The sequence below is a fragment of the Shewanella sp. MF05913 genome, from assembly GCF_059758095.1.
In genome coordinates, this window is sequence record NZ_JCAYNT010000003.1 from 115344 (window position 1) to 230686 (window position 115343).

Genomic DNA, 115343 nt, shown 5'->3' on the forward strand with positions numbered 1-115343 from the left:
CTGGTGTTGGTTTATAGTTGCTTTGCAACATAAATTCACGTTCCGAGCCAACAGAAGCTTCAAGCAAGCTTTTGAGTTTGTCGCGCATTTCAATCACTAAACGTTCAGCAGTTTTCTTACCCACGCCCGGTAACTTCACTAACGTCACAATATCGTCACGTTCAACACAAGAGACAAACTCTGAAGCGGTCATTCCCGACAAAATAGTTAACGCCAATTTAGGACCTACTCCGTTGGTTTTAATCAATAACCGAAATAATGCCCGTTCTTGTTTGGTAATAAAGCCATACAGTAGCTGCGCGTCTTCACGCACAACAAAGTGAGTGAACAACATCACCTGCTGGTTTAGTTCGGGGAGTTCATAAAAACTGGTCATGGGCACTTGTAGCTCATAACCCACACCATTTACGTCTAACACCACTTCAGGTGCTTGTTTTTCCGCTAATATCCCACTGAGTCGACCAATCATTTGTATCTTCCGTAAGTTCTGCTACTCGCCTTACCGCCCATAGCAATAAGACTTTGATAAGTATGAAAATGACACACTGCGACCCCTAACGCATCCGCTGCATCTGCTTGTGGCGCGGCGGGCAATTTTAACAGTTGTTTTATCATGTGCTGTACTTGTGTTTTTTGAGCACGTCCGGTACCCACTACGGCACTCTTAATTTGGGTCGCGCTGTATTCGGCCACCGGTAAATTAGCGCAGGTAGCAGCAACAATGGCGGCGCCACGTGCCTGCCCCAGTTTTAATGCCGAGTCGGCGTTTTTTGCCATAAAAACTCGCTCAATCGCAAATTCATTAGGCTGATATTGGGTAATAATCTCGCTTAAACCTGCATAAATCTGCTGTAAGCGCTGGGGTAAATCATCGGCTGAAGTGCGGATACACCCACTGCCTAAATAAATTTGTTGTCTACCATGGCATTGGATCACGCCATAACCAGTAATACGTGAGCCGGGATCGACCCCTAATATGATCATAGATTATCTAATGCTTCCATGACGTCATCTGAAATCTCAGCGTTATGATATACCTCTTGTACATCATCGTGATCTTCTAACGTGTCAATTAATCGTAAAAATTTCTCTGCGGTATCGATATCTAATTCCGCTTTAATTGAAGCAACCATGGTCACTTCTGCGTTAATAGCTTCAAGTTCGCCACTGTCGAGTGCATCTTTTACTTTGCCAAATGTTTCTGGGCTGGTAAATACATCCATTGCACCGTCATCATGAGTAACCACATCTTCGGCGCCCGCTTCTAGCGCTAGCTCCATCAATGTGTCTTCGTCGGTGTTACTGTCATATGAAATCACACCTGATTTGGTGAATAAATACGCCACTGAACCGTCGGTACCTAAATTGCCACCCGATTTATTAAAGGCATTACGTACACCAGATACTGTCCGGTTACGATTATCTGTCATAGTTTCGACCATCACGGCAGTGCCGCCTGGGCCATAGCCCTCATAAATGATGGTTTCAAGTTGTTGGCCGTCGACTTCACCTGCGCCACGTTTAATGGCACGCTCTACGGTATCGCGAGTCATGTTATTTGATAAGGCTTTATCGATGGCGGCGCGTAATCTTGGATTCGCATCGGGATCTGAACCACCTTCTCGAGCCGCAACGGTGAGTTCACGGATAAATTTAGTAAATAATTTACCACGCTTAGCGTCTTGGGCTGCTTTGCGGTGTTTAATGTTGGCCCATTTACTGTGTCCTGCCATATTAAGCTCCCTTTTCGTTCAAGTACAAAATCATACTTGTAAAAAACAGACCGAGGCAGCAGCCTCGGTATGTGGTGCCCTTTAAGAGCGAGTGAAGTTGAACAGTAAAACTATTCTTCCGTTTTTGCCTTTTCAATCACGGCAATGCCTAACTCAGTTAACTGAACTGGATTAGCAAAGCCTGGCGCGTTAGTGAGCGGACAAGCTGCTGTGGTTGTTTTAGGGAATGCCATCACATCGCGAATCGAGGTAGCACCCGTCATAAGCATAATAATACGGTCTAAACCAAATGCTAAACCCGCATGTGGCGGCGTACCATAACGTAATGCTTCAAGTAAGAAGCCAAACTTCTCTTTCGCTTCTTCGGCTTCAATACCTAAAATATTAAATACCGTGCTTTGCATTTCAGCATTGTGAATACGTACAGAACCACCGCCTAATTCGCAGCCATTCAATACCATGTCGTATGCATCAGAAATAGCCGCTGCTGGATCGGCAGTTAATTCTGCTGGGCTAATACCGCGTGGTGCTGTAAATGGGTGGTGGACTGCATGGAAACCGCCATTGATTTTCTGAAACATTGGGAAGTCAACAACCCACATTGGGCGCCATTGACCTTCAAGTAAATCAAAGTCTTCACCCGCTTTTAAGCGCAATGCACCCATGGCTTCTGCAACCACGTTGGCTTTGTCGGCACCAAATAAAATGATGTCGCCAGTTTGTGCACCGGTACGGCTAATAATGTCGTTAACAATGTCTTCAGATAAAAACTTAAGTACCGGAGATTGAATCCCGTCCATACCCGCCGTTAAATCGTTAAGCTTCATCCATGCTAAGCCTTTAGCACCATAAATGCCGGCATACTTAGTGTAATCATCAATTTGCTTACGAGACAATGATGCCCCAGTAGGAATACGAAGCGCTGCTACGCGACCTTCTACATCATTAGCTGGGCCGTTAAATACCGCAAACTCTACGTCTTTAACTAGGTCAGCAATATCGACTAATTCAAGTGGGTTACGTAAGTCTGGCTTATCAGAGCCATAACGCTTCATCGCTTCTGCGTAAGACATACGCGGAAACTCACCTAAATCTACATTGAGTAAGTCTTGAAATAAACCGCGCATCATTTGCTCAGTTTTTTCCATCACTTGCTCAGATGACATAAAGGATGTTTCGATATCGATTTGAGTAAATTCAGGCTGACGGTCAGCACGCAAATCTTCATCACGGAAACATTTCACAATTTGATAGTAACGGTCAAAACCCGACATCATCAGTAATTGTTTAAATAGCTGCGGCGATTGCGGTAATGCAAAGAATTGACCTTTATAAGTACGGCTAGGGACTAAGTAGTCACGCGCACCTTCTGGTGTTGCTTTGGTTAAAATAGGGGTTTCGATGTCTAGGAAGCCATTACCATCTAAGAAACGACGCACGGCACTGGTCACTTTAGCGCGGAAGATTAAACGCTCGGCCATTTCTGGGCGACGTAAATCTAGGTAGCGATATTTAAGACGTTGCTCTTCGCTGTTGTTTTGGTAATTGTCCATGCTCAGCGGCAAGGGAGCTGACGCATTGATAATGGTCAGTTGTTTACCCAAGATTTCGATTTCGCCGGTTTTCATTTGTGTATTGATTTGGCTGTCTGGACGAGCACGAACCAATCCTTTTATTTGAACACAAAATTCACTGCGCAGTGTGCTTGCAACGTCAAAGACTTCTTTTAAGTCTGGGTCATAAACAACCTGAACGAGTCCTTCTCTGTCGCGTAAGTCTAAAAACACAACTCCGCCTAAATCACGACTACGGTTTACCCAACCGACTAAAGTAACTTCTTGATCAAGATGAGACTTATTAATGTCTCCACAATAATGACTGCGCATTGAACTCTATCCTTTATCCACAAAGCGGTAGTTTTGGAAATCGAAAACGATAAAAACGGCATTATATACCGTGACTCAAACTTATGCATTGAAGTATCAGTTAGTTTGTGTGAATTAACCATACCTGTCGTACATAAACACGGTTGACTGACTGAAAAACCAACAAAACCTCGGCACTAGTTCATTTTAAATTGATGGCCGCCAATTTTTTTAGCTTGATACATTAGCTGATCCGCGATTTTGAGTAACGACAGTGCGGTATCGGCATCGTCGGCAAATACGGCAATACCGATACTGGCTGAAATACTGATACTAATGCCGTCTATTATTATTGGCTTTTTAAACGCTAATAATATGTTGTCTGCCACTTGTCGCGCGCTGCCTTTACTGTCGATATGGTTGAGTAGTAATACAAACTCATCACCACCGAATCGGGCAACGGTATCAGACTCTCGTGCACATTTAGACAATAACACCCCGACGCGATGCAATAGTTTGTCGCCAACATGATGACCATGAAGGTCGTTAACCACTTTAAAACCATCCAAATCGATAAATAATAATGCAAAGCGTTGATTGTCACGTTGATGCGTCAATACCGCTTGTTCGAGCCTGTCTTCCAGTAAATTACGATTGGGCAAGCCCGTTACGTTATCATGATTGGCCATAAATTTAAGGTTATCTTCGGCTTTAATTCTTTTTTCGATTTCATTATTTAACCGTCGATTCGACATTAAAATAACCAAGGCAATAAGCGCCAAAATAACAAAACCTACCACCGATATTTTTAACCACCGTTGGTATAATAACGAGTCACTATTTAAATCCAGTGCCACCCACTTTTGATACATATTTTGCTGTTCGTTTTCATCCACTGTCGCAATAACACGATCAATCAATGGCACTAAATCTTTAACGCCTGGGAATAAACCTATTCGGCTATGCTGTTCTGTTAATTCAGCGACTAAAGACAATTTTAAACTGGGGTATTGCCCGCCTTTAAGGGTGGCGGCCAATGTGGCAACTTGCTCAACAAACATGTCTGCACGGCCATTAATCACCGCATTGATACCGTCTTTGGTGTCTGCCACGATAACCAGCTCTATTCCCGGATATTGCTGGCGTAATTGATCAATAATATGGTAACCATCGACAACCGCTAAACGTTTACCGGCAACTTGCGAAATATTAAAAATAGGCGGCTGAGTTAACGAGGTAACTATCGCCCAAGGTGATGGCCAATAAGGCGACGAAAATGCAAGCGTATTCTCTCTTGAGGGCGTTTGTGCCATGCTCGCGACTAAATGGATTTCGCCTTTAGTTAAATCATTTACCATTTTACCAAAATCGTCATAGGCAACAGGAATAATGGTGAGATTAAGCTGCTTAACGAGTAAATTTTTAATGTCGGCATTGACCCCTAAAAACTGACCATTTTTGCCTTGAAACTCCATTGGAGCCCAATTTTTAAGGTAACCCATTTTAATGGCACCTAAACTGCTAATGTATTGCTTTTGCTGGGTTGTTAATTTGATTTTACTTGCGCTTCCAGTAAAAAAGCGGTCGTCTGGATTAATAAGCCATTTACGTTCAATTTGTATTTGTTCTTCAACCGAAATTAAATTAAAGCCCGCTTTAATTCGATCGGCTAGTCCGCTGTCATCAATACGCGTTAGCGTATACATGTCTGTAATAAATTCTATATTGGTATATTGGTGAAACTCAGCCCAGAGTTTATTGGCTAATAAATAGTGTGATGTCATCGCTGCAGAAGATACAAAACCGATAATCTCATCGTTCTGTACTGCTTTAATCATTTCATCTAACGTATCGTAAAAACGTAATTGTGCCTTAGGAAATGCGCTTTTAACTTGCCCGATATACGGTGCAGTTGGAAATACACCAATCCTCATGGTCGATTGTTCGATATTTTCAATGTGTTGTTTACGGCTAAAAAAACGACTTTTAACAGAAATAATATGCCACGCTTGTTTCAAACCTGAGCGCATTTCTTTACTTTCTGGGTAGCCAATCTGAACATCCGCCACACCCGTTTTGACATCGTCAATCGTGCTATTCATATCACCTGTGACAAAGTCGATATTGATACCTGTTTTTTTAGACCATAATTTCCATAGGTCCACTAACATCCCTGCCGGTAACCCATCCGTCCCCATATCAACATAGGGCTCTACCCCATTTTGCATGGCAATAACCACACCAGAGGTTTGTTTGTGATACCCAAGCCAGCGACGCTCAATTTGCTTAATCACTTTAGGAGAAATTAATTCAAAACCATGATTAATTTTGTCGATAAGTTGTTGATTACCTTTATTTACAGCAGGAGATAACCCTATTTTTTTGATGAGAATACGAGATGAACTGTAAAAGTTAGCGGCAATATCTTGCTCTAATGCGACATTACGTTGATAACCTTCAATCCCTGCGAAAACAAATAAATCGCCATTGGCGGCTGCTTGCAGTAATTGCTCTCGGTTTTTATAACGCTTAAAACTTAATCTTGGCTCAAGATCTTTAAGCATCACTTCATGAGATGAGCCATCAACGATGCCAATTTGATAAGGAATTAAATCACTAATGCGCTTTTTACTGTTAATGGATTTATGAACATAAAGATAGGCATTTAAGGTAGTAAAAGGGTGTGCAAAATCAAATACGCGTGAGCGTTCTGCCGTTTCAGTCATGCCAATATGAACATCAGCATGCTTTTGTTCAAGTTGCGTTAAAGAGGCCAGCCAATGTCGAGCCACAAATCGTACCTTGGTATTGGTAATCGTTGACCACTCACGCCACAAGTCAACTAATATACCTGCAGCATTACCCTGCTCATCTAAATATTCAAAAGGATAAGTGTCTTCGCCCATGACAATCACTAAGGGCTCAGGAGAATACAGCTTAGCATCCTCATCGGCATGAACGGCAGTGGCAGGCAAGCATAGCGACATCAACATGAATGCCAGCGCCCAAGATATCAATTTCAAGTTTTTTCCCTAATACTTTTAGTTTTGATGAATAAACAAGCTTGTTTTTTTATACGCGATATTCTGTTGTTATTCGCGACATTAGGGCCTGTAGATCTTTCGAGGTTGTTTTTGCAGCAAATTGTTGGCCACTAATCACATATACAACTGCGCGGCAGAGACTTTGAGGTGTAGTTATTCTACATAAAAAAGTCGATAACGCAGTAAAAATGGCCAACAAAAGCTGCCCGTAGGGTTCGGTTAAAAACGTTTTACTCTTTGTTGAATGAACTTTGCTTAGATGACTAGGCATCAATCCATTCGCCTCGATTAAAACGTTTTTAACTCGAACAAAATTCAACCAGAAAAGATCAACAGGCCCTAGAGTGTTAAACAAAGTTAATAAGATGGCGAATACTCGCTTTTCTTGTTGAACACGACCTCGACAATCCAATTGTTATATTTATGTAATGCTGAATAAATAATATCATTATTTTTATGATGATCGCGCTAATTTTATCTTGTTAACATGCCCTGTTGTTGTTTTTATAGTCAATAGCGGAGAGTCGACCAATCAAAATAATTTACTTTGGATGGCGCTGACGTAAGTCAACGAGCATTACTGTACAGATTAACAGCGATAAATAGCAGCCTAAATCAAAAGTATTAACACTATAATGAACTATTTGAAAAAAAACTCACAAAATACTAGCAGGATGCTTGCTGCCATTCACCATGATTAGCTAAAATACACGCAGAATTTTTCCACATAACAGCTCATGAACTCTCAACAAGATACGATTTACGCTCACGCTGCCGATCAGATAGCCGATTTTCAATTTGATCAGCGAGTTGCTGGTGTATTTAATGACATGATCCGTCGTTCTGTCCCTGGTTACGCACAAATAATCAATACGATTGGTGATTTTGCCGATCGCTTCGTAACGCCAAACAGTAATGTCTATGATCTTGGGAGTTCGTTAGGATCTGCTACCTTGAGCATTCGTCGTCAAATTGAAGGTCGAGAATGCCAAATTTATGCCGTTGATAATAGTCAATCGATGATAGACCGCTGCAAGGAAAATCTAGCGGCTTATGTTAGCGATACCCAAGTTAATTTATTATGCGCCGATATAAGAGATATCGAGATTCAAAATGCCTCAATGGTGGTGTTAAACTTTACGCTACAATTTTTACCTATCAACGATCGTGACGCGCTCATCAAGCGTATTTATGACGGTATGCTTCCAGGTGGCATTTTAGTGATATCAGAAAAATTGTATTTTGAAGACGATCAAATTCAAAGCTTGTTAGACAGCCTGCATTTAAATTTTAAGCGGGCTAACGGCTACAGTGAACTTGAAATCAGTCAAAAACGCAGCGCCCTTGAAAATGTAATGCGTCCAGACAGTTTAACGGTGCATCAACAACGGTTAACAGAAAACGGTTTCTCACATTTTTCAGTGTGGTTCCTATGCTTTAATTTTGCATCAATGGTAGCGATTAAATGATTAGTTTTAGTTCTTTTTACAAAGACATTGCCGACTCTAACTTGCAACATTGGTTAGAAAATTTGCCCTCTATTTTAGGCCAATGGCAACGCGACCATAAACACGGTAATTTACCTAAGTGGGAAAAAGTCCTCAATAAACTTAATTACCCACAGCCAGACACCGTTGAATTTACGAGTAGCGTAACCATTGGTTCTGGCGAACAACTGAGCCCAGGACAAACCGAAAAGCTCAGTAACTTACTGGCGGTATTTCAACCTTGGCGTAAAGGTCCGTTTACTGTCCATGGTATTGAAATTGATACAGAATGGCGTAGTGACTGGAAATGGGATAGAGTAAAAGGACATATATCGCCTTTGAAAAACCGTACCGTGCTCGATGTCGGTTGTGGCAGCGGTTACCATATGTGGCGTATGTTAGGTGAAGGCGCAGCAAGGGTGGTGGGTATTGACCCGTCCCCCCTGTTTTTGTGTCAGTTTGAAGCCATTAAACGCTTGGCCGGTAATCAACACCCTGTACACTTATTGCCATTAGGCATTGAAGAATTACCGCCACTGGATGCATTTGACACTGTATTTTCAATGGGGGTGTTATATCATCGTCGTTCACCAATTGATCACTTATTACAACTGCGTGATCAATTAAGAATGGGCGGTGAATTAGTCCTTGAAACACTGGTTATTGATGGCGATGAGAACGCAGTTCTTGTCCCCTTAGACAGATACGGCAAAATGAACAACGTGTGGTTTATCCCCTCTGTTGCGGCCTTAATGTTATGGTTAAAAAAGTGTGAGTTTACCGATATCCGTTGTGTCGATATTGATGTCACCTCACTAAATGAGCAACGTAGCACCCAGTGGATGAAAAATGAATCACTTGTCGATTATCTCGACCCCGATGATGCGAGTTTAACTGTTGAAGGTTACCCCGCCCCCAAACGGGCCATCATTATTGCTACCAAGCATCAACCGAATCACGATTTAGTTTAAATATTACTATTCAACAGGAATTGACATGTTAAAGCAGGTACTTGCTCTATCCGTTGCAGCAGCCCTTATATCGGGTTGTACTGCCACTCAAAAACCAATGACACCACCACTGACTAATGCTGAGTTGAATAGCAGTCTGGTTAATACACAAACTGTCGTTATTGACGCCATTAATGCTCAATGTGCTCAACAAAGTGTAGAAATTAGTGCGCTGTCTGCTGAAATGAGAAAATTAAAAACGCAAGTCAGCACCGCGATGGCCGAACGTCCAAAGACGATTGTGATGCCACGCCCACCAGTAAGACCGATTGCCATTCCAGATCAATGTTCTGAAGCCACCATTGGTGAGAAATTTATTTTAGGTGAAGTTGAAAGCGTTTATGTCGATGAAGTGAAAGCTAAGTTTGCTACCCGTATTGACACTGGGGCTGAGTCGTCTTCTTTAGATGCACGAAATATCGTATTATTTGAGCGTGACGGCGTACAATGGGCTCGTTTTGACGTAATGACCAATGGTATTGACCAACCCGCAAATACCTTTGAATCAAAAGTAGAAAAGTTTGTTCGTATTAAACAAGACGTTGATTCAGATGATGATCGTCGTCCAGTGATCCACGCGCATTTAAAAATAGGTAAATATTCAGCAGAAACAGATTTAAACCTTGTTGATCGAAGCCACCTAGACTATCCATTATTACTAGGTCGCAAGTTTATGAAAGATATTGCTGTTGTTGATGTAGGCCAAATCTATATCCACGGTAAAGCAAAAGACCAAATAACCACGTTAAATAAATAGGATCAGTAATGCATTCTCGTAAACCGTTTTACATCTTTGTTGCGCTGCTATTTATCATCGGCATCAGCACAAGTATTTACCGTGGAATTGAGCACAATGTGCCTTTCTTGCCTGGTGACCAGGTTCAAAGTTGGGCTGTAGACGCTAAAGTCAGTTTTGTTGGTAACAATCAACCGGCTGAAGTCAACTTTTCATTACCGAACGATCCTGCGTTTGATGTGCTCGTTGAAAACGCGACATCACCAGGTTACGGCTTAACCATTTCTAACGATGTGGCTAATCGTCGTGCTGTATGGTCAATTCGTGAAGCTTCAGGCCCACAAGCCTTATATTACCGAGTGACTTTGGTCCCTACAGGTAAATTAAACATCGAAGCCACTGAAGAGCCACTCGCACCCGATACCTACTTATGGCCAGCAACAGAGAAGTCAGCGGCTGAGCAGATCACCGAAGAAGTATGGGGCCGCAGTGCCACTAATCTGTCGTTTGCTCAACAATTGATGAATCTAATTAACGACGCTGATCAAAGCCAAAACATGGCATTGTTATTGTCGGCAAACACTTCAACTAATTTGTTTTTGCATATGCTGCACTCTAAAGGTGTCCCTGCGCGCATTGTCAATGGCTTACAATTAGAAGATCAACGTCGTCGCCAACAACTTTCATCATACGTGCAAGTGTATAATGACGGTGAATGGGTGTTATTTGATGTACCAAATAACAAAAAAGGTCGCGATAACACTCTCGTGTTGTGGGAATATGCTGGCCACTCCGTTCTTGATGTCATGGGCGGCACTAATTCATTAGTTAACTTCTCAATGCTGCAAGACACACGTTCTGCATTAGCAACATCTATTGATATGATGATTAATGATGATGTGTGGGATTTTTCGTTATATCAATTACCCCTTGAAGAACAAAGCACCTTTAAAGGTATTCTCTTAATCCCTATCGGGGTATTAGTTGTAGTATTTTTACGGGTAATTGTAGGGATTAAAACATCAGGTACCTTTATGCCTGTGTTAATCGCCTTAGCCTTTATTCAAACAACGTTACTGACTGGCTTAATTGGTTTCTTACTGATTGTGGCATTTGGCTTAATGATCCGTTCCTATCTGTCCACCCTCAATTTACTGCTCATATCCCGAATATCCGCGGTCATAATTGTGGTGATATTTATCATCGGTTTATTCACGCTGATTTCATTCAAGTTAGGTTTAAGTGAAGGATTAACCATTACATTCTTCCCGATGATCATCCTTGCATGGACTATCGAGCGTATGTCTATCCTGTGGGAAGAAGAAGGCCCTAAAAAGGTATTCGTTTCAGGTGGTGGCAGTTTATTTGTCGCAACCCTTGCCTACTTAGCAATGGATAACCAATTAGTACAACATTGGGTGTTTAACTTTTTAGGTATTCACCTAGTGATTTTGGCTCTGGTATTAGTGATGGGTCAATACACAGGTTACCGCCTAACAGAGTTAAAACGCTTTAAACCATTGGTTGGAGAGAAATAATGAAGTACGCCTGGCCTTGGGAATTGAGCCGTAGCGGTGTACTGAATATGAACAGGCGCAATATTAGCTATATTGGTCGTTATAATCAGCGTAAATTTTATAAACGCGTTGATGATAAGTTGATCACTAAGCAACTTGCGCTTGCTAATAACATTGCGGTTCCTGACCTGATTGGTGTTGTCCACGAACAACATAAAATTCAAGAAATTCCAGCCATGGTCAGTGACCGTACTGGTTTTGTTATCAAGCCAGCTAAAGGTTCTGGCGGTAAAGGTATCATGGTGATTACTAAAGTGAACAATGGCTGTTACTACAAGCCCAATGGTCACGAAGTTACTCACAGTGAAATTTACCGGCATGTGTCTAACATTCTCAGTGGATTATTTTCACTGGGCGGTAAGCCTGATGTGGCGATTGTTGAAGGGTTAATTGAGTTCGACCCGGTATTTGAAGGCTTCAGTTATGAAGGCGTACCAGACATTCGCTTAATCGTTTTTAAGGGCTTCCCAGTCATGGGAATGCTGCGTTTGTCGACGGCGGCATCAGACGGTAAAGCTAACTTGCACCAAGGTGCTGTTGGTGTCGGATTAGATATCGCGACAGGCAAAAGCTTGCATGCGGTGCAATTCGACTTACCTGTTGATAAGCATCCAGATACCCACTTTCCACTGTCGAACATGACTGTGCCACATTGGGAAACCTTACTTCATACAGCTTCGAGTGCTTATGAAATGTGTGAGCTGGGATATCTGGGTACCGACATGGTATTGGATAAATACAAAGGACCATTACTGCTTGAATTGAACGCCCGCCCAGGGTTAACCATTCAAATAGCCAATGGTAGAGGCCTTTTACCTCGACTTAAACACGTTGAAGCCATGAAAGGCCCAGCAATGTCAGTTGAAGAACGCGTGGCTTATGCTAAAAAGCATTTCTCTAGTAATCCTAAGTTTTAGTTTATTGGCCACAGCAAATGCTGTGGCCAATCCGTTGGCACTGTTTGTAGAGCAGTGCCTTCAATATAAACCTGACTTAAGCACTCTCCAGCAAGAACCTGTTTCCTCAAGTGTGTTCAACGCCGTCGAATTCGAAAAACAAACGCTTGCGCTGAATAATATTAACGACCGTATTCAATACTACCGCCCTTTTGCCACTGACTCGTTAAGCAAACAAGGATTATTGTGGTGCCAATTACATTTAGCCGATGAGCTTTATGAGTTAACCGCAGCCAATCAAACTCAACAGCTTATTGATTCATTACACTCTCTATCAGCACCCTATAATCAATTAGCCGAACGCCTTCAAAGTGTAAAAAAAACACAATGGAGTTTGACTGAAAAATCAAAACTGCATAGCGCCCAGGCTACCGTCAATCAAGCGTTGTCCGAACGTCAATTACAGATGCAATTCAACGATGAACAATGCTTATTAGCCAGTCAGCCTGTCGTCGATGAGAATAAGCAACAAGCTAGCACCAACATTGATATCCACATTGCTAAATATTTACTTCAACAACCTAACGCAAAATGTCGTCAACAAGCTTGGTTTGCTTATCAATTGCGCGCTAAATCCAAATTACTTGCCGCTATGGCTTACATTCATGAATTACAGCAGCAAAGAGCAATCGAACAAGGTTATCTAAACGCAGCAGAACTTGCGTTAGCACCCTATGATCTCACGCCTGCAATGCTTAATCGATTTTTGGATACGCAAACCAAGTCAATCGGCATAGCTCCCTGGGATATAGCGCAAGCGTTATTCCTCACTCAAAAAGCGGCCCCGATTGAAGCGGTGTCTAGCCAAGGTTATTTATCGCAATTATTTGATCAGTTAATACCACTGGGAATTCGCATTGAGTATATTGCTCAGCAAGACACTGCAAGTGATTCAAAAATCGATAACATCAATATTATTAGAATATGGCATCAGCAACGTTTGTTAGGTGAGATATACACTTACCCGCTCTCGCAACAGCAACCTCAGCAGTCATCGAAATCAGCCTTATCCGTTAGCGGCCAGCTCATTAAACAAACTGTAATCGGTCATCAATTTGGCCAATACGCTCTGAGTTTCCCTGCTATATTGACGACACAAAAACAACAACAAAAACTGATTACAGCGCTAAGCGATGCCATTGTGTCTTTGGCCCAAGGTGGACAATTTTATTTACTCGCCCATAAAACTCAAAATAAACAACCGCACGCGATTGCAAGCTTATGGTTAAGCCATTATCTGACTCAATTACAACCATTTTCACCCACTTCAGAACGAGAACAACTCGCACTTCAATATCAACAACAAATGAGAGTGTTTAGATCTAAAGTCGCGCTCCATTATTATCAATTTTCAGGTAATTTAGATAACAGTGATTGGCTAGCATTCAACACTGAATTGTCAGCAGCGTTTGCCGACAGTTTTGGCCAATCGTGGCCGAGTGCCACAGATGCAATATATAGCTACCAAGCTATTGCTAATGAAGGAATTAGCCATTATCTTCCACTATGGCAAGATGCTGTGGCACAATTGATCATTACCCAAAGTGCAACCCAACATTCAAGCCAAGATATTTTCAATCTGTTGATTGTTAATGAGGCGTATTTACCTTTTAACGAGCAACTTATACAACTTATCGGCCCACCAATAGACCCTCATTCACTTATTTGGAGATTTAAACATGCTAGAACTGCGCAAGAGTAAAACACTCTCGTATCTAATATTGTCAGCTAGCTTATTAAGTAGTGTGGCGTTTGCGAAAGAGTCGATTGAAACGGTCCCGCACAATTTAACTGCAGACCAAGTTTATCAAGGGATTAAGACAAACTTAGAAAGCAATCTTTATTCGCTGCCTCCTCGAGTGCAAGGACACTATGCGATACGTCAATATCGTATGACCGGTGAAGATAAGTACGCTAATGGTTCGTTAATCGATTTGTTGACCATTGCCGAACAACAAGCTTTTTACAATTGTAATTTAGATAAACCCGGTTTCAGTAAGGCTGAATCACAAAAAGAAGTGGCCAAAATCAAATCGGGTATACGAGGCGATGCGCGCAAGTTAGCCATTGCCCCCTACCCTGAATTTATGTTTTATAGCGACATATTACTGCGCTACGCCAGTCGTGTGGATGAGTTCGGCTTTAAAGGACCATGTCATGATTTAATGATAAAAACCCTTAAAAAAGCTGATTTGGCCCCAGCATTGACAGACAAAAAAATGATTAAAGCCTGGGCTGCACAATTAATTAACTATGTTTTTTGGGCTAAACAAATGGGCGTAGGTGACTATTACTCTGCCTATAAAAAAGCGTTTATCAACGCCTATCCTGATAATGAAGATGCCAGCCTAGACAAGAGCCAGTATAAAAATAAAATATACGGCATGACGCACTTTATTTTTGCCGCCAGCGGGTACTATCAACGCCCAGTGGACGCCAAAGAATATCAATGGATTTTGACTTACTTTGAAAAAAATATTGACCGCATTTTAAAAGACACCACAGAAGATATTATTACTGAAGTAGGGATTGGTTTCTTAATCACCGGCAATGGCAATAACCCTGTCGTTGATAAAGTTAAAAAACACGTGATTGCGGCTTACAATCCCCAGCTGAAGATGATCCCATCACCAAAAGGTGAAGCTATTTTATCGTCTGGTGAACACAGAAACGTATTAGCCATGATGCTTCTGCATTGGCCTGAGACTTTACATAAAGGGCCATATTTAAACGATATTTCAAGCACTAAACGTTATCTGCCTAAGCTTGTAACACCTAATGCAGTAACCACAACACTGGTCACACCTAAAATAACTGCAACCAAAACTAATGCACATTAATCTATCGTGGCCGAAATAGCCTTGTACTCATTAAGAGTCAAAGTGTTAATCACGTTACAGTAATAAATCAAAGGCAAATGCACTGCATTTGCCTTTTTTATATGTCAAAATATTCATTCTTTTATACTATTCGGACACATTAATGAGTAGAGCTAAATCAACATTAGAGCAATGGCGCATCGTGCAAGCAGTCGTTGATTTTGGCGGGTATGCTCAAGCTGCTGAACAATTGAATAAAAGCCAGTCTTCGCTTAACCATGCTGTGGCAAAGTTACAACATCAACTCGGTATTAATTTGCTTGAAGTGAAGGGTCGTAAAGCTTATCTCACCGAGCAAGGCGAAGTGTTGCTTCGCCGTTCACGTCACTTAACTCAGTCAGTTGACGAGCTAGAACAACTTGCGACAAATTTAGGACAAGGTTGGGAGCCGAATTTAACCATTGCTCGTGAAATTATCTACCCAATAGACACGCTCGTTGAAGCGCTGAATGCATTTTTACCACAAAGTCGCGGCACACGAGTCACTATTCTCGATTCAGTCATCACCGGGACTCAGGAGTTGATACAAAATAACCAAGTTGATATCGCCATTTGTGCTGCATCACCCAAAGGTCATATTTCTGAACCTTTATGCGAAGCGGTATTTGAATTAGTCTGCCATCCTGAACACCCTCTTGCGCAACTCAATGACATTGAGGATGACAAACAACTTGCCCAACACTTGCAAATCGTCATTAAAGACACAGGACTTAAATCAAGTAATGATATTGGTTGGCTAAAAGCCGAGCAGCGTTGGACAGTGTCTAACTTTCACGAAGCGAAATCGATTTTACTGCGCAACATTGGTTTTTGCTGGATGCCAAGTTTTGTGATTGCACAGGAATTGGCCACTAAGCAACTGACTCGCTTGCAATTACGTGGCAGCACTCAGCGTAAAGTCATTTTAAATCTTGTCATCCCAAATAGAGATCAACAAGGCCCTGCTTCCAAGTTACTTGAAAATCTCATTTTGCAGCAGCATAAATTACCGATGAATCCACACCAGTAAAATACCAATCCGCATTAATAAGTGACCACTCAGAATTCGTCCAATGATTATTGATTAAGGAGCCGCTCTGAAGTCATGCTTGTTGCCTTCCAAATAGCAAAAACTGCCGGGCATGCCTCAGTAAATGAATAGTCGTATCATACAAGTTTGATTATACGTAAAATTCAAAACCTGGTGGCTGCGCCTGGGAGGAAGTTTGTTGTAAAAGTTGATTTTGATAAGGATTATAACGACTAGCAGAATTGAGTTGTTGATTAATGCCATTTGCCGACATAGATTGTATATCAGCATCCGTCGAGGTAACACTTGATGAGGTTTGCGAAGCTGTGAGTGTTGCGTTAACAATTGGTTTAGAAGCGATTTGGGAGTTTAGCGGCTCAGCAGAGCTGGTATAGGGAGTCGCTGATGCGGCAATGGTATTGTCACTATTCGATTGTTTTTGCATAAAAGGAGCAAGAGGGTCGCGGTTATCTGGTTGTTTAAAGATTTGGCCTAATTCAGTCATATGCTCACTGTCTTGAGCACTCATTACCGACTGTTGACGCTCCACAACTAAAGCTTGTTTAGCCTCGTTCATATACTGTACTGCTTGTGCTGCAACACGAATATCGGCCATAGAGGGTTGAACTGGCGCCATTGCCGCAGCGTAAACTTTTTGCATTTTACTTAAGGTTGCTTGTGGATCGCCACTGATAGGAGCAACATCAATACTGACTTCACCATCAACGGCATAACGTTTGCCATCTGGTCCTTTTTCATATTCGTAACTCGGGCTTTGCGCAAAGCTTCCTCCCACCGCAGCATGAGCTTGTTCGTGAGTTTTAACTTCGATATCTCGTTTACTCAACTCAGAAATCTGTTGCGCTTCAGCTTGATCTATCTGCTGTTGTTTCTGCGCTATTTGTTTATTAATTTGCTCTTTAGCTGCTGCGCTCTCTTGTTCAGATTGCTCATTTACGGCTTGTTCTACTTCGGCGTCATTTGAAGTTACGTTAGCATCCGTGGTTGAGGTTACATTACTGGTAATCGCCTGCCCATTTGCAGGCGTTTCTGATTGAGGCTCAGTTGTGGATATAAAACGGTTTACTGTACTTGGTTGATCATTAACATCAGTAAATACCACAGGTTGAAATGGCGTTGCCGGCTGGGGCTGAGATTCCGTGGTTTCATAAATGGTTGGTGACTGAACCGTATTCGCCTTAACAGTGCTTGTTTGAAAATGGGTCGATTGAGCACTGACTTGAGCAGATGCATTCGATAAACCACTATTGGATACAGACGTTTTTTGTAACACCGCTGCAATATTCATCGGGCCACTTTTTAAGCTATAGCTTGCGTTCACTGGCTGGATAGATGATGCAGATGATGATACTAGTGCTGTATTTGAAAGCGCTGTATTTGAAAGCGGTGTATCTGAAATTGATGTGTTAGATAATACAGGACTTGAACGTAGTGATGTTACCGAATTAACTACGGGAGTGCTTGTTGAAATATTAGCTGATGCATTACGAGATGTTGTATATGAGCTGGTATGTGAACTTGTAGGATTACTATTACTACGACCATAAACGGAAGTGTGGCCACTTCCGCTTTTATGCGTCGCGGGTGTCGCGACGCTCATTGATGCGGGACTGATTACCGCGTTCATTGTTACACTTCGATATCAATCAAACTACCAATCGTTTCAGATGCAGCTTCAATGACTTTGGCAGAAGCTTGCCCTTGATTTACCGATTCAGTAGCCGAAATTAATGCAGAAGCCTGATCGTTAGCTGTTACCGCTTGCGAACTTAAGGTAACAGTATCTTGAGTTGATGTTGGGACTGCGGGTTTTTGTTGATCAGGTATCGCCACAGACGTGGTTGCTTGCGCTAAACCTTGTTGTGCACTTTGCAATCCCTGCATACCTGATGCATACGCTGATTGAACTTGCATAATACGCTCCTGGCTATTAACCGTAATCTAAAGATGTATTGTTACTGTATCAATTTTAGCCTAAAGCTAAAATAAAAAATGACAGTTAAGTCGTAAAAGAACTAATAATTATTATGGCGTAAACACCCATAAATGTACAGTTTTTAAGCAAGGTAAACAGTTAAGGTTATTGATTTATCCAGGCCATCTCCCAATCTTTCCATAAGGGATTGAAACCAAGCTGTTTAAGCCGAGAAACAACTTGTTCAACTGAGCGATCATCACTGATTTCAAATTGATCGAGCTGGGTACTAGGGTTCAAATATCCTCCTGGTTGCGTCGAGCTTCCTGCACTTAAGTGAGTGATCCCCAAGGCCCATAAATTATCGCGTAAACTGGCTAGTTCTCTAGTCGATAAGCTGATTTCGACTTGGGGATTAAATAATCTAAAGGCACAGATAAGCTGAACTAAACCAGCATCACTGAGCTCGACTTTGGGTGTAATACCTCCCGTGCAAGGCCGAAGTCTTGGCAATGAAATACTGTATCGAGTGCGCCAATAGGTTTGTTCGAGATACTGTAAGTGATGTCCCATAAAGAGTGCATCAAGACGCCAATCATCAAGGCCTAATAGCACCCCTAACCCTATTTTATCAATACCCGCCTTAGCAATTCGGTCGGCTGTGGCTAATCGATAGTTAAAATCTTGTTTCTTACCCCGAGTATGATGTTTAGCATAGGTGTGCGGCCGGTACGTTTCCTGGTATACCATGACTGAGTCGAGACCAAGCTTAGCCAAATGCTGATAATGAACCGTTTCCAGTGGCTGCACTTCCATAGCCACGTGACTAAACTTGGCTTTAACCTGCGGTAAAATGGCTGCAAAATAATCGATACCCACTTTGGTTTCATGCTCGCCAGACACCAACAATACTGAATCGAAGCCACGTTGCTTAATAATTGCCATCTCTTGATTTAACTCATCTTGGCTCAATGTTTTACGCTTTACTTTGTTACTCATGCTAAAGCCGCAATAATCACATTCATTTGCACATAAGTTAGATACATACAAAGGTAAAAACAAACCAAGGTTAGCGCCAAAGCGTTGCCGCGTTAATGCCGCGGCTTGTTGTGACATGGGTTCTAAATAGGCCATTGCCGCTGGTGATAATAGCGCCATTAAACTCGATAAATTACCCGTGGGCTGTAATAGTGCTCGCTCAACATCTTGCGCTGTCGTTGAGTACAGTTTCAGTGACATGGCATCGGCATTGAGTGTTACAAATTCATCAACAAATGATGTCATACATTGAGCCCCAAAAAGCCTGTTAGAGGACTGGTCGCTAAAGCTTGACGATTGACATGCCCAAGTCCCGCTTCGTATGCTTGTCGACCCGCGATAACAGCTTGAGCAAAACATTGAGCCATTTTTTCAGGTTGGGCACTGCTGGCAATCGCGGTGTTAACCAATACAGCATCGGCGCCCATTTCCATTGCGCGGCATGCTTGAGAAGGTGAGCCAATACCAGCATCAATAATCACCGGCACTTGTGCCTGCTCAATAATAATGTTTAAAAAGGTTTCTGTTGCCAGCCCTTGATTACTTCCAATTGGGCTACCCAATGGCATAACCGCTGCGCAACCAACATCTTCAAGACGTCGACACAACACAGGGTCTGCATGCACATAAGGCAGCACCACAAAACCGTCATCGCATAACTGCTTTGCTGCCAGTAATGTTTCAATAGGATCGGGCATCAAATATTTAGGATCGGGATGAATTTCTAATTTTATCCATTTAGTGCCGAGCATCTCATAGGCTAAATGCGCCGCAAAAATGGCTTCTTTGGCATTGCGAGCCCCTGCCGTGTTGGGCAGTAATTTCACCCCTAATGATTGCAATGGCGCTAACAGGTTGTCGTGGTTAGCATGTAAATCAATGCGTTTCATCGCTAATGTCACCAACTGTGATTGAGACTGCGCGATTGCGGCTAACATAATGTCTTGATGACTAAACTTACCTGTTCCAGTAAATAACCGAGATGTAAATTGATGACCGGAAATCGTTAACATAGTTACCCTCCTGCCACAGCAGAAAACACACAAATAGAGTCATCATGCTGACACATAACATGGTTCCAGCGGCTACGCGGTAGCACTTCATCATTAACCACGACAGCGATGGCGTTAATCGGCAGCTGCTTTAATATCAACAGTTCTGAGATTGTCACGTGACCCTCCAACGTTTCTGCAACGCCGTTGATCATCACATTGATAGATTGAGATGGTTGATTAGCATTCATTTGCGTACTCCTGCAATTGCGGCTGTTGGCATAATGTACATTGCAGATCACGGTTCATTTTGGCTTGATGCCACTGTAGCGTTAACGCATCAAAGCGCTGTAAAACGCCGTACTGAGTGAAGATATTACAGATATGCTGCAAACCGACTAACGCTTGCATACTGGCCATAACCCCGACCGCTGGGCCAAGTACACCTTGCTGCGAACAAGTTTGCTTAATGTCGATATCTTCAGGGTATAAACAGCGATAACAACCATATTGCTTCTCATGCGTTAATTTAGCGCCAAAATCGATACAGAATAATTGCCCCTGATATGCACTGATCGCCGCGCTAATAAGGGTTAAATCTTGAGTCACACAAAGCTGATTAATCACATGACGAGCTACTAAATTATCGGTGCAATCAAACACCAATGTGTCGGTATTTAACCGCTTGGTAAACTCAATAACGTTAGTTTCGGTTAACTTATCGGTAATCGCATTGACATAGACATCTGAGTACAAACGACTCAATGTGCGTTTGGCGACACTGACTTTATGCTGACCAATATCGGCCTCACTGTATAATAATTGTCTTGGTAAATTATCGAGCGCCACCACATCATGGTCTACTAGCATAAAGTGCTTAACGCCTGCGGCAGCAAGATATTGCACCACCAGCTGACCGAGTCCACCCAAACCAATAATGGCCACCTGACTATTTATAATCGCCAACTGCCCTGTTTCACCAATGTCGTTAAGCAACATGGTGCGCGAATACTGTCGATATTGCTTGTCCGTTAACGCTTTCATATCGCCTCCTTAAACGCACTCATAACCTTAGGCACTTGATGGCCTCGAGTGAGTTGCAGCCAACGTTGATGCATTAAACGATATGCCTCACTGGGATGACTCGCTTGAGTTATCGCTCTGACAACAGCAACATCTCCCACTTTACTGCTCGCCAGTCGCTCAAGACGCTCAACATCAACGCCGCCAATGGCTACAGTGGGATAATGTTTGCCCAACAAATTCACATAATGCGTTAATTTAGTCACCCCTTGAGGCGCTGATGGCATTTGCTTGGTCGTGGTAGGATAAATATGACCTAATGCGATATAAGACGGTTTACATTGGTGGGCTAACAACGCTTCAAAATAGCTATGACTCGATATGCCTAAGGCCAAACCTGCCTCAGCTATTGCCTCCAGATTTGCACTGGCTAAATCTTCCTGGCCAAGATGCACCCCAAATGCACGGTGTTTTATGGCTAATTGCCAGTGATCGTTGATAAACAGTTGCGCGTTAAATTCGCGCCCCAGAGCAATCGCATCAATAATACTTTGCTCTAATGCCTGTAACGTTAACTCGTTAATAGGTTGAGATAATTTAACTCTAAACTGCACGGTACGGCACCCAGCCTCGAGAACAGAGTGCAACTGTGATAACGAGTCCAGCACGGGGTAAACGCCTAATGGCGTCACCACAGGCCGAAAGGTCTTATTGCTGCGATAAGTAATATTATCCTCAACGTTTGAAATGATCGGCATAGCAATTAACTCGTTAGGCCAGCCTGAACGTGCCAATACGCCAGGCCCTGCACCAATAGCATAACTGTCACTTAAGCCTTTATTGACATAAGCTTTTGCCAACACAATCGCGTCATGAATCACAAATTGATGCGCCACAAAACACGCTACTGCCGATGACAGCGTACAACCGCTGCCATGATTATTGTTAGTATTCACTCTGGGGGTGGTGAGTTTAAACACTTGATTATCATGAATATGGCTCGCCCCCACCACACTACGTGTCACATAAACATCTGTGGCTAGCTGCTGTTGCCAAGCAGCATCGCCACCTTTAGCCAGTACATGACAACGATAATGATTAGCAAGCCATTTAGCCGCCATTATCATGCTCAGTTCATCGTTATCTGTGTTGCTATCGGTATTGGTATCGGAAGTTTGTTGATTTGTTAATGTGTGACTAGAATCTCTATGCCTAGGCCTTTTATTACTGGGATCGGCATTACTTGGATTGGTATTTTCCAATAATAATGTCGAGCTTAAACGAAACAATTCATGCTGATTTGGTGTGAGCAAGCTGATTAAGCCTGCAAATGGCGTAAAATTGATAGCTTGCTGACAAAATTGCGCGCCACTGCTGGCTACCATCACAGGATCGAGAACCACAAAAGGTAATGTGCAAAGCCGGCTTAATCGCGATAACCATTTTGCAACGATATCGATTTGTTGTTGATTGGCCAATAAGCCAATTTTAATCGCAACCGGCGTTAAATCAGCCCATAAAGTATCTAACTGCGAAATTAGCATCTGCTCAGAAACGGCTTCAACGAGAGTCACATTCACACTATTTTGCGCAGTAATGCTGCTAATCACGCTGCAACCATGGCATTGAAGATCGTGCATTGTCAGTAGGTCAGCTTGTATACCCGCGCCGCCGCCACTGTCAGAACCCGCAATGGTCCAAACAATGGGTTTAGGCATAAGGTTATCGATTTTAGCGTGCGTACCTGTCGCCATTACTCCACCCCTTCTTTAGCCTTTGCCGCAGAGACTTCATGATAAATAGCCGAACCCGATGCTTTAAATTCAGCCGATTTTTGCTTCATAGCCAAGGTGTTATAATCAGTCGCCGTGGTTAATTCAATGTGTTGCACTTTGGCATGAGTGTTAGCATCTTCAAGAGATTTAGCGTAATCACGCACTTCCTGGGTGATTTTCATTGAACAAAATTTAGGCCCGCACATAGAGCAAAAGTGAGCCACTTTTGCTGATTCTTGCGGTAGGGATTCATCGTGATACGCACGTGCGGTGTCGGGATCTAAGCCTAGGTTATATTGATCTTCCCAACGAAACTCAAAGCGCGCCTTAGATAACGCATTGTCACGCACTTGTGCCCCGGGATGCCCTTTGGCAACATCCGCGGCATGAGCTGCAATTTTGTAAGCAATTAGCCCTTGTTTTACATCGTTTTTATTGGGTAAGCCTAAATGCTCTTTTGGAGTGACATAACACAGCATCGCCACGCCATACCAGGCCATCATTGCCGCACCAATACCAGATGTGAAGTGATCGTAACCGGGAGCAATATCCGTCGTTTGTGGGCCTAATGTGTAAAATGGCGCTTCATCGCACAGGCTAAGCTGTTTTTCCATATTGACTTTAATCAGTTGCATTGGCACATGGCCGGGACCCTCGATTATGGTCTGTACATCATATTGCCAGGCTATTTTGACTAACTCACCTAGGGTGGCTAACTCAGCAAATTGCGCTTCATCATTGGCATCAGCAATAGAGCCTGGGCGCATACCATCACCGAGTGATAACGACACATCGTATTGGGCACAAATTTGGCAAATGTCTTCAAAGTGTTCATACAAAAAACTTTCTTTGTGATGGCTTAAGCACCACTTGGCCATAATGGAACCACCACGAGAAACAATGCCCGTTAGACGCTTGGCCGTCATCGGCACATAGCGTAATAACACGCCGGCATGGATGGTAAAGTAATCAACGCCCTGCTCAGCTTGTTCTATGAGTGTGTCGCGAAATATTTCCCAATTAAGATCTTCAGCAACCCCATTAACCTTCTCAAGTGCTTGATAAATAGGCACAGTACCAATAGGCACGGGAGAGTTACGAATGATCCACTCGCGGGTTTCATGAATATAACGCCCCGTAGATAAGTCCATTACGGTGTCGGCGCCCCAACGCGTTGACCAGACTAACTTCTCTACCTCTTCTTCAATAGATGACGTTACGGCTGAATTACCAATATTGGCATTCACTTTAACCAAAAAATTACGCCCTATAATCATGGGTTCAGCTTCAGGATGATTAATATTAAGTGGAATAATAGCCCTACCTCTTGCCACTTCATCACGCACGAATTCTGGGGTGATCAGTTGGCCAATGTGCGCACCAAACGCTTCACCGGGAGCGTGTTGTGTGAGTACGGTGTCATGCACATCGGCGCGCGCCATATTTTCACGAATGGCAATGTATTCCATTTCTAGGGTAATAATCCCTTGCCTAGCGTAGTGCATTTGCGTGACGCGTTTGCCGGCTTTGGCGCGTCGTGGTGCATTAAGTCCGTCAAATCGTAAATGATCTAAACCATCATCAGCTAAACGTTGCTGAGTAAAGCCAGAACTTGCATGGGTTAATTGCTCAGTGTCTTGACGCTCTTCAATCCAGGTTCGACGTAATGGAGCTAAACCACGACGGACATCAATATCAGCATGGGGATCGGAATAAGGCCCTGCGCAGTCGTACACCATAATGGCAGGGTTTGCCTCGGTGATAGGAAGCTTATCTGTGCCCCCCGTTCGAGTGCTGGATTGATGGATTTGCCTCATGGCCACCAGCAGATCGGGACGGCTGCCTTGCAGATAGACTTTTTCAGAATTTGGGTGTTGTAACGGTTTAAGGGTATCGATAAATTGTTGAGCTTTCGCTCGTGTCTGACGACGGTTTGAATGTGACATTAGCAACCTCATTTATAAGAGTAGAGTTGCTTGTCAGGAGAGGTGTTGAGCAAAGCTATGAGCCACAAAGAGATCGTGACGCATATAAATAACCAATCATTACAATGACACTGTCTGTATCGATTTAGGCTTAGGTTAAGTAAATAAATGGATGTAAAAAACCATCAACCAAAGCGCTAAATTATCAACATGATGCCGTAATAAAAACGATTATTACGCTTGTTTCCTTCGCAGGTTCTAGCCTGATCAGGTTCAACGGATCCCGAATAAACGGTCTCAGCCATAATGGCACTCCGACAAGATGTTCAGCAGTATAAGCAAGCTTACAATAAAAAAACAAGCATTAAATTTCGCACGCATTTCACTTTATTCACTCTAAAACAGAGCAGTCATATCCAAAACCATGATGCTGCGGCTGAGTTCACACAAGCTGATTCACACTGCAGAAAAGTCATCATTCTAGGTGCGGCAATATGTCGCATTCCATCGATTTATTAGTAGGTTATAATTTTCTAATACAAACAACTAGCGATGAAAAATATTCATCCTAATTTATAATAGAATAAATACGGTGATGATTTTGACCACATTAAAAACACAAAGCATTAAATCCAATCATAATTTTAACACTGCTTACTCATCAATATCTTTCGCCATAATGGTAGTGTTGTCTACGCCTGTTACAGCACAGCCATCCACACAAGACACACATTCAGACATTGAAAGAGTTGAAGTCCACGGTCAACAAAACGGCAATAAAGATTTATTAGGTTCAGCGGAACGCTTACTGTCAAAACAAGGTGTTGAGTTTTCACAAGCGGGCGGTGTTTCAGCCTTACCTATTTTGAACGGCATGATGGGCGATCGCATTAAAGTACTTATCGACGGTAATGACATTACTTCATCATGTGCCAATTACATGAATCCACCACTATCTTACGTGGCAGCAAGTCAAATTACCTCAGCTCAAGTGGTTGCAGGTGTGTCGCCGGTCAGTGCTGGTGGAGATAACATTGCCGGTGTGATTAAAATCAATAGTTTTAACCCAGAGTTTTCCTTAACAGACCAACTTACATGGCATAGAGGTAATGTGTCTGCTGGTTATCGAAGTGTTAGCGATACTACTTTAGCTAGTGTCAATGCCACCGTCGCCAGTAAAGCACTGAGCTTTAGCTACCAAGGCGCTTTTGAAGACGCCAACAGTTATACCGATGGTAATGGCGACACCGTGTTAGACACGCTATATCAAGCACAAAACCATGCCTTAATTGCAGCATGGCATGATGATACCCAACAACTTGCCATTAAATTAACCCATCAACATATTCCATATCAGGGGTTCGCCAATCAGTATATGGATATGACCAACAACGACAGTTATGGTGCAATACTGCGTTATCAATTAGCACTTGAAAATGAGGGTCTATTTAGTGCTCAAGCCAATTGGCACAGTGTCGAACATGATATGGGTTTCTTCACGCCAGAAAAAACCGGCATGATGCCGATGGAAACCACAGGTAAAGATTTTAGCTACCTATTGCATTGGCAACTCCCTATGAGTAATGACAATACGTTATTGCTTGGACAAGAATATTATCTTTATCAACTTGATGATACTTGGCCTGCTATTGAAGGTTCATCCATGATGGGCCCAAATGATTACGTCAATATTAATGACGGTAAACGCAAACGCGCTGCGGTTTACGGTGAATGGCAACAAACGCTAAATACACAATGGTGGATATCTGCGGGTGTTCGCTATGAATATGTCACGACCACTACTGGTGAGGTGCAACCTTATAACAGCATGAGTATGATGGGCATGAGTAACGTTAATGCGTTGGCAGCAGATGAATTTAATCAGCTTTATCGACCACGACATGACCATATTATTGATGCCACATTATTAGCACGATATCAATTAAGCGATACCGAAATCATCGAATTTGGTTTAGCTCAAAAAGGCCGTGCACCAAACTTATATGAACGCTACAGTTGGGGCCAAAGTACGATGGCGACAACCATGATAGGTTGGTATGGCGATGCTAATGGCTATGTAGGTAATCCCGATTTAAACCATGAAACGGCTCGCACTCTTAGCGCCGCATATACCTTAGTGCAAACTGATTTCACGGCCTCAGTTACCGCCTGGTATAGCGATATCAATGACTATATTGATGCTGATGTTATTGGTAGCGTTAATAGCACGAGCATCGAGCTAAACCGCCGTAATATTTTACAATTTACCAATGTCGATGCGACAATTTATGGCTCGCGCGCAGATGCGAGTTACCTGTTAACAGAAAACGATAATGGTAAGTGGGTTGTTGCAGCCAATATCAGTGCCACTCATGGCGAAAGAAACGATACCCATACGCCTCTATATCAAATCAAACCATTACAGAGCGAGTTAACACTTCAACATCAACGAGGAGATTGGAACAATAGTATTAGCTGGCAATGGGTGGCGACAAAAGATCGGGTCGACAATAATCGCCTTGAAAACACCACTGACAGTTATTCACTACTGAACATCTCAAGCAGTATTGAATGGCAAGGTGCAACCATGACTCTGGCAGTAAACAACTTACTTGATGAATATTACCAACTGCCTTTAGGTGGGGTGAGTATTGCGCAATATAAACAAGATAACACCCAAGGCTTCACCCAAATGAATGGCGCCGGCCGTTCAGTAGAGCTCAGCGTCAACTATGCGTTTTAACGCGACCTACCCAGCCTAGGGAACATTGTTTTTCTGTACTGACATAAGCACACATAATTGAATAAAAAGCCCTTACATTGCTGTAAGGGCTTAATTGTTTGGCACAGCGGGCGGTACCTTGTATGAGTGAACCCGCGAGACTAGGCATGACAGTCTTTGTTTAGAATCTCATATGTACAAGTGCTTTGATGCTTTGAGAATAGAAATCTTAAGCAATAAAAAAGCCCTTACATTACTGTAAGGGCTTATCTATTTGGCGGAGCGGACGCTGACCTTGAATGAGTGAACTCGCGACCAGTGTCGTGATCGAATGTTGAAGATATTTAAGATACTGGAAATTAAAAATAATAAAAAAGCCCTTACATTACTGTAAGGGCTTAATTATTTGGCACAGCGGACGCTGACCTTGAATGAGTGAACTCGCGACCAGTGTCGTGATCGAATGTTGAAGAAGTTGAAGATGCTGGAAATTAAAAATAATAAAAAAGCCCTTACATTACTGTAAGGGCTTATCTATTTGGCGGAGCGGACGGGACTCGAACCCGCGACCCCCGGCGTGACAGGCCGGTATTCTAACCAACTGAACTACCGCTCCAAAACGGTTTGTTTACACTTAATAAAATTAAACTTGAAAAAATAATCGCATAAATATTAATTTTATTAAATGTAAACAGTCACTTGAATGGCGGAGCGGACGGGACTCGAACCCGCGACCCCCGGCGTGACAGGCCGGTATTCTAACCAACTGAACTACCGCTCCACACAAGTGCGTTGAATAATAAAGTTGTGATAATTAATCGTCAACTATTTTTTAACGGTTTTAACTCGTTTAGCTAAAAAATGCACAATTATTGTATTTAATACCATTCCGCGTTAGTAAATGCTCTCTCAGCGAGAATTTAAAAGGGCTTAAACAAGGCGAATGACTGAATGAATAGTTGTTCTCTTTCGAAGTCATGCAACGCAGTGTAAGCCCTTTTAAAACTCGCCTGAAAGGAATGCCCCAGCCGCTTTTGCTCTGCGTTCTCGCTATTTGAAAGGGAACAACCATTACTACATAGCGACGCCTTAATCAAAAACCGCTGGATGTATTCTGAGTGGTCACTTATTAATGCGGAATGGTATAAGGACCACATTCAAGTATTAATCGACTTTAAAAACAATCAATTAGCTTTTATCATCTGGCATGGTTAAATCAATGTCATCCAAATCTAGGCTTTCAAGTTCATTCTCGGGGTGTTTCTCTTCTTTAGGTGGATTTTGCTTTAAACGCTCTTCTGCCGCCGCCATCGCTTTCGCTAACGCTTGTCTTTTACGCCACACAATAATGCCTACAATCCCAAACAGGAATAGCACACCATTAACGGTAACAATCCAAAATATCGCATCATCTTTAGCGAGTTGCTCTTCAATCGCCGCTTGGGCTGCAGCTTGCTCTGCGAGCTCCTCAGCTGTAGGGCCAGGCTTTGGTGGCTCAATTAAATTGAAAAACATCTCAGGTAAATTCAACACAATTTCACGTCCACCTACCGCGGTAGACACCACAGTCCCCTTCACTCGGTAGCTACCAAATTCAGTCACTTTCGGTAAATATAAAATTTGATCAGCACTGGTGAGTTCTTGCAAAATTATTGGTAGTTGTAACCCGGCGGGGCCAACTAATTCAAATTCAAAATGAGTTTCTGCAAGCAAGACTTGAGTTTCATCTACGGACAACTGGATTTGCCAAATGCCTTTTAACGGATCGTTGTTGGGCACCATTTCTGCTTTTATGGGCTGTTTAGACAACTCAAATGGCATCACAAACTCACGTTCAAACACGTTATTACGTGCTGAGACGTTTAATATATAATGCCCACTGGGTTGTTCTAAGTTTTGAGCCCCTGTGAAGATACCATCATCTGGGGCTTCGTCTAAATCTTCGCCATTATCTTTGTAGGCACCAACAATAATGGTGCCTGTCGCAAAATTGTCATCACCCACGATATGCTGGCTGGTAAAACGCGAGGTCCACTCAACCATGTATTCCAATCCGGGCATTCTCATGGTTAAGTTGTCGCCCAAAAGGCGCGCTGTCACTTTGAGACGTTCACCTTGAAACAGCGGTTGTGGTAAAGGTTGCACTTCTATGTCGAGTTTAGAGAGCTTCTGAATAGTAGAACCTTCAGTAACTTGCCCGAGTAACTGCCACGGGCCCGCCATTGGTTTTTCTATGTGGAGCATGTCAGCAGCGATACCATCAACCCACTTTACCGATTGTGGGTGTCGATTTGAATACCATTTACTGCCATCGGGTAGCACCACTACGACCGGCGCGGAGCCATAATCTCGTTGGATAACCAAGGTTAGGTTATCCACCATGTAATCAATACGAAATCGATTCTTAAGCTCTGCAGCTTGTGAGGCTTTAACCGGCGCTGAGAATGCAGAAGATTGCCACGCCATAATAGGGCATAGCAATAGAAAACAAGCAATGGTGGCGCGACGTGAAAGGCTAACAGTCATAAAGGTGGGTTTACCCTCTCCAGAGACATTTTCCAGACTTGGCAATGAGGTCAAGTCGTTGTTCGTGTAATACTATTTCATCGGCCGATGCCCCGACGACTTTAAGGTTAAACGCGGATGTGTCGATCTTTTTTATCCCGCCACCTTCTTGACCCGCTTTTTCATTAGACAAATTAAACTTAATTTGTCCGCCAGTCATAATTAAGTAAACGTCAGCCAGGATTTCAGCATCGAGTAACGCGCCATGATAGGTTCGACGGCCATTATCAATACCATAACGACGGCATAAGGCATCAAGGTTGTTCTTTTGCCCAGGGTGTAATCGCTTGGCAATGGCTAAGCTGTCTAAAATACTGCAAATGTCTTTGGTTTTCGGCCCGATCGGATTGAGTTTTGAAAACTCATGGTCCATAAAGCTCACATCAAAGTTTGCGTTATGTGCAACAATCTCAGCGCCGTCAATAAAGTTGATAAATTCTGATGCAATTTGATGAAACCGCGGCTCATTGGCCACGCGTTCATTGGTAATGCCGTGAACCTCAATGGCCTCGGGATCGATTGATTGGCCTGGATTGATGTATTGGTGATACGTCCTGCCCGTTAAACGGCGGTTTATCACTTCGACACAACCGATTTCAATGATCCTGTGCCCAACATAAATAGGGCCACCCGCTTGGTTCATACCTGTGGTTTCGGTATCGAGAATGACTTGACGACTCGCACTTGAAATAATGTTCATAATTTTTACTCTTTAAGCCCTCGCCCCTAGTTAAATTGAGTATACTGGCGCGAATATTTTGCTATGGTAACAACTTGATGGCCGAACTCAAACAGCTGTATATTTTTACTGATGGATCTTGTTTAGGCAACCCGGGTCCTGGCGGCTATGGCGTGGTAATGAAATATCAACATCAAACGCATGAAATAGCCGACGGCTTTGCCCTTACCACCAATAATCGCATGGAATTACTTGCCCCCATTATCGCACTTGAAGCGTTATTTGAACCTTGTAATATTATCTTAACCAGCGACAGCCAATACATGCGCCAAGGTATCACATCTTGGATCCATGGTTGGAAAAAGAAAGGTTGGATAACGTCAACCAAGCAGCCGGTTAAAAATGTCGACTTATGGAAACGCTTAGATGCGGTAAGCCAACAACACACTATAGATTGGCGTTGGGTTAAAGGTCACGCTGGGCATGTAGAAAACGAACGTTGCGATACTCTAGCCAGAAAAGCCGCAGAAGCAAAACCCAAACAAATCGACGAAGGTTACCAGGCTGAATAGTCATCTCTGATTTAAAAACTGAGTATTCATCCTCACTCATCAACATCTTTGTAGCTATTTGGTTTTTGACAAACCGGTACGTCCGGCACTCGGGGCGGTAGACCAATTAGGTGCGCTAATTTTAGATTTATCTTTAATTGGCGTAAACGGTACCGTAAGTTTACGGGCCACAATCACATAAACACTACCTGTGCTGGGTAACCAATGGGCTAAACTTTTTTGCCACCATGGTTGATGCTCTGCCTGACGGCCAACCGGCCCTAATAATGAATGGTGCATTAAACGCTCGTCTGCCAGCACTTGATATCCTAATAAACCCAGCCAATCCTTGACCCTTGAAGGCATAAAAAACTGTCCATTCCACGGAATGTTACTTTGGTACTTAGGTAAGATTTTCCCAGCAAAAATCGGACTTACCGGGTTAAATCCGACAATGAATACATAGCCACTATTAATGAGTACACGATCAAACTCACGTAAAATTTGATAAGGATTTTGTTCAAACTCGAGTAAAAAGCAACTTACCACAGCATCAATAGCGTTTTGTTGTAATGGCAAATAATGTGGATCCGCTTGTATATTGGCGTCATGACCGTCAAACAATGAAAAGTGACGAGCAATAGAACAATGTAAACTGTTGATTTGACTACTGAGCGCACCCACCTTTAATAAATGATAACCAAAGATACGCGGCCACCAAGGCGCAAGGGTCGCTTCAATCTCGGCTTGCAATATTTCGCCAAATGGTAAGTCATGCCAATGTTGTGGTACTAACGTTGAGTTTGCCACGTCTTACTCCTCAATCTCAATGACCTTACCGACTTTCACAGCGTTGCACTTGATGTGATTCGGTTTTATCCGTTACCCTAACAGATAATTCAATATCACTCGAGCCAGATTATGCTTAACGTTCATACCATTCCCGCTTTTAATGATAACTACCTTTGGTTAGTGCATCACACTGACAGCCTTGACGCTTACGTCGTTGACCCCGGTTGCGCCACAAGCGTTATCGACTATTTGGCTACCACTGAATTAAATTTAGTGGGTATTTTAATCACTCACCATCACAGTGATCACACCGGCGGTATTAAGCAACTGCAAGAGTATTTTGATCACAAACTTGAAGTTTACGGCCCAAGTAATGAGCGTATTGATGGGATCACTATGCCACTGACCCTCGACGCGGTATCAACAATTGACATCCCTCACTTAGGGGCAACAAGAGTGATGGAGGTTCCGGGTCATACGTTAGGCCATATCGCATATTATATTGATAACAAGCTATTTTGTGGTGACACGTTATTCAGTGGTGGCTGCGGTCGATTATTTGAAGGTACACCAACTCAAATGCTGCAATCGTTGAAAATGCTGGCCAACTTACCCGACAACACTCAAGTATTTTGTGCTCACGAATATACTCGTGCTAATCTCGATTTCGCTCAACACGTGACCCCACACAATCATAAATTGAACGAATACGCGGCAAAAGTAGACCAATTACGCTCACGAAACATCCCGACTATCCCTAGCACAATCGCGACAGAAAAAGCGATAAACCCTTTCTTACGTTGTCATCTAAATGAGACACAAGTCGCAATTTCGAACCATTATAACATTGTTAATATTGATGAAATTCAGACATTTACTTTATTAAGAGAATGGAAAAACCAGTTTTAGGTGAACATGAAAACACTTTAATAAGACAAGCCAAATGATTTAATCTACAATGCAAAACTGAACTAAAGCATGACCAAAAGAGTCTCATAGGCATTTGGTGTGTTCGATCCTTATTTTAAGGCCTGAGAACTTGAGGAAGTGTATCTTCAATGAACGTAAATTTATTCATTATTGCCGGCAGCTTATTGGCGGTAACGGGGTGCCAGACGCTCCAGTCCACTGAGCCGCAATCAGACAATGACCAACACAGTGTTGCTATCAAAGCTAAAAGCAAAAAATCTGCAACCGTTACCCTCGATGAAATAGAAGAGCAAGTTGCCGAAGTTAATAACTTATGGTTGCGGATCAGCAATAAAATGCAGCTCCCCGTTACCGACAATGCGCTGGTAGCCCAATATCGACAATGGTATTTAGACAACCCAAAGCATTTAGAAATTGTAACTCAACGTGCTGGCCCTTTCTTATATTACATTGTTGAACAACTCGAAGCGCGTAAACTCCCTATTGAACTGGCTTTACTGCCTATCGTTGAAAGTGGTTTTGACCCTTTAGCGTATTCTAGCGGCCATGCTTCAGGTTTATGGCAATTAACACCGCCTACGGCACAATCATTTGGGGTTAAAACCAACTGGTGGTATGACGGGCGACAAGATGTTGCATCATCGACTAAAGCTGCGCTTGATCTATTGCAATACCTGTATCCTAAAATGGACAATAACTGGTTTTATACCATCGCAGCTTACAACTCAGGTGAAGGCCGTGTGTTAAATGCCGTGAAGCATAACCAAAACCGAGGTAAGCCAACTGATTTTTGGTCTTTATCATTACCAAAAGAAACCGCACATTACGTACCGCAATTACTTGCACTAGCAGATGTGATTAAGCATGCAGATAAATATGGTATTACTTTAACCCCTATTGCAAATTCACCACAAATTGAAGTGGTGAATATTGAAAGTCAGCTCGACATTAATTTAGCCGCTGACTTAGCTCAAATCGACATTGTCGATTTAAAAGCGATTAATCCAGGTTTAAAGCGTTGGGCCACTGCGCCACAAGGCCCGCATCAGCTCGTTGTACCGAGCGACAAAGCCGCTAGCTTTAAACGTGCATTAGCCACTGTTGAGCCTGACTCACGGATTAACTGGGTACGCTATAAAATTAAATCAGGCGACAGTATTAGCCGCATTGCTGATCAGTTTGAAACAACGGCGACGTTAATTCGCAGCAGTAACGGTATTAAAGGTAACAATATTGTTGCCGGCAGATTCCTTATTATCCCTGTTGCGGCAAAAGATCCTGATTTAGCGACCATGACAGCTGATCAAATCCTTGCTCGTAAGGCTGTGATTAAATCGAGCCCGAATAAACAGGCTTACACTATTAAGTCTGGCGATTCATTATGGAAAATTGCCCAATCTCAGCAAGTATCCGTAGCACAATTAATGAAGTGGAATAATCTTAAGCAGCAATCAACTTTGACTGTGGGCAAAAATCTGGTTATTTATCCTAACGAAGTGGCTATCAACAATGCCAGTAAAGAGAAAACGGTCAACTACCGAGTTCAGTCTGGTGATTCATTAGCACGTATTGCAACGAAATATAATGTGACCGTTGCAGAGTTAATTGAGTGGAACAGTTTACAAAACAGTAAGCTTATCCAACCAGGGCAAATCTTGAAATTGATCGTCACTAACAGCTAATTGCTATTAGTAAATACGCAATAAAAAACGGACAAGTTATCACTTGTCCGTTTTTGTTTGTAGTCACTATTTATTTGTAACGACTATTTTATTTACTATGACTAGGAATAATTCCTAGTCATTTTTCTCTTACCTTTAAATCACTGTGGCTTAAGCATCTCGCGTTGAATCACTGGATTAAATACCCAGCTTTTTAAATAAGCCCTCTTTGAGCTTTTCTTTGGCTTTATCTGCTTCATCTTTGAATTGGCCTTCCAATAACGCTTTTGTATCAATACCAAATTTAGGCTTTTGGAACGTTCCTTTGATGGTTAAGGGTATATCAACCCCTTTAAGAGACTCATCAACCGCATCACCTTGTCCAGATAGCGAGCCGACAACACTGGTGGTTAATGTGTAATCTAATGCTTCAGAGGCAATATTCGCAGTCCCCTTTCCTTTTAAACGGATTAAAGGAGCAGCCATCGCTAAATCTGGATTGGTCACTACGGCGTCTTTCATGGTGAAGCTACCAGTTAAACTGGTAAAATCGGTTTTCAACTCTTCTTTACTGTCGGCAGATAAATCGCCTTTTAGCTTTTGTTGAGCGCTGCGGATCATTTGCGGAATGTTAACGCCATAAAGCGAGCCGTCGGCAACTTCAAATTGACCTACTGCATCAAGATTCTTTTTCAAGTTATCGGGGATCAAACTTGCACCACTGCCTTTGACTTCAAAACTCGCTTGACCAGAAAGTAAATCAATTTCAGCAGCATCCATTAATAATGGTCTAATGTTTACCCCTGTTAGCTTCTTATCAAATTGATAAGTAGGTACAGATTTGCGTCCATCGAGTTTGGCACTCAACGCGAGCTTACCCTCATACAAATCGGCCGTTAATGACGACAGCGTTAGCACACCTTTTTTAACAGCCATAGTTAACTGCCAATTTTGTGTCAGCATATTACTGACTTTAATCGACTTTGCCGTCAGTTTTACGCTTAAATCAATTGTGTTAAGCGCAGACAAATCTGGCTCGGCACTTGGCACTGTTGCAGTGTCACTCGTGCTATTTTCTGCTTGGCTTTCTTGTTTAGGAAAGAGTGCATCAACATCAATGTCACCGACATCTAAGGTCATCGCAATCTTAGGAATACTGTTTGCGTAATTGACTTTTATGTCACCGGTGGCGGCAATATCCATTGCCGAAAGTTTTGTGAGCTGTAACTCAACAGTTTTAGTCTCTAACGCCATGACCATTTGAGTTGTCATTTCAGCACTCACCGACTTGTTGGGTAAACTGTCGCCTTGCGCAGAATGGCTCATGGTAAAATCATTAATCGTAATATGCTTTAACATTTGGTCAATTTTAAGCTGACCTTGACCCGAAGATGCTACAGACATGTCTGGTAAAGTAGCAGAAAACTCATAAGCAAAATCAGCAAATTGCCCTAAACTGAATTGCCCTAATGTAAAGCTTTTTAAACTGAATGTTTGAGTGGTATTGCTCGCCATATCAATTAAGTTGATATTAGTATTGGTGAGTTCAATTCCGCCGATATCTAATGTTTGTAACGCTATTGCTTGTGCGTCACTGGGTTGAGTTGTTGCAGGCGTCTTTGCTGCGTCATCAGTTAAGCCATCACCCGATAAGCCATCAAAGCTGGTTTGACCATTTTTCTGAGTGACTAAATTTAACGTTAAGCCATCGAGTGTTAATAAATCCACTTCAATTTGCTGACTAAATAAAGGCATTAGCGCCACATTAGCCACAGCTTCGTTTACATCTAACATGGATGCGGGGGTAAAATTTTCTGGGTTAGAAAGTGAAATACCGCCCAGTTTAATCCCTAATGAAGGAAAGACACTCCAACTAAGATCATCTGTTATGACTAAATCGCGACCCGTTTGTTTTTTCACGGCGTCGACAATTTGTGGCTTAAAATGATTAAGGTCAAAAAACATTGTTAAGTAGACGGTAATGCCTACAACGAGTGTTAGCGCAATTGCTAATAACCACTTTACTACTTTCATTGTTGCTTCCTTGTCTGTATTTTTTCTATTGTAAAATAGACAAATCTAACGACTGCTGACTCACGGCAATACCATTGAGATCGGCATAAATCATCATGCCAGGTACAACGCTGACACCCGCTATATCGATAGTAACATTGACTTCGCCAACATCTTTCTTGTCTGTTTTAATCGGATTAGTCCCTAATGCCTGCACACCAATTTGCATTGCACTGATTGCACCTGCATCACGTACGCATCCATTGATGATAATGCCTTCCCATCCGTTGTTATATGCATTAAGGGCTATCATGTCGCCCAGCAATGCACGCCGAGTTGAACCACCACCATCTACGACTAAAACTTTGCCATGGCCCGGTTTTGCGAGCTCAGATTTAACCATTGAATTATCTTCAAAACATTTAACCGTTACCACCTCACCAAAAAATATCGGCTTTGCGCCAAAGGAGCGCCACGGCGAAGACAATAAAGTCAATTGTTCAGGATAATGATCAAATAAATCAGGTAATAGATCTAACATGAGTCCTCCTTGAGAATCAAAACCTTAGGTTACTGATAATTATGCTGTTCAACAACGTTTGTTAATTATCGATAATCTAATGAATGCTTTTTACACAATTTAACAATGCGAAAGGTGACTTAATCATCAAATATGAATATAATCCTAAAAAATAGCGTAGACAATCATACTTATGAGCAACGATTTAAATTTACAACAAATGATGAATGCGTTTGATGAATTAGATTTTGAACAACGCACAACGTCAAATCTTGAAAATGCCCGTAATAAGCAACAGATGTCGGCATACATCAATTCGTTAGATTACAGCTTGCGCCGTTTATTGATTTTACAAGAATCTGTCAATGAGATTGTAGAGCAAAAGCAATCGGATCTGGTTAAACAAGAATATATCCAAACCTATAAAACCAAAATCATTAATTTGTCTCGTCAATATAATATTTCATATCAAGACGTCATTAATATTATGGTACAGCTATCTCAATAATCATTAACCTGTTATTGAGATTATTTAAGTCGTCAAATTAACAACGTTGACGACTTACCCCTCATGTAGGAAAACAGATAACCCCCTTCAATTAGCAATCTTATTTAGACTTTAAATTGCTCAATAAGAGTATCAAGTCGCTCTGATCCCCGTTCAATAGCCATACTGCTTTTATTGATCTGTTCATTTTGGGTTCTGTTGTCTAACGACATATCGCTAATGCGGGTGATATTCATATTGAGTTCAGCAATCACTGCATGTTGCTCTTCAGTCGCGGTCGCAATTTGAATGTTCATTTGTGAAATCTGTCCAATAGATGATTTTATATTACTCAGGGCACCAACCACTTGTTGGGTATCATTCACAGTCTCGGTTGATTTGGTTTTAGCACGAGCCACAGAGGCATTGACGGTATTAATGGCAGTGCGAATAGCATCAATAATTTGGTTGATTTCGTTGGTTGATGCCTGAGTACGACTCGCCAGTGTACGAACCTCATCTGCGACAACGGCAAAGCCTCGACCTGCCTCACCTGCTCTGGCGGCCTCAATTGCAGCATTTAAAGCCAATAAATTAGTTTGATCAGCAATGCCTACTATCACATCTAATATCTGGCCAATTTTACTAGAACTGACTTGCAGCCCTTTTGCCACTTCCTCTGTTGAGATAAGTTCATTTGATAATTCAGTAATTTTTTTCATTGCCTTATCGACCACATCCGCTGAGATATCAGCTTCACTGTCTGCTTCATGTGTGCTGTCTGCTGCCAACTTAGCATTTGATGCAACCTCTGCCGCCGTCATCGACATTTGATTAATCGCCGTGGCGACATTTTCTGTCTCAGCTTGCACATTAACCGATATTTGATTCGCCTTTTCGGCAACAATAGCCATTTCCTTTGCTAATCGGCCCGATTCGTTGACTGACTCACCGACTGATTTAATGACCTTTTGAATTTTGCTGGTAAATACGTTGAAATGATGGGCGATTTGCTTCAACTCATCATCGCCCTCTTCTGATAGACGTAATGTTAAGTCTCCTTCACCTTTGGCGATGTTTTCAAATGCGTTAATAGTTTCTCGCATTGGGACTGAAACACTGCGAATGATAAAATACAACAACGCAATAACAGGTAACCAAACCAACACAAGTAATAGTAAATAATCACTAATAAATTGTTGTTTATCCGTTTGAATATCATCAACATAAATCCCTGTCCCAATAATCCATCCCCAGGGTCTAAAACGCTTAACTACAGACATTTTAGGGCTGGGTTGTTCTTGCTGAGGTTTATTCCACATATAATCAACACGAACAGCATCCTGGTTTTCAGTTCCTTGTATCATCAATTCAAATAAAGCTACCCCGTCCGGATCTTTCATTCCTCTTACCGTGGTATTTACTAATTGTTTGGCAAATGCATGTTGGATCATGGTGCCTTGGGTATCAATACTAAAATAATATTCATTGCCCGAATAACGAAGTTTATCGATAGCAGCTAATGCCATCGTTTTAGCTGCGGGTTCTGTTAACAGATTTGATTGGCTATCTTGGTAAAATTTATCCGCAATGGTGACCGCTGCATCAACAAGCGCATGCAACTTGGCTTCTTTTTCCCCCACTAAAACAGACTCGACTCTATTTAGTGAGAACCAGAACACAATCACTGTGGCAATTATGGCTAATGCCAACATGCCCATTAGCCTATTGGCAATGGTTGTCTTACGGAACAACTGATTAAACGTATTCATACATGCACCATCTCTTTGTGATTTATAATTATTTTTATGGATCAATCAACACAATTGTTTCTTTAACACGCATATTGTTTAAGCATTAATAACTGTTGTGCCTAAGTGTCTTTTTGTCAATCAAGGTGGTTAATTTATATCGGATAATGTGGTGATAACTGAACGTTCACAACTGGATGTTTTTTAAACTATTCGTATTGGCTTGCGAACAGCAGTGATGCATGGACTGGATTTTAGCTAGCATGCAATAAGGTAGGTTAAAGTTCAGTACTCCATGGCAAAATGAATAACTAAACATGACGGACTATTTATGGAAAAGAATGACTTAGAAGTAAAGTCTCAACAGTCAGTTTATTTTTACTTGCAGGCTTGTCATGGCACACGCTAAACTCATGTTTTTATTAAATACCACCTCTTTTCGTTTAGCTTGGAGCAAGACCAACAAACAACATCACGGTTAACTTATTTATTGGCCAAATATATTAAGCAAACACATTACACATATCATCGGCAAATCTTCGTTCTGACATGCGTTAATACTAACGATAGCTAAGTCTTTTCTTGTCTATATGTATATGTTTGGTGTGCATTTAAACTTCTTACTGCGAAATAGTATTCATTATTCATTTTCAACGCTAACTAAATTTGATCGTTCGACTGCGATTTCAATTTGTTGCCTAAGCCAGATAAGCGCATGATCTGACTGAGTATTACTGTGCCAATATAAATGGGTATCAATGTCGGTTAATGCAAATGGTATCTGGATTACTTTTAAATCAGAGTCCAAAAACTGTAAAGCAATTGAACGTGGTAACGTTAGCATCAGTGCCGTGTTACTGACTATTTTTACTGCGGTTTGATAGGTTTGACATCGGTATTTAATGTGTCGATTAATCCCTTGTTGCTGCAGCAATAAATCTTCCATCACTCTGCCTGTCGGACGACTTGACACCGCAACGTGTTGCGCCAGCAAATAGTCATCCTGGGTTAATGTGCCGTTGTCTAAATGATGATGTTGCGGATCAATGAGTACACAAAATGGATCCGACACTAATTGTGTGTGCATTAAAGGAGCATTGACTGCTCTGGCAACGTCAATGGCTAAATCAACCTCGCCATTGGCAAGTTGACGTGCGATGTGCTCTCTAGAGAGTGCAATACTGGCAATGTTAGCTTGCGGGATTAACTCAACAACGTGATTAATGAGCGCCGGCATAATTTGGCTTTCTAATGCTTCATGAATAGCAATGGTGAATGTTTGCTCTGTTGTTAATGGGTCAAACTCGCCGCATTGTTGCAACACCTCCCGAATCCGATTCAACGCATTAATCAATTGTGGTGCCATACGCTGACAAGCTGCAGTGGGTTGCATTTGTTGGCCTTGCCGTACAAATAAAGGGTCATTTAATACTAAACGTAAGCGTTTTATGGCGTGACTGACCGCAGATGGTGTAACAAATAACGATTTCGCTGCCGTTGTCATATTCTGCTCAAAGTACAGCGCTTCAAAAATCTTCAGTAGATTTAAATCAAGTTGTTGAATTGCTTTTGTATCCGCCATATAAACCTCAAGAATAACAACTAATGTGTTATGCCAATACTATGAGTATTATTCATCACAAGCTAACATATTTTTTCATTTCATTCATATTAATTACTACGTTATGCTGACAACATATGCTTAACAGATCACATTATTAGTGGCTTTTAGACTAAGAATACAAAGGTATAAAGATGAATATTTACGCTACAGAAAAATCACAACAATATTTAGCGAAAGTGAAATCGTTTATAAATGAGCAGATTTTACCTATAGAAGCAGAGTTACTCGCCGAAAACAGACGCATTAATCACAGTAGTGATTGGACTCAATGGCAGTTATTACCTCAAATAGAAGCACTAAAAGCACAAGCAAAAGCGGCTGGATTATGGAATTTATTTTTACCCAATGCCACTCTCGGCCAAGGTTTAACCTGTGTTGAATACGCACCATTAGCTGAAGAAATGGGAAGATCCATTTTAGCACCCGAAATTTTTAACTGTAATGCACCCGACACCGGCAATATGGAGGTGCTCTATCATTTTGGGGATGAACAACAACAAAAACAATGGCTCACACCTCTACTTGCTGGAGATATTCGTTCTGTGTTTGCCATGACAGAACCTGATGTAGCGTCATCTGATGCCACAAACATGCAGGCAACCATCATTGAAGATGGCGACGATGTTATCGTTAATGGCCGAAAATGGTGGTCTACGGGATTAGGTCATCCAAACAGTAATGTCATGATATTTATGGGGCTATCTCATCCAGATGCACCTAAGCATCAACGTCACAGTATGGTATTAGTGCCTATCAATACTCCTGGTGTCAGTATCACTCGAATGTTAACCGCTTATGGCGACTACGATGCGCCTTATGGGCACGGTGAAATGGAGCTCGTGAATGTTCGTGTACCTAAAAGCAATGTCATAATGGGACTCGGAAAAGGTTTTGAAATTGCACAAGGCCGCTTAGGTCCTGGGCGAATTCACCATTGTATGCGAGCTATCGGCGCTGCAGAACGCGCTTTAGCCTTAGCAATTGAACGTGGATTATCTCGCGTTGCTTTCGGCCAGCCCATTATAAAACTTGGGGGAAATTTAGAGCGAATTGCTCAAGCCCGTATGAACATTGAACAAGCACGATTATTAACCCTTAATGCCGCGTGGAAAATCGATAATCTGGGTGTAAAGCACGCCATGACGGATATCTCTGCGATAAAAGTGGTCGTACCCAATATGTTAACCCAAGTGGTTGATATGGCCATTCAACTCTATGGCGGTGCAGGGATGAATCATGACTCGCCATTGGCCGGTTTTGCCACTATGGCACGCAGTTTACGATTAGCTGACGGCCCCGATGAAGTGCACATAGCCATGGTGTCGCGCCTAGAATTAGCAAAATACAAATAACGGTGATGACGATGAAAACAAAACAACAACATGTGCTCATTACCGGTGCGGCATCAGGTTTAGGCAAAGCATTGGCGCTTAAATGGGCCAGTCAACATGCTGAGGTGTGCGTTGCCGATATTAATCAGCACGCTGGCGAACAAGTCTGTCAGGAAATACAAGCGTTAGGTGGAAAGGCATTTTTTGTGCCTTGCGATATCACCAAAACAGACAGCATTACCGCACTGCTGGAAAGCGTGCAATCACGTTGGCAGCATATTGATTTATTGGTCAACAATGCCGGCGTAGCAACAGCAGATAAAATAGAAACGGAGCCTATGTCGCAATGGCGCTGGGTAATGGAAATCAATGTGTTTGGTATGGTGAATATGTGCCAGCAATTTGTGCCTATTTTTAAGCAACAAGGTTATGGCAGCATACTCAATGTTGCCTCGCAAGCAGGCTTGACTCCCATTCCGTTTATGTCGAGCTATAACGCCTCAAAAGCGGCGGTGGTGTCATTGTCAGAAACATTACGACTTGAACTTGCCGATGACAATATTAATGTCAGCGTATTATGTCCAGGATTTTTTAAAACCAATCTCGGGAGTAGTTTACGGACACAACTGCCTACAATGGAAAAGCTGTTGGGTAAACTCTTTGATAAGTCTCCCATCAATGCAGCTCAAGTCGCCGATATTGCTTATCAAGGTGAGACAAATAAACAGTTTCTGTTATTAACGCACCAACAGGGCAAGCGTTTATATCAGTTAAAATGTTTACTGCCACTTAGCTGGTATTTTAAATTAGTATTAAAACAAACACTTAAATTAAGACAATTGTTAGGGAATGAGCAAACTAAATGAACCAACAGTATTTAGATAAAGCGAAATCCGTTCGCACGGGTGAAGAACTCGACCCTAACGTTATTGGCCCTTGGTTAACACAACATATCGGCGGACTTGAAGGCGATCTCAAAATAACCCAATACACAGGCGGTGCGTCAAACTGGACTTATTGCTTAACGTACAGCAATTGTGAACTCATCTTGCGCCGAGCACCCATGGGCACCAAAGCCAAAGGCGCTCACGACATGGGCCGTGAATACCGCTTACAGCAAGCGCTAAAACCTGTGTACCCTTATGTGCCCGCCATGCTGGCACATTGCGAAGACGAAAGCGTATTGGGTACTGAGTTTTATGTCATGGAAAAATTGAATGGCATTATTCCAAGACAAAATTTACCCAAAGGCTTACACCTTGATAAACAACAGGCCAACACGCTTTGTACTAATGTCATTGACTGCTTAATTGAATTGCATAAAGTGAATCTTGATGCTGCGAACCTCAATCACCTTGGTAAGGGTGAAGGTTACACACAGCGCCAAATTGACGGTTGGAGCCTTCGCTACACTCAAGCTAAAACCTGGAATGTGCCCTCGGGCAAAAAAGTCATGGCTTGGCTGCAGCAACATAAACCATCGCAAGAAACGATTTGCTTAACCCACAATGACTTTCGCTTTGATAATGTGGTACTCGATCCAGATGACATCAGTAAGGTTAATGGCGTGCTCGATTGGGAATTGGCAACTTTGGGTAATCCCTTAATGGATTTAGGCAATACCCTCGCCTATTGGGTTGAAGCCGATGATGACTTTTTAGCCCAAATGACCCGCCGCCAACCCACACACCTTGATGGCATGTTGACTCGTAAGCAAGTGGTCGAATATTACTGTGACAAAATGGACATCACTATTGATGATTTTCGTTTTTATGAAGTGTTTGGTTTATTCCGTTTAGCAGGCATTGTGCAACAAATTTATTATCGCTATCACCACAAGCAAACGCGTAACCCGGCCTTCAAACAATTTTGGATTTTCTCACATTACTTAATGTGGCGATGTCATCGCGCAATGAAACAACAAGGATAACCATGGCTAACATCTATTTAATCCGTCATGGTCAAGCGAGTTTTGGCAGTGATAATTACGACAATTTGTCGACACTTGGTCATAGCCAGGCTCGGCATTTAGCGGAACACTTTAACCAACGCAGTATTCAACCAAATCATGTTATTTGTGGCAATATGGCCCGCCATCAACAGACGCGTAATGCCTGTTTAGCGGCATTGTCACCTCCGTTATTACACGACTCGCTACAGATTTGCGCCGATTGGAATGAATTTAATCATGAAGAAGTGATTGCCGTTTATCGACCGGATTTAGCTCATCCAGACACGATGAAGCAATACCTCAGCCAACAACCCTCGCCGACCAGAGCCTTTATTGAACTCTTTAGCCAAGCAATTAATCAGTGGCAACATGCCGACAATAGCGCTCAATATAGTGAGTCATGGCGACAATTTAGCCAACGGATTGCAAACGGGTTAACTCAGCTTATTGAACAAACCGACGATGATGACACGGTTTTTGTGTACACCTCTGGTGGCGTAATTAGTGCGGCAGTGATGCAAATATTATCGATACCTGAATCACAATTTTTCAATATTAATAAACAGTTAGTAAATTGCAGCGTGACAAAATTGCACATTAAACGACAACGACTGAGTGTGATAACCTTAAATGAGCATGGGTACTTTGAGGGTACACAGCAACATTTGTACAGTTTAATTTAACGTTAATAGACACTCAAAGAGATACAATCACTCATGAGTATTTAACACCTAAGAATAATAAAGAGTAGATGATGAAACGGACCAATATATTAATCACTGGGGCAAGTTCTGGTTTAGGACGCGGTATGGCCATTGAGTTTGCTCAACAAAATCATAATTTAGCTTTGTGCGCTAGACGAATAGACCGCCTTGAAGAATTAAAACAACACTTATTAAGTATCAACCCTAATATTACCGTGCTGATTAAATCACTTGATGTAAACGACCATCCGCAAGTGTTTGAAGTCTTTAGCCAATTTAAACAAGAAATGGGACAACTTGACAGAGTCATCGTCAACGCGGGCATGGGTAAAGGCGCATCGATTGGAACCGGCTTTTTTGCGGCTAATTTACAAACTGCGCAAACTAATTTTATTGCCGCAATAGCCCAATGTGAAGCGGCAATGGCTATTTTTCGTGAACAAAATAGTGGCCATTTAGTGACTATTTCATCCATTAGTGCCGTGCGTGGATTTAGACGAGCAATGACCGTTTACGCGGCGACTAAAGCAGCCCTAACCTCGTTAACAGAGGGTATTCGTATCGATGTAATGAATACTCCGATTAAAGTCACTTGTGTTCATCCGGGCTTTATTCGCAGTGAAATTAACGAAAAAGTCAAAACAGTACCGTTTATAGTTGATACCGAAACAGGTTGTAAAGCCATGGTCAATGCGATTCAAAAAGAGAAAGCTAATGCCTTTGTGCCCAGTTATCCATGGGCATTTTTACATTGGGTATTGCGTATCGCACCGATTAGCATTATTCGAAAGATGAGTTAACTCTGCACTAAAATTGACACTCGTTATTTTATTCATCACCGCTTCTCACTTGCGAGTTATCATTTAAGATAACTCGCAAAATGTAGCCTAGCGCTACCCTATACCACCCAAAGATTGACTTTTTTATCATTGAGTATGTTGTTCGATGAGTAACGCTTCGAAATCGACAACAGAAAGCGGCTTTGCAAACAAATAACCTTGTCCAAAAGTACAGCCTGCATTAATGAGCAACTGCTTTTGTTGTTCGGTTTCTATCCCTTCAGCAATCACGCTCATTTTCAATTTACTGGCCATCACAATAATCGCTTCACACAGTGCCGTGTCTTTATTATCGGCTGACATGTTTTGCACAAACCGTTGATCGATTTTTAAGTAATCAAAATCAAAGTCTTTAAGGTATGCAAAAGAGCTATAGCCCGTGCCAAAGTCGTCGATGGCAACAGACATCCCATGAAGGCGAACTTTATCAAGCGCTTCAACAGCTTCAAGTTGATTTTCCATTAATAAATGTTCGGTTATTTCAAGCGAAATAGCCTCACAAGGAATACCGCGTAAAATAAGCGAATCTGCCCAGGCATTAATTTGTGCACCATTATTTTTATATTGCACAGGGGAAGTATTAATACTAATGCATAAATCAGGGCAATAGGCTTTACGCCAGATATTTACCTGTTGTGAAACTTCGTTAAAAATCCACTCACTTATTTCAACAATCAAGCCGATTTCTTCAGCGACCTGAATAAACTCTAATGGCGAAATCATTCCTTTTTGAGGATGTTGCCAACGAATTAACGCTTCAGCTTTGGTAATACGCGACGTTGTTAAGTTAACGATAGGTTGATAAACCATGTAAAACTGCTTTTGCTCAACGGCAATACGCAAATCGCGCATGATTTCCATACGTTTAAGGAAATCAGTACTCATGTTCTCAGTAAAATAATGAATGCTATTACGGCCGCGAGATTTAGCACGGTACATCGCTTGGTCTGCATTTCTGAGTAATTCTTCGATGGTTATGGCATCACTTGGGTAAAATGCCAACCCAATACTGGCAGTACAATAGACATTTTTATGATCAATGATATAGGGCTGAGCAAGTGTAATTAAGAGTTTTTGACCTATTTTATCAATGTCCTCAGGGACCGTTGTGCCCACAAAGGCAATAATAAACTCATCTCCGCCTAAACGAGCCACAATATCATTTTTTCTTATGGTGTTTTTGATTCGATTTGCACACTCAATTAACACCGAATCACCAGCACCATGCCCTAAGGAATCATTGACGTCTTTAAAGTTATCTAAATCTAACATCGCGATCACTAATTGCTTTTTATCGCGCTCTGCATTAACTATCGCATTGGTTAAATGCTCATGTAATAAATGTCGATTTGGTAAATTGGTTAGATTATCAAAGTTAGCTTGATGCCAAATAATGTTATCGGCTTTGTCTCGCTCAATCGCAATTCGGGTAAGATTGACAAATTGCTCAACCAAATTGATTTCATTATCTGTCGGTTTTGAAAGCCTATCAAAATATATTGCAATCGTGCCCAACACGTTACCATGATGACTAATAATGGGTTCAGACCAACATGAGACCAATTTAGCTTGGTTGGCTAAATGCGCTAAAGGCAACCAGTTAGGGTGGCGAGCAATATCAGCAACAATGATTCTTTTACCGAGTGTTACAGATTGAGTGCAAGTACCGGTTCCGTCAGCAATATTGACCATGTCGATTGCCTCATTATAAAACGCGGGTAAACTGGGTGCTGCGGCTAATCTTAACTGTTTACCTGTGTCATCTAATAATGAAATACTGCACATCGCCCGTGGCAGCTCGTTTTCAATCCCTTCGACAACTGCTGATAACACTTTGGACAGTTTGCTCGAACTGGCTATCAATTCCAAAATATTGTTACGTAGCTGACTTATTTTATCTTTTTCTGATAATTGGCGGTTTTTGCGTTGCATAAATATTGAAAAAATTAACGAGAAAATACCGGTTACTACCAAAGAGGCCAAAATGAGCGGTAAGGAAAACTCATCAAATTGTTGGTAAGTTAATACTCCGGCAATTGAAATAAGTAAGGCATTGAGAAGACACGCAATAAACGTCGGTAATAAATAAAAACTGGCGATGATAATCGGAAACAACCAAAAAATTAAATCGCTACCGACGATATAAATACCAAATAAAATATTCACATGGGCGATAATAGCAAACAGTCCACTAAAGAGCTTAACCCTGCTGGTAAACCAAACACCAATAAAAATCACTGAAATCCCGCCAACAGCGACAAGATCGACGAGGGTGCGTAAATGATTGTGTTCAAATACACTTTTAATCAAAAATGGCGATAAAATTAATATTGCGGCGGCTGTCACAGCCAATAATATTTTCTCTTCAATTGTACGGTCTTCAATTTTTACCGTCATAATAGATGACTGTCCTATTCGCGTTGAGTCACTGGCACTATTGAGGTAATACCATTATCTTAACAATGTGCTTTACACTAAGAATCGATGAAGTTTTGGCACATATTTGAGCCATAAACATAAGTTAACATAACAATAAAAGAGAATATGCATTCGGTTAACCGTATTGAGTAAAGTAACGTAAAGTTATCAAGTTATACAAGCATTTCCGTATTTTTAGCCGATGATTTTGGACAATGATTTTAACCTATGATTTAGACAATGATGTTGTGCTACAGAATACTAAAACACCCCACATGATACTCGGTATTATACCATTCCGCGTTAAGTAAGTGATGACACTGCGAGAGTTTAAAGGATTTAAACAAAACGCATGACCAAATAAATAGTGGTTCTCTTTCGAAGTCATACAACACAGCGTAAGCCCTCTTAACACTCGCCTTTTAAGTATTCATCAGCAGTTTGCTCTGCATTCTCGCTATTTGAAAGTGAACACCATGACGACATAACGACGCCTTAATCAAAAACCGCTGGACGCATTCTGTAATGGTCTAATGAAACTGTGTAATGGTCACTTATTAATGCGGATTGGTATTAATCATAGCCTAAAGAATATCTATGAGGATAAGCAGTTGAAGCGAAATCGTGGTAAGCGATGTGTATAACATCAATGTGGAATAGACTTTCTTGTTGATTAACTGGTCGTGCGAGTAGCCGGAAGTGTGATTATCTGGTCGTACGGGTACGAGTGTAAGCAAGGGCATACTGAAAGCGTAAAATAAATCTAAAAAACGCTCAATGGCACTTGTTCTCTATTAAGCCGCGACGACTTGTCTTGCTTTACGTAAAGGATGTAAGCGGTTATGCATCACTTTAATGGTGTCAAATTGGACTAACGATTTGCTGTCTGAAAGCTGGCAATACTGCGATAAAATCATCACTGTTGCAGCTTGTAAGCCATTATCAATCACCAAGGCTAATACTTTTGAATAACCACAGTTTAATTGGAATAACTTACCCACTTCGCAATAAACACATTCATCACTGACATCAAAAAACCACGACTTAGGCATTTGTGATTGTAAAAGAAAGTGAGCAGCGGTGGCATTTAACGCAGTTTGCACAATACCAGCATCGGATATGTGAAGTACTCTAGGAAGGGTATCTAGCATTTTGATATAGAATTTAGCGTGTTCAATACTGAATTCAGCGGCAGTAAGTGCATCTGGAATGAGTTGTTTAGCTTTATATGGGGTTAAGAACTCCATCTCGGAACCCAATGAAATACTCAGCTGTTTGCAAGTCTCATTGTATTCCCAATGCCAGTCCTTGTTTGGCATTAATAACATGGCTGTCTGCACCTAAATTAAAATGAACACCAGTGCATAATAGATGAAATTTCACGCAATATCAAAATTTAATTATAAATTATAACATATGTATCATAGTGTTAGCGCGATCGAACGATCTACAATTCGATCGCGGCATGATTTTTGATCAATAACTTGGTAATTTCGCTGCTATTTTACACAATAAGCGTTGACGATCTGATCAATCAATTTTGGACCTTGATATATAAAACCAGAGTATATCTGCACCATCGTTGAGCCAGCGTCAAATTTGGCAAGCGCATCTTCAGCACTATTGATCCCGCCGACACCGATGATCGGGATCTTACCTTGCAAACAGATCGATAATTGTTTGATCACTTGGGTCGATAAATCAGTCAAAGGTTTACCACTCAAGCCGCCCATCTCTTCAGCATGCAACAATCCTGTTACAGCATCACGGTTTAAGGTGGTATTAGTTGCGATAACACCGTCAAATTGATTGGTAATTAACGAGTCCGCAATAGCTTGAATTTCATCGGCGGACAAATCCGGTGCTATTTTTAACGCGATAGGAACATATTTGCCGAACTTTTCGGCTAATTGTGTTTGTTTGGCTTTAATTGAACTGAGCAAATCATCTAATAACTCACCGTATTGCATTGCACGCAAACCAGGCGTATTAGGAGAAGAGATATTGACGGCGATGTAACTGGCATATTGGTAGACTTTTTCCATGCAGATAAGGTAATCATCTTTACCCTGCTCTACTGGCGTATCTTTATTTTTACCAATATTAACTCCCACCATAATATCGGATTTTTTGGCGATGAGATTACGCACTAAGTTATCAACACCTTTGTTATTAAAGCCCATGCGGTTAATGATCCCTTGGGCAGGCTTTAACCTAAATAATCGTGGTTGGTCATTACCCGGCTGTGGGCGTGGGGTAACGGTGCCCACTTCAACATGACCAAATCCCATCGCATGAAATGCATCCATAGACTCACCGTCTTTATCCATTCCAGCGGCTAACCCTACCGGATTGGGAAAAGTAATTCCCATACAGGTCACGGGTGCTGATTTTACATGTTGGCGATAAAAACAATTTAACGGCGTATTCCCCGTCATTTTCAAACTACTAATAGCCACATTATGGGCTAACTCTGGGTCCATCTGAAACATGACTTTTTGTGCGATTTTGTAAAACATGGTTTCTCCTAGACCTAAAAAAAGCCCCGGCAATCGCCAGGGCTTGTTTACATTATATACCCAAACTACTTGAAGATACGTGTTTCAAAGCTTCACCGTGTTTTCAATACTAGGCGCGTTAATACGGTAATGTAGGTACCTTATGAATTAACGCAACAACGTAGTGGGAACACGGTGAAACTCCCAATGGGCAAGTTTTACACACGTTTATGCTGCGTTATTGATTTTGGAAAGGGAACAACCATTAACCGCAATCAATGCCTTGCTTAAACGTGTGTAAATTCTTGCTGAAATCGAACATCTCCAGGTTGTTTGGGTATAAAACTACTTCTGACCTTCGCAATGCAAAATCAGCAAGTTCAGTTCTCTAAGGGCGACTGAGAACTTAGCAAATTCATGAGTTTGTGAGACCTTGAAGTCTGAAAGCATGTGATACCATCTTTCAAGCAATGGCTTGTTTAATGTCATCCATTCGTTAATCACACTGTCAGCATCGCAGGTATCAGTACAGGTACGTAATACTGCAGAACTTAACGCACGCTGTTGCCAATCTAGCTCTTCTCTAAATGCAGCTCGCGCAAGCGCTTGCCAATGGTTTGCAACGGGTTGAGCACTGATTTGTTCTAAGAACCAATGTAATTCAACTTTTGCACCCAATTTAAAGTAGGTTTCAGAAACTAACTCGAGAGTCTTATTCTCAAGTTGAGCGATTTGCGCAATGTCTAACGCAGAGAATAAGGTACTCATTTTTGCCACAACTTGTGCGACAGCTTTAGGTACATTCTGGTTAGTTAGCGCAGTGATTTCAGCAGAAATGGCTTTCACTTCAGCAGCAATCATATATTGGTCAACGTTGGCTTTAAGCTGTTCAAATACTGGCTTAAAGAAGGCCACTGTTTGCACAATATCCTGAGCACGATTGCGATGACGAATGAACCAGCGACAGGCACGGCGCATATTACGACGTAACTGATGCAGCATCTCACCTTGCACGTGTGCAGGAATAACGCCATTTAAGTCTGTAATTGATGTTGTTAACTCATCAAGGCCAAACACTTCACGCGCCATAGTGTAGCAAATGGCCGCTTCGGCAACTGTTGCACCGGTCTCATCTTGCATGCGTTGTACAAAATTAAAGCCCATATCATTAACTAATTCATTAGCTAAAGAGGTGGCAATAATTTCGCCACGCAGTGGATGAGCCGTCATTCTGTCAGCATATTTAGCTTGTAACTTCTTAGGGAAATAAGCCACTAACAATTTACTTAAATAGGCATCTTCAGTGATTTCTGGCGTCACTAATTGCTCTTTAAGCACCATCTTAGCGTAAGCGACTAATACAGACAGCTCTGGACGTGTTAATGCTCGGCCGTTGGCTAAACGTTCAGCTAAGTCATCATCTGTCGGTAAAAACTCCAGAGCACGGTCAAGCTTGCCGTCTTTTTCAAGGTACTGAATAAAACGAATTTGCTCTTTAAGCTGTGATACACCATGTACTTGAGTTACCGAAATAGTACGAGTTTGGTCTTTACAGTCTTGAATCACAATGTCGCTGACTTCATCTGTCATTTCTTCCAGTAAGCGGTTACGTTGTTTAACCGTTAACTCACCTTCTGCAACCAAGGTGTTCAAGAAAATCTTAATGTTCACTTCGTTGTCTGAGCAATCGACTCCACCAACGTTGTCAACAAAATCGGTGTTCATGCGGCCACCGTTAGCACAGTATTCAATACGGCCTAACTGGGTACAACCTAGGTTACCCCCTTCGCCAATGATTTTCGCGCGAACTTCTTTACCATTAACACGTAAAGCATCATTAGCACGGTCACCCACTTCTGCATGGGTTTCTTTGCTCGACTTAACATAAGTACCGATACCACCGTTCCAAATCAGATCTACTGGCATTTTCAGTAGTTCTTTCATCAGCTCTGTTGGGTTCATGGTGTCTTTGTCGGTAGCAAGCATCTGCTTGATTTCTGGAGTCAATTTAATTGACTTAGCAGAACGCAAGAATATTCCGCCGCCTTTAGAAATCAATTTTGCGTTGTAGTCTTCCCAGCTTGAGCGCGGTAATACAAACAATCGCTGACGTTCAGCATAGCTTTCTGGAATGTTTGGCGTCGGGTCAATAAAGATGTGCATATGGTTAAATGCGGCGACCAATTGAGTTTGCTCAGATAGCAGCATACCGTTACCAAATACGTCACCCGCCATGTCACCGATAGCCACACAGCTAAATGGTGTAGTTTGACAATCTACGCCAATTTCACGGAAGTGACGTTTAACCGATTCCCATGCACCGCGGGCAGTAATACCCATTTTCTTATGGTCATAACCGTTACTGCCGCCTGATGCAAACGCATCACCTAACCAGAAGTTGTACTCAACTGCGATGGCATTGGCAATATCAGAGAAGGTTGCGGTACCTTTATCAGCTGCAACAACAAGGTATGCGTCGTCTTCATCGTGGCGAACCACATCAACAGGTGGAACCACTTCACCGTTAATAATGTTGTCAGAAATATCTAACAATGCACGGATGAAGATACGGTAACACTCTTGACCTTCAGTAAAGTAAGCCTCGCGGCCACCTTCTGTCGGTAATTGTTTACAGACAAAGCCACCTTTGGCACCAACAGGCACAATAACGGTGTTTTTAACTTGTTGGGCTTTGACAAGACCTAATACTTCTGTACGGAAGTCTTCACGACGATCAGACCAACGTAAGCCACCACGCGCAACTTTACCGCCACGCAAATGCACGCCTTCAACACGAGGTGAATAAACAAATATTTCAAACTTCGGTAACGGTTTAGGCATCTCAGGAATGAGGCCAGGTGCGAACTTAAATGAAATATAGTCTTTCGCTAAACCACCCACAGCGGTTTGGTAAAAGTTAGTCCGTAATGTCGCGTTAATTAAATCTAAGTAACGACGAATAATACGGTCATCATCTAAGCTTGAAACGTCATCGAGCTGGATATTGATTTGTTCTAGGAACTTACTCAAAGTACGAGTTTTTAACTTTGGATTGAATTTACGGATGAACATTTTCACCAGTAAATCAGCTAATTTTGGATAACGACTGAACGTTTCTTCAATGTATGACTGACTAAATGTTGCATCGATTTGACGCATATATTTAGCATATGCACGCAAAATAGAGACTTCACGACCACTAAGGCCTGTCGACAATACCATGCGGTTAAAGCCATCATCTTCAAGTTTCTTTTGCCACACTTGTAACAATGACGTTTGGAAACGGTCTTGGCTGTCAGCAAGATTCTCTGTAGCAGCACCTTGTACTGTCATTAAGAAGTCTAAAATCCAGAACGTGGCCCCGTCATTTGTTTTCACTTCATAAGGACGTTCATTAATCACGCGTAGACCAAAGTTTTCAAGCATTGGTAATACGTCAGATAGATGAATTGGTTCGTCTTTATGGAACAATTTTAAACGAACTTTGTTGTCGTTTAATGCTGACTCTTGCGGCTGATAAAACAACATACCTAATTTATGGTCGTCGTCTAATGCTTCTAAGTGCTGCATGTCGACTACGGCAGAGCTTGGTAATACGTCATCTTTATAGCTCGGCGGGAACGCATTTAAATAACGTTTCGTTAAGCCAGTACCCGCTTGCTCACCAAGGGCATTATTTAATGCCGTGTGTAATTTATCATCCCACGAACGAGCAGCTTCGATAAGATTTTTTTCAATCGCGGCCACATCAACATCCATATCGTTATTATCAACTTTGATAATGTAATGAGTTCGAGCCAAAGTCGACTCGGAGAAATACGTGGTGAACTCAACATCTTCATTACTTTTGAAGTGTTGTGCCAAAATACGCTGTGTGTCTTGACGTAACTTAGTGTTGTAACGGTCTTTTGATACATAAACTAAGCACGATAAGAAGCGACCAAAACCGTCTTTGCGAACAAATAACTTAAGCTTATCGCGATCTTGCATTTCTAATACGCCATGGGCCATATTAGCAAGCTGATGATCTTTAGCCTGGATTAGTTCGTCACGAGGTAAATTCTCAAGAATGTTCATTAACGCTTTATAATCGTGCGAGCGCGGTGTTAACCCTGAGTTATCAAGGATACGTTGCACTTTCTCACCCAATAAAGGGATTTCACGCGGGCTGCGGTTATAAAGATTAGAAGCGTATAAACCGATAAAACGGTCTTCACCAATCACGTTGCCTTTTTTGTCAAAACGCTTAACGCCGACATAATCGACATAAGCAGGGCGATGAACACGGCTTTTGGCTGAACTCTTAGTCAACACTAATAACGTTTCATCTAAGGCTTCTTTACGCGCTGAGTCAGACAAGGTTGACAGTAAAAGGCCACGCTCACTGTGAGTAGCTTTAGAGCGATGCATTAAACCAAGACTTGAGTCTAAATCAGGTACAAGCTCTACATCGCCTTCAACGCGCTTTAAGTCGTAATAACGGTAGCCAAGCAAAGTAAAATGGTGATTGTTTAAATAATTTAAAAAATCAATCGACTCTTGTAACTCGGCCTTGTTGCCCGGAAATGGCCGTGAAGGCAATTGTTTAATCGTGTCAGTTAATTTATCTGTCATTAACTGCCAGTCATTGACTGAGGCTGCAACATCTGCAAGTACCGACTGTATTTCTTTTTCTATAATTTTAATGTCGGCATCGCTGTTTTGCTTATCAATCTCAATCAAAAATACCGCAACATTGCCGCTGTCTTCTGCTGCATCATTTAAAAATGACACATCGGTGACAGCATTATTGTCGCGGATCACAGCCAATGGCGTATGTAACATCACATGAGCCGTTATGCCCATACGGTTTAGCGCCATGGTTAATGAGTCAACCAAGAACGGCATATCAGATTGAATCACTTCAATCACAGAATGTGTTGACTGCCAGCCGTGTTTTGCTTGGCTTGGATTAAACACCCGGATATGGGTTTTATCTGGTAATGTTTTATTAAGGGCATTCCACAGGCTAACAACTGCACCATATAAATCACTGTCATTTCGCGCATTGAGATCGTCTTTTGACATATGGGCATAGAGACAATTAGCAAATTGCTCCACTTGTTTGGCTTGAGAATTAGGGATTTTTGTGTGAATTAAGTTGACTACGTTTTCAAGTAGTACAGAAGGCATTGCATCTTTCAAGGCCATGTTGCAGATTCCTTAAGCGTCTATGGCAGCGCTTTTATCATTATATGGATGCTTCGGCTTGTTGATTCGGTCGGTCCGAGTCATTTGTATTTATCACGTAAACTACTGTTTTGCGTTTTACAAAAGAAACTCATATCTGAGATCTGGTGCAAAGTTTATTACTAAATTGCTGCTATATCGAGGAAAATTTTAGTGGTACATCCTCTATAAATCCAGTCGTCAGCATAGATTAGCGTTTAAAATGACATTTAAGTCGTTTGCATAGAGTAACTATGCAAAATAAAAAAGGGAGCTAAGCTCCCTTTTTTATTTAATTACATGTTTTATTTACTTTTTTCGCCAGAACATAGCCGAAAGTGCTGGAAGAATAATAATTGCCCCTAACATATTTACTAAAAACATAAAGGTAAGCAAAATTCCCATGTCCATTTGGAATTTAAGGTCTGAAAAGAACCAAGTGCTCACACCAATAGCTAACGTTAACCCGGTAAATATCACCGCACTACCGCGCTCGACTAATGCTTCAAAGTAAGCTTGTTGTACTGGCATACCATTTGTCAGTTTATTGGACATTGTCGATAAGATATAAATACCGTAATCAACACCAATTCCGACACCAAGTGCAATAACCGGTAAAGTACTTACCGCTAGGCCAATGTCGAGTAAGGTCATTAACGCCTGTGCTAACGTCGACACTACGTACAACGGTATAATAACTGCAACAGTGGCTTTAAGTGATTTAAAGCTAATTAAACACAATACAAACACCGCGCCATAAACGTACAACATCATTGGAAGCTGTGCTTCGCTGACTGCTTCGTTCGTCGCCGCCATAACACCAACAGGACCCGAAGCCAGTTTAAACTGTAATGTGTCGCTATTAAGCTCGGCCGCAACGGCTTTTACTTTCTTGACCACTACTTCAATGGTTTCCGCCTTGTGATCTTTTAGGAAAAGATACACAGGCATGACTGAACAATTACCGTTTAACAAACCTGAGGTTGTCGGCACCTGTCCCACAGCTTGCACCAAGCTTGCAGTAGTGCGCGGTAATATTTCCCAACGAGGATTGCCTTCGTTAAAGCCTGCATTCACCTTTTTGGCCACGGAAGCCAAACTTGCGGTAGATTCAACACCAGGAGTATTGGCAACCATCCATTCAAATTGGTCAATTTGAGTTAATACAGAGTGGTAAGTACAGGCTTCAGGTGTTGCTTCAACAATCACGGTCATCACATCGGTAGTGATAGAAAAATGATCGGTGATGAAGAACGTGTCTAGGTTATAGCGAGAGTCTTGATGAAGTGCGGGTGCTCCGCCTTGCAAATCGCCAATCTTCATCTTAGTCGCTTGCTGAAAACCAATCCCGTACAACACCGCAGTTGAAATCAACACAATGACAGCATATTTCGGCGTGGCAAAGTTTGATAACCAACGCCACATATTTTCAATCTTCTGCCGCTTCTCTGGGTTTTCTTGCTTGTTAGGTAATTCAAAATATGAAATCACCAATGGTAATAAAATAAGGTTGGTTAAAATGATCACTGCCACACCTAACGAGGCAGAAATAGCAAGCTCACGAATAATGCCGATGTCAATCGCTAGCAGGGTTAAAAAACCAACCGTATCGGATAAAAGCGCGACGCCACCGGGCACCAGTAAACTGCGAAATGCTGACGCTGAGGCCGCTTTTGTGCTCTGACCGTCAAGTACACGGCGACGCACAGCGTTGATCATCTGTACACCGTGACTCACACCAATTGCAAATACCAAAAAGGGCACCAAAATCGACATGGGATCAAGGCCAAACCCAACCACAGTTAATAAGCCTAACTGCCAACACACCGCCACTAAACTACACACTAAAGGTAAAATGGTTAACATGATGGATTTAGAGAACAGATAGACCATGACCGCTGTGATGACGATGGCAATTAAGAAAAACAGCAGTACGCCTTTGGCGCCCTCTGCAACATCCCCAGCCATCTTGGCAAAACCGATAATATGGATTTTTATCTTATCGTTTTCAAACTTGCCGCGCAGTTCTTGTTCTAATTGGTTGGCAAACGCAATGGTATCAATGGCCTTCCCCGTTTGTGGGTCAAACTCCATCAACTGTGCAGACACCATTGCAGAAGTGTAATCGTTACCGATCAGCCGACCGACAATGCCTGCTTTTTCAATGTTGTCGCGAACAATTTGTAAGCTGTAATCATCATTACGAAAATCAGCTGGTATCACTGGACCACCGGCAAAGCCGTCTTCTACCACTTCGGTGAAACGGGTAGAGGGTGAAAAAAGCGATTTAACTTGTGAACGTTCTACACCAGGAATAAAAAATAATTGATCATGCACATTTTTAAGTGCATCAAAAAATACCGGGTTGAAGATATTGCCACTCGTATCTTCAACCGCCACCATGATGCTGTTAGCACCACCAAAATCTTTTTGGTGTTTGGTGTAAGTTTGCATATACGAATGGTTAAGCGGAATATTTTTACTAAAAGCCGCATCCATTTTTAATTGGCTGGCTTGGTAACCTAAAAAAAAGGTAATAAAAATAAATGAAATAATGACCCATTTCCGATTACGGAATAAATGAGATTCGAATCCATTGACCAGTTTTTCTAACATCTTATCGGCCCTATTATTGTTGTTTTATAATCCAATCTAACCGTAAGGTTAGTTAAGCTGGAACAGTCCCTTAGAACCGGCAAACCATAACTGGCCTTTACTGTCCTTCGCAATTGCCACAATGTTTTCACCTTGGCGTCGAGTGACGATTTCTGCTTTGGTATCATCAATAGACAATACAACCCCAGCATTTCCCACAAGGTATAGTTCATTATTTGCAGTAACAAGCGCCCCATTGATTGACGATTCAACGGGTAAGTCAACTTGTTGCCACTCTGATAAGCTTAAATCTGATTTGAACACATGGCCACGCAGCCCCATCACGTAGATGTTGTCACCCACCTGAATGGCATTAAACATCGATCCATCATAATCAAAATCAACTTTACTAAAGGTGTGGCCATTATCTTCTGAAACGGCAACCATCCCTAATTCACCTACCAATAATAAACGTTGATCAGCTAGGCGGATCAAGCGATTAAAATGCGGCAATAAGGCAGAACGTTCAGATAAATAAAGAGCCTCATCTTCAGCTTTCAGCTCATTTAAGTAAGCAATATCTTCTTCAAAGAGTAACTCTTGAAGAAATTCGTCTTGCCAGGTTTTACCGCCATCGGCAGTACGGTAAAATAATCCGTAGGCCCCTACAGCAATACCGTCATTAGCCGAATAGAAACGCACATCTAAAAGGGGTTTTTCAATCTCCGTTGATTGCATTTGTAACGACCAAGTTTCACCACCGTCCTCGGTATGAATAATTGTCGCATCATGACCAACAGCCCAGCCTTTCTTAGCATCGAAGAAAAACACTTTAGTTAGCTGAGTTAATACAGGTGTAGCAACTTGCTGCCATTGACCATTTTTAAGTAATAGCACATTACCACGTTGCCCTACGGCAACGAGATGGTCGCCCGCATTGGCAATATCAAGTAATAATGAGGATTGAGCTAAAGGCTGAATTTGAACAGTTAGTGGGTCTAATTGGGCATTGACTGAAGCAGTATATAAACATGCACTAATCCCAATCGCCACTGCACTGCGAAGCATGCTAAACGTCATACAAACTTCCTTAACAATGAAGGGGCGCTAAGCGCCCCAATTTTACGGCTAATTAACGAATACCGGCACGTCTTAACGCATCTGGGGTAAAGTTAGATTCAGAAAGTGACGCATCAAAGTTGTACATGCGGCCTTCGTTATCTAATCCCATTGCTAAGTAACGACGTGATTGTAAATCATGGAATACTTCTAACGTACTCCAATTCGTTAATGCATCATAGTAGTTAATGGTATGTGCAACACCAACACGATATAACTCATCGCGGTTGTCGTACATATCCGTTAATGATACCTGCCATGAATCTTCGTCAATATAAAACACGCGAGATTTATAGATGTGACGCATACCGTCTTTCAACGTTGCTTTCACTTCCCAAACACGATGTTTTTCATAACGTGCATATTCAGGATTGATATGACCAGGTTTTAAAATTTGGTCATACTTTAATTTGTCTGAATGCAGCTTGTAATCATTGTAAGGAATATAAACTTCTTTTTTACCCACGAGTTCCCAGTTATAACGTGAAGGAGAACCGTTAAACATATCGAAGTCATCTGTAGTTCTTAATCCATCTGATACTGTACCTGGCGTATCAAATGCTACATTTGGTGCTTTACGAACACGGCGTTGCCCAGTGTTGTAAGTCCATGCTTGACGAGGTAATGCCTCTTGGTCCATGGTTTCTTTTACTAGCAAAGCAGTACCCGCTAAACGAGCCGGTTGTGTAACCACTTGTTTAAAATAAAACAAGGTATTGGTTTCTTTAAGTTTATCCAACGTGATGTCTGGACGAGTGTACTCAAAACGAATTTCTTCAGCATTTTCAACAAGCGTATAAGAACCGCTAGACGTTGGTGCTGCTTGGCTACGATAAGTCTCTACATCCACACCACGATAACGCAAAATATGGTTCCAAATCACTTCTAAACCCGTTGCTGGAATAGGAAAAGGGACGCCAATTGTTGCACCAGAAATACCATTACCTTGTGAAACTAATTCAGCATTAACGGCATTCTTTTTGGTTGCATCGTAAACATACTGAGGTACAGATGCACTACGACGTGTTTGATACACATTCATTTTGTACGTATCAGGATAAAGCTCTAATAGCTTATTTTGGCCTGGTGTTAAAAATTCAGCATATTGCGCTTTATTCGCGTTAGATATGGTGAATAGTATTTTATCTTCAGGAAATGGATCAGGATGATGCATTCCTTTGGTATAACCCGCAACAGGCTTAGTAATACCACCGTCCCAAGCGGGGATTGAACCATCGGCATTCGCCGCTTTTTCAGCCCCTAAAGGAGTTAAGGTTGTGCCTAATTTGTCAGCGTCAGCTTGTGATACTTTCGCCAGCGCAGCAGGTGCACCGAGTGCCATAATCACTGCTGCCGATAATATCGTCAGTTTCTTCATTATAATTATCCTTTTAAATCGAATACTTGACGTTTAAAGAGATGTAATCTCTGTCAGTCATCGCATTTGTTGTTCCTACACCACCAAAGAAGTTGTTGTAAGAAATGTCCGCGCCCCAACGACTTTGATAATCAAAGTTTAGACCTATCGCTACTGACTTTCTGTCCTCTGTAAATAAGAACATAGGATCAGGCGTGATACCCTTAACATCATGAGAGAAAATGATGCGTGGATACATGTTTACCCCAGCAAACACGTTGTTAAAGTCAGCTTTAGCCACTAGACGGTAACCCCAAGCAAAATCTGTTGGGAATGGATTCGTTTCTGGGCCATTGTGTAACGCTTCAATAATGCCAGGCATATCTGGATTACCACCAGAACGTGCCGTACCTGGGCCGCTTAAACGCAACTCATCAAACCCTGGCATATCATGGATCCAAACACCGCCCACTTCTGCAAGCATGGTTAAGTTATCTAAACCTAATGTTGGGCCAAATAAATGAGTGAACGTCATTTGTGCCTGAGTGGTATCACGAGTGATATACCCATCAACAGTTTCTCCTGGTGGATAAACATCCATTTGAGAAATGCCGTCTAAATCTGGACGTAAACCCGCATTTGCTAGCTGTTGAGGCATTGCAGCAAACAGTAATTCGACATCATCGATTTGTAATGGTTCGTCTACACGATGCGCAATTTCACCCGCAACAGATGTATCACCGACCAAGGTGTTGAAGCTGAAACCATATAATTGAATGTCTTCAGGATAAACAATTTGTGATTTAGTGAACGTTTCCATACTCAGCAGTAAATCGCGGTCGATGTTTCCACCACTCGCGGCTAAACGACCGTAATCACGACCAATTGCTTCAGCAGTAAAGTTAGAGGCTGTACCACTGATGATTGGACGACGGCTATGGTAGTTCATGTAGTACAAACCGAACTCAGTTTCGCCTAATTCTGGAGAGTAATAACCTAATTTAATACCATATTGGCCATCATCACTTGGATCTGCAGCATCTTGTACCAACGCAACTTTAGTTGAATATGCCGTCATATAAGCCGCATATGCAGGGTTAAACCCTGTCGCAGCTGCCGCTTCGTATAAACGAGAATATTCTGATATTAAGAAGTCTTGATTAATATCAGGGTTAGAGTTAAACCCTAACTGTGCATTTTGACTGTAGCCACCAAAACCGGCAAAGTCATTGGTTGCAAAGTTGGAGCCTGGTGTAGGAACCCAAATACCCTGCCACTCATATTGATAGAAAGCTTCAACGTTGAGGTTTTCAGTTAACCCTAAAGAAGCCCATACCATCCCTTGAGGACGAAATGCTTCTTTAAGCTCTGAACCTGGCGCATTAAGGATGTTTAAATCAACTGCGTTGATTTCAGCAATACCATGAGAAATCAGCGCACTTTCACCCCATGACACTACCTGGCTACCGACGCGAACACTTAATGGATTAGCACCGTCATTTAAATCCCAGTTACCATAAACAAACGCATCTAATAAGCGAATGTCTTTACATTGCACTTCTGATGCTTCGCTATCTTCACATGGGTCAAACTTTTGGCCTGTTAACGGGTCATTAAAATCGTAAGTGCCGTCATTTAATTTACGGTCATAAAAATACATTCCACGAAGGAATACACCGTAATTTTCGTATTTCAGTGATAACTCATGCAGACCTTTTACAATCTCAGAGGTAGTATCACCTTTGGCATACAATAAGTTACTTAAATCGTTGTTGCTCGAGTATGAACCAGACTGGTCCCAAATTTGAGCCGATGTGTATTTGGTTGAACCAAACGCACCACCAAAAGCAGAATAGCCAGACCAATCAAATTGGGGTTGGTTTACCTTGCCAATTTGACCACTCCAATCGCGGTCAGATACGCGCCAACTTGCACCTGCTGTCCATGTTGAGTCAAATGTTCCTTGAACATCACCCCAATCAAACGAAACTGCTGAGGCTGAAGTGCTCATACCCAAACATAATGCCGACACCACCCCCAAAGCGAGAGCCGACTTGTTAAATCTTTTTTTAACAATATTCATTTTAGTTCATCTCCGTAACCTGTTGGATTAGTTGTTATAGGAATTAAAACCAACATCTTGTTAGCCCACAGGCAACACCATTGTTACAGCATTTAACTATATTGAGCAAGGTCAAAAAAAAGAAAATGTTTAAGAAAATGAACGATGTCCGGTTCAATAGCATCGAAAAAAACACGCTTATATTTGAATTGAGATAATAGAAATGTTTACAAAGAATGAACCACTAATGAAAAAAGTTTATTTTCATACACTTATAAATAATCATCTTATTCACTTTACCATAACATGAATCAATCAAACGTTTGGAGTATATGCTCTAAACTTTATTCAGTGATTTAAAGCTCCCATCATTATTTAACAATAATTTGAACTTACCTTGTATCCCTTGAGGGGTTAGAAATGTTCTAAAATACTTACCATTGATGTGCAACACTCTTCCATGCTGATCACGCACTTCTACTTTTTCAGCAAGCCCTTGGTAGTACGGTAAAAAAGCGTCGTAACTTACATTCAAAGAAAAGTATAATTCCATTGTTTTCTCCACAAAAAAGGAGAGCAAGCTCTCCTTTCTTATTGTCTAATCTGTCATCCGTTAATCTTAATAAGATGACTGTAAAACGACAACTATTAAGCCAACGATTTAGTGACTTTTTCGTATAAATCTTTCGATAAATCGGGCAGACTTTTGAGCTCTTGCAAACACTGCTTCATTAACTCCTGCCTTTTAATGTCAAATTTAGCAAATTGGATTAGCGGAGTAATCATTCGAGAGGCAACTTGTGGGTTACTTTTATTCAATTTAACTAAGATTTTAGTTAAATAGCGGTAACCTTCGCCATCTGCACGATGGAATTGATACGTATTCGCTGCAGCAAACGCACCGATTAATGAACGCACTCTATTGGGATTAGAGAAACTAAAGCTATTGTGTTTAGTTAGCTGTTTAATGTGCTCAATCACATCATCACTATTGATAAGCGCTTGTAAGGTGAGCCATTTATCCATGACTAATGGCGTAGAGTGCCATTTCGATTCAAAGTCACTTAACAAAGCAGGCAAACAAGCTAGTTGCGCGGTGGCCGCAGCCTTTAATGCACCAAGGCAATCAGTCATATTTTGCGCTGCATAATATTGTTTTTCGACCAAGCTCTCATGCACATCAGATACCTGACACAGTAAACTTAGCGCTATATTCTTAAATGCACGAGCACCTGCATCATCGATATTAGCCAGCTCGCGATAGCGTACTAATAATTCATCTTCACATGCGGTGGCTAACTCTTCGACGACAAATTCTCTGGCTTTTGCAAGGGCGTCTAAATCGACAGTATCAACTTGCTCTATTAGCGCTGAAGCAGATGGGATAGATAAGATTTCAGCTACAAGCGCTTGATCAATATTAACATCTAAAATAATACCCCTAAATGCTTCGATAACTCGACTGTCGACGGTCATCACTTGCTGCTGTTGCAACTGGGCAATGTTGGCCCAAATCGTTTGACTGACTAATTGCACCGATGCTTCCCAACGCGCAACTTCACTTGTTGCATAGCGCATTAAATGCACTAGCTTTTCAATGGTAAAGTCATAAACTAATTTAACAGGGGCAGAGAAATCTTGTAACAAAGAAGGCGTTGGTGCAGAACTTATTTCATCGAACACAAATGTTTGAATGGATTTAGTGACATCCAATACTTTATTAACTAACGAGTTCCCTGCACTGTCTAACAACTCAATACTAAATGGGATGTGTAACGTTTGACCTTTTACCCCTTTAGAGACAACCTTTTGAGCAACCGTTAAATGATATTCACCTTTATCAGCGTCAAACTTATCGGTAACCGTCACCACAGGTGTACCCGCTTGACTATACCAACGTCTAAATAGGGTTAAGTCTTTACCGCTGGCATCTTGCATAGCATTGACAAAATCATCGCAAGTGACAGCTTGACCATCATGGCGCTCAAAATAACACTTCATTCCAGCTTGAAAGCCCTCTTCGCCTAGAATGGTGTGCATCATACGGATCACTTCAGCACCTTTATCATATACCGTTACAGTATAAAAGTTGTTCATTTCGATGACACTTTCTGGACGAATGGGGTGCGACATTGGTCCTGCATCTTCAGCAAACTGTTGGTTTTTCATGACACGAATCGCTTGAATACGGTTCACTGCGCGTGAACCAACATCTGAACTGAATTCTTGGTCACGAAATACCGTTAAACCTTCTTTTAAGCTTAATTGAAACCAATCGCGGCAAGTGACACGGTTACCCGTCCAATTGTGAAAATATTCATGACCCACAACCGACTCAATACCGTGATAGTCATCATCCGTGGCACTGGCTTTATCTGCTAATACATATTTAGTATTGAAGACATTTAGGCCTTTATTTTCCATCGCGCCCATATTGAAAAAATCAACAGCGACAATCATGTAAATGTCTAAATCGTATTCTAGGCCAAAGCGAGTTTCATCCCACTTCATCGACTTTTTCAATGATGCCATCGCATGATCTGCTTTGTGTAAGTTGCCTTTATCAACAAAGACTTGTAATTTTACTTCTCGGCCTGATTGCGTGGTAAAACTGTCATTTAATACATCAAAATCGCCCGCGACAAGGGCAAACAAGTAACTCGGTTTCGGAAATGGATCATGCCATTTAACAAAGTGACGTCCTGAGCGCGGCATTTCGCCTTTGTCGACCAAATTACCGTTACTTAATAAAAAAGGAAACGCTGATTTATCGGCCTCAATACGAACGGTATAAATGGCTAGCACGTCAGGACGATCTAAAAAGTAGGTAATGCGGCGGAAGCCTTCAGCTTCACATTGAGTGCAATAAGCGCCATCAGACATGTACAAACCTTCAAGGCTTGAGTTTGCTTCAGGATCTAACAAGGTAATCACTTCTAGCTCAAACTCAGCTTGATCTGTGGTAATAAATAACTGGTTATCATGCTGGCGATAATTTGCAGCCACACCGTTCAATTTAACCGAGCTTAATGATATTTGCTCACCTTCTAATACCAACTCGTGTTGGTGATCACCATTACGGATCACTTTACTTGTCGCTGTCACTTTGGTGTTTTTGCCATCTAAAATGACATTAAGATCAACATGGGTAATGGTGAATACTGGCTTGGCATAATTTTTTAGGTGTTTTTCTTGTGCTTGGCTCATACAGGATCCTTTTCGAACAAACTCATTGATGTCGCAGTGTTTATCGTACCGTTAAACAAATATAACCAGGCAGTTACACCGTTCGTTAAATTCGGTAAAACATATCGATATTAATTTTATTAAGAAAAAACGCGCCTAAGCGCGTTTTTGTTATTACGTTGTGACTTATTTGGTACTAGCGTTAGCCAGTTTTTCTGCATCAGCCATATCTAATGTGATATATGCCGTTTCATCTAAAAATGCATCAGGTAACTTACTGTCATCCGTTGTTTCAATGTCATCCAGCGATTTAACCACTGGCAAACCTTGATGAGTACGACGAGCATTCTCACGGTCTAAAGCGCGTTTATCATCAGACTCACGTGAAGCAATACGCTCACTCTCAACCAGTGAAATCGTTTTATCATCATGATGCTTTTTAAACTCGTTAATATCTTCATAGATATAACTAAACTCAGTATCTGTACTAATACGTGCTTTATGTTTCACATCTAAGTTACTGATTAAGTTTGGCGTAATATTACCTAGTGTGCTGTATTGCGCTACGGGCACTTTGTCCCATGGCAATGCATTTTTCTCTTCAGACTCACCATATTCACCTGGCTCTAGAGCACTAGGGAAACGAACGTCTGGCGTTACACCTTTTAACTGAGTACTGCCGCCATTAATACGGTAAAATTTAGCAATGGTATACTGTACATGGCCGATTGGCTTTTCGTACATATCATAAATTCTGCCTAGGCTTTTGTGCTGCTGGACTGTGCCTTTACCAAACGTCGACTCGCCTACAATAAGGGCTCTGTCGTAATCTTGTAACGCCGCAGCAAAAATTTCAGAGGCTGAAGCACTGTAACGATCAACCATCACAGTCAACGGGCCGTTATATGCACTCTTACCATCGTTATCTCGGTTTTGATTGACACCGCCATTAGCATCACGGATCTGAACAACCGGCCCCATATCAATGAATAAACCGGTTAATAACGTGGCTTCAGTGAGGGCTCCACCGCCATTACCACGAAGGTCAATAATGATGCCTTCAACGTTGTCTTGTTCAAGTTTGGTAATTTCTTTGGCAACATCTTGCGATAAATTCATGTAAAAACCAGGAATTTGAATCACACCGACCTTGCGATTGGCATATTGGCCGTCTTTTGGTTCAACCACTTTAGAGGTTGCCGCTCGATCTTCTAAACGTATTTTGTCGCGTGTAATGGTGACTTCAAAAGGTTTAGCATTTGCGCCACCCTTTTTAGGTAAAATCTGTAATACAACTTCACTGCCCTTTGGGCCTTTAATCAAGTCGACTACATCATCTAAACGCCAGCCAATAACATCAACAATATCTTTATCTTTTTGACCGACACCGACAATTTTATCTTCAGGAGATAATTTTTCACTGTTTGCTGCGGGGCCGCCAGCGACAAGACTTTTGATGACGGTGTAGTCGTCATCCATTTGCAGCACCGCACCGATACCTTCAAGGCTTAAGTTCATTTCCATTTGGAAACGTTCAGCATTGCGAGGCGATAAATAGCTGGTGTGGGGTTCAACACTGCGAGCAAACGCATTCATCACACTTTGAAACACGTCTTCGCTTTGTGTTTGGCTTAAGCGTTTAATCGCATTGTTGTAGCGTTTTTCTAACACCTCAACAATTTCAGGCCATGTTTTACCGGTTAACTTTAGATTTAACGCATCGTACTTAACGCGTTGACGCCATAATTCATTAACTTCAGCGTCATCTTTTGGCCAAGCCGCTTCTTCGCGATCAAACTCATAGGCATCGCCTGCTTTGGTAAAATCAAACTCTTTATCTAAAAGTGTTAATGCATAAGCGAAACGTTCATAACGACGTTTTTGCACCAAATCATACATGGTGAATGCAGGGCTTATATCGCCCGAAGCCACCATATTATCAAATTGATTTTTGTATTGGTCAAAACTAGCGATATCTTCTGCTGTGAGCACATTACGACGATAGTCAAGTTGCTCGAGAAAACGGCCGTAAATTTGTTCAGAAAAAGCATCGTCAAGATTAAAACGATGGTAGTGCGAGCGAGTAAATAAAGTCGTTACTCGCTTGCTAGCCACTTTGTGTTGTGGCTCTTGTGCTAGCTTGGGTAACTCGCTGATTTGAATCGTTGGTGATATTGCCCACGCCGAAAAGCCGACAAATAAGCTGGCAATCGACACGGCCAAGGTAAGTTTTCGCATCAACAAGTACTCCTTAAATTTCTATAATAGTATGTGCTCTACACGTACTTTGATGGTCAAGCCAGTGTCTAACTGAACATGCACATCTTCTTTGTTAATATCAGTTACTACACCAGGAACCGGTGTCGCGCCTAACTTAACATTCACTCGTTGCTTTTGTTTTAACTCTTCAAGCTTTGCAGGCTCAAGTTTAACAACAGGCGCAGCGACAGGTGCTGGACGTTCTTTTTTCACTGGAGCACGTTTAGGTGCGGCTTTCTTCACTGGCTTCTTTGGGGCATTTTTAGGTGCTTGAGCCTGACGCTTAGCTTTAGCCTTTTCTTGGCTTTCTTTTAGCGTCGCCTGAGCATGGTCAATATGTTCTTGCTCTAACTCACCACATTCACTGCCATCTAAATCGATACGCTTTGCACCGGCTTTAACACCTTTGAGGTAGCGCCAGCTACTTGTGTAACGACGAAGAGCAACACGTAATTGTGTTTTACTGACTTTAGAATCATCAGCTAACCGTTCAGCCAAATCTTGAAACAAACCAATCTTTAATGGCTTAGTTTCACCTTCAGCAATAAAGCATAAAGGAAAGGTTTCATATAAATACGCTAAAATTGCGTTGGTGTCGGTCAACTTGTCTGTTGATTCCATTTTTACTTCCACGTTAATAAAGGGACTGGTTCAGCGGCATTAATTGCCATGCAGTCGTTCATCTTTCGCCAAGCTTCATCGTTAAAGCTCAACGTACAAATTATCACTATCCGCCTGTTTGCTAAAGTCATTGAAACAAACCTTAACAATTTAACCGAATTGACTATCAGCTTAAATCATCGCTAACAATGAAATCCAGTACAAATGCGTGCAGCTGCGTATTATAAAGCCCGCCGCAGCGAATGCGACCATGATTTAGTCTTATTTGTTCGCTATTTGAGCAAATAGGCAAGATTCGAAACTTTTTACCATCATTTCTAGGCCAATTTGATCATCTTCATCGAAACGATTCAATAATGGGCTGTCGATGTCTAGAACGGCCACAACCTCTTCGCCGCGGCGAACCGGGATGACAATTTCTGAATTACTCGCCGAATCGCACGCAATATGACCATCAAATTGATGCACATCTGCAACACGCTGGGTTTCATTTAAAGCCGCTGCGGTTCCGCATACGCCCTTACCCATCGCAATTCGAGTACAAGCCACTTTACCTTGAAACGGGCCTAATACTAATTGGTCTGCACGCTTAATGTAAAATCCCGCCCAATTAAGGTCTGTTAAATTATCATTAAGTAATGCTGAAAAGTTAGCCATGCCCGCAATTAAATCGTCTTCGCCTTCTAACAATGCTTGGGCTTGGCGGTTTAATGTTTGGTAAAATTCGGTTTTCATTCTTGTTCCTTAACTCTGGCGCTCATGCTCACTATGGGCATTAACGTCGTTATTCCGCTGATGTATTTTTTGCAGACGCTTTTTTTACTTTTGCTGCAGGAGGGGTTTTAACCTGTACTGTGCCTTTTAGCAAGTTAGAAAGCTCATCTTTATTGTTTGCTAGATAAAATGCGAGTTGTTCGCACTTATTTTCATCAAGCCCTAAATCTGCTTGAGTCAAAAAAGGAAGTAGGTTATCGGCAATATCAAGCATCTTATCGTAGGCGTCAGCCTCCTTTTTCGATGTGAATGTCATCTTTTCCACCCCTTCTCTGACCACGACAAATTGGGTAATCACTGCCATGATATTATCCTCACTGTTTTTATATACAGTACATAGAATCTCATACTATTAACTTATGATGCAAGTGTTCTGATTATTCTGATATTATCAGGCAATGCAGATAGATTGTGTGCTGTATTTTATCAGCCGTCATTTGAGTCAAAAGATGACTTAGCAAGTGTTTGCCTCATTTACAACACCGTGTATGACTATGGATTAAAAACTTTTGATGCATGAACTAGATGACCACGATTCCATCATCTTATGCCGGTCTTGTGATCTGGCAGTCACAAAGCGTGCATTGCCCTCGAGTGCAAGGGCTATTTGCCCGCGTTGCGATACGGTACTATATGACTCACCTTATTGCTCTATTAATGGCATGCTAGCTTTATGCCTTGCTGCATTGTTTATCTTTATCCCCGCGAATTTATTACCAGTATTGGAAATTCACTTTTTAGGCAGTATCCGCACCACCACAGTAATAGAAGCCGCCATTGCCGTATGGACACAAGGATATTGGGTGGTGGGATTAGCCGTATTAGTCGCTGCTGTGATTGCGCCTGCAGTGTTAATTTTATCAATTTTAACGCAAGTTATTATCGTAAAGTTAAAACTACAGCGATCTTTTTGGCAACGCATTTATACTACATTACTCAAAAATCAGGGGTTAATTGCACAAATGACCATGCTTGAAATTTATGTCATCAGTTTTTTAGTGTCAGCATTTCAATTATCCGATTTTTCAGATGTGTATTTTGGTATGGGCACGTTTAGCTTTACCATGTTATTTGTCATTATTTTATTTTTACAACGAGAATATAATCTTGAACACATGTGGAGTTATGTCGATGAACATTGATCAATCATCAACATCTGAGCAGCCCGTTGAGGTCGTTACACAGCAGGGTGTAACTGCACCTAAACATCTACAAGGTAATCAGTTAGGGTTATGTTTATGCTCCGTGTGTAAAAAGCTCAATGTCACGAGCAACAGCCATTGCCGTCGCTGTTTTAGCCCGTTATCGACACGTAATTACGCCAGCGTACAACAAAGTTGGGCGTTGCTTGTTACCGCCACTATTTTATTGGTGCTAGCCAATATCTACCCTATTACACTGTTAACAAATCGTGGAGTTGTGACCAATGACACCATCTTTAGCGGCATAAGCCATCTCGTCCAAACAGGCATGTTTCCGATTGCTATTATTGTGTTTACGGCCAGTATTTTAGTGCCCTGGTTAAAAATATTTGGCCTGGCGACATACTTAGCCGCTATTAGCTTTAACTTACCTATTTCAAAAAGAAAATTAATGGTAGGTTTTCATATTATTGAATGGATTGGCCGTTGGTCGATGCTCGACTTATTTGTTATTTCATTAACCGTTGCACTCGTTAATATGGGGCAATTACTTGATGCTAAACCTGCGCCTGCAGCGACGGCTTTTGCGTTAGTTATTTTACTAACACAACTGGCCGCTAAAGTGCTTGATACTCGTTTACTCTGGGACCGCTTGGAAAAAAAACATGACACAAATTGAATCACCTAAAGTTGTGAAGAAAAAATTATTCTCGCCAATCTGGTTATTGCCCGTAGTCGCGTTAATTTTAGGCGCCTGGCTTGGCGTTAAAAGCATCAAAGAGTCTGGCATTGAAATTGTAATCCATTTCCCGAGTGCAGCAGGCATCGACATTGGTAAAACCTTAGTGAAATACCAAGGGTTAACTGTGGGTAAAGTGTCTGATATCGGTATCGATGACGATTTGAAAGGCGTTAACGTTAAAGTTGTGATGGACTACCGTGCTGATCCATTTTTAAATCAAAATACTTTGTTTTGGCTTGTAAAACCTAAAGCAAGCATTACCGGTGTTGAAGGCTTAGATACCTTATTTTCAGGTAATTATATTGCTATTCAACCTGGTGATGGCCGCTCGGCTACAGAGTTTGAAGCTCAGCGCGAAGCGCCGGCAATTTTACCGGGTAGCGAAGGTATTATGATCGAGCTAAAAGCCCCAAAACTAGGCTCTATTGATGTGGGTTCACCGGTGTTCTTCCGCCAAGTGCCTGTGGGTAGTGTGGTCAGTTACCGCCTTGATGGTAATAAACAAATTATCATTAGTGCATTTGTACAAGAGCAATATACTCACTTAGTACACAAAGACTCCCGCTTTTGGAATGTGTCTGGATTAAAGATTGATGCATCACTGGCAGGCATTAAAGTTAACACTGAGAGTATTGCTTCCATTTTAGCCGGTGGTATCAGTTTCGACAGTGGCTCAGAAACAATTAAGGCGAAGAACGGCGATACTTACCCATTATTTCAAGATGAACAAACCGCTATAGGTGGTGTTATGTTCACACTATTGACTGCTGATGCTGAAGATATTAGCGAAGGGACGGCCATCGTATACCGGGGCATCACTGTCGGTAATGTTGACAAAAAACAACTGACAAAAAACGGAGTAGAATTATCCGTTCGTGTTGATCATCACTATAAAGAACTCATTACCCCTGATAGCCGTTTTTGGTTAAGCGGAGCTGAGCTGTCGCTTAAAGGCATGAAAAATGTTGGCCGATTAATCACGGGGAGTGTCATTAGTGTATTACCGGGTACTCAACCGCAAACAGAAACAATGCAATTCACCCTTGCCTCACAAGCCCCTGACCTACTCAGTGCTGATAAACTGGCTTTAACTGTCGTGGCTTCCACTCACACAGGGGTGAGCAATGGCGCGCAAATACGTTATAAGCAATTGCCCATTGGCCAAGTGGTTAGCGTTAACTTAAGTGATGACTTTACAAGCGTTGAATATCAAATCGAGATTCTGCCTGAATTTAAGAATCTCGTCACTCAAGGCAGCTTTTTTGTGCCAGAAAGTGCATTGGCCATCAATGCCTCCCTTGATGGAGTTAATGTAACAACGCGAGACTTAACCACTATGTTAGAAGGCGCTATTAGCCTTGTTCCTGCTAAAAGTAAGGCTTTGGTTGAAGCAAACAGCACCTTAGCGTTACATGAGTCTTTAGCAACCGCGCAATCTTTATACGCGCAACAACAAATGACCCAGTTAACTTTAAACAGTATTGATGGTGCTGATTTAGTGGAAGGCTCGCCTATTTATTACAAAAAGATGCAAATTGGGGCCGTTGCTAAAATCAATTGGCAGGCTAAAACAGATAAATTCAGTATCGATATTAACATCGACAAAAAGTTTGCACCGCTAATCAAAGCCAATACGGTGTTTTGGCGCAACAATGCCGTATCCATTAATGCAAGTCTTGCTGGTGTGAATATAGATGTAGCGCCACTTAAAGGCGCTATTAATGGCGGTATAACCCTTGGGCATTTAGATGGTAATACTGCAAGCGAAAGCCAGGCGAATCTACGTTTATACGATAACCAGTCTTTGGCGTTAATGCAGGCCAAAGTGATTGACCTCACCTTACCTGTCAGCGCGAAAGTGACACCCAAAGCGGCGATACGATACCAAGGCCATCAAATAGGTGAAATATCACACGTTAAACTTGACCCAAGCTTAACAATACTTAATGCCAAAGCTTATCTTTATGGTGATTATGCGGCTCACTTTAGTCGCGTAGACAGTGAGTTTTTTATTGTAGAGCCGCAAATATCACTTGCGGGTATCAACGCACCTGAAACCCTACTCACTGGTCCTTATATCGGGGTAATCCCAGGAAAAGAAACGTTAACCACTGATGTATTCACGGCTAAAAACCATGCTCGCTTAGATGCAAACGTACCAACTGATGCTGTGAGATTTCAGCTAGTCGATACGCAATTAGGTTCAATTAAAGTGGGTACCCCCCTGTTTTTCCGTGGCATTAATGTCGGTCAGATTGATGGATATCAATTAGCGGATAGCGGTGTTGATATTACGTTATTTGCACATGTGAACGCCCAATACGCTCATCTGGTCAATAAAAGCAGTCAGTTTTGGGATGCCTCTGGGATCAAATTAGATGTTGGCTTATTTTCTGGTGCACAACTAGAAACTCAATCACTTGAAACGATTCTAGCTGGCGGGATAGCCATTGCGACACGAGATGTTACTACTGATTCAAACACCTTGTCTGTCAATGACCGTATCCTCTTGCAACATAACATGCTCGAAGAATGGGCCGAGTGGCAACCAACACAAACCAAGTGATGAACCGTAAATAATGTCTTCGATAAAAAGGCCGATATCACTATCGGCCTTTTTATTTAATCGTTATTAGTAATTTAATCATTATTACTTATTAGCAATTTGTAAATTACTTACTATCGCGTTAATTAACCATAAAACCAATAACACACACCGATTGCCGCACTAATACCGGCCATATCCGCAGCAAGGCCACAACTGAGCGCATGACGTCCATTACGAATACCGACAGAACCAAAGTATACCGCTAACACATAAAATGTGGTTTCCGTGCTTCCTTGTAAAATGGCCGCTAAACGCCCCGCAAAAGAATCAACGCCATGATGGTCCATGGTTTCTAACATCATAGCCCGCGCACCAGAACCACTAAAAGGTTTCATAAACGCGGTGGGCATAGCATCAATAAAGCGTGTATCCCAGCCTAAACCACTCACCACGGATGCTAACATCTGTAGCGCATAATCTAATGCGCCAGAAGCCCTCAATACGCCAATGGCCAGTAACATTGCAATAAGGTATGGAATTAAGGTTATCGCCTGATTAAAGCCTTGTTTTGCTCCCTCGACAAACTCATCATAAACGGCAATTTTTCGATAACCCGCCGCAAGGATAAAACTGAATATCAAGATGAGCAAAATACCATTGCCAAGCACCATCGACATTTGACCGATGGCATCTGCTGACAAGGTCACTAAATAAGCGATACCAGCCATTAATGAGCCGATAATAAGCCCTGCATACGCTAAAATAACACTGTTAAACAGTGAGATTTTTTGCACAATGGCAACCACTAATAATCCCACTATTGTTGATGCACTAGTTGCCAATAGGATTGGTAAAAACACATCTGCAGGGTTGGCCGCCCCTTGCTGGGCACGATATAAAAAAACGGTAACAGGTACCAATGTCACCGAAGACGTATTTAACACCAAAAACAAAATCTGCGCATTTGTCGCGACCGTTTTAACCGGATTTAAACTCTGTAAATCGTGCATCGCTTTTAAGCCTAAAGGCGTTGCTGCGTTGTCTAATCCTAAAATATTCGCAGTTAAATTCATGCTAATACTGCCATACGCCACGTGGCCACGAGGCACTTCTGGCATGAGTTTAGACAGCAATGGCTCAAATACACGTGCAAATAGCCCGACGACTCCGGCCTTTTCGCCAACCTGCATTAAGCCCATCCATAAAGCCAATACCCCAATTAACCCGAGTGAAATATCGGCAGCAAGCTTAGCGCTGGCAAATAATGCCGTAACCGACTCACTTAACACCTCAGTGTTGCCACCAATCAATTGAATAACAATTGAAAGTGCTGCGACAATAAAAAATAAAAGCCAAACCCTATTTAGCACACATAACTCCATGACTCAGTGGTGAGTTTTTGTTTAATATACAGTAATCATTGCGAAACGGGGGCAACAATTCCGTGGTATGATCAGGCTAATTCCGCAATAAATAATGTAACGTAGCTAATATGGTCCAACTAAACCCAAACTTTATCAGTCACATCGAAAAAGAATTGCCCGCTCATCTGTCTATGGATGATTTTATCGCCATTTGCGATATTCCACTGCGCAAATCAATCAGGGTTAATACGTTAAAAATAACGACCCCAGCATTTGTTGAGATAATGACTCAGGCGGGTTGGCAATTACAGCCAATTCCATGGTGTGATGACGGTTTTTGGATTGAAGGTAAAGATGATGTGCAGCTGGGTAACGCCATCGAACATATCCAAGGCTTGTTTTATATTCAAGAAGCCAGTTCGATGTTACCGCCTACAGCCTTATTTGCTGACAATACCTCTGCAGAATTAGTCTTAGATGTCGCTTCAGCACCAGGGTCTAAAACCACGCAAATAGCAGCCTTAATGCAAAATAATGGCTTGCTAGTAGCTAATGAATATTCTGCAAGCCGCGTAAAAGTGCTCCATGCCAATGTACTGCGGATGGGCGCGAGCCATACTGCTCTGACTCATTTTGACGGCCGCGTATTTGGCGAATATTTATTTGAATCGTTTGACGCTATTTTATTAGATGCACCTTGCGGTGGTGAAGGTACGGTTCGTAAAGATCCACTGGCATTAAAGCATTGGGACATCGAAGACGTTACAGCCATTAGTGAAACCCAAAAAGCATTGATCAAATCTGCTTTTTTGGCATTAAAACCAGGTGGCACGCTAGTCTATTCAACTTGTACGTTAAGCCAGTTAGAAAACCAACACATCTGTCAGTATTTGCAGCAGACTTATCCTGATGCCGTTGAGTTTGTCTCACTGAAAAATCTGTTTGATGGCGCAAACAAAGCCTGTACTGAAGAAGGATTTTTGCATGTTTGGCCGCAAATTTACGACAGTGAAGGCTTCTTTGTTGCAAAAATGCGTAAAACGAAATCGGTTGAACGCATAAAAAAACAGCCGAAGTTACAAAAAAACTTTCCGTTCACTCTTGCTGGCGATAAGCAACAAGCAGAGTTAAGACAATACTTTAGCGATAGTTTTGCAATCGAACTCCCCGTAGATGACGTCATCATGCTGCGCGACGATGAATACTGGTTATTTCCAGCCATGTTTATGCCATTTATTGGCAAGATGCGCTTTCAGCGTATTGGACTTAAACTCGCAGATGTCATGAAAAAAGGCTATAAAGCCAAACACGAAGCCATTATTGCATTATCAAGCTCAGCGCAATACGCGCCTCGCACTGTTGCATTATCCGCGCCTCAGGCACAAGATTTTTTAATGGGCAGAGATATTGCAACAGATTCTTTTGCTGACACATTACAGCATCAATTAGCCATTACTGCCCACGGGGAAATGTTGGTGAGTTATCGCGACGTTGTGTTAGGCGTGGTTAAACATTTAGGCCATAGACTAAAAAATAATTTACCAAGAGAGTTAGTACGCGACAAAGTCAATTTAACCTTATAAGCATGTTGAATTATGAGACTCTTGGTACTGATATTGATGTAGATGTAGATGTAGATGTAGATGTAGATGTAGAAAATATTTTCACTACTGTTATGCAAAATAAATAAGCCTGACTATAATTTACTTTACAGTCCATTGAGAATTTGGCATTTCAATGTACCTAAGTAGAGCAAACCATTTATAAGTTCAACAACATGATGGTTATACCATACTCAGCCAATGAAATGCCTCAACAGTAGCGCAAGGCTCTTTATTGAGCCCTTCCCCTAGGCCCAAAACAATTGGATAGTTTTGGGTCTTTTTTTATCTGCCATAAATGACTAACGCCCAATCAATTTGGCAGCATCTTTAAACAAATTGAAAAAGTTATCTGTGGTGTACTGTGCTAATTCGTCAAATTTTTCCCCGCGAAGCTCAGCCACAAACTCAGCGACATCACGAACGTATGCTGGTTGATTTTCTTGACCACGATGTGGTACTGGAGCTAAATAAGGAGAGTCTGTTTCAACCAGTAACCTGTCTTTAGGCACCTGGCGGATAACACTCCGTAATTCCCCTGCATTTTTAAACGTTACAATCCCTGAAACTGAAATATAAAAGCCTAAGTCGATAGCCGCTTTGGCCATTTCCCAGTTTTCAGTAAAGCAATGTAACACGCCACCAACTTTGTCAGCATGACCAGCTTTAAGCATATTAATGGTGTCTTCTCGAGCATCTCGAGTATGGACAATTAATGGTTTATTCACTTCAACGGCTAAGGCAATTTGTTGCTCAAAACATTGCTGTTGCAACGTCTTAGTGTCATTAGAATAAAAGTAATCTAAACCGGTCTCACCAATGGCCACGACTCTTGGATCGGTCGCAAATCGTTTGATGTCTTCAATATTCAAGCCTTCTTGCACATCAAGTGGGTGTACACCAGAAGAGAGAAACACATTATTAAATGCAGCAACTTTATCGCGCATGGCTTCAAAGCCTTGCTGACGAACGTTAACACATAATAAATAGTCAACACCTTGAGCTTTGGCGTTATCCATAATGGTGTGAAGGCTTTCAGTATCAGGAGCCGCTTTTAAGCGGTCGAGGTGACAATGGGAATCAATTAACATGGGTATTCTTTCACAACGATGTCAGTAACTAAATCAGATGCGCAAGAATACCTAGCTACATGGTGCAGGTCAAATCACTCGAAGACAGTTCGCTTGATAAAAGTTTTTCAATATGGTGTTTATGACTTTCTACATCCGACTTTATTTTCACACCAATACCCGCAGGACGCCCACCTGAAGCACCTATCGGGTTAATCCACACCACTGCGCCTTTAAATTCATTGGCTTGCGTTGCATTTGGCAAACGGTATGAGATTGTTAGCTCTTGGCCTAAAAAATGGCTTTCTGTGGTCGCAATGAATAAGCCTGCCGGTTTAATAAACGGCATATAAGCACGATAAAGTTTGTGTAATGTATCGTAGTTAACTACAAGATCAACCATATATGAATGCATTCTTTTCGTAAAATGTTGATATAAAACCTAGCTAATCAATGTGTTAATTGTTTATAAGCTAGGACATATTGTTGACACAACGCCTGAGTATTCACACTAGGCATTGTTTCCAGCTTTTGGCACATTTGCATTATACGTCCAGCAAGCTCTAATAATTTAGCTTGCACTAACGGGTTCAATTGCTGCGAGTCACTCACTTGCATTTGTAATTGAACCTTACTATTACTTTTTAACACATATTGGCGTAAGTACAAATACAAAACATTAAGTGCATCAACAATTTGTTGTTCAGACAAGCTCAAAAGGCTATGACATAAATGTCCCGTTTTTAAACTCTGAGCCCAATCTTGGCGATACGCCAGCAACTGTTGATAATGTTTACTGCGTAAACTACTGGCCAAGGATAAAGGACCACCCACTACGTTAATACACCAGGTTACATCATGAATTTTGCCTTGTGCATTTGGCGCGGGTAATAAATCTTGCTCTGCCAGCCATTGTTGAATATCGGCTTTTTGTGGTGAGATAAATGCCAACGTTTGGCAACGGCTGGTTATCGTGGGTAATAACTGTGATTTACGATTAGTTTGTAAAATCAGCACCACGCCTTCACCGGGCTCTTCTAAGGTTTTTAACAGGGCATTGGCGGCAGCAATGTTTAATCGCTCAGCATGAGTGATGACAGCCACTCTTGCCCCACCTTGCTGTGCTGTTTGCGTCAAGGCCTGGCAAAGTTGACGGATTTGATCAACTTTAATTTGATTTCCGTCTGGCTCTATAATGTGCAAATCAGGGTGTGTACCCGAATGCAGTAGCAAACAACTCTTACACTGACCGCACGCCCCTACTGGCGATAATTGTTGGCATAACACCGTTTGTGCACAAGCATTGGCAAGCACAATACCGCCCAGGGCATTGTCGACATTCAGTAAATGAGCATGGCTGCTTTTACCGCGATAATGCACATCAACAAAACCTTGATGGGCATCAGCTAACCACGGCAATTGTGCCAGTTGATAATCGCTCATTTCAGCATATTCCTTATCAATATCCGCTAGTTTTTATTGTGCAATAAAGGTAAACGCTGTAGCAATTGACTGCGAATATCTTGATGGACTTTATCCATACTTTGGCTTGCGTCAATGACCACAATAGAGTCGTCTTGGGATGCGAGCTGCAAATAGGTTTGCCTTGCTCGTTCAAAAAAATCGATAGCTTGTTGCTCAATTCTGTCTAACTCGCCACGATTGGCCGCCCGAGTTAACCCCAGTTTTGGGTCGATATCTAAATACAAAGTAAAATTTGGGGTAAAGCCAGCTAAACAAGCATCACTCACCGCTTTGACTAACGGCATTAACCCACGCCCGCCACCTTGATAAGCGAGCGATGATAAATTATGACGGTCACCTAACACCCATTGCCCTTTAGCAAGAGCTGGCTTAATCACATTAGCAATCAGTTGCGCGCGAGCGGCATAAATGAGTAAACACTCAGCCTCATCGCACAGAGGATCGGTTTCATCGGCAATTTTTACCAGATCGCGCATTTTTTCAGCCAATGGTGTACCACCAGGCTCACGAGTACACACAGGGGCTTGTCCGGTATACTGTTGGATTAAATCGTTAACTAATGCAATTGCGCTTGATTTCCCAGCCCCTTCAAGGCCTTCAATTACAATAAATTTTCCTGTTTGGCTCATCATTTTCTTTTTCTCTGAAATTCGTTTACTGCGCGGTTATGAGCTTTAAGAGTGGCTGAAAAAACATGACTACCATCATTACGCGACACAAAATATAAATAATCGACTTTAGCAGGATTGGCTGCGGCAAATAATGAGGCACGACTTGGCGCGGCGATAGGTGTTGGCGGTAAACCATCGATTTTATAAGTATTAAATGCAGTGGCTTCTCGTAAATCTTTACGGGTAATATTACCCTTGTAGCGCTCGCCCATACCATAAATCACTGTTGGGTCAGTTTGTAAACGCATGCCTTTTTTTAGGCGATTATTAAACACCGCAGAAACCCAATTTCGCTCTTCTGGCTTACCGGTTTCTTTTTCGATAATTGACGCAATGATCAGCAACTCGTAGGGAGACGTTAACTTAAGATCGTCATCTCGCCCGTCCCACGCTTGTTTAAGGCTCATTTGCATCATGTCATAACTACGTTGTAATACCGCTTGTACGTTGTCATCTGCATGATAATGAAACGTTTCAGGATAAAACTTACCTTCTGGTAACCCCGATGTGTCGCCATTGGCGATTAACACCTGGTTAAAGTCATCACTTCCTACCACCAAATGCTCGCTTCTGGCTAACGCTTGCTGCCATTCTTTAATGGATTTACCTTCGATAAGTGTGACAGTAAATACTGCCTCTTGACCTAAACGTAATCGTTTAAACACACTCTCTAACGTATCCCCCGGGATTAATTGATAATACCCTGTTTTGATACTGGCTAATTTAGGCTCAAGTTTCACCAGATACTTCACCTTCCAACTGTCAACAATCAACCCTTGTTGTTCAAGTTGTTGCGCAAGTTTAATCACAGACGTGCCAGCAGCTACATTTAGAGGTTGTAATTCAGTGATTGGTAATGGCTGCTTTTGAAATGCAATTAAGTCTGTAGCAAACCAATATCCGCTGATACACAGCACGGCAAATAACGGTATTAAACTTGCCAGTAATCGAGTTGTTATTGTTTTTTTCATGATGATAAGTTTACACTCAGAACGTGCCTGAATCGCGATGTGTGCGTCCAACGGCTAAATTGAAATTGGTCAATGGTGTTAACATCTACAACACCAAATAAACTGTTTGTAATAAAAATATGCTCAGCGCTGCAAATATCGTCATATTGCATCGCCTGTGCGGTAACCGAAACGCCCTCTTGTAACAGCCGGTCTATCATTTGTTCACGCATGACACCACTCACACCAGCATGGCTTATTGCAGGTGTAAAAGCCTTGCCTTGTTTTATAGCAAAAATATTCGCCATCGAAGATTCAATCACCCAGCCATCAGTGTCACACACCAACCAATCTTCGGTGTTAGCGATTAAGGGTTGTGATTTTATCAATACTTGCTCAAGCCTATTAAGGTGTTTAATCCCTGCTAATAAAGGCTGTCGTGCAAGAGAAATAGGTGATGATGCCAGTGCGATACCGTGTTGTTGCCAGTGTTGATAATGTTCTGGAATAGCATGTACTGAAACCACTTCGGTGACATTGGCCATATCAGGTGCTTGATAACCTCGCCCACCGACACCGCGAGTGAGTAGAAGCTTGATACAGTGGTCCGGATACGTGGCGGCTAATAAACTGAGTTGATCGACAAGTGGCTGACTTGCTTGCCATTGAATCCCAATTCGCTGACAGCTTTGTTGCAAGCGTTGCAGGTGAGAGTCCAAAAACAAAACCGCCGCTGCCTGATGGGCAGAAGCGGTACGCATTGTCGCAAAAACACCATCACCATAGGCCAGTCCTCGGTCAAAAGGGCTGATGGAGCCTTGTTTTACTTGGTTAACCCAAACCAGCGCCATTATTTGTCCTGGCTGATCCGGCTAGCCACGGCTTCTTGCTGATCTTTATATTTGGCACTCTTACGAGTGTTATAAGGACGCGCAACTGCGGAGCTTAAGCGTTCAAAATTAAGAGCGCCAATGGTCATTCCAGGACGTAATGCTAAGGGTAACTTACCACTGTTATAGCATTCTAAAACAATTTTACCTTGCCAACCCGGGTCAATACGGTGCGCGGTTACATGCACCATTAACCCTAAACGCGCTAAAGATGAGCGACCGTCTAACCAACCGACAATATCTGCCGGTAGTGTGACGTTTTCTAACGTCACCGCCAGAGCCAGTTCACCAGGATGGAGGAAAAAGGCTTCATTTTCAGCAATTTCAATTTTGTCACTCATCACACGGTCAAGTGCTAATTGCATTTCTGCACTAGGGCCACTTAAATCGATGTAAGGGGCTGTATGGTCTTTAAATACGCGAAACTGGCTACCTAAACGCACATCAACACTGACACCAGAGATGGCCTCAATACTAGGGCGCGGCTCGATAACAATGGTGCCATTATCTAAACACTGTTCAATTTCAATATCAGTTAAACGCATGCAACACCCTCTCCTTGGTACGGTTACTTAGCTAATAAATGTTGAATTCTAGCTTTTAAAATATCAGTCGCTATCCGGTTTTTACCGCCACGAGGTACGATAATATCAGCGTATTGTTTTGATGGCTCAATAAACTGTAAAAACATAGGACGTACGGTACGCTTATATTGAGAGATCACCGATTCCATCGTTCGGCCACGCTCAGCAACATCACGGGTTAACCGACGTAAGAAACAAATGTCCAGGGGTGTATCCATAAACACGCTAGCGTCCATCAATTCACGTAACTTAGGATCGGTTAATAGCAAAATGCCTTCCAAAATAATCACTTTTTTAGGCTGCATCGCGAGTGTTTCGCTAGTGCGAGTATGCTCTGTGTAACTATAACAAGGGATATTAACGGCTTCACCTTGTTTAAGTTGGGTTAAATGTGTCGCTAATAACTGATGGTCTAACGCTTTTGGATGGTCATAGTTTGTTTTAACCCGTTCATCCATGGTCATATGACTTTGATCACGATAGTAGGCATCTTCGTTTATCACACCAATTTGGTTTGTGCCTAAGTCTCTGCACAACTCTTCAAAAATAGTTTTGGCGATTAAACTTTTACCCGACGCCGACGCACCGGCAATCCCAATAATGACACACTGCTGAGAATTCATCTCTTAACCTTACTCGTCGTCTGATATGCTAATTTTTACGGTTGATGTAACTTGTTGAAGTGCTAATTCCGCCCCTAATTTGCGGGCGATTTCGCGATATATCCCTGACACTTCACTTTCTGGCTCACTGATTACACTGGGTGTGCCGTTGTCCATAGATTCACGAATATTGATATGCAGTGGCAATGAGCCCAGTAAAGGCACATTGTATTTTTCGGCGATTTGGCTGCCACCATGAGTACCAAATGGGTGCTCTTTATGACCACATTCAGGGCAAAGGTGAAAACTCATGTTCTCGATAATACCCAATACCGGAATATTGACTTTACCAAACATGGTAATGCCTTTTTTAGCGTCTGCTAAGGCAATATCTTGTGGGGTCGTGACAATAACAGCGCCACTCACAGGGACTTTTTGCGATAACGTTAATTGAATGTCACCGGTTCCTGGTGGCATATCGATAATTAAATAATCAAGTTCTGGCCATTGTGTTTCATTTAGCAATTGCGCTAACGCACCCGCAGCCATTGGGCCGCGCCATACCGCGGCTTCATCACCACTGAGCATAAATCCAATCGATTGTGCTGAAATGCCGTGAGCTAATGCCGCGGTCATGTGCTTACCGTCTGGAGACTGTGGTCTGAAATTTGGTATGCCTAGCATTAACGGAATTGAAGGGCCGTAGATGTCGGCGTCAAGAATGCCCACTTCAGCGCCTTCAGCCTTTAGCGCTAATGCTAAATTGACTGCTGTGGTTGATTTACCTACACCACCTTTACCAGATGCAATCGCAATCACTTGTTTTACATTTGGAATAGGAGCGATAGAGGGTAAAGCTGAGTAAACTCGAGGCTGGAAATCAATTTCGCATTCCACTTCATCAATGGCATCTAACACCGCTAAACGGTTCGTTATGGCCATCACGGTATCGCGATATTGGGTCATGCAAGGATAAGGATAAACTAAGCTGAGCTGTAAACGTTTTCCTGATATTGATAGTGCGGTAACGCACTGTGCCGAAACTAAGCCTTTTTTCAAATAAGGATCAACAAAGGCCTCTAAAATATCTAACACTGGTGACAATAATTCATCACTTAATTGATAGTTTGTATGCGATTTAACCAAAACAATGGCTCCGAACATGAAATTTTTACAAGTGTATCAGAACTTGGTAAAAAAATAGTGATTAATACACTTTTTAAGTCATGTTTTGATGAAAAATGTCACTCAATCAGGTACGATTAAGCCATATTTTTGGTGTAATTTGATATAGAGACAAAATGACGACATCACAGCGAAAAATACTGGTCACAAGTGCCTTACCGTATGCCAATGGTCCGATCCATTTAGGTCACATGCTTGAATATATCCAAACGGATATCTGGTCGCGCTTCCAAAAGTTACGTGGACATGAATGTTATTACATCTGTGCCGATGACGCCCATGGTACGCCAATCATGCTGAAGGCTCAGCAGATGGGTATTACACCAGAAGAAATGATTGCTCAGGTGCAAAAAGAGCATGAACAAGATTTCGCTGATTTTAATATTCAATTTGATAATTTCCACAGCACTCACAGCGACGAAAACCGTGCGTTAGCCAACGATATTTATCTTAAGCTACGTGATGGCGGCTACATCAAAACCAAAACCATTTCGCAATTGTATGACCCTGAAAAAAACATGTTCTTACCAGACCGTTTCGTTAAAGGCACTTGCCCGAAATGTAAGTCTGAAGACCAATACGGCGACAACTGCGATAATTGCGGCGCAACCTACAGCACAACAGATTTGATTAATCCTAAATCAGCCGTATCGGGTGCAACACCGATTATGAAAGACACTGAACATTTCTTTTTTGACCTACCTGCATTTGAAGGCATGTTGAAAGAATGGATTCAATCGGGTTCATTACAGCAAGAAATGGCCAACAAACTGGGCGAATGGTTTGAGCAAGGCTTGCAACAATGGGACATCTCTCGTGATGCTCCTTACTTTGGTTTTGAAATACCCGATGCGCCAGGTAAGTTCTTTTACGTCTGGTTAGATGCGCCAATCGGTTACATGGGCTCGTTTAAAAACTTATGTGACAAACGTGACGATCTCAACTTCGATGATTTCTGGAGCCTTGATTCTACAGCTGAGGTTTATCACTTCATTGGTAAAGACATTGTTTACTTCCACAGCTTGTTCTGGCCAGCCATGCTAGAAGGTGCAGGAATTCGCAAGCCAACTAGCGTATATGCGCACGGTTATGTGACGGTAAACGGTTCAAAGATGTCAAAATCAAAAGGCACGTTCATTAAAGCACGTACTTATCTTGATAATTTAGATCCTGAATATTTACGTTATTACTATGCCGCTAAATTAAATAGCCGTATTGATGACTTAGATTTAAATCTAGAAGATTTTGCTCAGCGCGTTAACTCTGACCTAGTCGGAAAACTGGTTAACCTTGCCTCTCGTACCGCAGGTTTTATCAGTAAACGCTTTGACGGTAAGCTTGCTAACGTCGCTGACACGAGCCTAACCGAGACATTTTTAGCTAAAAAAGAAACCATTGCCGAGTTTTATGAAACCCGTGAATTTGGTAAAGCCATGCGTGAAATTATGGCATTAGCTGACATTGCAAACGGTTATGTTGCTGACGCCGCACCATGGCAGTTAGTTAAGCAAGACGACAAGCAAGAAGAAGCACATCAGGTTTGCAGTAATGCATTAAACTTGTTCCGTATATTGGTGACCTACCTTAAACCGGTGTTACCAAAACTGGCACAAGATGTTGAAGGTTTCTTACAACTGACTTTAACGTGGGAAAACCTAGCGCAAGATTTATCTGGTCATGAAATTGCGCCGTTTAAAGCCTTAATGCAACGTATTGAGATGAAAAGTATCGAAGCCATTATCGAAGCGTCTAAAGAAAACCTGCAAGTGACTCAAGCGCCAGCGCCGACACAAGCAGTTGATCAATTAGCGCAAGACCCTATTAGTCCTGAAATCACCTTCGATGACTTTGCAAAAATTGATTTGCGTATTGCCCGTATTAGCAAAGCTGAGCACATTGAAAAGGCAAATAAGCTACTGCGTCTAGAACTTGATTTAGGCGGCGAGACTAAACAAGTGTTTGCAGGGATTAAATCAGCCTACGCACCTGAAGATTTAGTCGGCAAGTTGACTGTGATGGTGGCTAACCTTGCTCCGCGCACTATGAAGTTTGGTGACTCTGAAGGCATGGTATTAGCAGCCGGACCTGGCGGTAAAGACCTGTTTATTTTAGAGCCACACGAAGGTGCACAACCGGGTATGCGCGTAAAATAGTATCATTGTGACCATAAAAAGTATGTTTGCTGTTTAGTCCTTATGATAGATATATTCGAGGACTAAACCGATAAATTAAAAAGACCGCTCCGGCGGTCTTTTTGTTAATTGGCTAAAGTGATTAGCTTATGAGATTGGTTAACCCGATATATACCCAATCAGCAATTGTAGATAGATGTGACAGATCAGACTCTGACTTAAGTGGTTGCTTGAGTATCGTTTTTAGTTTCAACATCGGTTATCACTTCAGCGGTATCATCATTGTGTAGATTTGCGATATCAGTATCATCTTGATGAGCAGCATTATCTTCATCCATGGCTTGTTTTAAGCGTTCTTCATACAACATAAATAACTTAATAAAGTCATTACTAAAACGCTCCCCTGCTGATTCTTTTAACCAAAAATCATAAAGACGCTTTGATGCTTCTTTTTCTACGCGTTTATAAGTAGCTTTGCGCCTCATGGCATATTCTTCGCTGTGCCCAAGTAACTGCAAAGACGATACACTCAGTTCGAGTGCAGAATGGTGCGTTTCTGACTCAACCACATCTGCCCCAGCCTCTTTAAGCAAGTGTCCATGCCCTCTGTCGAACGCTCTGGCGACAATTTTGAGTTTAGGATAACTATGATGCAAATATTTCACTAACTCTACACTGCTCTCACGGTTGTCAATCGCCACCACAAATAAAGAGGCATCTTCAATGCCCGCCGTTTTCAGCAAATCTGGGCGCGTGGCATCGCCGTAATAGGCTTTCGTATTGATCCGCCTGATGGTATCCACTTGTGATACCTGATAGTCCAGTACAACAGTTTTAATATTATTTGAAATTAGAAAGCGGTTTACCACTTGGCCAAAACGGCCAATACCGGCAATAATCACGGTACCCTCATCGTCTATATTATCTTGTTCACGTTGATTGGTTTTAACTTGAAAACGAGGGTAAATCACTTTATCAAATAAGATAAATAAGCCTGGGGTTAAAAACATCGACAAGGCAACGACGATAGATAACGTCTGTGCTAAGTCAGTTGGGATAACATGTTGCTGCACACTGAAGCTTAATAATACAAAACCAAACTCTCCAGCTTGCGCAAGGCTTAATGCAAACAACCATCGGTCACTGCCTTTAATTCTAAATATTAAGGCTAATACAAACAGCACGAGTGCTTTTATAAGCATCACACCTAACGTGATTAATATTATTTCGCCAAAATCAGCAAATAACACGGCAAAATCGATACCTGCGCCTACAGTGATAAAGAACAGTCCTAACAATAGACCTTTAAAAGGCCCAATATTGGCTTCTAACTCGTGTTTAAATTCACTGTTGGCTAATACAACACCCGCTAAGAATGTTCCCAAAGCCGGAGAAATCCCCACTAAGCTCATTAACGCCGCGATACCAATCACCAGCATTAATGCCGCAGCGGTAGATATTTCACGTGCGCCAGACTCTGCGACCATTTTAAACAGTGGCCGGCTCAGGTAATGTCCACCTAACACCACAACGGCAATAGCCAGTATCAGTACAATGGCATAAGCCCAACCCGGTAATGATGCCACCAAACTTAATTGTTCATGCTGCTCACTCAAATGACTTGCCGCAACCTGAGCTTTTTCGACTAATTCAGGTAATGCCAATAAGGGAATAAACGCCAGCATCGGAATAACGGCAATATCTTGGAACAGCAACACCGAAAAGGCATTTTTGCCCGCATGCGTTTTATTAAGACGTTTTTCTGACAGGGTTTGCAATACAATCGCTGTCGACGATAACGAAAAAATTAATCCTATTGAGAGTGCAATACTGGTTTGATAACCTGCATAAATCGCGCAGGCCATTACCGCAACCACTGAGCCACCGACTTGTAATCCTCCGAGGCCTAAAAGTCGATTACGCATCGCCCAAAGCATTTTCGGTTCAAGTTCTAAACCGACCAAAAATAACATCATCACGACACCAAATTCGGCAAAGTGTTGAATGGTATTGGTTTCATTGCCCACTAAACCGACTATCGGACCAATGACTACACCTGCAATTAAATAACCTAACACTGAGCCCAAACCAAGTTTATTGGCCAATGGAACGGCAATGACAGCCGCAGTTAAATATATAAAAGCCTGCAAAAAGTATTCAGTCATTAACGATCCTTATCAAACAAAGTATTACGTTGGGCAACTTAACAGCATTACATCACCACTAAACAGGATTAGTGATGTCGATGAAATGGTGGGTTAAATCAAACTTACTGGCTAAATGTTGACCCAATGCCTGAATGCCAAATTGTTCTGTTGCATGATGGCCTGCCGCAAAATAATGTATTCCTTGCTCCATCGCAGCATGGTAAGTACGCTCTGATACTTCTCCACTAATAAAGGCATCCACCCCCATTTGTGCGGCTTGATCAATATAATCTTGCGCTCCACCGGTACACCACGCCACTGTTGAAATAGGTTTGCTGTTATCGCCAATATGCAATGGTTCACGCTTAAGCACGTTATTAAGTAATTGGCAAAATTCACTTGCCGTAACAGGATGTTCTAGGTGTCCATGCCACAGTAAATCTTGCGCTATGGGTTCATATACTCGCGGGCTTAGAATCCCCAATTGATAAGCTAACTGAGCATTATTACCAATGCCATGATGCGCATCTAAGGGTAAATGATAACCAAATAAACTGATGTCGTTATCCATTAAAGCCTTAATACGGCGGTATTTCATCCCGGTAATAATTTCAGGCTCATTTTTCCAAAAAAAACCATGGTGAACCAAAATCGCATCAGCATTAACCGCAGTAGCTTGTTCTATCAGTGCCTGGCATGCCGTTACACCTGTCACGATGGTGCGAATAGTTGACTTACCTTGCACTTGTAAACCGTTGGGAGCGTAATCTTTAAAAGCAGAAATATTTAAAAAGCTGTCTAAATAGGCGGCTAAATCTTGGCGGGTGATCGCTGACTGACCTGGATAATGTGTGGACATAATATTCCTATAAAATTGAGACATCGTCGTTTCAAAACATCTTAATGACACCGCACATAAAAATAGCGATGTAGACAAAAAAACAGTATTAATTTTGAGAAAAATGCATAGCTATATTGTATATCCGCAATCGGGGGTTGTGTTACTCATGCTCGAGCATTTCAACTATTTCAGTGATAAATGCTGATAATTCCTACTTTTTGAGCATTAAACCGACAACTAAAGTCACATATTGGACTTTTGTAGTGTTAACACTTTAAAATTAGTCACAACCTTCATTTAACATGATAACAAATAGGTTATTAACTATGACAACATTGACTAAAGAAGAGGTCATCAGCCAACTGCAACTTGCCCTTGAAAAACAATCAGGCAAAGCAGTATCGATTGAGCAAGCTGGTAGCTGGTATAAAATTGACGGCGCTAAATCGGTTCGCTTTAGCGAGCTTGAAAGCATGCATGCAGAACACTGTGCAACACATGTTATTGCAGCTGTAAAACCTGCTACTCAAATCCAAGCTGCAGTAAAAAAACAACCCAGTAAAAAAGCGAAAACAACATCAGGTGGATTGACCCCTAAACAGTTGTGGCGCTTAAAGCTTGAAACGACGGCAGGTAGTCAAACATTACCGCGTGGATTCTAATTATTTACGAGGTAAACGTTACCTGTAAATAAGAATCAAAACAAAAGGAGCCGCGGCTCCTTTTGTTTTCGTTTACGTTAATACCTCTGCAATCACAGTGTTCACTGCAGGTTATAGGATGTAACTCTCTGCTACATCACTACATCGCTAAATCGACACGAACGTAACCGGTTAAATAAACGACCCTCACCTCATCACCGGCATTGAAACTCATGCTAGGGTCAAGGTCTTGGATTACCATCACTTGGTTGCCATCTTCTTGGGTTATCATTAATTCTACTAATTTATTTTCTAGATAATAAGCTGAACGCCCATGCTGACTGCCTAAACCGCCGCCAATAAGCGCGCCCAGAACTGTCGCAACATCTTGGCCAGAACCGCCACCAAATTGATGACCAATCACACCACCAATTAAGGCACCGCCAAAGGTTTTCCAACCACTGTGGCTGTCTTCTACCAATTGTTTTTCGCTCACATGCCTAACACTTTCAATTGTGCCATACAGGACTTTCTCAACAGGAACGGCTTGATTACGCTCGTAGGCTGCTTGTGCCTGGCTATTAAATAAGCAAAATGTCAGCAATACTGCAAAAATGCTCTTTCCTGTGACGGTTATGATTTTAAACATCGCTATTTTCCGCTAAGTTAACGACAAGGTATGCCAATTAATATACTCAATTGTGAACTCACTGTCTTATTTAAATGAATCTATAAGCTTTCCGTCGCCAAAGCATGCACTCACTGATCCTAATGGTTTATTGGCCATAGGTGGTGACTTGCAACCGAAGCGTTTACAACAAGCTTATTACCAGGGTATTTTTCCGTGGTTTAACGCACAAGACCCTATTCTATGGTGGTCTCCAGATCCTCGCGCCGTATTTATACCGACACATCCTTTTGGCAGTAAAAGTCTGCTTAAGTTCCTTAAAAAGTCGAGCTGGCGATACACTATCAATCATGCTTTTTTAGATGTATTAGCCGGCTGTGCTGCGCCGAGAAGTGCTCAAGATGGCACCTGGATTACAGCTGAAATCCAAATGGCCTATTATGAATTACACCTGCAAGGTAAAGCGCATTCAATTGAAGTGTGGGATGGTGAACAGCTTGTTGGCGGTTTGTATGGTATCCCCGTCGGAGGCATATTTTGCGGTGAATCTATGTTCTATCGGCAAACTAATGCATCAAAAGCGGCATTTGCTATACTCAATCAACACGTAGTTAAACATGATTTTCGTTTGATTGACGCGCAAGTCATGAACCCGCATTTAATCAGTTTAGGCGCCAAAGCCTTGCCTAGATGTGACTTTTTAACCTTATTACGCCAACATCGAGATCAGTCAATATCAGCGTCTATTTGGACTCCACAAGAGGTGTTAATTGAATTCTAAATCCGTCAACGTAGGCATAAGTCAGCCTTTTGATTGCAATTATATCGAAGGCAATAAAGAGCAGTTATTGATCATTCAAGAACCGCATATTGACGGGGCATTATTTGAACAATTACTGGGTATGGGCTTTCGACGAAATGGCAATTCAATTTATAAACCCCGCTGCCCAAGCTGTAATGCTTGCCAATCTATACGTCTAAATGTGCACGATTTTGTGCTTTCTAAACGTCAAAAAAGAACCTTAAAGAATAATCAAGATTTACATTGGAAAGTAAGCTACCAGACACGTCCTGAGCACTTTGAGCTTTATCAGCGATACATAACCGAACGCCACTACGATGGGCCTATGTTTCCGGCCTCACAGAGCCAGTATGACGACTTTTTACTGTCTGACTGGCTACCACCTATGTTTATCGAAGTCTTTGATAAGGACCAATTGATAGGGGTTGCTGTCACCGATAATATGGCGCATAGCTTCTCTGCAATTTACAGTTACTTTGATCCAGACTATGCCGACAGATCATTAGGATCCTTGATGATTTTAATTCAATGTCAATTAGCAAAATCGATGGGTAAACGATTTTTGTATTTAGGCTATCAAATTGATCAAAATCGGAAAATGCGTTACAAGCGTCAATATCGACCTTATCAAATATTAACACCACAAGGTTGGCAAATTGGCGAAGAACTTGAACCTCTTTCTTGTTAACGGCCTTTACAGTTAGGCGATTTTGGGGCATGATACGCCCGATTTTTCAAATTTGAAGGCTAATGGGATAACTTATTAATGGCGAAAGAAGACAACATTGAAATGCAGGGCACTATCCTTGAGACCTTGCCAAACACAATGTTCCGCGTAGAGCTTGAAAATGGACATGTGGTGATAGCCCACATCTCTGGCAAAATGCGCAAAAACTACATCCGTATTTTAACGGGTGACAAAGTCACGGTTCAGCTGACTCCTTATGACTTATCAAAAGGTCGTATCGTCTTCCGCGCACGTTAATCGCTAGCCTCAACATTGTAAAAGCCGACTGTCAGTCGGTTTTTTTGTTGTTGAGTCTAATGACATGCTACCAATCGTATTCATTATCTAGTCAGGCAGAAACATCCAACCGGATCCATGCCGCGTAAAAAGTGTAATACTTTTTACGGATTACATAATTAATGTGATGGGTACCATTAACGTCGATACATCTCGCGGACAAAAAGCTCGCAGATAAAAAAAGATGACCAAACGGTCATCTTTTTATTGTCAAATTAAAAGCATTACTGACGCTTAAGACACTTTTTCAGTGGCCTCACAATCAATATTAATCTCACCGTCTTTGACATCAATATGGGCAATACCACCACGCTCAAGTACACCAAATAAGATTTCGTCTGCCAGTGGACGCTTAATGAGTTCAGTAACAACACGAGACATAGGGCGTGCGCCCATTGACTTGTCATAACCCTTTTCAGCTAACAAGGTACGTGCTTCGTCAGTAACATCTAACGTTACACGTTTATCATCAAGCTGTGCTTGCAACTCAACTAAGAACTTATCAACCACTTTTGCAATGACGGTCATGTCTAAATGATTAAACCATACAATCGAATCTAAGCGATTACGAAACTCAGGTGAAAACATTTTATTGATTTCAGCTAATGCATCTTGAGTATGATCTTGTTGTCTAAAACCAATCGACTTACGGATCGTTTCTTGTACGCCCGCATTCGTGGTCATGACTAAGGTGACATTTCTAAAATCGGCTTTTCGGCCGTTATTATCGGTCAATGTACCGTGATCCATGACTTGTAATAACAAGTTGAATACATCTGGATGTGCTTTTTCAATTTCATCCAGTAGTACCACACAATGCGGATTTTTAATCACAGCATCAGTGAGCAAACCACCTTGGTCGTAACCTACATACCCCGGAGGAGCACCGATTAAACGCGATACAGTATGGCGCTCCATATACTCAGACATATCAAAGCGAATGAGTTTCAGGTTAAGACAGTTAGCCAATTGATTGGTGACTTCGGTTTTACCGACCCCAGTTGGGCCAGCAAACATAAAACTACCAACAGGCTTTTTCTCTGAACCTAAACCGCTGCGCGATAAGCGTATGGCAGCGCTAAGGCTCTCAATCGCTTTGTCTTGCCCAAAGACCACCATCTTAAGGTTGCGTTCAAGGTTACGTAACATATCCTTGTCAGTAGACGATACCGACTTCTCAGGAATACGCGCCAATTTCGCGATGATTGCTTCAATCTCTGCCTGACCAATGGTCTTTTTCCGTTTACTTTGCGGCATCATCACCATGCGTGCGCCAGCTTCGTCAATAACATCAATCGCTTTGTCAGGTAAATGACGATCGTTGATGTGTTTCGCCGACAAAATAGCCGCACTGCTGATTGCAGCTTGGGTATAACGTACGCCATGGTATTCTTCGTACTTAGATTTAAGCCCCATCAATATTTTGGTGGTTTCGGCCACTGACGGCTCATTAATATCAATTTTTTGGAAGCGGCGTGCTAGAGCACGATCTTTCTCAAAAATACTTTGATATTCCTGGAACGTCGTCGAGCCCATGCAACGCAACTTACCACTCGATAACAAGGGCTTTAATAAGTTAGAAGCATCCATAACACCACCGGACGCCGCACCTGCACCAATGATGGTATGGATTTCATCGATGAATAAAATAGCATGTTCATCAGCAGACAATTCTTTTAATAAACTCTTAAAACGTTTTTCGAAATCGCCGCGATATTTAGTGCCCGCTAGCAAGGAACCCAGGTCAAGTGAATACACAGTGGCATTCGCCATCACTTCTGGAACTTGTTCATTCACAATAAGATATGCAAGACCTTCAGCAATGGCCGTTTTACCCACTCCCGCTTCACCGACTAATAACGGATTATTTTTACGGCGACGACACAATGTTTGAATGGCTCGCTCGATTTCAGCATCACGCCCAATTAATGGGTCAATCGAGCCTTCTTTAGCCAGTTGGTTGAGGTTAGAAGCAAATTGCGCCAACATGCTGCGATCTTCACTATTTTCAGATTGATCATCAATGCGCTCTTGATCTGACGACTCGCCAGAATCTTCATCTTTACCCATGCCATGTGAAATAAAATTAACTACATCAAGACGAGTAATTTCACTGCGGCGTAACAAATACACAGCTTGTGATTCTTGCTCACTAAAAATAGCCACTAACACATTGGCACCAGTCACTTCGTCGCGACCAGAAGATTGCACATGAAATACTGCCCGTTGAAGTACGCGCTGAAACCCTAATGTAGGCTGGGTTTCACGCTCTTCAGATGACTCGGCAATAATGGGTGTGGTTTGTTGAATGAAATTAGCCACTTCTTCACGGAGACGATTGACATCCGCACCGCAGGCGATGAGCGCCTCGTATGCTGCAGGATTATCAATAAGCGCTAATAATAAATGTTCTACCGTCATGTATTCATGACGTGAATCTCTAGCTTGCTGAAACGCTAGGTTCAAGGTGACTTCCAGATCTTTGTTCAGCATAAGCACCCCCTAAATTTAACCACAGACTGTAAGAAAACGATTTTTATGCTTTCTCTAATGTACACAGTAACGGATGTTGGTTTTCTCTTGCAAACTGATTTACTTGAAATACTTTTGTTTCGGCTATCCCAAAAGGGAAAACGCCACACAATCCTTTGCCCTGGTGATGTATCGCCAACATGATATCAACAGCTTGCTGCTCGTTTTTCTCAAAGAAGCGTTGTAACACTTCAACTACAAAATCCATCGGGGTGTAATCATCATTGTTTAGCACCACTTTATACATATGGGGTGGTTGTAGCTCAGATTCAACCTTTTCCTCAATATGTTCTACACTGCCTAATTTTGCCATTGTTTAATACTAGCCTCTCGTTTGGTTCCCGACCACTTGATATTATTAAATTAATTAAATGTTGTGTTTATGTTAATTTTCGCTTGACATCTTTTCGTACAAATTTCATTCTGTTTGGTAGGCGGCGAATACTAGACCGCTGGATAATAAGTTTTACTATCTTACTGGTAAGTAGACAACAGAAGGAAGTGGAAGTATGGCAAACGGAACTGTAAAGTGGTTCAACAACGCCAAAGGATTCGGGTTTATTTGCCCTGATCAGGGTGGCGAAGATGTATTTGCGCACTATTCAACAATCGAAATGGAAGGTTATCGTACCTTAAAAGCAGGTCAACCTGTTTGCTTCGAAGTTGAAGAAGGCCCTAAAGGAATGCATGCTTCAGCCATCTCTCCTACAATATAGTAGGTGAGACTATAAAACAAAAAGACAGGGATTTTAATCCCTGTCTTTTTTATTGCCTAAAATTCAAGCTCAATGAACAATTTATTTATTAATTGTTGAGCTTTATCTTTTAGATAACCGGGTTATGACTACGTTGACGCAATAATGACCCGACACAATTAACCATTAACCAATAATAAATTGGTTTAATGTTGGACTTGGACGCATGGCTTTTTCAGCTTTTGCCGCATCTAAACGATAGTAACCGCCTAAATCAACTGCTGGACCTTGTGAACCATTTAACTCAACTAAAATAACCGCTTCGTTCGCCGCTAACGATTGTGCTAAAGGTGCAAAATGTTCAGCTAACTGAGTGTCTACGGTTTGCTTAACTAAGGCATTTGCCCAATACAGACCAAGGTAGAAGTGACTGCCACGGTTGTCTAACTCACCCACACGACGAGATGGCGACTTGTTACTGTCTAAAAACTCACCAATCGCGACATCTAACGTGTCAGCCAATACTTGTGCTTTAGGGTTGTTTGCCGTTTGGCTTAAGTGCTCTAAAGACGCTGCAAGCGCTAAAAATTCACCTAACGAATCCCAACGTAAGTGGCCTTCTTTTTCTACCTGTTGAACGTGTTTAGGTGCACTACCACCCGCGCCCGTTTCAAATAATCCGCCACCATTCATTAACGGTACGATTGAAAGCATTTTAGCACTTGTGCCTAATTCAAGAATTGGGAACAAATCCGTTAAATAGTCACGCAATACGTTACCGGTAACAGAAATCGTATCTTCGCCTTTAATGATACGCTCTAAGGTCACGCGAGTTGCATCAACAGGAGACATAATTTGAATGTCTAACCCAGAAGTATCTTCTGCTGCTAGGTATTTAGTGACTTTTTTGATTAATTCAGCATCGTGTGCACGAGCGCTGTCTAACCAGAAAATCGCTGGAGTATTGCTTAAACGTGAACGTCTAACCGCTAACTTAACCCAGTCAAGAATTGGTGCGTCTTTTACTTGGCACATACGGTAAACATCGCCAGCTTCAACGTTGTGGCTCATTATCACATCGCCAGCTTGGTTAACCACATTCACAGTACCCGCAGCGCCGATCTCGAATGTTTTATCATGGCTACCATATTCTTCAGCTTTTTGAGCCATAAGACCTACGTTAGGCACGCTGCCCATTGTCGTTGGGTCAAATGCACCATGCTTCTTACAAAAAGCGATAGTTTCTTGATACACACCAGCGTAACAACGATCTGGGATCATTGCTTTAGTGTCTTGTAACTGGCCGTCTGGGCCCCACATTTTACCCGATGAGCGAATGGCAGCAGGCATAGAAGCATCAATAATGATGTCACTTGGTACGTGTAGGTTAGTGATGCCTTTGTCTGAATCAACCATTGCTAATGCAGGACGTGCAGCATATACCGCAGCGATGTCAGCTTCAATTTCGTTACGTTTTGCATCAGGAAGTGACTTGATTTTGGCATACACATCACCAAAACCATTATTTACGTCAACACCTAGCTCAGCAAATAATGCACCGTGTTTAGCAAATACATCTTTAAAGAACACTTTAACGGCGTGACCAAAGAAAATAGGGTCAGACACTTTCATCATGGTGGCTTTTAAGTGAAGCGATAATAAAACATCTTCTGATTTAGCCGCTTCAATTTCACGGGTATAAAAATCAACTAATGCTTTTTTGCTCATGACGGCTGAGTCAATCACTTCATCAGCAAGTAACGCTAGGCCACTCTTAAGCAAAACTTCTTTACCGTCAGCTTGTGTCAGTACGATATTCACTTTATCGGCTGTTGGTAACGTTACAGATTGCTCGCTACCGTAAAAATCGCCTTCATTCATGTGTGCTACGTGAGATTGTGAATCACTTGCCCATTTGCCCATTGAATGTGGATTTTTCTTAGCGTAGTTTTTAACAGAAGTAGGCGCACGACGATCAGAGTTACCTTCACGCAATACTGGGTTTACCGCACTGCCTTTAATTTTGTCGTAACGCGATTTAGCTTCTACTTCAGCATCAGTCTTTGGCTCATCCGGATAGTTAGGGATGTCATAACCTTTAGCTTGTAACTCAGCGATACACGCTTTTAATTGCGGTACTGACGCACTGATGTTTGGTAATTTGATGATGTTGGCTTCTGGCTTATTCGCCAATTCGCCTAATTCTGTTAACGCATCAGCAATTTTTTGCTCTGCGGTTAAATTTTCAGGGAAGTTAGCAATAACACGACCTGACAAAGAAATATCACGCGTTTCTACTTTTACGCCTGCAGCGTCAGTAAAGGTACGAATAATAGGCAGTAAAGATAGCGTAGCAAGTGCTGGGGCTTCATCAGTTTCTGTGTATATGATCGTTGGAGTGTTATCTTTCATTTTTTTTCCTACATTATTGTAAATTAATAATTTATTAGAATAAATTGTGTAAGCATTTGACGGGCTTTGGTGGATAACACTCACCGGAGTGAACCTTGATTTGCAACTACAGCACACACCCTGTGTGAATTAAGTATGTGAAATCCCCTATCCCATTTTTTATTATGTTTTGACGCCATCGCGGCGCTTGCTTTGAATAAAAACAACCGCCGCGAATGATAAATTAGGTACAGATCACAATTTTTAGGCGGACATCATAGATCATTCTGGGCAATTTTCAAATTCCACTAATGGCGAATACACAGTAAACTAGGATTAAATATTTTAAAATCGCTCAAGATTCACCCAACAATTGCTCACTCGTATTCAACAAAGGATATTATCCAAACCTTTATGTCAAATGTCGGTAAATTCAGCTCATTCAAAAAAAGCACCGCTAAAACCACCGGTTCAGCAGGTGCGAACCACTCACAACATCGCGGGGCACAGCGTAAAGCAAGCACCAAGCCAGCGGCTAAACACCCTGTTATCGTGTTATTTAATAAGCCTTTTGATGTATTGTGCCAATTTACTGATGAAGCAGGCCGGCAAACGCTAAAAGATTTTATTCCGATCCCTGATGTATATGCAGCTGGACGACTAGATCGCGACAGTGAAGGATTATTACTGCTCACTAACGATGGCAAGCTGCAAGCTAAGTTGACTCAGCCCAATAAAAAAACCTTCAAAGCCTATTGGGTGCAAGTCGAAGGCGAACCAACAGAAGCAGCAATCAAAGCATTGTGTGATGGCGTTGAGCTTAAAGATGGTATGACCCTGCCCGCGATGGTCAGAGTGATGGACTCACCCGACATTTGGCCACGAGTGCCACCCGTACGCGAGCGCAAATCCATTCCAACAACCTGGCTTGAAGTACAAATTTGTGAAGGCCGTAATCGCCAAGTCAGGCGGATGACAGCCCATGTAGGTCACCCGACCTTAAGATTAATCCGTTATAAAATAGGTCAATGGTGTCTAGATGATTTGCCTACTGGACAATATTCACAAATCAGCCAATAGGCGATTCAACCTAACGGTAATCGCATTATCATAAGGATTGGCATAAATGACTCAACGTTACAAACCGAATACTACTGTGGCCTGTGTTATTTACAGCCAGGGCCAATTTTTACTGGTTGAAGAACACATTGATGGACAGGTTAAATTTAACCAGCCTGCCGGTCATTTAGAAGCCAATGAGTCACTGATTAATGCGTGTGCTCGTGAGATTGCAGAAGAAACTGGATTGACAATAATGCCGCAAGCCCTTGTCGGTATTTATCAATTTAGTGCCAACCAAGACCTTGCCTTTGTGCGTTACACTTTTTGTATTGAACTTGATACGCCCATCGAATCGATTCCACAAGACAGTGCGATAGTGCGCACTCACTGGTTATCATATTCGCAAATTACTCAACGCTCTGCACAGTTACGCAGCCCTCTGGTGCTCAAAAGCATCGATGATTTTATTGTGCAAGCGGGTTTATTAGATGAGTCGCCTCCCGCAACGCGAGACAATCGCCCGCCAATAACAGCTAAACGTGTTAGCCATCATTTTCCTTTATCATTGCTTAACGCTGATTATTTGCACACCGATAAGTCAGTGGGTTAAGCCTAATTGACAGTCGTTCAAGATAGCCCAACGCTCGAATGCATGGTAGAATATGCGCCGCACAAATGTGATGTTTACACGCTTTCATGTACCAATAGCACCATAAGCGTAAGGCTTATCTGTGTAATTTATGACTGTGTTTAACGGCTATTCAGGTTGAGTCATTGATATCACTGGCTTGAAACCACTGCATAACGCCACCATATACATACTCTCTATATTCAACGGTTTTAGGATTTATGACATCAATCAACCCAACTTCTCAAGGTAAAAAAGTCATTGTCGGCATGTCCGGCGGTGTGGACTCTTCTGTTTCGGCCTATTTGCTTATACAGCAAGGCTATGAGGTTGAAGGTCTATTTATGAAGAACTGGGAAGAAGACGACACCGACGAATATTGCGCTGCAGCAGATGATTTAAAAGATGCGCAAGCAGTATGTGACAAGCTTGGTATTAAAATGCATACCGTCAACTTTGCAGCCGAATACTGGGACAACGTGTTCGAGTATTTCTTAGCTGAATACAAAGCCGGCCGTACGCCTAATCCAGACATCATGTGCAACAAAGAAATCAAATTCAAAGCATTCCTAGAATTTGCCGACGAGATTTTAGACGCCGACTATATCGCCATGGGCCATTATGTTCGTCGTCGTGACAACAGCGATGGCAGTGTTGAAATGCTCCGCGGTGTTGATGGCAATAAAGACCAAAGCTATTTCCTATATACACTCAGCCATGAGCAAGTGGCGCGCAGTTTATTCCCTGTCGGTGAGCTTGAAAAACACGAAGTACGCGAAATAGCCAAAAAAATGGGCTTAATCACTCATGACAAAAAAGACAGCACCGGCATTTGTTTTATTGGCGAGCGCAAGTTTACTGATTTCTTAGCCACCTATTTACCGGCACAACCAGGTGACATTGAAACCGCCGAAGGCGAAGTCATAGGCACTCATCAAGGGTTGATGTACCACACCCTTGGTCAACGCAAAGGCTTAGGCATTGGTGGACTTAAAAACAGCAACGAAGACCCATGGTACGTAGTAGAAAAAGACCTACTGCGCAATGTATTAGTGGTTGCACAAGGTGCTGAACACCCGCGTTTAATGTCGCACGGTATGACCGTGAACCAATTACATTGGGTTGACCGAAAAGGCCCTGCTAATAACAGTAAAATCACAGTTAAAACCCGTTACCGTCAACGCGATGTTATCTGTACCTTAGTTTATAACGATCCTGACAATATTACTGTCATGTTCGATACACCTGTTGCCGCTGTCACGCCTGGACAATCCGCAGTATTTTATGATGGCGATATTTGTTTAGGTGGCGGCATTATCGATACCTTAGTTCGAGGATAAACCGTGAGTCAAACTCCAGACAGTCTGCTGTTCGAACGTACAATGGCCTTTGCCGGTATTTTACAGGCAATTGGTCAGGTTCAGTATTTAGCGCGTCACGGTGAAAGTGATAAAGAAGCGTTAGCCGCGACACTCAATACCATTTTGGTCACAGAACCCGAAGCCACTGCCGATGTGTATCAAGACAAAGGTATTTTAAATAAAGGCTATCAACTGATCCAAAATCAATTGGGTGATGGCAGCAATAAAGATGTCGAAACCACCCGCTATTTAGTCGGTGTATTGGCGCTTGAACGGAAACTTGCTCGCTCACCAAATGGTTTAGGCATGCTTGCTGAACGTATTAATCAAATACACCGCCAATTGAGCCACTTTGAAATTACCGATGAACAAGTCGTGTCTAACTTTGCCAGCATATACAGCGACATCATCAGTGAATTAGGTCCAAAATTACAGATTTCGGGTAACCCGGACTGCTTAAAGCAGCCCCTGGTTCAACATAAAATTCGAGCTTTATTACTCGCTGCTATGCGCAGTGCGGTATTATGGCGCCAATTAGGCGGTAAACGTCGCCATTTAGTGTTTGCCCGTAAAGCAATATTTGATACCGCAAGAAAAAGCCAAAATAACAATTAATCGACTCACCCTACAACAAAGTTCATCAAGGAGCTTCAAATGGATCTTTCCGCACTAACTGCTATCTCTCCGGTAGACGGTCGTTATGGTAGTAAAACCGCCTCATTAAGAGGGATTTTCAGCGAGTTCGGTCTTACTAAGTACCGTGTTCAAGTTGAAATTAACTGGTTAAAGTTATTATCTAGCTGCCCAGAGATTGAAGAAGTTCCCCCGTTTAGCGAAACCGCCCTTGCCTTACTCGATAGCATCAAAGACAACTTTAGCGAACAAGATGCATTGCGCGTTAAAGCAATTGAAAGCACCACCAACCACGACGTAAAAGCGGTTGAATACTTTATTAAAGAACAAATTGCCGATAACGCTGAATTAGTCGCGATTGACGAATTTGTTCACTTTGCTTGTACCTCAGAAGACATTAACAATCTATCTCACGGCTTAATGCTAAAAGAAGCGCGTGAACAAGTATTGGTACCGCATTGTCAGCAAATTATTGATGCGATTAAAAAGTTAGCGCATGACAACAAAAGCGTGCCATTAATGTCACGTACTCATGGCCAACCAGCATCACCATCAACGTTAGGCAAAGAAATGGCTAACGTTGCTGTGCGTCTTGAGCGTCAATTAAACCAAATCAACGCTGTTGAAATTATGGGTAAAATTAACGGTGCTGTGGGTAACTACAACGCTCACATCTCTGCCTACCCAGAAGTGAACTGGCATGAATTGTCACAACGTTTTGTTACTAGCCTTGGCATTAACTGGAACGCCTACACTACACAGATTGAACCGCATGATTATATCGCAGAATTGTTTGATGCCATTGCCCGCTTCAACACCATTCTAATCGATTTCGATCGTGATATTTGGGGTTATGTTGCATTAGGACACTTTAAACAGCGCACTATCGCTGGCGAAATTGGTTCATCAACCATGCCGCACAAAGTGAACCCAATCGACTTTGAAAACTCTGAAGGTAACCTAGGCATCGCCAACGCATTGATGCAACATTTAGCCGCTAAATTACCGGTTTCAAGATGGCAGCGTGACTTAACTGACTCAACGGTGCTACGTAACCTTGGTGTCGGTATGGCGCACTCGCTCATTGCTTACCAAGCGACCTTAAAAGGCATTAGCAAATTAGAAGTGAACGAAGCGCAGCTGCTTGCCGAGCTTGATAAAAACTGGGAAGTATTGGCAGAGCCAGTACAAACAGTAATGCGTCGTTACGGCATCGAAAAGCCATATGAAAAACTGAAAGAACTGACACGTGGTAAGCGTATTGATGCCGCGCAACTTGCGACATTTATCGATGGCCTTGAATTGCCAGCGCACGTTAAAGTTGAACTGAAAAAAATGACTCCAGCAAACTACATCGGCCGTGCAGAAGCCTTTGTTGATGAGCTAAAATAGTCTTATAAGCTTATACATACCATTAGCGGTCGCATCTGTGACCGCTTTTTTATTGGACAAACATTCTCACGACCTGAGGTCAATGATGTACACATTAAATATTGATACCCAAGCCTTTATTAAACAGCATTGGCAACAGAAACCCCTTGTTATCAAGCAAGCATTTGTCGACTTTGAAGACCCTATCGCGGCAGACGAATTAGCAGGTCTCGCCTGTGAAGAAGAAATATCATCTCGCGTGGTTGTCACTAAAGGTGAAGATTGGGACGTAGTACAAGGTCCATTTGAAGACTACGACCAATTTGGCGAAGATAACTGGCAGTTATTAGTTCAGGCCGTTAACCATTGGTATCCAGCATCACAGCCATTAGTCGAAGCATTTCGCTTTTTACCCGACTGGCGCTTTGACGACCTAATGGTGTCTTTTGCTACACCGGGCGGCGGCGTAGGACCACATATCGATAACTATGATGTATTTATTATTCAAGGTGATGGCGAACGTCGTTGGAAGGTAGGTGATAAAGGCCAGCATAAACGTCGTGGCGATAACCCTAACTCACCATTAGTTGACGATTTTGAACCGATTATCGATGTGGTATTACAAAAAGGCGATGTATTATACATTCCGCCAGGTTACCCGCATTGCGGCGAAACAGTCACTTTGGCCATGTCATACTCAATTGGGTTTAGAGCGCCAAGCCAACAAGAATTATTAACTGAATTAGCCGACAGCCTTATCGACAACAATTTAGGTAATAAACGCTTTACCTCTGTGGATGAACCTGATGCACCCGGCATCATTAGCCAAACGCATCAACAAGGCATTATGGATTTATTAGTGCAATTAGCACAAGATCCTAAAGCCTATCAAACCATGTTAGGTAAGTTGCTAAGCCAAAATCGTTTTGAGTTGGATATTTGTGAAGATGAAGAACCATTGAGCAGCGATGACTTATTGGACGCTATTGAACAAGGCGCAATTATTCAACGTATTGGTGGCTTAAAAGTATTACGTCTTGAGCAAGACACAGAGTCAAGATTGTTCATCAACGGCGAAGTGTTTGCGTTACCAGGCGTTAATGAGTCCACACTGCAATTACTCGCCAATGAAGTCAGCATCATGCCTGAGCAAGCCAGCGAGTTAACAGAAGACACTACCTTACTTGATGTGCTGACACAACTCGTAAATCAAGGGCTATTTTATCTTGCTGAAGATGAATGCTAAGCGCTTAAATTTGTATTAAACAAAAAGGCACCTAGGTGCCTTTTTTGTTATTCAGGATTTGCAAGTTAACCCCAAAGTTTCTCGTCTTGGTGCATTTTGTACAGGCTTTCTGCACGAGAAACTAATAGCTGAGCAAACTTCATCTGCGTCGCATCTTTAGTCACACCTGATTTATGCAGGTTTTCTGCTTTTAATTGCCACATCATTGAGAAATGACGAATGGCATCGCGAGCCGTCGCTGCCACTTTGACATCGACATAGTCAGATGGCAAATCACCCGACATTACCCAAAAAGTTTGTTTTTTAGGTTGTTTGGATTCCATCTTCCAAATAGCTAAATAAGGTGCAAGATAGCGGCTTTCGGTGGTAAGCACATTATTTGGGATCACGCCTTTCTCAGCTAAAAAGCGATTGGCTTTTTGAAATTGAGTACGTACCCACTCTTGTCTTAGTGCTTCTTGGTCTGGTGCTGGCTGTGCTACCTGCTCTGCAACTTCTTCAGTCATAATACTTCCTATCTTATTGTTATATTACAGGTAAGAACAAAAATTCACCTGTTATCCAATCTCAAAACATCGATGTAACATACGTTACTTTACGTTTACGTAAAGTGGCAAGCTAAATTTCCACATCAATCACAAAAATAACTAAATCATGCTTTGTTGAGAGTATCGCTAAATGCTATCGTGCTGCAATAAATATAACAAGCAGTCGTTTGTGTCTTGGATACTCAATAATACCAAGATACATGAACTTTACTTTAACATGCTAGTAAGCGGAGATAACAACGTGGCAGTTTTTAATCATGTTTCGTTCGATGAACACGAACAAGTGGTATTTTGTCATGACAAGCAAAGTGGCTTAAAAGCCATTATTGCTGTTCACAATACTAACCTTGGGTCGGCTGTAGGTGGTTGCCGTATGTGGAACTATGAATCAGATGACGAAGCGTTAACTGACGTATTGCGTCTCTCACGTGGCATGACCTATAAAAATGCCCTTGCCGGTTTAACCATGGGTGGCGGTAAAGCCGTTATCATCGCCGATCCTAAAACCACCGATCGCGAAGCATTATTCTTAGCCTTTGGCCGTTTTGTTAACAGTTTAGGCGGTAAATACTATTCAGCTGAAGATGTTGGCGTGTCAACATCAGACATCATGATAGCCAGTCGAGAAACTGAATTTGTAGCAGGTCTTGAAGGCAAATCTGGCGATCCATCGCCATTAACCGCATTAGGTACCTATTTAGGCATCAAAGCAGCGATTAAGCATCAGCGTGGTATTGACAGCTTAAAAGGCATTAAAATCTCTGTGCAAGGTGTCGGACACGTTGGCTATTACTTGTGTAAGCATTTACACGAAGAAGGGGCTGAGTTGATTGTCACTGACATTCATCAAGCGTCGCTTGACCGTGTCGCGACTGAATTTGGTGCAACTGTCGTTGCCCCGCAAGATATCTATACTCAAGACGTTGATGTGTACGCGCCATGTGCATTAGGTGCCACCTTAAACGACACAACCTTACCATTACTAAAAGCGACCATCGTTGCAGGTTGTGCTAACAACCAATTAGCAGAAATGCGTCATGGTGAAAAACTCAAGCAAATGGGTATTTTATACGCACCCGATTATGTGATTAACGCTGGCGGTATTATCAACGTTTCATTTGAGAAAAACTATGACGCCGCGGCATCTAAAGCTAAGGTTGAACAAATCTATCATACGTTATTAACTATTTTTAGTCGTGCTGACGCCGAAAACCGCACCACAGGTTCGGTTGCCGATGAAATGGCCAAAGCCATTATCGATGCTGCGAGATAGTGAGGCGAAATAGCAAGACAAAATAGTGAAAAAAATAGTGAAATCGAAGCATCACAGGCTTTATTAAGCAAGCTTGTGGTGTTCACACTGCCGAACTAACAAAAAGGGAAATGCATTGGCATTTCCCTTTTTGTTGCTTAAACCCTCACCTATATCTCTGATTTGTCATAAATCGTTCACCTAACTGTCAAGTCGCTGCCCTACCTTAAATTAACACTGACTCAACTTATGTATTGAGGCAAATGGCAGATGGTCAATAACAGTAATCAAAACACCCAATCACTGATACAGCGTCAACCATTATCACGGCTAGTTCAAAATCAACGACATAGCGACATGCAGAGCAACAAACATACACAACCTCAAAAACAGCACGTAGCATAACTAAGGGCTAGACTATGATATTTTCCGTCGATAATGTGCTAGAAAAAAACCTACCCAATGTGCACAACAAACCGTGGTTAGCCAAGCCCACTAAAGCTATGTTGCGTTATTTACTCCACGAAAAGCAATGCAATGACATTGCCAATGAACACGCACATTTATCAGGTGTAGACTTTGTTGAGCAAATATTAGCCAGTTTACACTTTACCTACAGTGTGCCCAATAACGAAGTTGAAAATATCCCACACGAAGGTCGCGTGGTGATATACGCCAATCACCCCATTGGTTCTCTTGATGCCCTCGCCCTTATTAAGCTCATCAACCAGGTTCGCCCCGACATCAAAGTGGTCGCTAATGAATTGTTAATGGCCATTAAACCGCTGCATTCTATTCTATTACCAGTGCGTAACATGACAGGCGGCACGCCCAAGCAACATTTGGATGAAATACACCACCACCTAAAAAATGAAGGTGCGGTACTGATATTCCCATCGGGTGAAGTGTCGCGCTTGCGCCCAACCGGCGTTACCGATTTACATTGGCACAGCGGTTTTTTAAAAATGGCCCGCGCCTGTAATGCGCCGTTATTACCCGTGTTTGTTGATGCTAAAAACTCAGCCACCTTTTATGGCGCTTCAATGATTTACAAACCCCTTGCAACCTTGCTGTTAGTCAAAGAGATGTTTAAACAAGTCGACCAAGTCATGCCAGTGCGTATTGGGCAACTGATTGCCAAAGAAGTCGTTAACAATCAAGATTTCCCCCTAAAAACTAAAGTGAAATTACTTAAAAATCATTTATACCGTATCGGTAAAAATCGTAGCCCATTATTTACCACCCAAAATGCCATCGCTCACCCTGAAAAACGCAGCGAACTGCAAAGTGAATTATCTCAATGCGAACGACTCGGACAAACTCAAGACAACAAGCAGATCTACCTTTATAAGCATCATCAAAGTAGTGCAATAATGCGTGAAATAGGCCGCTTACGTGAGATTGCCTTTCGCGCCGTGGGCGAAGGTACAGGCAAAAGGCGCGACACAGACAAGTACGACAATCATTATTTACACCTTGTACTGTGGGATAAAGATGATTTAGAAATTGTCGGTGCTTATCGTTTTGCCAGTGCTAAAACACTCCATGAAACCCTAGGAAAAGACTCACTCTACAGCGAGTCATTATTTGACTATAAACAGGCATTCCAACCTTATTTAGAGCAAGGTTTAGAACTTGGGCGCAGCTTTGTACAACCTAAGTACTGGGGCCGACGCAGTTTAGAATACCTATGGCAAGGAATAGGTGCATTTTTAGTGAGTAACCCGCAATATCGCTATTTATTTGGGCCGGTGTCGTTAAGCGATAGCCTGCCATTGCAAGCAAAGGAAATGTTGGTGTTCTTTTATCAGCAACAGTTTGCATCAAGCGAAACCTTAGCATGCTCATTTAATTCCTATCAATTTACCCCAGACAGAATTAACCAACTTGATCAGTTATTTAATGGATGCGATTACGCAGAAAATTTTAAAATACTTAAAAGGACGTTAGCGAATATGGCCGTATCGGTACCCACATTATTCAAACAATATGGTGAGCTTTGCGACAATCAAGGCGTGAAGTTTTTAGACTTTGGCATCGACCCAGAGTTTGGCGACTGTATTGATGGCTTAGTTCTGGTGGATATTCATCAACTCAAACCCCTTAAATACCAGAAGTACCTGGCAGGCCATTTACCACGAGAACAAGCCGCATCATAACCTTAGATACTTTTTGGTCCGTTTGTTGGTTGTTATTTGATTGTTACGCTATTATTTATCTGATATAAAAGAATAAATGAGTGGGGAATCATCTATGACAACATCGACAGACACATCAAACAATTCATTGAGTAAAACCTTGAATGAAACAGTAGAGGACACGTTCAATGAAACAGAGGATCAATCATACCATCGTATAAGCGTGGCAGATATTATGATCACCCGTGTTGTGACTATCGAAATGTATGACAGGCTTTCAGTCGCCAAAGAAATATTCGACAATGTCAGCTTTCACCATTTATTGGTTATCGATGAAGATGACAAATTAGCCGGCATTTTGTCTCACCGTGATTTTTTAAGGGCTCTTAGTCCCAATATTGGCACCGCTGCAGAATTGATACGAGATACCGAAACCCTACAAAAACGAATTCATCAAGTGATGAGTCATAATCCGGTTACCATAGCCCCTCATTGTGATATTAACCTTGCCAGCAAATTGATTCTAGAGCATGACATTGGCTGTCTGCCGGTATTAGAGAACAACCACATTGTGGGGATCATTACCTGGAAAGACTTATTAAAAGCCTATTACACCGCTTAAAAAAAACCACAACCGATAAAGGCACTTTGCTTAATCACTAACACTACCTTTAAAACCAATAAGGTTAAAGTGAATTGGCTAATGCCTAATTGACCATCCTCATTCACAGTCACATTGCGACTCGCTACCTCATATTCGCCCACGTCATACCCAATGCTTAATCACTGACGTTTTGCAATACTCCATGATAAAAATAAATATTCTCATAGCCAGCAACAACATAGCTTTATTTCGCAAATTGTTCATATTTCTGTGCTGGAAATTGTCACATTGCTCTGCTTTATTAGTACTTAATGCAGCTTTTTTTTCAGTTGCATGACTGACTCAACAAGTTCAAAGATGAAAATGTTAAGGCAGTTTTGAGTGATGGGTATAGGTAAACACGCGGTTATCATGTGAAAGGATGAGCATTATGATTAAATTTTCTTACCACCTAAATCAAGACAATATCGAATTACAAGCCAGTAATTGGTGTGGTCTAGAACGAGTTTTTATCAACGGCAAAGTGGTGTCGCGCAAATTTAACTTTGGTTTGCAGAGTATGCATGATGTGTTGCTCGATAACGGTAAAAAGTGCCGTTTCCAACTCATAGCCGATCCGCAAACGTCGTTAATATCGTGCCGAATCTACAAACAAAACCAACTGGTGACCATTTTAAAACAAGGTAAAAAACAGCTACAAAAAAGCCAGTTCATGATTGAATCTGGCTTTGTGATTGTGTGTGTGGGTATGTTGAGTATGTATTTATTGAGCTAACTCACAACTCTATAGACTCATTAACCTAGAGTAAAGTCTAAGCGCACTGTTGAAGTGCCCTGCGCCGGCTTACCATCCACAAATTTAGGTGCATAACGCCACTGGCTTAACGCCTCAATTGATTCTTTTTCAAATTGACTACCACCTTTAGAGTCAAGCACTTGAGGCGATTGCACAAAACCTTGCTCATCTACGGTAAATTGTAGTTTTACCCAACCACTTTTACCCCGCTTTGCATAAGACATAGGGTAATCTGGTGGCGTTCTAAATAAAGGCGTTTGCTCTTGTTGCTCGTTCCATGGCGTCATTTTACCAATGGCAATACAATGCTCAGTGGCTTGATCACTTTGGCCTTGCTTTTGATAAATATCAACTAACAAGGCATGAGCACGCAACTCATGTGGATGGCTGTAAGGTAATGCTTGATATTGTTTTATCACTTCAACTAAAGCATCAACAGCTTTAGTGTGTTTACCCATTGCTTCATTTAATGCCCCATAAAGATAAGTCGCATTAACACGTTTTATCGCGTTTTCTGGAAGCTTTTTGACATAAATATCATAGGCGTCAAAAGCGAAACTTCTCACCGCTCGATTATAAAACGCCGTGCCCGTTAGGCGATAAAAAGCTAAGGTTTTCACTTCAGCTACAGTGAGTTCATTATCCGCTTCTTGAGCAATATCAATCGCCTCAAATAACACTTTTTTGGCATAAGCATCATCTGCGGTGGTTTCTGCTAAGCCCACAAGTGGATCTATAAAGGCAATATCATTTTCAGGCAATTTTTGACGGTACACGGCTAAAGCTGACTCAAATAATTGTTGCGCCTTTATCACCTGTTCATCCTGAACCGCCCGGCCATTATTGTTCTGCTTTGACTGCGCAACAATGGCATTAGCCCAATTCATTGCTAATTTGGCACTATCAATGCTGTCTGCGCCGAATTTAACTTCGCCAAGTTCGTAAGCTTGTTGGGCATAGTTGATGATATCGGCTTGGTTATTAGCCTCAACAGCCTGGTTGTATTGTTGATATGCTGTTGAAAAATCAACTTTAGCAGTGACTATGTCCGTAGGTTGAGCGTAGGCCATGTGGCTTGCACAGGCGGCGATAATGGATAAGCGTAAAAGTGTTTTTTTCATGGTTAAAGTCCTTTTTATGTTTTACCTAAGATCCTCTATTACACAGGGTACAAATCAGTAATCAAAGATGTACGGCACAGTTTGCCTGAATTTTATGACCTGAGTCAATTTAATGAAAATCAGTGTAAACAATATGTTGCGAAATTACTATCAAGAGTCACACTTAATAAAGCGTTTACTATTTATCACTGGATATTAGTGCCAACACTGCCAACATAACTACTAATATAAGTGCCAAACATGATCAGAACCCATCACTTTAACCCTCAGGAGTATAGATGTCTGCCATCGCAAAATTGCTCCAAGCCATGTTGAGTAGCTTTAAAGACCTTGTCCCCATCATATTAGTGGTCAGTTTTTTTGAAATATTTGTCCTCCGCCAAGCTCCCGCAGAGCTTGGGTCTATTCTTATTGGCTTAGTCTTTATTGTCTTGGGATTAACATTTTTTGTGTTTGGTTTAGAAATGGGCTTATTCCCCATTGGTGAGTCATTAGCAGAAGCATTAGCACGAAAAGGCAGTGTATTTTGGTTAGTAATTTTCTCGTTCTCATTGGGGTTTGGCACCACATTAGCAGAACCTGCGCTAACAGCCGTAGCCAATGAAGCGGCTCAAGTTGCCGCAAATGCCGGTGCGATTGAGGCTAATAAGCAGGCCATGAGTTCCTATGCTATGGGATTGCGTATCACGGTTGCGATTTCGGTAGGTTTAGCCATTTTACTTGGCGTGATCCGTATTCTTAAGGGTTGGCCTATTCATTACATCATCATTGGTGGTTATGTACTGGTGATGATCCTCACCAGCTTTGCCCCAGCCAATATTATCGGCATCGCCTACGATTCAGGTGGCGTCACCACATCAACCATTACCGTGCCTTTGGTGACTGCATTGGGCGTCGGCCTTGCCAGTGTGATTAAAGGTAGAAACCCGATGTTAGACGGCTTTGGTCTCATTGCTTTTGCCAGCCTTAGCCCTATGATTTTTGTATTAATTTACGGCATGGTGTTTTTAAACTGATGCGTGCGATAAGGAGCCAATTTGTTTACTGAGCTGATTAGCACATTTTTGCTCACTGCACGCGATGTCATCCCTATTGCAGTGATTTTGTTTGGCTTTCAACTTGGCGTACTCAAGCGCCCTGTCACCCAATGGCGTAAAGTGTTACTGGGATTTGTCTATGTGATTATTGGCCTGACCTTTTTCTTAGTCGGTTTACAACTCGCACTGTTCCCCATTGGCGAAAGCATGGCAAACCAATTAACCACCAGCGAGTTTTTACACCCCGATGGCAGCAAAGCACCGTTTATTTGGCAGGATTATTTTTGGGTATATGTGTTTGCAGCTGCAATTGGCTTTAGCACTACCATTGCCGAACCGTCACTGATTGCCGTAGCAATCAAAGCCAACCAGGTATCAGGTGGCACCATTGGTATACAAGGCCTGCGAATGTCTGTGGCATTGGGTGTCGCCATTGGCATTACTTTAGGGTGCTTTCGCATTGTAGTAGGCGACCCTATTCATTATTACATTATGGCCGGTTACGTGATTGTGGTTATTCAAACCTTTTATGCACCAAAAATGATTGTACCACTCGCGTATGACTCAGGCGGCGTGACCACATCCACTGTAACAGTGCCTTTGGTTGCGGCACTAGGCCTTGGGCTTGCCACCAACGTTGAAGGGCGTAATCCACTTATTGACGGCTTTGGTTTAATCGCCTTTGCCAGTTTATTTCCGATGATCACCGTAATGGGTTACGCCCAAATCGTTGATTATTTATCCAAACGAAAAGCGATTAAGGACTAAATCTATGCGTTTTAAACTAATCGTCGCCTTTGTCGACGAAGATTGTACCGACGCAGTACTCGATGCAGCTAGGCTTGCAGGAGCCACTGGCGCGACGGTAATAAACCATGCTCGTGGTGAAGGATTAGAAAAAAAGAAAACCTTTATGGGCCTCACCTTAGATGTACAACGCGATGTGATTTTATGGTTGGTTGAAGAACATATGTGTCGCAAGATACTCGAAACGATATCTCAAGTAGGCGAATTTGACACTAATTCAGGTAAAGGCATTGCGATTCAAATTGATGTTGAAGATGCCGTCGGTGTGGCTCATCAAGTTGCTAAGCTAAGTAAAGACATTGAGGATCAAATATGAGTAGCAGTATCCCTACCCGTAATCGCGATGTGATGAATAACCGTTACGCCATGGTTGACGGCATGCACACGGTTGCAGAAGCAATCCAAGTGGCCATCAATAAAAATGTCAGTATTTTGGTGGTCGATAAACGCAATGAACATGACGAATACGGCATGGTTCTCATGAGTGACATCGCCCGAAAAGTGTTGGCAAAAGACAAATCACCCGAGCGCACTAATATATACGAGATCATGATAAAACCGGTATTTTCTGTACCTGCTGATATGGATGTACGTTATACAGCACGCTTATTTGAGCGCTTTAACATTAACAAAGCGCCCGTGGTCGAAAGTGGTCAAATTTTAGGTTTCGTCACTTATGATGACATTGTACTAAAAGGCATGATCAAGCGCTAAACTGACGTTATTGTTCAGCAATGTGCTTAACGATAAACTCAATTAACGAGCGCATTTTTAACGGCAAATTTTTATCTTTATACAACAAATGAATTGGCATGGGTTCGGGTGGGGTTAAACTCGCAATATTGACTAAGAGGCCAGCATCTATCGCCTCTTTAACAACAATACTGGGTTGCAACACCACGCCTAAACCATCAATGGCAGCTTGAGTCAGTACCACACCACTGTTTGACGACAGCCTAAACTGTCGCTTGCCAAAAACTTGTTGATGCGCCACAGATAACGAACCATTACTTGAATAGCTAAACCCAAGACAGTGATGCTCACGCAAATCTGCATTCGATGTTATCTCAGCGTGCTGCGCTACATATTGCGGCGATGCACAAAACTGCATGTGATAGTTCATAATATGGCGACCAATCAAAGCTGAATCGCTAAGCTCACCAATCCTAACCAATAAATCGACACTGTCTAACATTGGGTCGACAAGGTTATTGTCTAAACGTAAGTCAACATCGACTTGCGGATACGCTAACAAAAAACGATTCACAATGGGCGCCAGTACCGCATTACCAAAACTCACCGGTGCATTAATCTTAATGCTGCCACTCACTGTGCCTGTCATGGATTGTAAGGTATTTTCAGCGGCAGTAATGGCTGCCAAAATGCTTTTACATTCTTGATAATATAATTGGCCAGACTCACTTAATGCCTGTTGTCGTGTGGTGCGGTTGATTAGCTTAACGCCTAAATAGCCTTCTAACTGATTAATATGCTTGCTGACCATGGTGCGGCTGATATTAAACTGATGCGCAGCCGCAGCATAATTACCTTGCTCAGCTACGCAGCTAAACACTTGCATCGCGGTTAATTTATCCATCATCACTCCACTCATTGATCCCAAATACTATAAATTGATACCAAAGATTATAAATTGAAACTAAAGATTATAAACCTATAGTGTTTTCTGTAAACACCAATGACTGGTATTGCCGTTAAGAAAACTGGTTTACGATGAGCCATCATTATTGAGGAGTTGTTATGGATTACAAATTAGATCAAGCAGGCATTTTTATTACCGCTGAAATTCACATTAAAGATGACGTACCGTTGGCCCAAGGCCTTGCTGCAATCCGTCAATTTTGTGCAGACA

The 115343-nt window shown here is 42.0% G+C and carries 96 protein-coding genes, 2 tRNA genes and 1 riboswitch (2 of these 99 cut by a window edge); of the genes, 43 read left to right on the forward strand and 55 right to left on the reverse strand.

Going from position 1 to position 115343, the window contains the following annotated elements:
- The 5 genes from ruvA to AC19MV_RS06235 all read right to left on the reverse strand — a co-directional run.
- Positions 1-469, reverse strand: the 5' portion of a protein-coding gene (gene ruvA / locus AC19MV_RS06215; RefSeq protein WP_432400228.1) for a Holliday junction branch migration protein RuvA. Its footprint begins 149 nt before the window's first position; only the first 469 of its 618 coding nucleotides appear in the window; its start codon is at positions 467-469; its stop codon lies beyond the left edge, outside the window.
- The gene (ruvC, locus tag AC19MV_RS06220; protein WP_432400227.1) at positions 466-984 is read right to left on the reverse strand and encodes a crossover junction endodeoxyribonuclease RuvC; all 519 of its coding nucleotides are present in this window, start codon (positions 982-984) and stop codon (positions 466-468) included. Before ruvC ends, ruvA begins: the two co-directional genes overlap by 4 nt.
- On the reverse strand, positions 981-1733 hold the full coding sequence (locus AC19MV_RS06225; protein ID WP_498306424.1) for a YebC/PmpR family DNA-binding transcriptional regulator: 753 nt from the start codon (positions 1731-1733) through the stop codon (positions 981-983). The genes ruvC and AC19MV_RS06225 overlap by 4 nt, the downstream gene beginning before the upstream one ends.
- Before the next feature lie 110 nt (positions 1734-1843).
- A complete protein-coding gene (gene aspS / locus AC19MV_RS06230) occupies positions 1844-3619 on the reverse strand; it encodes an aspartate--tRNA ligase (RefSeq protein WP_498306426.1) in 1776 nt (591 codons plus the stop codon).
- Positions 3620-3795: 176 nt separating this feature from the next.
- Positions 3796-6621: a transporter substrate-binding domain-containing protein gene (locus tag AC19MV_RS06235; protein ID WP_498306428.1), complete on the reverse strand. Its 2826-nt coding sequence runs from the start codon at positions 6619-6621 to the stop codon at positions 3796-3798.
- Between the two features lie 758 nt (positions 6622-7379).
- Between AC19MV_RS06235 and cmoA the strand changes: the two genes are divergently transcribed.
- The 8 genes from cmoA to AC19MV_RS06275 all read left to right on the forward strand — a co-directional run bounded on the left by cmoA (position 7380) and on the right by AC19MV_RS06275 (position 16296).
- Positions 7380-8111, forward strand: a complete 732-nt coding sequence (gene cmoA, locus AC19MV_RS06240; protein ID WP_498306430.1) for a carboxy-S-adenosyl-L-methionine synthase CmoA — start codon at positions 7380-7382, stop codon at positions 8109-8111.
- Positions 8108-9100 carry a tRNA 5-methoxyuridine(34)/uridine 5-oxyacetic acid(34) synthase CmoB gene (gene cmoB / locus AC19MV_RS06245; RefSeq protein WP_498306432.1) on the forward strand — a complete coding sequence of 331 codons (993 nt, stop codon included), beginning with the start codon at positions 8108-8110 and terminating at the stop codon, positions 9098-9100. The genes cmoA and cmoB overlap by 4 nt, the downstream gene beginning before the upstream one ends.
- Before the next feature lie 25 nt (positions 9101-9125).
- Complete coding sequence (locus AC19MV_RS06250; protein ID WP_498306434.1) at positions 9126-9896, forward strand: ATP-dependent zinc protease family protein; 771 nt, start codon at positions 9126-9128, stop codon at positions 9894-9896.
- Between the two features lie 8 nt (positions 9897-9904).
- Complete coding sequence (locus AC19MV_RS06255; RefSeq protein WP_498306436.1) at positions 9905-11413, forward strand: UUP1 family membrane protein; 1509 nt, start codon at positions 9905-9907, stop codon at positions 11411-11413.
- Positions 11413-12369, forward strand: coding sequence for an alpha-L-glutamate ligase-like protein (locus AC19MV_RS06260; RefSeq protein WP_432400219.1), 957 nt, complete (start codon positions 11413-11415; stop codon positions 12367-12369). Before AC19MV_RS06255 ends, AC19MV_RS06260 begins: the two co-directional genes overlap by 1 nt.
- Complete coding sequence (locus AC19MV_RS06265) at positions 12332-14110, forward strand: hypothetical protein (protein WP_498306438.1); 1779 nt, start codon at positions 12332-12334, stop codon at positions 14108-14110. The genes AC19MV_RS06260 and AC19MV_RS06265 overlap by 38 nt, the downstream gene beginning before the upstream one ends.
- The gene (locus AC19MV_RS06270) at positions 14088-15248 is read left to right on the forward strand and encodes a DUF3541 domain-containing protein (protein ID WP_498306440.1); all 1161 of its coding nucleotides are present in this window, start codon (positions 14088-14090) and stop codon (positions 15246-15248) included. The genes AC19MV_RS06265 and AC19MV_RS06270 overlap by 23 nt, the downstream gene beginning before the upstream one ends.
- Positions 15249-15390: 142 nt before the next feature.
- On the forward strand, positions 15391-16296 hold the full coding sequence (locus AC19MV_RS06275; RefSeq protein ID WP_498306442.1) for a LysR family transcriptional regulator: 906 nt from the start codon (positions 15391-15393) through the stop codon (positions 16294-16296).
- Positions 16297-16447: 151 nt separating this feature from the next.
- Here AC19MV_RS06275 and AC19MV_RS06280 read toward each other — a convergent pair whose 3' ends face one another.
- The 8 genes from AC19MV_RS06280 to thiC form a co-directional block, all read right to left on the reverse strand.
- Positions 16448-17944, reverse strand: a complete 1497-nt coding sequence (locus AC19MV_RS06280) for a putative metalloprotease CJM1_0395 family protein (protein ID WP_498306444.1) — start codon at positions 17942-17944, stop codon at positions 16448-16450.
- Between the two features lie 2 nt (positions 17945-17946).
- Positions 17947-18231, reverse strand: a complete 285-nt coding sequence (locus tag AC19MV_RS06285) for a chemotaxis protein (protein WP_498306446.1) — start codon at positions 18229-18231, stop codon at positions 17947-17949.
- A 166-nt stretch (positions 18232-18397) separates the two neighbouring features.
- The gene (gene thiH, locus AC19MV_RS06290; protein ID WP_498306448.1) at positions 18398-19516 is read right to left on the reverse strand and encodes a 2-iminoacetate synthase ThiH; all 1119 of its coding nucleotides are present in this window, start codon (positions 19514-19516) and stop codon (positions 18398-18400) included.
- Positions 19513-20283, reverse strand: coding sequence for a thiazole synthase (locus tag AC19MV_RS06295; RefSeq protein ID WP_432400212.1), 771 nt, complete (start codon positions 20281-20283; stop codon positions 19513-19515). The genes thiH and AC19MV_RS06295 overlap by 4 nt, the downstream gene beginning before the upstream one ends.
- Before the next feature lie 2 nt (positions 20284-20285).
- Complete coding sequence (gene thiS, locus AC19MV_RS06300; protein WP_498297761.1) at positions 20286-20513, reverse strand: sulfur carrier protein ThiS; 228 nt, start codon at positions 20511-20513, stop codon at positions 20286-20288.
- Complete coding sequence (locus tag AC19MV_RS06305; RefSeq protein WP_498306450.1) at positions 20503-21306, reverse strand: HesA/MoeB/ThiF family protein; 804 nt, start codon at positions 21304-21306, stop codon at positions 20503-20505. Before AC19MV_RS06305 ends, thiS begins: the two co-directional genes overlap by 11 nt.
- Positions 21303-23039 (reverse strand): thiamine phosphate synthase, encoded by a 1737-nt coding sequence (gene thiE, locus AC19MV_RS06310; protein WP_498306452.1) that lies wholly within the window; start codon positions 23037-23039, stop codon positions 21303-21305. The genes AC19MV_RS06305 and thiE overlap by 4 nt, the downstream gene beginning before the upstream one ends.
- A complete protein-coding gene (gene thiC / locus AC19MV_RS06315; protein ID WP_498306454.1) occupies positions 23039-25006 on the reverse strand; it encodes a phosphomethylpyrimidine synthase ThiC in 1968 nt (655 codons plus the stop codon). Before thiC ends, thiE begins: the two co-directional genes overlap by 1 nt.
- 206 nt (positions 25007-25212) lie before the next feature.
- Positions 25213-25312, reverse strand: a riboswitch (TPP riboswitch).
- A gap of 268 nt (positions 25313-25580) precedes the next feature.
- On the opposite strand from thiC, the gene AC19MV_RS06320 reads away from it, so the two are divergent.
- The gene (locus AC19MV_RS06320) at positions 25581-27728 is read left to right on the forward strand and encodes a TonB-dependent receptor plug domain-containing protein (protein ID WP_498306633.1); all 2148 of its coding nucleotides are present in this window, start codon (positions 25581-25583) and stop codon (positions 27726-27728) included.
- Between the two features lie 518 nt (positions 27729-28246).
- Here the strand turns inward: AC19MV_RS06320 and AC19MV_RS06325 are convergent.
- From AC19MV_RS06325 to dnaQ, 4 genes are all read right to left on the reverse strand, one after another.
- Positions 28247-28323, reverse strand: a tRNA-Asp gene (locus tag AC19MV_RS06325).
- A gap of 88 nt (positions 28324-28411) precedes the next feature.
- A tRNA-Asp gene (locus AC19MV_RS06330) sits at positions 28412-28488 on the reverse strand.
- Between the two features lie 407 nt (positions 28489-28895).
- Positions 28896-30173: a TIGR03503 family protein gene (locus AC19MV_RS06335; RefSeq protein ID WP_498306635.1), complete on the reverse strand. Its 1278-nt coding sequence runs from the start codon at positions 30171-30173 to the stop codon at positions 28896-28898.
- Between the two features lie 70 nt (positions 30174-30243).
- Complete coding sequence (gene dnaQ, locus AC19MV_RS06340; RefSeq protein WP_432400206.1) at positions 30244-30972, reverse strand: DNA polymerase III subunit epsilon; 729 nt, start codon at positions 30970-30972, stop codon at positions 30244-30246.
- 77 nt (positions 30973-31049) lie between these two features.
- Between dnaQ and rnhA the strand changes: the two genes are divergently transcribed.
- On the forward strand, positions 31050-31523 hold the full coding sequence (rnhA, locus tag AC19MV_RS06345; protein WP_498306456.1) for a ribonuclease HI: 474 nt from the start codon (positions 31050-31052) through the stop codon (positions 31521-31523).
- Positions 31524-31577: 54 nt separating this feature from the next.
- On the opposite strand, the gene AC19MV_RS06350 is transcribed toward rnhA, so the two are convergent.
- The gene (locus tag AC19MV_RS06350) at positions 31578-32312 is read right to left on the reverse strand and encodes a methyltransferase domain-containing protein (RefSeq protein ID WP_498306458.1); all 735 of its coding nucleotides are present in this window, start codon (positions 32310-32312) and stop codon (positions 31578-31580) included.
- 111 nt (positions 32313-32423) lie between these two features.
- Between AC19MV_RS06350 and gloB the strand changes: the two genes are divergently transcribed.
- Positions 32424-33203, forward strand: coding sequence for a hydroxyacylglutathione hydrolase (gene gloB / locus AC19MV_RS06355; protein WP_498306460.1), 780 nt, complete (start codon positions 32424-32426; stop codon positions 33201-33203).
- Positions 33204-33352: 149 nt separating this feature from the next.
- Positions 33353-34906 (forward strand): lytic transglycosylase, encoded by a 1554-nt coding sequence (locus tag AC19MV_RS06360; protein ID WP_498306462.1) that lies wholly within the window; start codon positions 33353-33355, stop codon positions 34904-34906.
- A gap of 177 nt (positions 34907-35083) precedes the next feature.
- Here the strand turns inward: AC19MV_RS06360 and AC19MV_RS06365 are convergent, their stop codons facing one another.
- Both AC19MV_RS06365 and AC19MV_RS06370 read right to left on the reverse strand, forming a co-directional pair.
- Positions 35084-36919, reverse strand: a complete 1836-nt coding sequence (locus AC19MV_RS06365; RefSeq protein ID WP_498306464.1) for an AsmA family protein — start codon at positions 36917-36919, stop codon at positions 35084-35086.
- A gap of 25 nt (positions 36920-36944) precedes the next feature.
- Positions 36945-37439 (reverse strand): putative 4-hydroxy-4-methyl-2-oxoglutarate aldolase, encoded by a 495-nt coding sequence (locus AC19MV_RS06370; protein ID WP_432400200.1) that lies wholly within the window; start codon positions 37437-37439, stop codon positions 36945-36947.
- A gap of 172 nt (positions 37440-37611) precedes the next feature.
- On the opposite strand from AC19MV_RS06370, the gene AC19MV_RS06375 reads away from it, so the two are divergent.
- On the forward strand, positions 37612-37926 hold the full coding sequence (locus tag AC19MV_RS06375; RefSeq protein WP_498306466.1) for a hypothetical protein: 315 nt from the start codon (positions 37612-37614) through the stop codon (positions 37924-37926).
- A 104-nt stretch (positions 37927-38030) separates the two neighbouring features.
- Here AC19MV_RS06375 and AC19MV_RS06380 read toward each other — a convergent pair whose 3' ends face one another.
- Positions 38031-39677: a methyl-accepting chemotaxis protein gene (locus AC19MV_RS06380; protein WP_498306468.1), complete on the reverse strand. Its 1647-nt coding sequence runs from the start codon at positions 39675-39677 to the stop codon at positions 38031-38033.
- Between the two features lie 619 nt (positions 39678-40296).
- Positions 40297-41238 (reverse strand): LysR family transcriptional regulator, encoded by a 942-nt coding sequence (locus AC19MV_RS06385; RefSeq protein ID WP_498306469.1) that lies wholly within the window; start codon positions 41236-41238, stop codon positions 40297-40299.
- A gap of 173 nt (positions 41239-41411) precedes the next feature.
- Here AC19MV_RS06385 and AC19MV_RS06390 point away from each other — a divergent pair, with 173 nt between their 5' ends.
- From AC19MV_RS06390 to AC19MV_RS06410, 5 genes are all read left to right on the forward strand, one after another.
- A complete protein-coding gene (locus AC19MV_RS06390) occupies positions 41412-42632 on the forward strand; it encodes an acyl-CoA dehydrogenase family protein (protein ID WP_498306470.1) in 1221 nt (406 codons plus the stop codon).
- Between the two features lie 11 nt (positions 42633-42643).
- Positions 42644-43477 carry an SDR family oxidoreductase gene (locus tag AC19MV_RS06395; protein WP_498306472.1) on the forward strand — a complete coding sequence of 278 codons (834 nt, stop codon included), beginning with the start codon at positions 42644-42646 and terminating at the stop codon, positions 43475-43477.
- Positions 43474-44541 (forward strand): phosphotransferase family protein, encoded by a 1068-nt coding sequence (locus AC19MV_RS06400; RefSeq protein WP_498306474.1) that lies wholly within the window; start codon positions 43474-43476, stop codon positions 44539-44541. Before AC19MV_RS06395 ends, AC19MV_RS06400 begins: the two co-directional genes overlap by 4 nt.
- A 2-nt stretch (positions 44542-44543) precedes the next feature.
- Positions 44544-45245 carry a histidine phosphatase family protein gene (locus tag AC19MV_RS06405; protein WP_498306476.1) on the forward strand — a complete coding sequence of 234 codons (702 nt, stop codon included), beginning with the start codon at positions 44544-44546 and terminating at the stop codon, positions 45243-45245.
- Positions 45246-45316: 71 nt separating this feature from the next.
- Positions 45317-46066 carry an SDR family oxidoreductase gene (locus AC19MV_RS06410; protein ID WP_498306637.1) on the forward strand — a complete coding sequence of 250 codons (750 nt, stop codon included), beginning with the start codon at positions 45317-45319 and terminating at the stop codon, positions 46064-46066.
- A gap of 126 nt (positions 46067-46192) precedes the next feature.
- Here AC19MV_RS06410 and AC19MV_RS06415 read toward each other — a convergent pair whose 3' ends face one another.
- The 14 genes from AC19MV_RS06415 to AC19MV_RS06480 all read right to left on the reverse strand — a co-directional run bounded on the left by AC19MV_RS06415 (position 46193) and on the right by AC19MV_RS06480 (position 70506).
- Positions 46193-48502 (reverse strand): putative bifunctional diguanylate cyclase/phosphodiesterase, encoded by a 2310-nt coding sequence (locus tag AC19MV_RS06415; RefSeq protein ID WP_498306478.1) that lies wholly within the window; start codon positions 48500-48502, stop codon positions 46193-46195.
- Between the two features lie 815 nt (positions 48503-49317).
- Positions 49318-49851, reverse strand: a complete 534-nt coding sequence (locus AC19MV_RS06420; protein WP_432400190.1) for a cell division protein ZapC — start codon at positions 49849-49851, stop codon at positions 49318-49320.
- Between the two features lie 171 nt (positions 49852-50022).
- Positions 50023-51042: a quinone-dependent dihydroorotate dehydrogenase gene (gene pyrD, locus AC19MV_RS06425; RefSeq protein WP_498306480.1), complete on the reverse strand. Its 1020-nt coding sequence runs from the start codon at positions 51040-51042 to the stop codon at positions 50023-50025.
- Between the two features lie 324 nt (positions 51043-51366).
- Positions 51367-56211 carry an NAD-glutamate dehydrogenase gene (locus AC19MV_RS06430; RefSeq protein WP_498306482.1) on the reverse strand — a complete coding sequence of 1615 codons (4845 nt, stop codon included), beginning with the start codon at positions 56209-56211 and terminating at the stop codon, positions 51367-51369.
- Positions 56212-56538: 327 nt separating this feature from the next.
- Positions 56539-58845 (reverse strand): efflux RND transporter permease subunit, encoded by a 2307-nt coding sequence (locus tag AC19MV_RS06435; protein WP_498306484.1) that lies wholly within the window; start codon positions 58843-58845, stop codon positions 56539-56541.
- Positions 58846-58893: 48 nt separating this feature from the next.
- A complete protein-coding gene (locus AC19MV_RS06440; RefSeq protein WP_498306486.1) occupies positions 58894-59904 on the reverse strand; it encodes a WD40/YVTN/BNR-like repeat-containing protein in 1011 nt (336 codons plus the stop codon).
- 52 nt (positions 59905-59956) lie between these two features.
- A complete protein-coding gene (locus AC19MV_RS06445; protein ID WP_498306488.1) occupies positions 59957-61321 on the reverse strand; it encodes a DUF1329 domain-containing protein in 1365 nt (454 codons plus the stop codon).
- Between the two features lie 13 nt (positions 61322-61334).
- The gene (locus tag AC19MV_RS06450; RefSeq protein ID WP_498306490.1) at positions 61335-63383 is read right to left on the reverse strand and encodes a DUF1302 domain-containing protein; all 2049 of its coding nucleotides are present in this window, start codon (positions 63381-63383) and stop codon (positions 61335-61337) included.
- A 316-nt stretch (positions 63384-63699) separates the two neighbouring features.
- Positions 63700-63915, reverse strand: coding sequence for a DUF2835 domain-containing protein (locus tag AC19MV_RS06455; protein ID WP_498306492.1), 216 nt, complete (start codon positions 63913-63915; stop codon positions 63700-63702).
- Positions 63916-64010: 95 nt separating this feature from the next.
- Positions 64011-66569, reverse strand: coding sequence for an aminopeptidase N (gene pepN / locus AC19MV_RS06460; RefSeq protein WP_498306494.1), 2559 nt, complete (start codon positions 66567-66569; stop codon positions 64011-64013).
- Between the two features lie 165 nt (positions 66570-66734).
- Positions 66735-68786 (reverse strand): carboxy terminal-processing peptidase, encoded by a 2052-nt coding sequence (gene prc / locus AC19MV_RS06465; RefSeq protein WP_432400181.1) that lies wholly within the window; start codon positions 68784-68786, stop codon positions 66735-66737.
- 21 nt (positions 68787-68807) lie between these two features.
- Positions 68808-69428: an RNA chaperone ProQ gene (proQ, locus tag AC19MV_RS06470; protein ID WP_498306496.1), complete on the reverse strand. Its 621-nt coding sequence runs from the start codon at positions 69426-69428 to the stop codon at positions 68808-68810.
- A gap of 261 nt (positions 69429-69689) precedes the next feature.
- Complete coding sequence (locus tag AC19MV_RS06475) at positions 69690-70163, reverse strand: free L-methionine (R)-S-oxide reductase MsrC (protein WP_432400179.1); 474 nt, start codon at positions 70161-70163, stop codon at positions 69690-69692.
- A 49-nt stretch (positions 70164-70212) separates the two neighbouring features.
- Positions 70213-70506, reverse strand: a complete 294-nt coding sequence (locus AC19MV_RS06480; protein WP_432400178.1) for a YebG family protein — start codon at positions 70504-70506, stop codon at positions 70213-70215.
- Between the two features lie 208 nt (positions 70507-70714).
- On the opposite strand from AC19MV_RS06480, the gene AC19MV_RS06485 reads away from it, so the two are divergent.
- From AC19MV_RS06485 to AC19MV_RS06495, 3 genes are read left to right on the forward strand one after another with little or no spacing between them, the layout of a single operon-like run.
- The gene (locus AC19MV_RS06485; RefSeq protein ID WP_432400177.1) at positions 70715-71344 is read left to right on the forward strand and encodes a paraquat-inducible protein A; all 630 of its coding nucleotides are present in this window, start codon (positions 70715-70717) and stop codon (positions 71342-71344) included.
- Entirely contained in the window at positions 71334-72023 is a 690-nt protein-coding gene (locus AC19MV_RS06490) for a paraquat-inducible protein A (RefSeq protein WP_498306498.1), read from the forward strand. Before AC19MV_RS06485 ends, AC19MV_RS06490 begins: the two co-directional genes overlap by 11 nt.
- Positions 72010-74652: an MlaD family protein gene (locus AC19MV_RS06495; RefSeq protein WP_498306500.1), complete on the forward strand. Its 2643-nt coding sequence runs from the start codon at positions 72010-72012 to the stop codon at positions 74650-74652. The genes AC19MV_RS06490 and AC19MV_RS06495 overlap by 14 nt, the downstream gene beginning before the upstream one ends.
- A 125-nt stretch (positions 74653-74777) precedes the next feature.
- Here the strand turns inward: AC19MV_RS06495 and AC19MV_RS06500 are convergent, their stop codons facing one another.
- Entirely contained in the window at positions 74778-76004 is a 1227-nt protein-coding gene (locus tag AC19MV_RS06500) for a nucleoside recognition domain-containing protein (RefSeq protein WP_498306501.1), read from the reverse strand.
- 122 nt (positions 76005-76126) lie between these two features.
- Between AC19MV_RS06500 and rsmF the strand changes: the two genes are divergently transcribed.
- Positions 76127-77581 carry a 16S rRNA (cytosine(1407)-C(5))-methyltransferase RsmF gene (rsmF, locus tag AC19MV_RS06505; RefSeq protein WP_498306503.1) on the forward strand — a complete coding sequence of 485 codons (1455 nt, stop codon included), beginning with the start codon at positions 76127-76129 and terminating at the stop codon, positions 77579-77581.
- 320 nt (positions 77582-77901) lie between these two features.
- Here rsmF and AC19MV_RS06510 read toward each other — a convergent pair whose 3' ends face one another.
- Genes AC19MV_RS06510 through apbC form a run of 9 tightly spaced genes read right to left on the reverse strand, consistent with a single transcriptional unit; the run spans position 77902 to position 84997 of the window.
- Complete coding sequence (locus tag AC19MV_RS06510) at positions 77902-78690, reverse strand: TatD family hydrolase (RefSeq protein ID WP_498306505.1); 789 nt, start codon at positions 78688-78690, stop codon at positions 77902-77904.
- 55 nt (positions 78691-78745) lie between these two features.
- Entirely contained in the window at positions 78746-79072 is a 327-nt protein-coding gene (locus AC19MV_RS06515) for a PilZ domain-containing protein (protein ID WP_432400171.1), read from the reverse strand.
- A 47-nt stretch (positions 79073-79119) separates the two neighbouring features.
- Entirely contained in the window at positions 79120-80112 is a 993-nt protein-coding gene (holB, locus tag AC19MV_RS06520; RefSeq protein WP_498306507.1) for a DNA polymerase III subunit delta', read from the reverse strand.
- A gap of 26 nt (positions 80113-80138) precedes the next feature.
- The gene (gene tmk, locus AC19MV_RS06525; protein WP_498306639.1) at positions 80139-80783 is read right to left on the reverse strand and encodes a dTMP kinase; all 645 of its coding nucleotides are present in this window, start codon (positions 80781-80783) and stop codon (positions 80139-80141) included.
- Positions 80783-81796 carry an endolytic transglycosylase MltG gene (gene mltG, locus AC19MV_RS06530; protein ID WP_432400169.1) on the reverse strand — a complete coding sequence of 338 codons (1014 nt, stop codon included), beginning with the start codon at positions 81794-81796 and terminating at the stop codon, positions 80783-80785. The genes tmk and mltG overlap by 1 nt, the downstream gene beginning before the upstream one ends.
- Entirely contained in the window at positions 81793-82620 is an 828-nt protein-coding gene (pabC, locus tag AC19MV_RS06535) for an aminodeoxychorismate lyase (protein WP_498306641.1), read from the reverse strand. The genes mltG and pabC overlap by 4 nt, the downstream gene beginning before the upstream one ends.
- Before the next feature lie 5 nt (positions 82621-82625).
- The gene (gene dcd, locus AC19MV_RS06540; protein WP_432400168.1) at positions 82626-83210 is read right to left on the reverse strand and encodes a dCTP deaminase; all 585 of its coding nucleotides are present in this window, start codon (positions 83208-83210) and stop codon (positions 82626-82628) included.
- Positions 83211-83233: 23 nt separating this feature from the next.
- Positions 83234-83872, reverse strand: a complete 639-nt coding sequence (gene udk / locus AC19MV_RS06545) for a uridine kinase (RefSeq protein WP_432400167.1) — start codon at positions 83870-83872, stop codon at positions 83234-83236.
- Between the two features lie 9 nt (positions 83873-83881).
- Positions 83882-84997, reverse strand: coding sequence for an iron-sulfur cluster carrier protein ApbC (gene apbC, locus AC19MV_RS06550; RefSeq protein ID WP_498306509.1), 1116 nt, complete (start codon positions 84995-84997; stop codon positions 83882-83884).
- Positions 84998-85152: 155 nt separating this feature from the next.
- On the opposite strand from apbC, the gene metG reads away from it, so the two are divergent.
- Entirely contained in the window at positions 85153-87189 is a 2037-nt protein-coding gene (gene metG / locus AC19MV_RS06555) for a methionine--tRNA ligase (RefSeq protein WP_498306511.1), read from the forward strand.
- Positions 87190-87386: 197 nt separating this feature from the next.
- On the opposite strand, the gene AC19MV_RS06560 is transcribed toward metG, so the two are convergent.
- A complete protein-coding gene (locus AC19MV_RS06560; RefSeq protein WP_498306513.1) occupies positions 87387-89333 on the reverse strand; it encodes a monovalent cation:proton antiporter-2 (CPA2) family protein in 1947 nt (648 codons plus the stop codon).
- 58 nt (positions 89334-89391) lie between these two features.
- On the reverse strand, positions 89392-90144 hold the full coding sequence (locus AC19MV_RS06565) for a Nif3-like dinuclear metal center hexameric protein (protein WP_498306643.1): 753 nt from the start codon (positions 90142-90144) through the stop codon (positions 89392-89394).
- 338 nt (positions 90145-90482) lie between these two features.
- Between AC19MV_RS06565 and AC19MV_RS06570 the strand changes: the two genes are divergently transcribed.
- Positions 90483-90818 carry a hypothetical protein gene (locus AC19MV_RS06570; RefSeq protein ID WP_498306515.1) on the forward strand — a complete coding sequence of 112 codons (336 nt, stop codon included), beginning with the start codon at positions 90483-90485 and terminating at the stop codon, positions 90816-90818.
- A gap of 139 nt (positions 90819-90957) precedes the next feature.
- Here the strand turns inward: AC19MV_RS06570 and AC19MV_RS06575 are convergent, their stop codons facing one another.
- Complete coding sequence (locus tag AC19MV_RS06575) at positions 90958-91446, reverse strand: outer membrane lipoprotein (RefSeq protein ID WP_498306517.1); 489 nt, start codon at positions 91444-91446, stop codon at positions 90958-90960.
- 52 nt (positions 91447-91498) lie between these two features.
- Here AC19MV_RS06575 and aat point away from each other — a divergent pair, with 52 nt between their 5' ends.
- From aat to infA, 3 genes are all read left to right on the forward strand, one after another.
- Positions 91499-92206, forward strand: a complete 708-nt coding sequence (gene aat, locus AC19MV_RS06580; RefSeq protein ID WP_498306518.1) for a leucyl/phenylalanyl-tRNA--protein transferase — start codon at positions 91499-91501, stop codon at positions 92204-92206.
- Positions 92196-92915, forward strand: coding sequence for an arginyltransferase (locus tag AC19MV_RS06585; RefSeq protein ID WP_498306520.1), 720 nt, complete (start codon positions 92196-92198; stop codon positions 92913-92915). Before aat ends, AC19MV_RS06585 begins: the two co-directional genes overlap by 11 nt.
- 78 nt (positions 92916-92993) lie before the next feature.
- The gene (gene infA / locus AC19MV_RS06590) at positions 92994-93212 is read left to right on the forward strand and encodes a translation initiation factor IF-1 (RefSeq protein WP_011496276.1); all 219 of its coding nucleotides are present in this window, start codon (positions 92994-92996) and stop codon (positions 93210-93212) included.
- A gap of 273 nt (positions 93213-93485) precedes the next feature.
- Here infA and clpA read toward each other — a convergent pair whose 3' ends face one another.
- Together clpA and clpS are read right to left on the reverse strand one after the other, a co-directional pair.
- Positions 93486-95744, reverse strand: coding sequence for an ATP-dependent Clp protease ATP-binding subunit ClpA (gene clpA / locus AC19MV_RS06595; RefSeq protein WP_498306521.1), 2259 nt, complete (start codon positions 95742-95744; stop codon positions 93486-93488).
- 43 nt (positions 95745-95787) lie between these two features.
- The gene (clpS, locus tag AC19MV_RS06600; protein ID WP_188952464.1) at positions 95788-96096 is read right to left on the reverse strand and encodes an ATP-dependent Clp protease adapter ClpS; all 309 of its coding nucleotides are present in this window, start codon (positions 96094-96096) and stop codon (positions 95788-95790) included.
- A 196-nt stretch (positions 96097-96292) separates the two neighbouring features.
- On the opposite strand from clpS, the gene cspD reads away from it, so the two are divergent.
- On the forward strand, positions 96293-96499 hold the full coding sequence (gene cspD, locus AC19MV_RS06605; RefSeq protein ID WP_011637711.1) for a cold shock domain-containing protein CspD: 207 nt from the start codon (positions 96293-96295) through the stop codon (positions 96497-96499).
- Positions 96500-96664: 165 nt separating this feature from the next.
- On the opposite strand, the gene AC19MV_RS06610 is transcribed toward cspD, so the two are convergent.
- The gene (locus tag AC19MV_RS06610) at positions 96665-98890 is read right to left on the reverse strand and encodes an NADP-dependent isocitrate dehydrogenase (protein ID WP_498306523.1); all 2226 of its coding nucleotides are present in this window, start codon (positions 98888-98890) and stop codon (positions 96665-96667) included.
- Between the two features lie 393 nt (positions 98891-99283).
- On the opposite strand from AC19MV_RS06610, the gene AC19MV_RS06615 reads away from it, so the two are divergent.
- From AC19MV_RS06615 to AC19MV_RS06640, 6 genes are all read left to right on the forward strand, one after another.
- Positions 99284-99949, forward strand: coding sequence for an rRNA large subunit pseudouridine synthase E (locus AC19MV_RS06615; RefSeq protein ID WP_498306524.1), 666 nt, complete (start codon positions 99284-99286; stop codon positions 99947-99949).
- 46 nt (positions 99950-99995) lie between these two features.
- Positions 99996-100541, forward strand: coding sequence for an NUDIX hydrolase (locus AC19MV_RS06620; RefSeq protein WP_498306526.1), 546 nt, complete (start codon positions 99996-99998; stop codon positions 100539-100541).
- Positions 100542-100780: 239 nt separating this feature from the next.
- Entirely contained in the window at positions 100781-101899 is a 1119-nt protein-coding gene (gene mnmA / locus AC19MV_RS06625) for a tRNA 2-thiouridine(34) synthase MnmA (protein ID WP_498306528.1), read from the forward strand.
- A 3-nt stretch (positions 101900-101902) separates the two neighbouring features.
- Entirely contained in the window at positions 101903-102535 is a 633-nt protein-coding gene (gene hflD, locus AC19MV_RS06630) for a high frequency lysogenization protein HflD (protein WP_432400154.1), read from the forward strand.
- A gap of 39 nt (positions 102536-102574) precedes the next feature.
- Positions 102575-103945, forward strand: coding sequence for an adenylosuccinate lyase (gene purB, locus AC19MV_RS06635; RefSeq protein WP_432400153.1), 1371 nt, complete (start codon positions 102575-102577; stop codon positions 103943-103945).
- Between the two features lie 85 nt (positions 103946-104030).
- Positions 104031-105170, forward strand: coding sequence for a ribosomal protein uL16 3-hydroxylase (locus AC19MV_RS06640; RefSeq protein WP_498306645.1), 1140 nt, complete (start codon positions 104031-104033; stop codon positions 105168-105170).
- A 65-nt stretch (positions 105171-105235) separates the two neighbouring features.
- Here the strand turns inward: AC19MV_RS06640 and AC19MV_RS06645 are convergent, their stop codons facing one another.
- Positions 105236-105676, reverse strand: a complete 441-nt coding sequence (locus AC19MV_RS06645; RefSeq protein ID WP_432400152.1) for a DUF4826 family protein — start codon at positions 105674-105676, stop codon at positions 105236-105238.
- Positions 105677-105959: 283 nt separating this feature from the next.
- On the opposite strand from AC19MV_RS06645, the gene AC19MV_RS06650 reads away from it, so the two are divergent.
- From AC19MV_RS06650 to AC19MV_RS06665, 4 genes are all read left to right on the forward strand, one after another.
- Positions 105960-106991, forward strand: coding sequence for a Glu/Leu/Phe/Val dehydrogenase dimerization domain-containing protein (locus tag AC19MV_RS06650; RefSeq protein ID WP_498306530.1), 1032 nt, complete (start codon positions 105960-105962; stop codon positions 106989-106991).
- A 398-nt stretch (positions 106992-107389) separates the two neighbouring features.
- Positions 107390-109129, forward strand: coding sequence for a bifunctional ornithine lipid synthase OlsF (gene olsF, locus AC19MV_RS06655; RefSeq protein WP_498306532.1), 1740 nt, complete (start codon positions 107390-107392; stop codon positions 109127-109129).
- A gap of 214 nt (positions 109130-109343) precedes the next feature.
- Complete coding sequence (locus AC19MV_RS06660) at positions 109344-109730, forward strand: CBS domain-containing protein (RefSeq protein WP_498306647.1); 387 nt, start codon at positions 109344-109346, stop codon at positions 109728-109730.
- A 412-nt stretch (positions 109731-110142) separates the two neighbouring features.
- Positions 110143-110487, forward strand: a complete 345-nt coding sequence (locus tag AC19MV_RS06665; RefSeq protein ID WP_188952444.1) for a hypothetical protein — start codon at positions 110143-110145, stop codon at positions 110485-110487.
- A gap of 20 nt (positions 110488-110507) precedes the next feature.
- Here AC19MV_RS06665 and AC19MV_RS06670 read toward each other — a convergent pair whose 3' ends face one another.
- The gene (locus AC19MV_RS06670) at positions 110508-111629 is read right to left on the reverse strand and encodes a TonB family protein (RefSeq protein WP_498306533.1); all 1122 of its coding nucleotides are present in this window, start codon (positions 111627-111629) and stop codon (positions 110508-110510) included.
- Positions 111630-111907: 278 nt separating this feature from the next.
- Between AC19MV_RS06670 and AC19MV_RS06675 the strand changes: the two genes are divergently transcribed.
- The 4 genes from AC19MV_RS06675 to AC19MV_RS06690 are packed head-to-tail and all read left to right on the forward strand — an operon-like array spanning position 111908 to position 114187.
- The gene (locus tag AC19MV_RS06675) at positions 111908-112645 is read left to right on the forward strand and encodes a DUF1538 family protein (RefSeq protein ID WP_498306535.1); all 738 of its coding nucleotides are present in this window, start codon (positions 111908-111910) and stop codon (positions 112643-112645) included.
- Between the two features lie 21 nt (positions 112646-112666).
- Positions 112667-113434: a DUF1538 domain-containing protein gene (locus AC19MV_RS06680; RefSeq protein ID WP_432400147.1), complete on the forward strand. Its 768-nt coding sequence runs from the start codon at positions 112667-112669 to the stop codon at positions 113432-113434.
- Between the two features lie 4 nt (positions 113435-113438).
- On the forward strand, positions 113439-113789 hold the full coding sequence (locus AC19MV_RS06685; RefSeq protein ID WP_498306537.1) for a P-II family nitrogen regulator: 351 nt from the start codon (positions 113439-113441) through the stop codon (positions 113787-113789).
- Complete coding sequence (locus AC19MV_RS06690) at positions 113786-114187, forward strand: CBS domain-containing protein (RefSeq protein WP_498306539.1); 402 nt, start codon at positions 113786-113788, stop codon at positions 114185-114187. Before AC19MV_RS06685 ends, AC19MV_RS06690 begins: the two co-directional genes overlap by 4 nt.
- 7 nt (positions 114188-114194) lie before the next feature.
- On the opposite strand, the gene AC19MV_RS06695 is transcribed toward AC19MV_RS06690, so the two are convergent.
- Positions 114195-115073 (reverse strand): LysR family transcriptional regulator, encoded by an 879-nt coding sequence (locus AC19MV_RS06695; RefSeq protein WP_498306541.1) that lies wholly within the window; start codon positions 115071-115073, stop codon positions 114195-114197.
- Positions 115074-115231: 158 nt separating this feature from the next.
- Here AC19MV_RS06695 and AC19MV_RS06700 point away from each other — a divergent pair, with 158 nt between their 5' ends.
- On the forward strand, positions 115232-115343 hold the start of the coding sequence (locus AC19MV_RS06700; protein ID WP_160052919.1) for a putative quinol monooxygenase. Its footprint extends 203 nt past the window's final position; the window shows 112 of its 315 coding nt (coding positions 1-112); it begins with the start codon at positions 115232-115234; its stop codon lies off the right edge, out of view.

Bases quoted from the DNA above. Each gene is read 5' to 3' on its own strand.
- AC19MV_RS06415 (WP_498306478.1), bottom strand. From the start codon at position 48,502: ATGACGGTAAAAATTGAAGACCGTACAATTGAAGAGAAAATATTATTG.
- prc (WP_432400181.1), bottom strand. From the start codon at position 68,786: ATGCGAAAACTTACCTTGGCCGTGTCGATTGCCAGCTTATTTGTCGGC.
- AC19MV_RS06295 (WP_432400212.1), bottom strand. From the start codon at position 20,283: ATGTTAACGATTTCCGGTCATCAATTTACATCTCGGTTATTTACTGGA.
- cmoB (WP_498306432.1), top strand. From the start codon at position 8,108: ATGATTAGTTTTAGTTCTTTTTACAAAGACATTGCCGACTCTAACTTG.
- AC19MV_RS06270 (WP_498306440.1), top strand. From the start codon at position 14,088: ATGCTAGAACTGCGCAAGAGTAAAACACTCTCGTATCTAATATTGTCA.
- AC19MV_RS06420 (WP_432400190.1), bottom strand. From the start codon at position 49,851: ATGTTATTAATGCCAAACAAGGACTGGCATTGGGAATACAATGAGACT.
- AC19MV_RS06490 (WP_498306498.1), top strand. From the start codon at position 71,334: ATGAACATTGATCAATCATCAACATCTGAGCAGCCCGTTGAGGTCGTT.
- AC19MV_RS06480 (WP_432400178.1), bottom strand. From the start codon at position 70,506: ATGGCAGTGATTACCCAATTTGTCGTGGTCAGAGAAGGGGTGGAAAAG.
- ruvC (WP_432400227.1), bottom strand. From the start codon at position 984: ATGATCATATTAGGGGTCGATCCCGGCTCACGTATTACTGGTTATGGC.
- AC19MV_RS06400 (WP_498306474.1), top strand. From the start codon at position 43,474: ATGAACCAACAGTATTTAGATAAAGCGAAATCCGTTCGCACGGGTGAA.
- thiS (WP_498297761.1), bottom strand. From the start codon at position 20,513: ATGAATGCTAATCAACCATCTCAATCTATCAATGTGATGATCAACGGC.
- AC19MV_RS06430 (WP_498306482.1), bottom strand. From the start codon at position 56,211: ATGGCCTTGAAAGATGCAATGCCTTCTGTACTACTTGAAAACGTAGTC.
- metG (WP_498306511.1), top strand. From the start codon at position 85,153: ATGACGACATCACAGCGAAAAATACTGGTCACAAGTGCCTTACCGTAT.
- AC19MV_RS06690 (WP_498306539.1), top strand. From the start codon at position 113,786: ATGAGTAGCAGTATCCCTACCCGTAATCGCGATGTGATGAATAACCGT.
- olsF (WP_498306532.1), top strand. From the start codon at position 107,390: ATGATATTTTCCGTCGATAATGTGCTAGAAAAAAACCTACCCAATGTG.
- AC19MV_RS06515 (WP_432400171.1), bottom strand. From the start codon at position 79,072: ATGGTTGATCTTGTAGTTAACTACGATACATTACACAAACTTTATCGT.
- AC19MV_RS06255 (WP_498306436.1), top strand. From the start codon at position 9,905: ATGCATTCTCGTAAACCGTTTTACATCTTTGTTGCGCTGCTATTTATC.
- proQ (WP_498306496.1), bottom strand. From the start codon at position 69,428: ATGGAATCAACAGACAAGTTGACCGACACCAACGCAATTTTAGCGTAT.
- AC19MV_RS06260 (WP_432400219.1), top strand. From the start codon at position 11,413: ATGAAGTACGCCTGGCCTTGGGAATTGAGCCGTAGCGGTGTACTGAAT.
- AC19MV_RS06380 (WP_498306468.1), bottom strand. From the start codon at position 39,677: ATGAATACGTTTAATCAGTTGTTCCGTAAGACAACCATTGCCAATAGG.
- AC19MV_RS06275 (WP_498306442.1), top strand. From the start codon at position 15,391: ATGAGTAGAGCTAAATCAACATTAGAGCAATGGCGCATCGTGCAAGCA.
- cspD (WP_011637711.1), top strand. From the start codon at position 96,293: ATGGCAAACGGAACTGTAAAGTGGTTCAACAACGCCAAAGGATTCGGG.
- thiH (WP_498306448.1), bottom strand. From the start codon at position 19,516: ATGACATCATTTGTTGATGAATTTGTAACACTCAATGCCGATGCCATG.
- clpA (WP_498306521.1), bottom strand. From the start codon at position 95,744: ATGCTGAACAAAGATCTGGAAGTCACCTTGAACCTAGCGTTTCAGCAA.
- AC19MV_RS06405 (WP_498306476.1), top strand. From the start codon at position 44,544: ATGGCTAACATCTATTTAATCCGTCATGGTCAAGCGAGTTTTGGCAGT.
- AC19MV_RS06280 (WP_498306444.1), bottom strand. From the start codon at position 17,944: ATGAACGCGGTAATCAGTCCCGCATCAATGAGCGTCGCGACACCCGCG.
- AC19MV_RS06320 (WP_498306633.1), top strand. From the start codon at position 25,581: ATGATTTTGACCACATTAAAAACACAAAGCATTAAATCCAATCATAAT.
- pepN (WP_498306494.1), bottom strand. From the start codon at position 66,569: ATGAGCCAAGCACAAGAAAAACACCTAAAAAATTATGCCAAGCCAGTA.
- AC19MV_RS06450 (WP_498306490.1), bottom strand. From the start codon at position 63,383: ATGAATATTGTTAAAAAAAGATTTAACAAGTCGGCTCTCGCTTTGGGG.
- thiC (WP_498306454.1), bottom strand. From the start codon at position 25,006: ATGTCACATTCAAACCGTCGTCAGACACGAGCGAAAGCTCAACAATTT.
- AC19MV_RS06620 (WP_498306526.1), top strand. From the start codon at position 99,996: ATGACTCAACGTTACAAACCGAATACTACTGTGGCCTGTGTTATTTAC.
- clpS (WP_188952464.1), bottom strand. From the start codon at position 96,096: ATGGCAAAATTAGGCAGTGTAGAACATATTGAGGAAAAGGTTGAATCT.
- mnmA (WP_498306528.1), top strand. From the start codon at position 100,781: ATGACATCAATCAACCCAACTTCTCAAGGTAAAAAAGTCATTGTCGGC.
- AC19MV_RS06570 (WP_498306515.1), top strand. From the start codon at position 90,483: ATGACAACATTGACTAAAGAAGAGGTCATCAGCCAACTGCAACTTGCC.
- AC19MV_RS06610 (WP_498306523.1), bottom strand. From the start codon at position 98,890: ATGAAAGATAACACTCCAACGATCATATACACAGAAACTGATGAAGCC.
- AC19MV_RS06435 (WP_498306484.1), bottom strand. From the start codon at position 58,845: ATGTTAGAAAAACTGGTCAATGGATTCGAATCTCATTTATTCCGTAAT.
- AC19MV_RS06385 (WP_498306469.1), bottom strand. From the start codon at position 41,238: ATGGCGGATACAAAAGCAATTCAACAACTTGATTTAAATCTACTGAAG.
- gloB (WP_498306460.1), top strand. From the start codon at position 32,424: ATGCTTAACGTTCATACCATTCCCGCTTTTAATGATAACTACCTTTGG.
- AC19MV_RS06395 (WP_498306472.1), top strand. From the start codon at position 42,644: ATGAAAACAAAACAACAACATGTGCTCATTACCGGTGCGGCATCAGGT.
- udk (WP_432400167.1), bottom strand. From the start codon at position 83,872: ATGAATTCTCAGCAGTGTGTCATTATTGGGATTGCCGGTGCGTCGGCG.
- AC19MV_RS06265 (WP_498306438.1), top strand. From the start codon at position 12,332: ATGCTAAAAAGCATTTCTCTAGTAATCCTAAGTTTTAGTTTATTGGCC.
- dnaQ (WP_432400206.1), bottom strand. From the start codon at position 30,972: ATGAACATTATTTCAAGTGCGAGTCGTCAAGTCATTCTCGATACCGAA.
- dcd (WP_432400168.1), bottom strand. From the start codon at position 83,210: ATGCGTTTAACTGATATTGAAATTGAACAGTGTTTAGATAATGGCACC.
- AC19MV_RS06335 (WP_498306635.1), bottom strand. From the start codon at position 30,173: ATGGCGTGGCAATCTTCTGCATTCTCAGCGCCGGTTAAAGCCTCACAA.
- thiE (WP_498306452.1), bottom strand. From the start codon at position 23,039: ATGGCGACAGGTACGCACGCTAAAATCGATAACCTTATGCCTAAACCC.
- AC19MV_RS06475 (WP_432400179.1), bottom strand. From the start codon at position 70,163: ATGAAAACCGAATTTTACCAAACATTAAACCGCCAAGCCCAAGCATTG.
- cmoA (WP_498306430.1), top strand. From the start codon at position 7,380: ATGAACTCTCAACAAGATACGATTTACGCTCACGCTGCCGATCAGATA.
- AC19MV_RS06675 (WP_498306535.1), top strand. From the start codon at position 111,908: ATGTCTGCCATCGCAAAATTGCTCCAAGCCATGTTGAGTAGCTTTAAA.
- AC19MV_RS06485 (WP_432400177.1), top strand. From the start codon at position 70,715: ATGCATGAACTAGATGACCACGATTCCATCATCTTATGCCGGTCTTGT.
- AC19MV_RS06495 (WP_498306500.1), top strand. From the start codon at position 72,010: ATGACACAAATTGAATCACCTAAAGTTGTGAAGAAAAAATTATTCTCG.
- pyrD (WP_498306480.1), bottom strand. From the start codon at position 51,042: ATGTTTTACAAAATCGCACAAAAAGTCATGTTTCAGATGGACCCAGAG.
- mltG (WP_432400169.1), bottom strand. From the start codon at position 81,796: ATGAAAAAAACAATAACAACTCGATTACTGGCAAGTTTAATACCGTTA.
- infA (WP_011496276.1), top strand. From the start codon at position 92,994: ATGGCGAAAGAAGACAACATTGAAATGCAGGGCACTATCCTTGAGACC.
- tmk (WP_498306639.1), bottom strand. From the start codon at position 80,783: ATGAGCCAAACAGGAAAATTTATTGTAATTGAAGGCCTTGAAGGGGCT.
- holB (WP_498306507.1), bottom strand. From the start codon at position 80,112: ATGAGCGATTATCAACTGGCACAATTGCCGTGGTTAGCTGATGCCCAT.
- AC19MV_RS06375 (WP_498306466.1), top strand. From the start codon at position 37,612: ATGAGCAACGATTTAAATTTACAACAAATGATGAATGCGTTTGATGAA.
- AC19MV_RS06575 (WP_498306517.1), bottom strand. From the start codon at position 91,446: ATGTTTAAAATCATAACCGTCACAGGAAAGAGCATTTTTGCAGTATTG.
- AC19MV_RS06455 (WP_498306492.1), bottom strand. From the start codon at position 63,915: ATGGAATTATACTTTTCTTTGAATGTAAGTTACGACGCTTTTTTACCG.
- AC19MV_RS06305 (WP_498306450.1), bottom strand. From the start codon at position 21,306: ATGAAAGCGTTAACGGACAAGCAATATCGACAGTATTCGCGCACCATG.
- AC19MV_RS06370 (WP_432400200.1), bottom strand. From the start codon at position 37,439: ATGTTAGATCTATTACCTGATTTATTTGATCATTATCCTGAACAATTG.
- aspS (WP_498306426.1), bottom strand. From the start codon at position 3,619: ATGCGCAGTCATTATTGTGGAGACATTAATAAGTCTCATCTTGATCAA.
- AC19MV_RS06365 (WP_498306464.1), bottom strand. From the start codon at position 36,919: ATGAAAGTAGTAAAGTGGTTATTAGCAATTGCGCTAACACTCGTTGTA.
- purB (WP_432400153.1), top strand. From the start codon at position 102,575: ATGGATCTTTCCGCACTAACTGCTATCTCTCCGGTAGACGGTCGTTAT.
- AC19MV_RS06445 (WP_498306488.1), bottom strand. From the start codon at position 61,321: ATGAAGAAACTGACGATATTATCGGCAGCAGTGATTATGGCACTCGGT.
- AC19MV_RS06360 (WP_498306462.1), top strand. From the start codon at position 33,353: ATGAACGTAAATTTATTCATTATTGCCGGCAGCTTATTGGCGGTAACG.
- AC19MV_RS06645 (WP_432400152.1), bottom strand. From the start codon at position 105,676: ATGACTGAAGAAGTTGCAGAGCAGGTAGCACAGCCAGCACCAGACCAA.
- AC19MV_RS06640 (WP_498306645.1), top strand. From the start codon at position 104,031: ATGTACACATTAAATATTGATACCCAAGCCTTTATTAAACAGCATTGG.
- AC19MV_RS06615 (WP_498306524.1), top strand. From the start codon at position 99,284: ATGTCAAATGTCGGTAAATTCAGCTCATTCAAAAAAAGCACCGCTAAA.
- AC19MV_RS06225 (WP_498306424.1), bottom strand. From the start codon at position 1,733: ATGGCAGGACACAGTAAATGGGCCAACATTAAACACCGCAAAGCAGCC.
- AC19MV_RS06285 (WP_498306446.1), bottom strand. From the start codon at position 18,231: ATGCAAGTTCAATCAGCGTATGCATCAGGTATGCAGGGATTGCAAAGT.
- AC19MV_RS06440 (WP_498306486.1), bottom strand. From the start codon at position 59,904: ATGACGTTTAGCATGCTTCGCAGTGCAGTGGCGATTGGGATTAGTGCA.
- AC19MV_RS06670 (WP_498306533.1), bottom strand. From the start codon at position 111,629: ATGAAAAAAACACTTTTACGCTTATCCATTATCGCCGCCTGTGCAAGC.
- AC19MV_RS06250 (WP_498306434.1), top strand. From the start codon at position 9,126: ATGTTAAAGCAGGTACTTGCTCTATCCGTTGCAGCAGCCCTTATATCG.
- rnhA (WP_498306456.1), top strand. From the start codon at position 31,050: ATGGCCGAACTCAAACAGCTGTATATTTTTACTGATGGATCTTGTTTA.
- AC19MV_RS06695 (WP_498306541.1), bottom strand. From the start codon at position 115,073: ATGATGGATAAATTAACCGCGATGCAAGTGTTTAGCTGCGTAGCTGAG.
- AC19MV_RS06665 (WP_188952444.1), top strand. From the start codon at position 110,143: ATGATTAAATTTTCTTACCACCTAAATCAAGACAATATCGAATTACAA.
- AC19MV_RS06510 (WP_498306505.1), bottom strand. From the start codon at position 78,690: ATGTTAATTGATTCCCATTGTCACCTCGACCGCTTAAAAGCGGCTCCT.
- rsmF (WP_498306503.1), top strand. From the start codon at position 76,127: ATGGTCCAACTAAACCCAAACTTTATCAGTCACATCGAAAAAGAATTG.
- AC19MV_RS06685 (WP_498306537.1), top strand. From the start codon at position 113,439: ATGCGTTTTAAACTAATCGTCGCCTTTGTCGACGAAGATTGTACCGAC.
- AC19MV_RS06560 (WP_498306513.1), bottom strand. From the start codon at position 89,333: ATGACTGAATACTTTTTGCAGGCTTTTATATATTTAACTGCGGCTGTC.
- AC19MV_RS06410 (WP_498306637.1), top strand. From the start codon at position 45,317: ATGAAACGGACCAATATATTAATCACTGGGGCAAGTTCTGGTTTAGGA.
- AC19MV_RS06390 (WP_498306470.1), top strand. From the start codon at position 41,412: ATGAATATTTACGCTACAGAAAAATCACAACAATATTTAGCGAAAGTG.
- AC19MV_RS06660 (WP_498306647.1), top strand. From the start codon at position 109,344: ATGATCACCCGTGTTGTGACTATCGAAATGTATGACAGGCTTTCAGTC.